Genomic DNA, 115,343 nt, shown 5'->3' with positions numbered 1-115,343 from the left:
TAGCCGCCGGCATCTCCCCAGTCCACGATCGCCTGGGCGTAGGCCATCTGGGTGGGTTCGTCGTCGTGCTCCATCATGGCGAGTTCCGCGTCGTCGACGGCGCGGGCGGCGGCGGCAAGCCCGGGAGGGGCGGCGGACACCAGGAGGTCCTTGACGGTGGAATCGTCCCGCACCTGGCCGACGAACTGGCGCATGATGCCCATGTTCCCGGAGCGGCCAATGACACCCTCGTCAGGCGTGAGGTCGCCGGCGATGATCCGGAACAGCGTGGTCTTGCCGGTGCCGTTGGGCCCGATGAGCGCCGTCTTGGTGCCGTCCGGGACTTTGAATGTCACCCCGTTCAGCAGCTGGGTGCCGTCGGAGAGGAAGTAGTCAATGCCGGAAACGTCAATATGGGCCACGCCGTCCATCTTCCCACGGCGCCTGCCCGGGCCCCGCCCGCCCGGTCAGCCGGGGCCCAAAACGCTCCGTCAGCCGGCAGCTGTCAGGAACTTCTTCAGGAGCGGCCCGGACGTTGTGGCGCCGAGGCCGCCGTCTTCCACGAAGACGGCCACAGCCAGATCGCCGTGCACGGCGATGATCCAGGCGTGGGTCTTGGGCGGGTTGGCATTTCCGAACTCCGCGGTGCCGGTCTTGGCCCCCACAGGCTCGCCCGGCACCTCGGCCAGGAAGCCGGCGTGGCCGGACGTCACCACTGCGCGCATCATGTCGGCCAGCGAGGCGGCCTCCGCCTTGGTGATGGGCGTCTCGGCGGACTTGGCCGGTGCTTCGGCGGTGACGGTCGACGACGGCGACGCACCTTCCGCGGGCTGCGTGCCCGCCGCACCGCTTGCCGCGGGTGACGCGCCCGGGGCTGTCTCTTATACACATCTAGATGTGTATAAGAGACAGGGCGAGACCGGCGAGCCCTTCGCGACGGATCCGGCCATGATGGCCGCGGCGAGCGGCGACATCAGGACCCTTCCCTGCCCGATCATGGCCGCGGCGTGGTCGGTGCCCTCGGCCTCGCCCGGGACGGAGCCAAGGAAGGCCTCCGCACCCAGCTTCGGCGCCTCAACGGCCACTCCGAGCGACGTCGCTGCCGACTCGAGCTGCGCCTGCGACACCTTTTCCCGCACCGAGATGAAGGCCGTATTGCAGGAGTGCGCAAACGCATCACGCAGGGTGACGGAACCGAGCGAATCGGCGGGATAGCCCTCCGCGTTCTTGAACTTCCGCCCGTCCACGGTGAGGGTGGGCGTGCATTCCACCTTTGAATCCGGGGTGAACCCGTTGCGGAGCATGGCCAGCGAATCCACCACCTTGAACGTGGACCCCGGCGCGTACTGGCCCAGCATGGCGGTGTTGTAGCCGTTGCTTCCGGGTCCCGAAGCCGCGGCCAGCACGGCTCCGGTGGACGGCCGGAGCGCCACGATCGCGGAGGCAGGCTTGATGTCGGCGAGGGTGTCCTCGGCGAGTTGCTGCAGCTTGAGGTCGAGCGTGGTCTTCAGCGGCGTGCCCGCGGTGGCCTGGATCTCGAACACCGTCCGCCTCGGATCCGTCTGGGCGGCCTGGATTTCTTCTTTGGTGAGGTCCGCGCGCTGCACCCGGACCGCAATGCCGTCCTTGCCCCGGAGCTGGGCGTCGTACTGCTGCTGCAGGCCGCCGGTCCCGGTGACGTCGCCGGCGGTCAGGGCGCCGTCGGACTTTTCGATCTGCTCCGCGCTGGCCTCGCCCACGGTGCCGAGCACGGCGCGGGCAAAGTTCCGCGTGGGAGCGAGGGGCAACTTGTCCTTGATGGCCCGGCCGCCCGGAATGGCTTCGATCTGCGCATCAGTAACGGTGCGGCCGCTGGTATCCCGGAGGGTGATGGCCGGAACGAAGGCCTCTGCTCCGGACGCCTCTACCTGCTGCACGTAGGCGGCCGGATCAACGCCCACCAGCTTGGCCAGCTTGGTGGCGGCATCGGCGGCATCGGCCGTGCCAAGCTGCGGCTTGTCGATGCCGACGTTGACCACGGGACGATAGGTGACCAGCTGGGTGTCCTGCGCGCCCAGAATATCGGCGCGCTGCGGGGTCTGCGTGGCCTTGCTCAGGATCTCGCCCTCGGCAAGGTCGGGCACCAGCATGCCGGGAGACCAGACTGTCAGCCACTTATCTCCCGATTTCCGGAGGTCAGCGGAAACGGTGTACTTCCACTCGCCGGTTGCGATCTTCCAGCTGTAGTTGAGCGGAACGCGGGCCGTGTCGCCGTCGAGCTGCAGCTGCCCGGCTTCCACGGACGGCTTCTCAGGCGCGAGGGCCTTGAAGACCTGCTGCAGCTGGTCGTTCGCAACCCCGGAATCACGGCCGTCGAACGCCACGGGACGGAGGTCCAGCCCTGCCACCGCCGAGGCAAGCTGCTTGGCCGCGGCGTCGGCTCCGCCGCGGCCGTCGTCGCACGCCACCAGGGAGGCGCCGAAAATGAGACCAATAAGGGCAAGTGAAAGTTTTTTAGAGTTCCCCACCGCGCTATTATGCCCCTTTCCGGGGCCAGTGCCGGTCACACGACCCGCCCCGGGCGCGAACGCGGACGGGCGGCGGCTCAGAGGCCCAAACGCGGCATAGCCAGTCCGAATATGTCCCTTAGTGCATACTTCGCCGCGTGGAAGCCGGGCATGCCCGTCACGCCTGGCCCGGGGGGCGTGGAGGACGAACACAGGTAAACGCCGCGGGCAGGTGTGCGCCACGGGACGGGGGAAGCCACCGGGCGCTGCAGCAGCCCGCGGATGTCCAGCAGCCCGGCGCTGAAGTCCCCGCCGACGTAGTTTTGGTTGTAGGCCGCCAGCTCCGCCGCCGTTGTCACCTTGTATCTGACCACGACGTCCCGGAATCCGGGTGCGAAGCGTTCCAGCTGGTCCATGACCGCTTGCCCCATGTCCACGGTGGACCCGGCCGGAACGTGGCAGTAGCTCCACAGGATGTGCCGGCCAGCCGGCGCCCTGCCGGAATCGACCAGGGACGGCTGCGACACCAGGACATACGGCCGTTCCGGGTGCTTCCCCTGGGCAACGTCCGCCTCGGCCTGGGCTATCTCCGCACGCGTGCCACCGACGTGGACCGTGCCGGCATCATCCAGGCCGGGCCCGGCCCACGGCACCGGCCCGGAGAGGATGAAGTCCACCTTGCACGCGCCATTGCCGAAGCGGAAATCCTCCAGCGAGCGAAGGTATCCCGCCGGCAGCCGCGCCCCGGCGATGCGCGCCAGGGCAGGCGGCGCCACGTCCAACAGGACGGCCTTGGCGGGCTCCAGCTCCGAGAGCGTTGAAACCAAGGAATCCGTTTCAATCACGCCCCCGTGAGCCTCGATGTCCGCGGCCAAGGCAGCCGCAATCGCCGACGACCCGCCCACGGGTATGGGCCAGCCCTGGGCATGGGCCAGCGAATTGAGCAGGAGGCCCGCGCCGGCCGACGCGGGAGAAGGCAGCCGGGACACGGCGTGGGCGGCCACGCCTGTGAGCAGGGCCGGTGCCCGGTCTTCCCGAAATCGGAAATTCCACAGCGGGGAGCCCTGTTCCAGCGTTCGGAGGCCCATGATCGCGGCGGCCAGCGGATGACTTGGAGCCCGCAGGAGCTGATCCGACGCTGTTTCCACGATGCCGTCGAGGTGCTGCACGAGAGGAGCAATGAGCCTCCGGTAGGCATGGCCGTCACGCCCCAGTTCGTCAGCCGTCCGGTCCAGGGACCGGTATGCCAGTGCTGACCGGCCGCGGTCCAGCGGCGAACCGAACTGTACGGCGGGAAGCTTTAGTTCGATCCGGCGCTGCAGCTCGAAGGCCCGGAAAAACGGCGAGGCCAGTGCCATGGGATGAACGGCCGAACACACGTCATGCCAGTGGCCCTCCTCAATGACTTCGGAGGTCCGGGTTCCGCCGCCAATGTCCTGGGCTGCCTCATGGACGTGCACCTTGAGCCCCGCCCTGGCCATCACCACGGCTGCGGCGAGCCCGTTGGGGCCAGAGCCGACAACGGCGACGTCAGCCATCGCGGAGGCCTGCCCGCCAGGGCACCAGGGACGCCGACGGGCGCACCAGATCCACCCGGATCCAGTCTGAAGCATTGTTGAACGGCCCGCCGTGCGGATCGTCCATGAAGTGCCGGCGGATGGGATCGTAACGCGGGTCCCAGATGTCCCAGGCAACGCGCGCCATTAAATATGCAGTAGCGAGCATATGTGCCGCCACGGCCAGGACGTAGTAGGGCATGTCGATGTTGTGCTGTGAAACGCCACCGCTGGTCACTTGGCCAAGATACATCCAGATCGCAGCCCAGTGCAGCCCTTCGATGCCCTGCCAGATCAGGAAGTCGCGCCACTTCGGCCGCGCAAGCGCCAGCAGGGGGACCAGCCAGATCACGAACTGCGGGGAGTACACCTTGTTGGTCAGGATGAAAGCCGCAACGATCAGGAAGGCCAGCTGCGCCAGGCGCGGGCGCCGGGGGGCGGCCAGGGCCAGGACAGCAATGAGGACGCAAGCCACAAGGAATACGTTCAGGGCCAGCGTGTTGATCGCTTCGGGTGTCAGGGGCGTCCACCGGACGCGCTCAGCCACCAGGTTGTAGGCGAACCACGGCGAGCTGAACCCGGCGGGGCGCTCCTGGGTGAACTCGAAAAAATACTCCCAGCCGGCGGGGTCCCGTACCGCAACGGGCAGGTTCACAGCCAGCCAGGCAACGGCGGCGGCCGCTGCCGTGACCAGGAAGGCGCGGATTTTTCCGGTACGCAGGGCCAACAGGAAGATCGCGCCGAAGACGAGGACGGGATAGAGCTTCGTGGCCGTCCCCAAGCCGATCAGGATCCCGGCGAGGACCAGCCGCTCCCTTGAAAAGAAATACATGCCGAGTGCCAGCAGGGCCACGGCCCACATGTCCCAATTGATCACGCCGGCGAGGACGATTCCCGGCGCCAGTGCCACCATCGCCGCATCCCAGGGACGCTTCCGGGTCATCCGCGCGGTTGCCAGGACCGTGACGATCCAGACAGCAGTGATCAGGGTGGCATTGACGTCGAAGTATCCGAGGATCCGGGCATCGGTGACGCCCTGGCCCGGGACCAGCAGGGCCGTGATCCCGGCGATGATCCCCATTAGCACGGGGTATTCAAACAACGTCCCCGGAGTAACGAAGGGGAACGCCCCATCGCCGATCCCGCGGTTGCGGAACAGTTCCGGAAAGTCGGAATAGCACGTGGAGTAGAACTGGGACGGCGTCTCCCATCCGTTCACCCGGCAGTAGTCCTTGATGACGATTCCCAGCAGGGCGGCCAGGACGGTGAGGATGATGAGCACGCGCTCCACCGTGAAGAAACCGGGGGAGACTATTCCGGGGGCAGATCGGTGGCCCATGGGCCCGCCGATCAGTTCGGTGAAGTTCCTGAGGAACCGGTCGCTACGGCTCGGCACGACGAGGCGCGCCCGCTTTCGATGGGGCGGCGTCTGTGTCTCCTGCATGTGTTTGAGCTTACCGGTGGACGTGCCGGGCACCCTGACGCACCAAGCCGGCGGAACCGGTTATGGACTTGAACAGCGCCCGTATAGGCTCAACGCACCGGCTTGCTCACAGGGGGACTCGTCATTTCACGCCAAATCTTTCGCGACCTTCCACGGCGCGGGCGGCAATCTTCCGGGTCGCTAAATCCCAAAATCGCACCGGCATCCATCGCGGTCCTGGGGTTCCTGGTTGCCTTCACCGGATCGTGGATTCCGTCGTTCTGGAATGACGAAATCGCAACCATCTCGGCCGCTGACCGGTCACCGGCCGAACTGTGGACGCTGCTGCAATCGGTGGACGCCGTTCATGGGGCCTACTACTTCTTCATGCATCTGTGGACGTCCGTCTTCGGAACTTCCGAGGTTGCGCTCCGTGTTCCGTCGGCGATGGCTGCCGGTTTGGCCTGCGGTGGCACTGTACTCATCGGCCGAAGGGTCGGTTCGAACGCCATCGGCATCGCGGCCGGACTCGTGCTCGCGGTACTTCCGCGCATGGTGTGGGCCGGCACGGAAGCCCGGCAATACGCCGTCTCTGCGTTGATTGCCGTCTGTCTGACCCTGCTGCTGGTACGCGCCTGGGAGTCCAACCGCGTCCTCGACTGGGTCCTCTACGGAGCGTGCGCCTCGCTCGGCGTCTTCGTCTTCATGTTTTTCGCCCTGGCTATCGTTGCCCATGCTGTCGCAGCCCTGGTGTTGCGGAGGCGCGTTCTCGCCACGCTCCTTACCTCGGGGATCGCGGCGGCGGTGGTTCTGCCGTTCCTGTTGGCAGCCATGAAACAGACGGCGCAGGTGGCGTGGATTCAGGACCGTTCCCTGATCCAGAACCTCACCGTCGCTGCCGTCAAGCAGTATTTCTACGGCGACGACAGGCCCACAGGAAACCTGCCGCCGCAGTGGGTGTTGGCGGTCGTCGTCGTTCTGGCCATTACGCAGCTGGCCCTCATTGCGGTCGGGGTGGCATACGCCGCGAGGTCCGCGGATCTGCGCACCTTGGCCGTGGTTTGCCTGAGCGGCGTTGTCATCCCCATGGGCGGGCTTCTTGTCATCAGCGTCCTCGCCCAACCCGTCTATGTGGCCCGGTACCTGACCTTCACGGCGCCGGCGTTTGCTCTGCTTGTCGGCCTCGGACTGGAAAGGCTGCGCCAGCTGGACAAACTGCGGCAGCGCCGCATCCGGCTGCTCCCCATCACAGCGGCCGTGGTCATTGGAGCGAGCCTCGTGCCGCAGGCGACACTGAAGAGCTTCATCAATGAGCCCGGTGACACCGAGCGGCACATCGCCGCGATCATTGCGGCGGAGTCCGGGCATCCCGCCAGCGTCGTGTACCAACGGCCGGAGCAAAGGGACGCCGCCCTGGCGTATCCGGAAGCGTTCGCGGACGTGCGCGATCTTTCGCTGGATTCGACCCCGGCGGCATCCGGCACGCTCTGGGGAACCAACGTTCCGGTGTCCCGGCAGCAGTTGGTCGGCCGTGGCCAGGTTTGGTTCGTGGGCGCCGGGGGAGATGACCACGCGGACCTATCCGTGTTCGCGGCCGCAGGCTGCAAGGAAGGCGAACGGCGCCTCTCCGAGCGGCTGCTTCTCGTATCCTACAAATGCCCGTAAACGCGGCGAGAGCCCGCGCGTAGCCGCGCGGGCTCCCTGCGGAGCGTGATGGCCAAAGCAATCCATCAGTTCCTCCTTGCTGGGCAGGAAATTGGTGGACGCGGCGTCAGCGCATGCTGCTCATTTGCTGGTGCATTAATACGTAGACGTCTTCCCGGTTCTGGTCTAGCAGCCGGTCGTTGAACCGGGGCTGCTGGTTCAGTCCTGAGTTCCGGAGGGAAAGTACTTCCTTGAGCCTGCGGAGCATGGCGTTCACCTCCTTTCGTTCTGGGCTGGTGGGGCGGCTGGCGGCGTCGGCGGCGACGACGACGGTGGTACTGCTGGGTGTCATGTCGGATCCTTGGGCTTCGGGCTGAAATGAGGCGGGTTTACCGATGGACAGGGATCGGTAAATTCGGGCATGGCAATTAAGGCCACTTGAATTCTTCAAAGAATGGCCAGGAATGGGCACAGGAATGCCCGGTGCATTGAAAGAGAATTCCGCAAAAGCGGTAAATGGCCCCCGAAGCGGTAACGCCGCAGATCCCAACAAGAAGCAGGGTTCCGAATTATGGGGGTGCTGCGCAACCGCGGGGTTCCGCTACATCAGACCGCCGTGGCCCGGAAATCCCCAGGAAGGGGGATTAGGTTCCTGCTAGCGCCTCCCTGGTGCAGGCACCAGGAGCGTGAGGATCAGGAGTGGGCGGGTCCGTGAAGAGGGCGCGGTCCAGCAACGAAGGCCGGGAACGCGGTGATGGTCAACTTCCATCCGCTAGTCAAAGTAATCATTTTCCCAACCTCCTTTTCTGCTCTGCCGTTGCACCAGCTGACTGGCCGGACAACGCGCGCCGTGACCCTGGCAAGCCGCACTGGGATCAGAAATAAAATTACACCAAGAATGGCGTCCTTGACTACTTAATTCCTAAACGAATTGGAGATTCATCAGGAATCTATTTCTTAGAGGCCCCAGCGGACAATGGCAGGCGTCCGTTTGTCCCAACCGAGTGTGCACACTTTCGCGGTGCCAAGAATGAAGTGCCTGCCCTCCTCCGGGGCGAGTTCAAGCCACCGTGCGGTGAGGATCCTCGAGAAGTGGCCGTGGGCCACGATCAGGACATTGTCCAGGCCGGACTCCAGGACGCGCGCCACGATTTTGTCGGCCCGGGCCGCCACGTCGCTCAGCTTCTCGCCGTTCGGAACGCCGTGCGTCCAAATCAGGTACTCCGGGTTGTCCTTCCGGATCAGGTCTGAGCTGATGCCTTCGTAGTCGCCGTAGTCCCATTCGACGGCCAGCGGCTCGTGGACGGCATCGGGGAAGCCGGCGAGTTCCGCGGTACGGCGTGCACGGCGCAGCGGTGACGTCAGCACGAGGTCGAAGTCCACGCTGTCCAGAATCTTCCGTGCCTCGACTGCCTGCTGCTCGCCCTCCACCGTCAGGGGAAGGTCAGTCAGCCCGGTGTACTGGCCGCTCTTGGACCATTCGGTTTCACCGTGCCGCAGTATCCAGAGCTGGGGACGGGCGATGTTGGCGGCGTTCACTTAGGACTCCTCGGTTGGGAAAGGTTCGACGGCGGCGGGAGACTTGGCGGGGTCCGGCGCCGTAGCGCTCGGAGCGGCGGGCTCCGGTGCTTCGGGGGCTGATTCGGGCTGCTGGGCCCACCAGGCGCGCAGCCGGGACTCGGCGACTGCCGCATCCAGCGGGCCGTGCTCCATCCGTTCCTCCAGCAGGTACTTGTACGCCCTTCCCACAACAGGTCCGGGCTTGAGCCCCAGCAGGGCCATGATCTGGGCGCCGTTCAGGTCCGGCCGTACAGCTTCCAGGGATTCCTGCTCGCGCAGCGCCTCGATCCGTGCTTCGAGATCGTCGTAGGCGAAGGACAGCCGCTCGGCCTTGCGCTGGTTGCGCGTGGTGACGTCCGACCGGGTCAGGCGGTGCAGGCGCTCCAGCAGGGGGCCGGCGTCGGTGATGTAGCGGCGGACGGCAGAGTCGGTCCAGCCGGCCTCGCCATAGCCGTAGAAGCGCATATGGAGTTCCACGAGGCGTGCGACCGCCTTGATGGTGTCATTGTCGAAGCGGAGGGTCTTCATCCGCTTCGCAGTGAGTTTGGCCCCCACCATGTCGTGATGCCGGAAGCTCACGGCGCCGCCCGGTTCGAAACGGCGCGTAGCCGGCTTGCCGACGTCGTGCATCAATGCGGCGAACCGCAGGATGAAGTCCGGGCCGGGCACCGCGCCGTCGTCGTCCGTCTCAAGGGATGCCGCCTGCTCCAGTACCTGGAGGGAGTGCTGGTACACGTCCTTGTGGCGGTGGTGTTCGTCGGATTCAAGGCGCAGCGCGGACACCTCGGGGAGCACGAACTCGGCCAGGCCGGTGTCCACCAGCAGGTCGACGCCCACGCGCGGGTGCCTGCCGCAGATGAGCTTGACGAGTTCTTCGCGCACCCGCTCGGAGGAAATGATGCTGATGCGTTCCGCCATCTGGGTCATGGCAACCCGGACGTCGTCATGAACGGCCACGCCCAACTGGGAGGCGAAGCGTGCAGCGCGCATCATGCGCAGGGGATCGTCGGAAAAGGACGCCTCGGGGGCGCCGGGCGTGGCCAGCACCGAGGCGTGGAGGTCGCGGACGCCGCCGAAGGGATCGATGAGCTCCATCGACGGCAACCGCAGCGCCATGGCGTTGATCGTAAAGTCGCGGCGCAGCAGGTCATCGGTGAGCGAGGACCCGAAGGCGACTACGGGCTTGCGGGACTCCGGATCGTAGGCCTCGGCGCGGTAGGTGGTGATCTCGATCTGGAAGCCGGCCTTGCGCATGCCGATCGTTCCGAAGGCGCGCCCGATCTCCCAGAAGTTGTCCGCCCATTTCTTGATTAGCGCGACAGTCTGGTCCGGGGTGGCGTCGGTGGTGAAATCAAGGTCCGGGGACGTGCGGCCCAGGAAGAGGTCGCGGACGGGTCCGCCGACGAGTGACAGCTCATGGCCGGCGTCCACGAACCGCTGCCCGAGCTCCAGGACCACCGGGTCCACCTGGAAGTCGACGGTGTGGAGATCAGTCTTTTGATGTGCGTGCGCCATAGTTACTTAAGCTTGTCAGAAAACCATCCCCAACCACACCAAATGGCGGTCATTGAGGGACGTCGGCGGGAAAGTCCGTCACATGCAGTCCACTTGGAAGTCATGTTCCGGTCATCACCAAGGGGCAAGAGTCGTTAGAGTGGACTTCATGGCCCATCCCGTACCGAGCGCTCCCGGCAGGAGGACGAACCCACCGTTGCCGTCGGCAATAGGTGCCCACGTCGCGCCCGCCCCGCACTCGGCGCCGGCCTCCCTTCCCACCGTTGAGGAAATCTCCGCCGGTGGCGTCGTGGTGGACACGTCCGACGGCGAATTGAGGGTGGCGATCATCGCCCGCCTTAATAGGGGCGGACGCCTTGAATGGTGCCTGCCGAAGGGGCATCCCGAAGGCCGGGAAAACAACGAGGAAGCTGCTGTCCGCGAGATCGCCGAAGAGACCGGCATCGACGGCAAGATCCTGGCCCCGCTGGGAAGCATCGATTACTGGTTCACCGTCAGCGGGCACCGCGTGCACAAGACCGTGCACCACTACCTGTTGCAGGCGACGGGCGGCGAGCTCACCATCGAGAACGATCCTGACAAAGAAGCGGTGGATGTTGCCTGGATTCCCATTCACGAGCTTGCCCGCAAACTCTCCTTCCCCAACGAGCGCCGCATCGCGGACCTCGCCCGCGAAGTCCTGCCCGAGCACCTCTGAACGGCCAAGGCCACGTACCGGCGCCCCGAAGATTACGGCGTTCGGCGTACGCGGGTGAGACGATGAAGACGATGTCAGCAGCCAATCCATCTTCCGAGCATTCCGCGCGGCAGGGCGAAACACCCTCCGGTGTGGTGCCCTCCGGCGAGTCCGGAGCGGCGCAGTCCGGCGAGGCCCGCTCCAGCGCCGTCATGGCCGCCGGCACCCTGGTCTCCCGGATCCTGGGGTTCGGCAAGACGTGGATGCTCGGTGCCGCCCTCGGCCTGGGCTCCACGGTCAATGACACGTTCATCAACGCCAACAACCTGCCTAACCTGATCTTCCTACTCGTTGCCGGCGGCGTGTTCAACGCTGTGCTGGTCCCGCAGATCATCAAAGCCAGCAAGGCTCCTGACAGGGGAGCGGACTACATCAGCAGGCTGCTCACGCTGGCCGCCCTTGTGCTGTTGTCCCTGACGCTGCTGGTCACGCTGCTGGCCCCCTCGGTCATCGAGCTGACCACCCAGGGCTACTCGCCGCAGCAGAAGTCGCTGGCCGTTGCCTTCGCCTTCTGGTGCCTGCCGCAGATCTTCTTCTACGGCCTGTATGCCCTGCTGACCCAGGTCCTCAATGCCAATGGCGCCTTTGGGCCCGCCATGTGGGCGCCCATAATGAACAACATCGTGGCCATCGCCGGCCTCGGCATGTTCATCTGGATTTTCGGCGCCAACGTGACCAATACGCATTCGCTGGACAACTGGGGCGACTCCCAAACGTTCTTCGTCGCCGGGTTCTCCACGATCGGCGTGATTGCCCAGACCGCCATCCTGCTGGTCCCGGTGTTCCGGCTGAAGCTGGGGCTCCGCCCACGGTTCGGCTGGCGCGGAGTGGGGCTCGGCCACGCCGCAAGACTAAGCGTCTGGACGCTCCTGACGGCCGCCGTCGGGCAGTTGGCGTTCCTTTACGTCATGCGCATCGCCACCATTCCCGGTACCGAGCGGCTCCGGCTCCAGAAGGCGGGGGACAACGGTGGCGCCGCGATGCTGCCCGGCAACGCCGTGCTCGAGGTGGCCAGCCAGCTGTACCTGCTGCCGCACTCGATCATCGCGCTCTCCCTGGCCACCGTGCTGTTCAACCGCATGACCCGGGCCTCCCAGGACGGGAACCGCGACGAACTGCGCGATGCCCTGTCGCACGGCCTGCGGACCATGGCCGTGGCGACCGTTTTCGGGGCCTTGGCGCTGTTCGCCCTGGCGGGTCCGCTGGGCATGTTTTTCTCCGGCGGACACTCCACCGACGGTGTCCTGCTGGCGCAGACCCTCACCATCCTGGCGCTGAGCACGCCGTTCATGAGCGCGAACTTCATGATGTCCCGTGTCTTCTACGCGAACGAGGATGCCCGGACTCCGTTCTACATCCAGCTGGTCCTCGCGCTGGTCAATGTTGTGGCGGCATTTTTCATCCAGTTCCTGCCGTACAACCAGATCATTTTTGCCATCGCCATCCTTTACACGGCAGGCAACATCCTGTCCGTGATCGTGAGCGCGTTCTTCCTGCGCCGGCTCCTGGGGCATCTCGACGGACCCCGGATCGCCAACTCGTACATCCGCATGGGCTACGCCGCCCTCGGTTCGGCTGTGGCCGGCGTAGGCGCCCTGTGGCTGCTGGGCAGCTACAGTCCCGTTGGCTTCGCCTGGAGCAGCCGCCCGGCCGCACTGGTGACCATCGTCGTCGTCGGGCCCATCATGCTGACCGTTTATCTGCTCCTGCTGAAGCTGTTCCGCGTCACCGAACTGCGTGATCTTTTGCGGCCGCTGCTGGGACGCCTGGGCCGCGGCGGCGGGCGCCGGCGGCTGCCACGGCATCCGCTGACGCGGGGCCCGCTGGTGCGGACTCGGCGGGCGGTGCAGCCGCGTCCGCTGTAAGGCGTCCGAGGCCGGAGCTGTCTCTTATACACATCTAGATGTGTATAAGAGACAGACACCGGCCTGATCCCAAGAATTTCCGGCGAATTCGATGCGGCTTCCTTCCGCGCCGGGCCGGCTCCCCAGCCGGAACCGGAACCAGCACACGACGGCATGTCCGCGGACGAGCCCGCCTCCTACTTGCCGGAAGAGGACGTGCCCAGCACCGCCCGCGGGAACGCCCTGCGGGAACAGATCCCGCTCCCCGGACGCCGGACATTCCAGGGAACACCCGGCCAGAACCCATATTTCAAGCACAGGCGGAAGAAGAAAAAGTAACGGCAAGGGGACTTGTCCAGCCCTGTCTCCCTCGGCCGTTGCACCGCATCGGCTAGGATCGGAACAGAACAAGGGTAGTTGCAGGTCAGGGGTCAGCCGGCTTGCTGGAGGTTTTCCCACGGCGAGAATTCGCCGGGCCCGCGCAATTCCCGGACAGCCTAGGAGGAACACGTGTCCCACCCGATCGATGTCGGATCAGTACTTGGCGGCCGCTACAAGGTCACGGCCACAGTGCTGACCTCGCATGACCAGGATCTGGTGCTGGACGGTGTCGACCAGGTGCTGAACCGCCCGGTCAGCATTCTGGTGGCCGGCCCGCACAATGCGGATCAGGTAGCCCAGAGCGCCCGTGAAGTGGCCACCGGCGAGCGTCCCGGGAGCGTGCAGATCCTCGACCTCGGTGTGAGCGACGCCACCACCTACCTCATCACCAATCACACGTCCGCTGCGGACCTGCTGGACCTGGTGGTTTCCTCCAACCCGCCATACGTTGAACCGTTCTTCACGGACACCCTCGGCAGCGAGATCTTCGGCCAAGCCCGCTCGCACGAACCGGAAACGTACGACGACGACGAAGAGATCGACGCCGGCTACATCAACTACGGGGACAACCAGCCCCGGCAGGCTGAACAGCATCGCGGCGGTGTGCCCAGCCCGGCAGCCGGCCGCACCGCCGCGGGCACAGCTGAACACGGAACAGGGGCCCAGGCTCCCACTGCGCCCGTGCGCAAAGCCCCTGTCGTGCCTCCTCTTCCGCCGGCCCGCCCGTCCGCGACTCCTGCTGCCGGAGCCGCTGCAGGCGTCGCCGCAGCGGCGGCTGGCGCGGCCGCTGCCGGGCAGGGACGGCAGCAGCCCGGTTCCGCCGAGAACACTGCTCCGCAGCCCGTTCAGCGTGAGAACGTGGAACAGGCATTGCTGCAGCGCGAGACCAATCGCTCCCCGGAAGCGGCATCCGGCTCACGCGACGGCGTCGGTTCGGAAACGGGCCAGGACGCCCCCAAGGTGTCCCTGTGGTCCAACGACGACTACGACTACGCCCCCGAGGACCAGCACTCCGACGACGAACCCGTCGAAAATGAAACGGACAGGCGGGCGGGCAATTTCCCCGCCGTGGCAAGGACCAGCAGTGTGCCCGCTGCGGCCGGCTATGACTACGACGATGACGACGACGAACCGCAGCGCGAACCCCGTTCCATGCGCTGGCTTGTCGGGGGACTGCTGGCAGCGGTCCTGATCGTTGGACTCATCTTTGCCGTGACCAACCTTGGCAGCCTCTTCAAGTCCGCGCCGCAACCGGAAGCGACGGCAGGATCAACCGTGCCGCCGTCGTCGGCTGCGCAGTCCGGCACCGGGTCACCGACCCCGAGCACTGCTCCGGCAGCTGGGCCGCCGTCCATTGAGGGCATCACCCGCCAGGGCAGCTTCGACTTCGCCTCGACGTACGACGCCGATCTCAAGAAGGTTTTCGACGGCAACGCAGCGAGCTACTGGTCGGACATGGAGTTCGCCACGGAGGATTGGGGCGGCCTGGCTCCGGACGGTGTTCCCCTCGTGGTCAAGCTGAAGAGTCCCTCTAAGGTCTCCTCCATTACGTTGAACCAGTTGGGTGCGTCCGGCGGAAGCATCAGCGTGTTCACCAACGACCGCCCGTCCCTCGACGGCGCCAAGCAGGTGGGCTCCAACAGCTTCACCTCGCCCGATCTCACCATGCCGCTGGCTGAACCGGTCACTGCGCAGTACGTGATCGTGACCATCAAGACCCTGCCCAAGCTCGCCGCACCCAAGACCCGATACGGGTACGGCCTCCGGCTTGCCGAAATCAAGGTCCAGTAGGCATTTCGGTAGGCCTGGCACCCGCCCCTCGCTGTTCGTGTAACAGGAAGGCCTTGGCTCTCTCCGAGACGGTAACCTTGGGGGACGTCCTGTGATGGTGTGTGCGTGCAGGCAATGCGTCTTCACCGGGCCTCCACCACGTCTGGAATATTCGGCACCGCCAAGCAGTTGTGCCATGTGGCCGGCCGCAAGGCTGGCGGATCGACTAAGGAAGAGGTTCACCGTTCAGTGAGCAACGCAGAAAACAGCGCCTCAGAAGTACGTGATGTCATCATCGTCGGCTCGGGTCCGGCAGGCTACACCGCCGCCGTGTACACGGCACGCGCGAACCTGAAGCCGCTGCTTCTGGCCGGTTCCGTCACGGCCGGCGGCGAGCTGATGAATACCACGGACGTCGAGAACTATCCCGGTTTCCCCGAAGGCATCATGGGTCCGGACCTGATGGAGAACTTCGAAAAGCAGGCCGCCCGCTTCGGGACGGAAATCCAGTTTGAGGACGTCACGGCCCTGGAGCTCGACGGCGACATCAAGACGGTCACCATCGCCACGGGGGAGACCTTCCGGGCACGCGCCATCATTCTGTCCACCGGTTCGGCGTATCGCGAGCTCGGTCTGGCGAACGAGAAGCGCCTGTCGGGCCACGGCGTAAGCTGGTGCGCAACCTGCGACGGTTTCTTTTTCAAGGACCAGGACATCGCCGTCATCGGCGGCGGCGACTCTGCCATGGAGGAGGCGCTGTTCCTCACGAAATTTGCCAAGTCCGTCACTGTCGTTCACCGGCGGGATACGTTGAAGGCTTCCAAGATCATGGGCGACCGCGCCCAGGCTCACGAGAAGATCAACTTCGTCTGGAACACGGCGGTTGAGGACGTTCTGGGCGGAGATAAGGTCACCGGCCTGAAGCTGAAGAACCTGATCGACGGCTCCGAATCTGAGCTGGCCGTCACCGGCGTTTTCGTCGCCATCGGAAACGACCCCCGCACCGAACTGGTCAAGGACACCCTCGAAATGACCGCCGCCGGGACCATTGCGGTTGAGGGCCGCAGCTCCCGGACCAGCGTCAAGGGTGTCTTCGCTGCCGGGGACGTCGTGGACCCGACCTATCGCCAGGCCATCACAGCTTCCGGTTCAGGTTGTGTCGCCGCGATTGACGTCGAACACTACCTCGCTGACCTTCACGCCTGACCGGCGCTGACCACCGTTCGAAGAGAGAGACAAGGGTTATGAGCAACGCAAAAGACGTAACAGACGCAAGCTTCAGCACGGACGTGCTGGCCGCCGACAAGCCGGTAATCGTGGATTTCTGGGCCGAATGGTGCGGCCCGTGCCGCAAGCTTGGCCCCATCCTGGATGAGATCTCCGTGGAGTATGGCGAAAAGGTCAATGTCGTCAAGGTCAACGTCGACGACAACCCCGCCATCGCTGCAGAGTACGGCATCACGTCCATCCCGGCCGTGTACCTGTTCCAGGGCGGCCAAGTGAAGAGCACGGTCATCGGCGCCAAGCCGAAGCAGTTCTTCGAAAAGGAATTCGCGGACGTCCTGTCCTAGACAGCGTCGTACTTCTCTAACGGGATAGCCGACGGCGCTGCTCGGCTGACGCTGAGACAGGCAGCTGAGACGGAGACGGACCGGTGGCCACCACTCCAGGGGAGTGGTGGCCACTTTTGTTTGAACCGGGGAAGTGGACCCAGGCGGTGACTTGTCACGGGGCCGGCACATTTTCTCGGGGCGTGCGGATTTTCACTGGGCGTCATTCGATCGAGGCCTTCCACGTGTCCGGCCTTCCTTGGACTAATCTCCTGCCAGTACAGGCTTTGCTCGGACTGCGGTTGGGGTGCTGTCGGCTGCGTTCTTCTTCTGCGGACAGCTGCCGCACCGCACGGTCGTAAGCCCGTGGGCCGGGTCGGCTCTCTTGTGCCCAATCCACCCTCAAGTGCAACGATTATCCGTTGTGCATCGTCTATATTTTCGCAGGATAGACTTCAGACGTCCGCTGCCACTAGCATTGGCCAGCGGTACGGCTGGGATGGCTTGCTTCATGGCCTCCGACGTGCATAGCCGTCAATGCATGAGTACCTACACAGGTTGCAGTGGTGGGTGCAGTTCGTTTCACGTGAAACATCGCACGCCGGTCCCTCGTCCCTATCAAAGTGGTTCGTACCCAGGGCGGCGATTCGATACTCTAACCTAAGAAAGTGCCAAAGAGCACCATGCTGGTCGCCGCCGGCTGAATTATGCGCAGGATCGGGCGGAGTGCCGAGTCTCCACTCTGCCACCCCAGAGGCTCCACCGACATCCCCAGGCACTACCCCACGTTCTCTGCATATTCCTGCACAGCTTCCTCCACGGCGTTCTCACCGGCCATGGCTGCACATCGCCCGGATCTGCGAGCATGGCACGCCACCGTCGAGCGACCGATTGTGAGGTCCGAAAACATCAGCACTTCGTACGAACGCGTCGTAGTTTTCGCGCTCCTGCGCGATTCGGCCGGCAGGAGGAATTAGCGGTTGTCGAATCCATGTTTCACGTGAAACATGCGGGCCTCCTGCGCGACTACCAACGAAGATGTTCGATTCCTTGAACCGGGCGCGTCTTTAAACCGGCAACGACCATGCGAGCCCGCAGCCGGTGAATGCGGGCCACACCAGTTCGGCGGCGTCCCCTCCCTTTGACCACCCGCCCTACCGAATCCCGGGCTCCCACATCAGCCGTCGCCCCTCCTCCCGCAGGTAGGCACACCAACAATGGGATCCTGGCATTGGGAACGCGCCAGCCACAGAGGGACCCACAAGTCGCGACAAGCGCACGGTCCGCGCCTGAGCGGCTCGCGGGAAAAGGCCGCCCCCATCGAGCGGCCCCGCGGTCTATGGGAGCAAATCCGGAAACCAATGACATACAACTCATTTCAGATGATTGGACAACCGTCAGGGACGCCTATCCGGTCGACCAGCACATTTGAGGCCGCTACCTGGTCCCCAGTGGACCGGGTTCGGGAGCCTAGGTGGCCAACGCCAAATCAATCGCCGGGCTTCCTGCCTAGACATTTCTCCTCACTTTCCTTCAGAAGCAGCTGGAGAGGCCGGGACTTCCGCCCCTTGGGCCGGCGGTCATCCGGCACGCCGAGTGGGCGAGCTGGCCAGGCCCAGGTCCCCTTCCGGTAGCCACTCAGAGGGCAGAGCTGAAGGGACTGCAAGGAGGACTCGACGCTCTCGACCCGCTGGTGGATACCTATTTGCTAGTCCGACCGCTTCGTACCCGCGACGGTACGCACAGTTCGCGTAGGAGCCTGGGCGTCCATCATGGAGTCACCTCCACGTAGGCGACAGTTCAGAAGCAGATTCTGCAAACGAGCTGGCCATTCCAGTCGAAAAGATCACCGGACCACCCATCATCTTCTGAGACACCATGGTCCTCCCTGGAACTGGCCAAAGTGCTACGAAGAGGCTTCATTCGTGAGCCGCATATACGAAGTGGCGATGCGAGAGCCACCACAGGACCCCAGGGGCCAGCAGTCTGGCAGTTAGGCAACACCACAAGGCACGCGTTGTTTCACGTGAAACATGCTAATTCCCCAACGGTGGCCCGGCGGTGGGTAGGGTGCCGGAGTCGATGATTTCCCGTCGGTACGGTACTCATGGATCAGCGGGGCAAAACCTGGGTCGCGATCGGTCGCTGTTTCACGTGAAACGGTGATCGTGTGGCGATCCTCGTGGACCACATCAGCGTCTAAGACGGAGGGCCTGCACCTGCGCTGAGGCATGAGACAAGCGGCTCCAGTGTATGGGCTACATCCACTGTTGCGTGCGGTTGCATCGCGGGCAACGCCATATCATCGGGAAACTGAGCGCGTCACTGGCTCAGTCGGCAGCGGCTCCGTAATTGGGCTCTCCAAGTCCATGCCCCTACGTCGAGCCGTTCGCCTAGCCAAGACAACAGCCACTCCATGTGGCGCGGATGCATATGTACCGGAACACCACGATTGACCGCCACCGTACTGTCCCATCGGCGTGGCCCATATCGTTGGGGCGTCGGTCTCACAGCTGGAGGCTGGCACCTCCTAAGAGCATCTCCTAGGAGGCGCCGGGCGGCTATTGCAGCTAGGTGGGGCATCGGGCATGATGCACCGACCAGCGCAAGGGCGGCCCTCACCGGTAGATGCAGCTGCCACCAATAGGCGCTGCGGCACAAGGGGCCGATTCCACTATCCCGGAATTAGCTGCCACACGCAGTGCCACAAAAGAACCAGGCCCACTACAAGAAGCGGAACGAAGCGGGGGCGACATGCCAACCGGCCATCTGCCAGCACTGCCTTGAGAGAGGCCAGGAAGCCTAGGTACATACCCGGACGGCGGCGTCGTGCCCCCGAGCGGAGTCCTAGGGGCTCTGGTCTCCGCGGACAGTGTCGAATAGTTCCGGTGCGGGACTGCCGATGTCTCTCCGGGCTCGTGAACGGGGCTTGGTCTTCGGCGCGCCTACTAACCGGGCCGTCCTCGGCGCATCAAGGACACATCACCGAAAGAGACCCACCCGTCGGCCGGAAGTCTTCTCTGACGCACCCAACCATCGACAACTGAGGCACGCACCGGCGTACCTCCACATAACGCCCCGCCCACTGCCTGTTGCCCGCCGCCCGCTGCCCGCTGCTGTCCACCCAGTCGCTTCTCTGCCGGGTTCCATATTGATGCAGCCCGTCAGCATCCGAGGAGGCATCGGCGCTAAGCTGCTCACGAGTCAGCCGGTTCAGCAGTCGCATCATAGTCGGCGTCAGTCCATGCCCTAGTCCATACACTGGGTGTCCTTCGCAGGTCACAGGCCCAGCCCCACACGCACTCGTGCCCAGTGGCCTCAACACTGCCTGGGAGATCCACTGCCCTTTCCACCAATCAGCGCGCGAGGGACCACGGTCATCGCGGATTTGGTCTACCGCTACGCGGCGACAAGCCAGCATTCCCGACTGGAGCATAGCGACCAGAACATGTGTATTCGCCTGCATGGGATTCCGTCGCGAACGGCGGCGTCGCCACGGGAAACGGCTCCGCACTCGGGATCTTCGGTTGTGCGTTTGCGGCTTCGCGATGGATGCACTCGTGCGGGCAGCATCAACTGACAGGATCAAGTCAGTAGTCGGCGACCGCTGAGCCTCCCGCTGCACGCCTGAGTCGTGAACTTTCCCACAGGCGCAGCATGACATTATTCACAGTCTTATCCACAGCAGTATCCACAGACTTTTCCACAATGGTATCCGGCGCGCATTGTGTCACGTCGGACCCGGAAAGGGAAACCGATACGGCGCCGGGGTGGGGCACCCGAAGGCCAGTTCCGGGACTGGCGTGGGGACCGCTTTCCTGTTCCGATCCGCCGCCTCGCCTGGTACCAAGGAAAATAAACTGATTCCGCTTAAACTCACGCCGTATTTCTCAATATCTTGCAAGTCTCCGGTCTCGATATTTCGCGGCCTGCCTGTTTCACGTGAAACACGAAGCCGACACCGGGAAAGGGCACCTAACCCGAACTCGGCGTTGCGCCAGTCTGCTCAATTGTCTAACCATCCGGGCGAACCGGGCGGGGCTCGTTACCAACAGAGTTATCCACAGGTTTATCCACCGTGATATCCACCGCAATATCCACTGGCCCAACAGCCCCCACGGTGACCTCTCGACGTCGCTGCTAGACCCCTGGCGAGGCCCGTCTCTGGTCAGCTTCGAACGAGGGTCGCACATCGCGGCAAGTTTTCGGATCGTATGCTGTCTCTACGGAAGCACCGTCATTCCTGGATGACCCACCAAACACGATCATCTGGGAGGAATGCGGGCATGGCTGCAAGGCCGGGTCCGGACACCGATCAACTGACCCGCACCGAGAGGCGGGAGCTGGATTCCGCAATTCTGGATTCCTGGACTCCTGGACTCCTGGACTCCACGATAAACCCCATGATGGACACCTTCAGACAGAGCGCGTTGCCACCACCTGTCGCTATGACGATCATGAGATCAAATATGAGCCACTACTCACGACGTCAAGAGGCAGGGGAGTGAACGCACCGACAACGAGTCTGTGGACTAGCGCCGAGTGGTGTGGTCGGTCTACGTAGTCGCCTGACCCGTCCAGTCCTCTCGGTACGCCCGCGTCGGCCGCACGGACGTTTCACGTGAAACGTCGGTATCCAGGGCGGCGAAGCCACTGTCCTTGCGGGAAGCGAGAGCCGACGTGCGCTGGTTGAAGCTCCCTGCACCATGGTGGATGACCGTCGTGCTCTACCGCCGAGGGAACTACAGATGCATCGGGCTTGGCAATGACCAGAGCGACCATCCGGCTACTAGGGTTTCACGTGAAACCTCTGCCTCCGGTCCCTCGTGGCCGCTCCGCACTCACACGGCCCCTCTGATACGGGTGAGGGGTTCCAAGGACGGCCAGCGGCCCAGTATGCCACGCGGGCAGAGGACAGAGCCGTGAACAGCAGCACGTGCCGGGGAGTGCGAACTCGGTGATGCGCGCCATGGATACAGGGGCGTCGATCCGTAGGTCTCCGTCTGAGCGTCCCGCCGTTGGCAGCTTTGGCCGCGCCCCGCCAGACGAGCTCAGCGCCCAAGGGACTCTCCATGTTCGACGGGCAGTACCGTGCTCGGAGTCCTCTGGGCCGGCGACAGGATCCTTCGATCGCGCAACAACTCCCGCGGCATCGAAGCCGGGACTGTCGCGACAGGCGTCCTCGGAGGCTATCAGCGCAATGGAGGGCACCGTCCCCACGCCTTAGACGAGACGGTTCATTTACGATGATTCACGGCCTGCCGGTTTTCCAGGACCGCCAGCAAGATCGTCCTGGTTCGAATCGCGCCTATGCGGCCGGCACGGAACGCACCCGGCTGGCGATGGTGCAGTCCCATGACTTGTGGCAATCCTGCGATCCTGCGATCCTGCGACGGCAAGCTAGAGCACTCACGGCGTTCCATAGCCGAAAGACTTCCTGCAGCAATCTCGTACGTCCAAGTTTCCGCAGGGTTGAGAGTCCTGGGCCGCCAGAGCGCTGGACGACTGGGAGACGGGAGCAGACGCTGCTGCACCCCCGATAGCAGTCCGAAGGCAGGCATGGCGGCCCGAGGGCGGCCCGTCCGTTGGCGTGTATGCCCGGCCATCTTCCTGACTGTCGTTCGCTGGCGGGGCGCACGGCACCGCGATCCACCACCCTGTAGACACGGTGGAGGTCTCTCGCGAACCAGACGGTCCGACCATGAGCATTTCCGCCGTTCCGACGCCTCCACATAGACGTGCGATCGTCGCCGGCATCGTGTGTAGACCGCTGATAGCGTTCCTTCCCTCGAGGGAAGGGTGCAAACTTTGTGTTCGTTTCGGAGTCGAACAGCCAATCGCCCCGCGAGGGCCGATGTGATCCGGTGCTACCTGGCACGAAGTTGGGACGCCCGAATTTCGGACCCGGATAGGACCGTTTCACGTGAAACAACCTGGGGGAGCCACATGGATTACGCCTCTCCGCAGCAAACGACGCCCCGAACAGAGGAATCCAGCGGCCACGCCGCTCCCGAGGCCGGTCCGGACGTCCTGTATAGCCGGCCCGCACCCCGAAGACGATCGCGGCTGGTAGACACTGTCTGCGCCCAAGGCAAGCAGCCACGAGATCCTCTATGCCCTCGCCGGCGGAAGCACAGAGGGCCACGTCGCGACTACGTGGACCGCTGCGCGTTGCACCCGCGAGGAGCAGTGTGGCGGCATTTCGAGGCTACCCGGAGTACGAAATGCGCTGGGCAGCCCCAACATGCTCGGAAAGCCGCAAGTGGAAGACCAGTCCCGGCGACTCGGAGGACCGCCAGCACTTTGCGACGCGGCTGATAGGTGCCTAGCCCCCGAACTAGAAGGGCAATCGGGTGCGGGTCAGACTGCGGTTGTGTCGATCCGTAAGGTTTCCGACGCCCGCTGAACGGCCTTGGATACGCAGAGAGTGACAGATTCGGACACCAACGGAGACAGAAAAATTGGCCCTGCAGCCCATTTGGGCACCTCAGCGCCGTGCACGAACCAGGCAACGGCCTGCCTGGTAGCGGTCTCGTATGCATCCGCTCACCCCGTAAACTCAGACGCGCTTGTTGTTCTTTGGAAATGCTGTCCACCGAAACACTTCCCGCAACTTCAAAATGGAACGCATCAAAGGTGCCAGCCTGCACCGGCAAAGACCGCGGCACGCGACGGTATGGCGGCGATGCCGACAAATGCGATCAGTTGCCTGGCTGCGCAGTCACGGAGAGGCCGCGACCTTGATCGACCGACTCGGCCCCGCCAGCGAGCAACAGTTCCACCGGGCAGTGGCCAGTTCGGAACACTCTGGGCAAAAGGAAAGGGCCCGTTTCACGTGAAACGGGCCCTCGGTAGTGCGGAATTCCTAGTTCTCGGCCCCAGGGGCCAACACATCCATGATTCGGTTCAGATCTTCCACGCTGGCGAACTCGATGCTAACGCGACCTTTTCGCGCGCCCAACGAAATCTTCACGTTTGTATCAAGACGATCGGAAAGTGAGGAAGCGAGATAATCCAGGCGTTCGTGGCGCGCACCGGGGCGGGGAATGTTGTTCTTCGCCGGTGCGGCAGGCTCACGATGGAGGGTCACCGCTTCCTCCGTGGCTCGCACGGACATGCCCTCGGCCACAATCTTCTGTGCAAGGCGTTCCATGGCTGCCGCGTCCGGCAATGACAGCAGTGCCCGAGCGTGCCCTGCGGAGAGGATGTTGGCGGCCACGCGGCGCTGTACCAGCGGTGGCAGCTTGAGCAGGCGGAGCGTGTTCGACACCTGCGGGCGCGAGCGGCCGATGCGGTCAGCGAGCTGCTCATGAGTTGTGCCGAAGTCCTCGAGGAGCTGCTGGTAGGCAGCGGCCTCTTCGAGCGGGTTGAGCTGACTGCGGTGCAGGTTTTCCAGGAGTGCGTCGCGAAGCAGGTCGTCATCGGTGGTGTCACGGACGATTGCGGGAATCGTATCCAAGCCTGCGGCCTGAACCGCCCGCCATCGGCGCTCGCCCATGACGAGTTCATAAGGTTCGCCACCTTTTTCGGTTGAGGTACGCACCACAATTGGCTGGAGAACGCCTATTTCCCGAACTGAGTGAATCAGCTCTGCCATATCGTCCTCATCGAAGACGGTACGGGGCTGTTTACGGTTGGGGTGGATATCACCAACGGGGATTTCGGCAAACCGGACACCCGGGACCTCAACAAGTTCGACGTCGTTGCCGGCCGCACGCAGGCCCCCTACTGGAGCATCTTCCGATCCGGCACCATCCTCGGCGGACACATCACCCTTGGGCTTCACCGGGGTCGCCGCAGCAGGCTCGGACTTCGAGGCGGAAGCAGCCGGTCGCCGCTTGTCCACGGTCTTCTCGGTCGTCTCTCCGGTGCCGGCAGCTGCAGAACCCTTGGATTCGGAAGAGCGGCCGGGCGTGGTGGTCGAGGGTTCAACAGCGGTATCAGCCTCTGCGGGCGCAGACTTGCGCGCTTCCGGAAAGAAAAGGTCCACGGGGCGTGACGGCGCTGTTCCGCTACCCGCAGCGTTGGTGGAGGCGGAACTTGGTATGAGTGCGCCAAGACCGCGACCGAGCCCGCGTCGCTTATCGCTCATGGATAAATCCCTCCATTGGAAGAGCCCGGCTATGCCTGGCTCCGGCTGTTGCAGTGTTTGGAAAATTCTAGCGCTCAGCGATTTCCGCTGCGGCTTCCAGATAGGAAAGGGCGCCGCTGGAGGATGGATCGTACGTCATGACCGTCTGCTGATAGCTGGGTGCCTCGGAAATGCGCACAGAGCGCGGGACAACGGCACCCAGCACCTGGTCCGGGAAATGTTGGCGGACCTCCGCGGCCACCTGCGCGGCCAGGTTGGTCCGGCCGTCATACATGGTCAGCAGAATGGTGGAAACTTCAAGATCAGCATTCAAATGCTTCTGGATCATCTCGATGTTCTTCAGCAATTGGCTGAGGCCTTCCAGCGCATAATATTCGCACTGAATGGGGATCAGGACCTCGCCCGCAGCACAGAATGCGTTCACCGTCAGCAGGCCAAGGCTCGGCGGGCAGTCGATGAAAATGTAGTCCAGGCGTTCTTCGCCCTTTTTCTGGCGGGACTTGGCGTAAACGTCGATGGCTCGGCGGAGTCGCTGCTCCCTGGCCACGAGGGACACCAGTTCGATTTCGGCGCCTGCCAAGTGAATAGTGGCAGGAGCACAAATGAGGTTGCTGATGTCGGGGCACGGAGCCACGACGTCCTCCAGCGCCATGTCATTGATCAGGACGTCGTAGATGCTGTCGACTTCAGCATGATGTTCGATGCCCAGCGCGGTGGAAGCGTTTCCCTGCGGGTCGATGTCGATAACGAGGACGTTCAGCCCGGCGGCAGCCAGTGCGGCTGCGATGTTGACCGTGGTGGTGGTCTTCCCCACGCCACCTTTTTGGTTTGAGACTGTGAAGATGCGGGTCTTCTCGGGCTTCGGGAGATTGCGGCCCAGGAGCCTCTCCCGGCGCTTGTTCTCATGCGCAAGTTCGCGGGCGATGGGGCTTGAGTCGTCCAAGGTGTCCAGTACGTTGCCGGTGGCCGGTGTTTCACGTGAAACCTTCGACGCGTTCAGGACCGCAACCGAATTCAAGTGATTCGAAGCCATAGCGACCGAGGGTACACCAAAGGCGCGCGCCGACCCCAAGGACACGAACGGGGGGATCCGCTGCGTGGAGGTTTCGCTACTGGTCACTGGGACACACTCACTCTCGTTCGGCTTTTGCTGCCGTTCTCTAGCCTAACCGCTACGCCCCCAAGACCTGTGGCAACGGGCCTTGGCTAGACGATCTTTCGCGTCTTCTTCACTACAATTCGAACGACGGTGGTGGGTTCCTCCAGCAGATCCTGCCCCACTGTCACTACGGAAGTCTGCACACCGCCAAGCTTGCGGATCACCTTGGCGGCCTTTTCAATTTCCTCGGCGGCGCTTCGCCCCTTGATGGCTACGACTTCACCGTCGCCATCCAACAGCGGAATAGTCAGGCCGGCCAGATTGCTCAGCGCCGACACTGCCCGGGCGGTCACAACGTCCGCCTTCACCATCCCGACAGCCAGTTCGGCCCGGGTGCGCATAACCGTAACATTGCTCAGGCCGAGATCGTCAACTACCTCCTGCAGCCAGATGACCCGCCGCTCCAGCGGTTCAATGAGGGTCAGCTCCAGATCCGGGCGGGCGATGGCCAGGCAAAGGCCCGGCAAGCCGGCTCCGCTGCCGACGTCGGCCACGTGGCTTCCGTGCGCAATTTCGCTCTCAATAACCGCACAGTTCAGGACGTGGCGTCCCCACAGCCGGGGAACTTCCCGGGGACCGATGAGTCCACGTTCGGTTCCCGACGTGGCGAGGTGCTCCACATACCGCTCGGCCAGGCCAAGGCGATCGCCGAAGATCTTTTCCGCTGCCTGGCGCTCGGCCGCAGTAATTTCCACCATCAGTAGTCCAGCCGGCTGTTCAGTCAGCAGAGACGACGATGTGCCGGCCGGCGCCTTCGCCCTCGGACTCGCTTACGAACCCGAGATCGGCAACGGCGTCGTGCACGATCTTGCGCTCGTAGGCGCTCATCGGCTCCAGTGCGACGGCCTCACCGGTTTCCTTGACGGACGCAACGGCATCCTCGGCGATCTTCTGCAGGTGGCCCGCGCGTTCTTTGCGGTACCCGTTGATGTCGAGCACCAGGCGTGACCGGTTTTCCGTTGCGGAAAGAACCGAAAGACGTGTCAGCTCCTGGAGTGCTTCCAGTACTTCGCCGTCCTTGCCCACCAGGTTCTCCAGGCCGGCCGATTCTTCCTCGGTGACGATGGAGATGTAGGTCCGTCCGTTGCGGACCTCGATGTCAATGTCGCCGTCGATGTCGGCGATATCAAGCAGTTCTTCCAGGTAGTCGGCCGCAACGTCGCCTTCTTCTTCAAGGCGGCTCGCAGACGTACCCTTACCGGCGTTCACTGCCTCGGTGGCGTCGTCCTGGTCTTCGCTGACATCAGCGGAAAGTGCGTGCTCAGAGCTCTCAACAGACATTACTTCTTCTTCCTGTTCTTACGTTGTGGCTGTATGCGCTGGCTGCGGGCTTCCGAAACCGCAGCGGCGGCAGCGGCCTCAGCCTCGGCGTCGGCCTTCTTGCCTCCCAGGATGGGGAGCACCGGCAGGCCCTTCGCGGCACGGCGCTCGGCCAGGGCCTTCGCGGCGGGGGATCCCGGCGTGGGCATGCGGCGGATGACAAAGAACTGCTGGCCCATGGTCCACAGGTTGGTGGTGGTCCAGTAGATGAGGACACCGATGGGGAAGTTAATTCCGCCGACGCCGAAGACGAGGGGAAGGATGTAGAGCATCATCTTCTGCTGGCGCATAAACGGGCTGGCCATGGCCTCTTCGGACATGTTCTTGGCCATGATCTGCTTCTGCGTGATGAACTGCGACGCCGTCATGGCCAGGATCATCACGATCGAGAGGATCCAAACGGCAACCTCACCGCCTGCGGTGCTGCCGTGAAGCAGGGATGCGGAGAGCGGAGCGCCAAAGATGCTGGACTCGTCGAACTGCCTGACCTGCTCGACGCTCATGGCACCGATGCCCTGGCCGCCGGCCTTGGCCGTACTGATGCCGGAGAGCACCTGGAACAGGGCGAAGAAGAACGGCATCTGGATCAGCATCGGAAGGCACGCCGAGAACGGGTTGGTCCCGTGCTTCTTGTACATGGCCATCTGTTCCTGCGCCATGGCCTGGCGGGACAGCTGATCGGTCTTGCCCTTGTACTTGTCCTGCAGTTTCTTCAGGTCAGGTTGCAGCAACTGCATGCCTCGCTGTGCCTTGATCTGCTTGACGAACACGGGGATCAGGGCGGCACGGATGACCAACACCAGTCCAATGATGGACAGCGTCCATGTCCAGCCGTTCGCGGCCGGCAAGCCGATGAAGCTCAGTCCGTCATGGAAGCCGACCATAATGACTGAAACCAGCCACTTGAACGGAGCCATGATTGTTCCAAAGATGTCCATGCGATATCCCTATTCGTTAGGCCGCAAGGCGGCCTTCTCCATCAGTCCGAGCAGCCAGGTACTTATCCGGGTTGTTCAGCACAACAATTGTGGGGGTCTGGTTGTCTGGCCATTCGCGGTGGCCGGCGGGGACATGGTCCACTCCGCCGGCGTTCCAAGGGTGGCAGCGCACCAGTCGCTTGGCTGCAAGCCAGCTTCCCCTGACGGCTCCGTGAACCGTGATTGCCTCCAGCGCATAGGCCGAGCACGAAGGAAAGAAGCGGCAGACCTGCCCGTACAAGGGCGAAATCACCTTGCGGTAGGCCATCAGCAGAAGAATGAGGATATTGCGCGGCAGGTTCCAGACGAATCTGCCGGCAGCCGCTGCAGCGGACTTAAGGAAAGGGACGACGGCGCCAGTCAGGTCAAACACGCTGTGTCCCTTCCTGTGTTGTTCCGTTCGATCGCAATGCAGCCGACTTTGGATGGCGGCCACCCAGCCGCCTCATGGTTACTTCCAAGGCAGCGTTGTAATCCGCCAGCAGTTCCTGCCAGCTGGCAGTCGCCGAGGCAGGCAGGGCACGCACCACAATAGCGAACCCGGTACCGTACTCGCGCAGCGAGACAGCACCGGCTTCCCTAAGTCTCCTCTTAACGAGGTTCCTGGCAACAGCGTTCCCGACACCCTTGGAAACGATGAACCCGATTCTGCTGGGTTCATCGGCCCCGATAGTTGCCGTATATAAGACTACGTTCCGGCGTCCATTGCGGACGCCGGAACGTACAGTTGTTGAAAAATCGGTTGAAGTCCTCAGACGGTTCCTGGTGGCCAGCACCGTTAAACTCGCAAAGGAAAGATAACCGACGAGTCAGTATTTAGGCCGACAGTTCGATGCGGCCCTTGCCGCGGCGGGCGGCCAGGATGGCGCGGCCTGCACGGGTGCGCATACGAAGGCGGAAGCCATGCTTCTTGGCCCGACGGCGGTTATTCGGCTGAAAAGTCCGCTTGCTCACGTTAGTTACTCCAGTGGATCAAAGGTGCGCCCACCCGATCAAAAAAGGGGAAGAACTGGCCGACGCTAAGTTTTGTATGTGTCTGCTTCCCCCGATTTCCCGGAACGCTGGGCGTCTGGAAGGTCAAAATGGGGTCAGAAAGCAGGCACAAAGGACTCCACAACGTTAGGCCAAACTGCGACCCCGAGTCAAACCGGGAGGTGGCCCGCCACCTTTCCCCAACTGTGGCTAACCGGTGTCCCCAGCCTGTGGATGAAGTGGGTCACAAGCCCCTTTTTCGAACCACAACGGTGTAATTATCCACAAGCCACTTCCCAGCTATCTTCTGGCCTTTTCATCCCCTAGAGTGGCCCAGTAGCCGATTATCCACGGACTGTGCATAACCCTGTGGATGAAGCCGGGACAGCACCCTGGATCCAGGCTTGCGGCTGCATGTAATGCAGGTAAGCAAGCTTTGAGGAACCCGATTGATGACAGTAGACGAAGCCAACCACGCCAATACTGTCGGAAGTTCCTGGCGGCGCGTGGTGACCCTTCTTGAGCAGGACGACCGTGTTTCCCCGAGGCAGCGCGGCTTTGTCATCCTGGCCCAGGCGCAGGGCCTCATCGGTTCCACCCTCCTCGTGGCCGTGCCCAATGAACTCACCAGGGAAGTGCTGCAGACCCAGGTCAAGGACGCACTCGACGACGCGCTCCGCAATGTTTTCTCAGACGACATCCGCTGCGCCATCGACGTTGACACCGATCTGGTGCCCGTCCACGAAGAGCCGGAACCCGCCGTCGAGCTTTCCCTCGCTGCCGACCCGTCGGTGGAACTGAAGCCGCAGCCCATGCTGCCGAGCACTTCCCACGAGTTCGGCCGGTTGAATCCCAAGTACGTTTTTGACACCTTCGTGATCGGCTCATCGAACCGGTTCGCCCATGCCGCCGCCGTGGCGGTGGCCGAAGCGCCCGCGAAGGCCTACAACCCGCTGTTCATTTACGGCGACTCCGGACTGGGCAAGACCCACCTGCTGCACGCGATCGGCCACTACGCCCGGCGCCTCTACAGCGGCATCCGCGTCCGGTACGTGAACTCCGAGGAATTCACCAACGACTTCATCAACTCGATCCGTGACGATGAGGGCGCCAGCTTCAAGACCACGTACCGCAACGTGGATGTGCTGCTGATCGATGACATCCAGTTCCTCGCCGGCAAGGACCGGACCCTGGAGGAGTTCTTCCACACCTTCAACTCCCTGCACAACAACAACAAGCAGGTTGTGATCACGTCCGACCAGCCGCCCAAGCTGCTGGCCGGCTTCGAGGACCGCATGAAGTCGCGCTTCGAGTGGGGCCTGCTGACCGACATCCAGCCGCCGGAACTCGAAACCCGCATCGCCATCCTCCGGAAGAAGGCCCTCAGCGAAGGTCTCTCCGCTCCGGACGACGCCCTGGAATACATCGCTTCCAAGATCTCCAGCAACATCCGCGAACTCGAAGGCGCCCTCATCCGCGTCACGGCCTTCGCCAGCCTCAACCGCCAGCCGGTGGATGTTGCCCTGGCCGAGATGGTCCTCAAGGACCTCATCACCGATGACGGCGCGCAGGAGATCACCTCGAGCCAGATCCTGACGCAGACGGCCGAGTACTTCAAGCTCAGCATGGAAGAGCTCTGCAGCAAGTCACGGACCCGGACGCTGGTCACGGCCCGTCAGATCGCGATGTACCTGTGCCGCGAGCTGACGGACATGTCGCTGCCCAAGATCGGCCAGGAACTCGGCGGCCGGGACCACACCACGGTGATCCACGCCGACCGCAAGATCCGCGAGCTTATGGCTGAGCGCCGTGTGATCTACAACCAGGTCACCGAGCTGACCAACCGGATCAAGCAGCAGCAGCGCGACTCCTGACCCGCGGTTCTTAACCTTATTAACAGGCACGTGTGGATAACCCTGTGGACAGTTAAGGGGACAACCGCGGTTAATGGGCTTAAAACCCTTAAGGTGTCTGTGGATCACGGAAACGGCCAAAAATGTTATCCCCATCCACAGCCTGTTTAAAACGTGCTCCGCCCACAGTCCATGAACAGGGCTTAACCGCGGATTCCAGCAGTGGGACGGGGTTATCCACAGTTTCCACAGCAGTTATTAACACTACTAATCCCAAAAAATTGAAATTCCCTCAAACAACAATCTCGTTCCCTGCCCCACACGACTCCGGGCCCCTGCCCCCGAGGGGCCGAGGTCATTGACGGGGATGGGGAAATCCCCGATGTTCCGGCTAAGCTGTCAGCAGCGCTCCCATCCTCGGGTCTTCCAGTGGTCCAGCAAGTGCGGACCATGCAGGTTCCGGTGTTCCGGGAGCAACGGTTTTGTGGACTCCACGCAGGAGTTCCCGTTCAGAAAATGGCAGCAGCAATGAAAGGCGGCACCCTTCCGTGAAGTTCAGAGTCGAACGGGACGTCCTGGCAGAAGCCGTAACGTGGACAGCCCGATCGTTGTCTCCGCGGCCGCCGGTACCGGTCCTGTCCGGCCTGCTCCTCAAGGCCGAGTCCGGAACTGTGAGCCTGTCGAGCTTTGACTACGAGACGTCGGCCAGGCTTGAAATCCCTGCCGACATCGCGGAGGAAGGCACCATCCTGGTCTCGGGCCGGCTGCTCGCCGACATCTGCCGCAGCCTTCCGTCCGCCCCCGTCGAGGTGGTAACCGACGGCAACAAAGTGACGCTTACGTGCCGCCGAAGCAGCTTCCACCTGGCCACCATGCCGGAAGCCGAATATCCGCCGCTGCCGGCCCTGCCCACCATCAGCGGCACGGTCGCCGGCGATTCCTTCGCCCAGGCTGTTTCCCAGGTGATCATCGCCGCCAGCAAGGACGACACCCTGCCCATCCTCACCGGCGTGCGCATGGAGATCGAGGATGACCTCATCACGCTCCTGGCCACCGACCGCTACCGCCTGGCCATGCGGGAAGTGCCGTGGAAGCCGGTCACCCCCGGCATTTCCACAAGTGCGCTGGTCAAGGCGAAGACCCTCAACGAGGTTGCGAAGACGCTCGGAAGCAGCGGGGACATCAACCTCGCCATTGCCGACGACGACAGCCGCCTCATCGGGTTTGAAAGCGGCGGACGCACCACGACATCGCTGCTGGTCGACGGCGACTACCCCAAGATCCGCTCCCTGTTCCCGGACTCCACACCGATCCATGCCACCGTGCAGACCCAGGAACTGGTCGAAGCAGTCCGGCGCGTGTCACTCGTTGCCGAGCGCAACACCCCCGTCCGCCTCGCGTTCACCCAGGGCCAGCTCCACCTTGACGCCGGCACCGGCGAGGACGCGCAGGCCTCCGAGGAACTCGAAGCGCAGCTGTCCGGCGACGACATCACCGTGGCGTTCAACCCGCACTACCTCGTTGAGGGCCTGAGCGTCATCGAAACGAAGTACGTCCGTTTCTCCTTCACCACCGCGCCAAAGCCGGCCATGATCACCGCCCAGGTTGACGCCGACGGCGACGACCAGGACGACTACCGCTACCTCGTGATGCCGGTCCGGCTGCCCAACTAAGTAGCAGCTGGTGTCGTTACGGGCACCCAAAACGACACCCAGTGCGACCCAGTTGGGTGCACCACCGCAGCACCCCCACCACCAGCGCAGAAAAGAGCTCACACCGTGCACATCGGACTGATCGGCCTTGGCAAAATGGGTTTCAACATGCGCGAACGGCTGCGCAAAGGCGGCGTTGAGGTCACGGGCTACGACCGCAACCCCGACGTCGCCGATGTGTCCTCCGTCGACGAACTCATTGCGGCCGTTCCGGTTCCGCGCCTGGTCTGGGTCATGGTCCCGTCCGGGGACATCACTGACGCTGTCATCACCGAACTCAGCGTGAAGCTGCAGCCCGGCGATTTGGTGATCGACGGCGGCAACTCGCGCTTCACCGAGGACCAGAAGCACGGCGCCGCGCTGGCCGAAAAAGGAATCCGCTTCGCCGACTGCGGCGTCTCCGGCGGCGTTTGGGGACTCCAGAACGGCTACGGCCTGATGGCCGGCGGAGATGCAGAAGACATCGAGCGCGCGCTGCCCGTTTTTGACGCCCTCCGCCCGGAAGGCGAGCGGGCCGACAGCTTCGTCCATGTCGGTGGCGTCGGCGCAGGCCACTACGCCAAGATGGTGCACAACGGCATCGAGTACGGCCTGATGCAGGCTTACGCCGAGGGCTATGAGCTCCTCGCTGCCAAGGACATCATCACCGATCTTCCCGGCACTTTCCGGGCTTGGCAAAAGGGTACGGTTGTCCGTTCCTGGCTCCTGGACCTCATGGTGAAGGCCTTGGACGAGGATCCGGGCCTGGCCTCGATCGACGACTACGTCGAGGACTCCGGCGAGGGCCGCTGGACCGTGGAGGAAGCCATCGCGAACGCGGTTCCGGCCCCGGCCATCACCGCCGCGCTGTTTGCGCGCTTCTCATCCCGTGAGGACAATTCACCGGCCATGAAGATGGTGTCCGCCTTGCGCCAGCAGTTTGGCGGTCATGCCACCCGGCCGGCCAAGTAACACCGAGCCCGGGATCCGCAGGGTCCCGGAATGAGGGCTCCCGAGAATTTGAAGATCTTGTGTACCTAGAACACCTGTCCCTGACCGATTTCCGCAGCTACGCCCAGGTGGACCTCCGGCTGGAACCCGGCGTCACCGTCCTGGTGGGTTCCAACGGCATCGGCAAAACCAACCTGATGGAAGCAATCGGCTACCTGGCGACGCTGAGTTCGCACCGGGTCAGTGCTGACGCCCCGCTACTGCGCTTCGGAACCGAACGGGCCATGATCCGGGCCAAGCTGGTGCGCGGGGAACAGTCCACGGTCCTGGAGCTGGAGATCAACGGCGGCCGGGCCAACCGCGGACGCATCAACCGCAGCAACCCGGTCCGCGCGAGGGACCTCCTGGGCATCTGCCACACGGTCCTCTTCGCTCCCGAGGATCTGGCACTCGTTAAGGGTGATCCTTCCAGCCGACGGCGCTTCCTCGACGAGTTGCTGGTCAGCCTCGTGCCCCGGCACGCCGCCACGAGGAGCGACTACGACCGCGTGCTCAAACAGCGCAACGCCCTGCTGAAATCTGCGCGTGCCGGCAAGTTCACGTCCGGCCATGAGGCCACCCTGGATGTCTGGGACCAGCACATGGCGCGCGCGGGAGCGGAGCTGCTGCATGCCCGGCTGGAACTCGTGGAGCGCCTTCGCCCGCATCTCAACAACGCGTACGCCCAGCTCACCGACGGGTCCAAGGCCGCGGACGCCGTTTACCGGTCCACGCTCCAGAACATGATCGACGACGACGGCGCACCGGCGGCCGCAGGAGCCGAACCGTCTGCAGCAGGAGACCCTGTTGAGGACCTGCGGCTACTGTCCGTCGATGAGCTCACCGAACGTTATGTGCGCGCCTTCGCGGCGTCCCGCCGCAAGGAACTCGAGCGGGGCATCTCGCTCGTGGGACCGCACCGGGATGAACTGGAACTGGTCCTCGGCCAGGCACCCGCCAAGGGATATGCCTCGCATGGTGAGACCTGGTCCATGTGCCTCTCCCTGCGGCTCGCTTCCTACTACGTCATGCTGGACGACGCCCGCACCGGTGGTTCGGCGCCCATCCTCATCCTGGATGACGTTTTTGCCGAGCTCGATGTGCAGCGGCGGCGTAAACTGGCCGCAATCGTTGCCGGTGCCGAGCAGGTGCTGGTGACCGCCGCCGTCGATGCCGATATTCCGGAAGAACTGACCGGGCGGCGGGTGAAGGTTATCCCGGGAGGAATCGATGAACAGGGATAAGGACGGCGGCCTGCAGCCCGGCCGCGATCCCGATGAAATCGATGCCGCGCAGTCGGCCCTGAACCTGTCTCTTATACACATCTAGATGTGTATAAGAGACAGCCGCAGCCGCCCGCGGCGAGGTCCGCCGGGCCTGTCTCTTATACACATCTAGATGTGTATAAGAGACAGCTCCGGCAGCAGCCAGAAGCCCCGCACCTCCGGGCGGAGCACGCGCGGCTTCAGCCAGTTCCATTCCACCGGCCGTGACCCCTTGGGGCTCGGTAAGGTGGTGGGCCGGCTGGTGGCAGAGCGCGGCTGGACCTCACCCGTTGCCGTCGGTTCGGTCATGGCGGAATGGCCGACCCTCGTGGGCCCGGAAATCGCGGCGCACTGTACGCCCGAAAGCTTCACCGACACCACGCTGCACGTGCGGTGCGACTCCACGGCCTGGGCCACCCAGCTCCGGCTGCTGAGTATCAGCCTGCTCGACAAGTTCCGGACAGAACTGGGCGACGGCGTGGTCACCAGCATCCAGGTCCTTGGTCCGGCGGCGCCGAATTGGCGCAAGGGCGGGCGCACGGTCAATGGCCGCGGGCCCCGGGACACGTACGGATAGCCTGCTATCGCAAGGGATCGCGGCCCGGCCCGGTGCCGGATCCCTTGAAAAATGCGCAAACGGCGTGTAGGGCGTTCAAACCGCCGTGAGTCGTATAGGAACCCAAAGACGGGACCGCTGGGGCCTTGCAGGCGGGGTCAATGGCCAGCGAGCGGCACATTGCCAGCCGTTCGAGGCCCCGGAATGCGGGAATCGTGCCCCTTTCACGATAGAATCTCCGTAGATAACTGGGCGCCGGTGAAACGTTGACTGAGTCCGTTTTCCCGCGCGATTCCAGCGGCGGAAGACGGGTCCGCAGGTCAATCGAGTAGCCGGCGCTATCAGTGACGTGCCTGTTGGCGGAAGCCTTTCCCTCGGGAGACGGCATCAGCCGGCCATCATCGAAACAGAGGAGTCGAAAGCGCCTGTGGCTAACGACAATGCAGATATCCAGGCAGTGGAAACCGCAACGGAAGATGCCCCGACGCCTGACACGCCGGCGGAAGCGGTGACACCGCGGGAATACGGTGCCAGCGACATCACCGTTCTCGAAGGCCTTGAGGCCGTGCGCAAACGGCCCGGCATGTATATCGGTTCCACCGGCCTGCGCGGCTTGCACCACCTTGTTTACGAAGTGGTGGACAACTCGGTGGACGAGGCCCTCGCCGGATACTGCACGCACATTGAGGTCGTCCTCCAGGCCGACGGCGGCGTCAAGGTATCCGACGACGGCCGCGGCATTCCGGTGGACATCCACCCGAGCGAAGGCAAGCCCACCGTCGAGGTGGTCATGACCATCCTGCACGCCGGCGGCAAATTCGGCGGCGGCGGATACGCCGTGTCCGGCGGCCTCCACGGGGTAGGCATCTCCGTGGTCAACGCGCTCTCCCGCTGGGTGGACACCGAAGTCCGCAGACAGGGCCACGTCTGGCGGATGTCCTTCGCCGACGGCGGCAAGCCCCAAGGAGACCTGGTCATGGGCGAGGAAACGGACGAAACTGGCACCACCCAGACGTTCTACGCCGACCCGACCATTTTCGAATCAGTCGAGTTCGACTTCGAGACGCTGCGTGCACGCTTCCAGCAGATGGCCTTCCTCAACAAGGGCCTCCGCATCACACTCACGGATGAGCGCGTCACCACCAAACCCGGCGAGGACGACGATCTGGACCTCGACGCCGTGGCCACGGAGGGTGAAGTCAACGCCGAGCACCGCACAGTGGTGTACCAGTACAACGACGGCCTGCTGGACTACGTCAAGCACCTGAACTCCGGCAAGAAGGTGGACGTCGTCCACGAGGACGTCATTGCGTTCGAAACCGAGGACACGGAACGCAAGATCGCCGTGGAAATGGCTATGCAGTGGACCAACGCGTATTCGGAGAGCGTCCACACCTACGCCAACACCATCAACACGCACGAGGGCGGCACCCACGAAGAGGGCTTCCGGGCCGCGATGACCTCGCTCATCAACCGCTATGCGCGGGACAAGAGCATCATCAAGGAAAAGGAAGAAAACCTCACCGGCGATGATATCCGCGAGGGCCTGACGGCGGTCATCTCCGTAAAGCTGGCCGAGCCGCAGTTCGAAGGCCAGACCAAGACCAAGCTGGGTAACTCCGAGGTCAAGGGCTTCGTGCAGCGCGTGGTCACCGATCAGCTCGGTGACTGGCTGGAGCGCAATCCCGGCCCCGCCCGCGACGTCATCCGCAAGGCCATTTCCGCGGCCCAGGCACGCATGGCCGCCCGCAAGGCCCGCGACAACGCGCGGCGCAAGAGCCCCCTGGAATCCTTCGGCATGCCCGGTAAGCTCTCGGACTGCTCCTCGAAGGACCCGTCGAAGTGCGAGGTCTACCTGGTGGAGGGCGACTCCGCCGGCGGATCCGCCAAGCGCGGGCGAAACCCGGAGACCCAGGCAATCCTGCCCCTCCGCGGCAAGATCCTGAACGTGGAGCGTGCGCGCCTGGACAAGGCCTTGGGCAATAACGAAGTCCAGTCCATGATCACGGCCTTCGGCACCGGCATCGGCGAGGATTTTGACCTGAGCAAGCTGAGATACCACAAGATTGTGCTCATGGCCGATGCCGACGTGGACGGGCAGCACATCACCACCCTGCTGATGACCCTGCTCTTCCGCTACATGCGCCCGCTCATCGAAAACGGCTACGTCTACCTCGCGCAGCCTCCGCTGTACAGGATCAAGTGGTCCAACGCGCCGCACGACTACGTATACAGCGACCGCGAACGTGACGCCGTGCTTGTCTCCGGGCAGGCGGCCGGACGCCGTATCCCGAAGGACAACGGGATTCAGCGCTACAAGGGCCTCGGCGAGATGGACTACACCGAGCTTTGGGACACCACGATGGACCCCGACCGGCGTACCCTCCTGCAGGTCACTATGGAAGACGCCGCGGCCGCGGACCAGATTTTTGCGGTCCTGATGGGCGAGGACGTCGAATCGCGCCGTAACTTCATTCAGCAGAACGCCAAGGACGTCAGGTTCCTGGATATTTAGCGTTAGTTCGCGCCTAATATTCCAGATCCGACATATACCTGAAACGGAAAATACAGATTATGAGTGACGAAACCCCCGAGGTTCCCGCGGAATCCGCAGATGCCACGGAGCCGGTGCTGGAAGGCGACGTGCTGATCGACCGCGTGGAGCAGGTTGACCTCCAGACGGAGATGCAGCGGTCCTACCTCGACTACGCCATGGCCGTCATTGTGGGCCGCGCCCTCCCTGACGTCCGGGACGGCCTAAAGCCCGTGCACCGGCGCGTGCTCTACGCCATGTTCGACGGCGGCTACCGCCCCGACCGCTCCTTCAACAAGTGCGCTCGTGTGGTGGGCGAGGTCATGGGCCAGTACCACCCCCACGGCGACACCGCCATTTACGATGCCCTGGTCCGCCTGATCCAGGACTGGACCATGCGCTACCCGCTGGCGCTGGGGCAGGGCAACTTCGGCTCACCCGGCAATGACGGCGCGGCCGCACCGCGGTACACGGAAACCAAAATGGCGCCGCTGGCCATGGAGATGGTCCGTGACATCGATGAGGAAACCGTCGACTTCCAGGACAACTACGACGGCAAGAACCAGGAACCCACCATCCTCCCGGCACGGTTCCCCAACCTGCTGGTCAACGGATCCTCAGGCATCGCCGTCGGCATGGCCACGAACATCCCGCCGCACAACCTCCGCGAGGTTGCGGACGGCGTCCAGTGGTACCTGGCCAATCCCACGGCGAGCCGCGAGCAGCTGCTCGAAGAACTGCTGCTGCGCATCAAGGGACCCGATTTCCCCACCGGCGCCACCATCCTGGGGCACAGGGGCATCGAAGACGCCTACCGTACCGGCCGCGGATCCATCACCATGCGCGCCGTGGTCAACGTGGAGGAACTGCAGGGGCGCACCTGCCTCGTGGTCACCGAGCTGCCGTACCAGGCCAACCCGGACAACCTCGCCATCAAGATCGCCGAACTGGTCAAGGACGGCAAGGTCCAGGGCATCGCCGACCTCCGTGACGAGACCTCGGGACGCACCGGCCAGCGACTGGTGATTGTGCTCAAGCGCGACGCCGTGGCAAAGGTGGTGCTGAACAACCTCTACAAGCACACGCAGCTGCAGGAAAACTTCGGCGCGAACATGCTGGCGATCGTGGACGGCGTGCCGCGCACTCTCAGCCTCGATGCCTTTATCCGGCACTGGGTCACCCACCAGCTCGATGTCATTGCCCGGCGCACGCGGTACCGCCTGCGCAAGGCCGAGGAAGAGGCGCACATCCTGCGCGCGCTCCTGAAGGCCCTGGACATGCTGGACGAGGTCATCGCCCTGATCCGGGCCTCCAACACGACGGAGGCGGCCCGCGACGGCCTGATGGAACTGCTGGATATCGATGAACTGCAGGCCAGGGCAATCCTGGACATGCAGCTCCGCCGGCTCGCTGCCCTGGAACGCCAGAAGATCCAGGACCGCCATGCCGAACTCGAGGCCATGATCGCGGAATTCAACGCGATCCTTGCCTCCGAGGAACGCCAGCGCGAGATCATCAGCACCGAGCTCGCGGAAATCGTGGCCAAGCACGGCGATGACCGCCGCACCAAGATCCTCATGGGCTACGACGGTGACATGTCCATGGAGGACCTGATTCCCGAAGAGGAAATGGTGGTTACCATCACCCGCGGCGGCTACGTCAAGCGGACCCGGAGCGACAACTACCGCTCGCAGCATCGCGGCGGCAAGGGCATCAAGGGCGCGCAGCTGCGCGGCGACGACGTCGTGGAGCACTTCTTCGTCACCACCACCCACCACTGGCTGCTCTTCTTCACCAACCTGGGACGCGTTTACCGGGCCAAGGCCTATGAACTCGCCGAGGCCGGACGCGACGCCAAGGGCCAGCACGTGGCCAACCTGCTGGCCTTCCAGCCGGACGAGCACATCGCCCAGGTGCTGGACCTGAAGGACTACCAGCACTCGCCCTACCTGGTGCTGGCCACCAAGCGGGGTCTGGTCAAGAAGACCCGGCTGGAGGACTACGACACCAACCGGTCCGCCGGCGTCATTGCGATCAACCTGCGGGACGGGGATGAACTAGTTTCGGCCCAGCTGGTCTCCGAGACGGACGACCTCATGCTGGTGTCCCGCAAGGGCCAGTCCATCCGCTTCACCGCCACCGATGACGCACTCCGGCCCATGGGTCGGGCGACGTCGGGCGTCACGGGCATGAAATTCCGTGAGGATGACGAGCTCCTGGCGGCAAACGTCATCACCGAAGGCTCCTACGTCTTTATCGTGACCGAAGGCGGCTACGCCAAGCGCACCGCCGTCGAGGAGTACCGTCTCCAAGGCCGCGGCGGCCTGGGCATCAAGGTGGCCAAGCTTGCCGAGGAACGCGGCGATCTGGTCGGCGCCCTCATCGTCCAGGAGGAAGATGAAGTCCTCGTGGTCATGGGTGGCGGCAAGGTAGTCCGGTCATCCGTGGCAGGAGTTCCGGCCAAGGGCCGCGACACCATGGGCGTCATCTTCGCGAAACCGGACAAGAACGACCGCATCATCGAAGTGGCCCGCAATAGCGAACGCGGCATTGAGGGAGAGGAATCTCCGGAGGATGACGTAACGTTGGCTGAAGGTGCCGGACCCGTAGACGGGTCCGCAGAGGCAGAAACAGCAGAGGCAGAGTCGGCAACCGCCACAGCATCCGAGGATGCGGGCAGCGACGCCGAGCTGAACGAAGACAACACCGGAGGTAACGAGTGAGTAATTCCGACTCATTTCCCAAGCCCTGTCTCTTATACACATCTAGATGTGTATAAGAGACAGCCGGCATCCGCTCCCCGAGTGAATGCCCCGGTGCGTCCGCAGCAGGGCCCGGGCACGCCGTCGGGCGTTCCGGGACAGCGCCCCGCTGCTCCCGGTCAGCGGCCGGCGGGTGCGGGTCAGCGGCCCGCGCAGGGACAACGCCCTGCAGCCCCCGGGCAGCGTCCTGCGACGCCGGGCCAGCGCCCGGCCACTCCGGGTCAGCGCCCCGGCCAGGGCGCCTGTCTCTTATACACATCTAGATGTGTATAAGAGACAGGGTCAAGCCCGCCCCGAAGGCAAAGGTCCGCCGCGCGCGGCTCCTAGTCAGCAAGGTGGACCCCTGGTCCGTGCTGAAGATGGCCTTCCTGCTGTCCGTGGCACTCGGCATCGTCACCGTGGTAGCCGCCATCGTTCTCTGGACGGTCCTGGACCTCACGGGAATCTTTGACCAGGTGGACAGCCTCCTGGGGACGCTGGCCGGCTCCGAGGGCGGCGGCTTCGAACTGAAGAAGGTCGCGTCCCTGGGCCAGGTGGCCTCCTTCGCGACCATTATCGCCGTGGTCAACGTTGTGCTGCTGACGGCCCTGTCCATGCTGTCCGCGGTGCTCTACAACATTTCCGCGACCCTCGTGGGTGGCATCGGCGTCACGCTGACGGACGACTAAAAAGCCCGCGATTCCGCGGAAAAACTCCGGTGGAATGCCTCGATTTGAGATCGGGCTGGGATGTGCTGTAAAGTCGTGTCTCGGCCCGATGAGGCATCGGGGCGTATAGCTCAGGCGGTTAGAGCGCTTCGCTGATAACGAAGAGGTCCCAGGTTCAAGTCCTGGTACGCCCACGGAACCTGCACAGGTTTCATGTAGTTGAGGTGGGATTCGAGAGAATCCGGCCGGAACGGGGTGCGTGTGAAGAAGTTGCTGGTTATTGCAGCTGCGGTCGCAGGCGTCCTGCTCTACAAGAAGGTGCAGGAGTCCGAGGCCCGGAAAACGGTCTGGAGTAAGTCAACCGATACGGTTGAATAGTCCGGATCCCCGGTCCGGAAGCTGGTTAGCCGGCCTCCGGAACTAGGGTATGATTGACGGGTTGCTTCTTATGGGGGCATGGCGCAATTGGTAGCGCACCTGCTTTGCAAGCAGGGGGTTCGGGGTTCGAGTCCCCGTGCCTCCACCATAAGAAAGTCCCGGCCAGGAATGGCCGGGACTTTTGCTTTAACCGGGTAGGAACGCAACCGGCCGGCGCTCTCTGGGCAGGCCGAATCAGCTGCCGCGGCGCACTACTGTGGAACCGTGAACTTTTTCCTTGCGGCCCTGGGTGTCCTCGGCGTCGCTTCGTCGGGACCGCTCATCGCTGCAACGCTGGGTGCCACCACGGTGAGCGCCCTCGCCATCGCCTTTTGGCGCAACGCGATCGGCGCGGCCGTCATGGCCTCGCCCACGCTGATCAGGGAGCCCGACCAGTTCGGCCGCGTCACCGGCAAGGAATTCCGCTGGTCGGTCATTGCGGCTGTGGCCCTGGCCCTGCACTTCGCGTGCTTCATCACCTCCCTACAGCTGACGTCGGTGGCTGCTGCGACGGCGCTGGTGTGCCTGCAGTCAGCCTGGATTGCCGTCATACAGCTCGTGCGCGGCGTGAAGCACCGCTGGCAGGTGCTGGTGGGCCTCGGAATAGCCTTTGGCGGCGTGGTGGCCATCACCGGCTTCGACATGGGAGCCTCGCCCGAGGCACTGCTCGGCGACCTGCTGGCAATGGCCGGCGGCCTCCTGGCGGGGATCTACACGCTGGCCGGCGGGAAGGCCCGCCAGAGCATGACCACGGGGACGTACACCGCGCTCTGCTACGGCATGTGCGCCGCGCTGGTGGCGCTGCTGGCGCTCTCTACCGGCCAACCCCTGGTGGGGTTCGACGCCGGCGGCTGGCTGGGGATCATCGCGATCACCGTCTGCGCCCAGCTGGTGGGTCACACGGCGTTCAACCACCTGCTCGCCACCATGAGCCCGCTGCTCGTCTCGATGATCATCCTGCTCGAGATCCCCGGGGCAGCCCTGCTTGCGGCTTTCTTCCTGCATGAAACGCTGCTGGCCGGGACCTACGGCGGGCTAGCGCTGATCCTGGTGGGGCTCACCGTCGTCGTGATGGGCCAGCGGAACGGCAACGCGGGGCGCGGCAGGCCGCCGCTGGAGCGTCCGCTGGCGGAGCTTGGAACCGACTGAGCTGGAGACTGACTGGGCTGGGGACTGACTGAGCTCTGTCCTACGGCGCGGTCCGAGGCTGGGCCGGCCTGAATCCGGCCTGAGGCTACTGCCCGCCGCGGCGGGCAGGCTGGCTGGTGTTGACGGTGTGGATGGCGCGCAGCAGCTTGGCTGGGAAGTACACCGAGAAGAACACCACCATGGGAGCCTTCAGGGCCATCTTCTTCACGTTGTGGGCCTTGTAGGTACGGTCGAATCGGGTCACGTAGTAGCGGTAGTCACGCGGTGAGTCTTCCAGCCGGCGGGCCGACATTCCGGAGACCATCTGCGGCCAGTACTGGACCTTGAGGTCGTGGTCGGCCAGATGCAGGGAGAGGTCGATGTCCTCGTGCATCTCGTCCTTCTCATCGAGGCAGGTCTCGTCCCGGATGGTCTCCCAAGCAGAGCGCCGAAGGGCCATGTTCGATCCGAACAGGAAGTGGTACTGGTGCTTGGCCAGCTTCAGCATCAGCTGGCGCATCTTGTCGTCGGCCTTGAGGCCGAAGCGGCGCATGGGCATGTCGTAGTAGACAACCGGACCTGTGGCGGCCTGCGTGGACAGCTCGGCAAACGCCTTCTGTACCTGCTCCACCCAGTCTGGTTCCACCACGGAGTCCGCATCGATGCGGCCTAGGATTTCACCGGTGGCGTGGTCGAGGCCAAAGTTGCGCGTGGGGATGAGGCCCTGGGTCGTGTCCTGGCTCAGCAGGATGATGGGGCTCTCCGGGTACTCCTGCTGCATCTGCAGCACGATCGCAGCTGTGCGGTCCTTGGACATGTTGTCCACCACGATGATCTCGTGCGCGGGAACTGACTGGTACACCGCGGCGATGAGGCACTGCCGGATGACGCTTTCCTCGTTATATGCCGGTATCACGATTGATACGCCCGGCGGTTGCGGAGCATCAAGCGGGGCGTCCTCGGAAGATCTATCGGGTGACATCACCTCAAATTTAGCACCGATGGATTTCGTTCCGGCGGCCCGGCCCATCCTGGCCGATTGCGGCCTGACTCCGGGTGATGCGGCAGGAGGGGCCCCGCACCAGGCGGGACCCCTCCTTTTGCACGCCGTTGCGGGCGTGACGCTGTTACTTTTGGTTACTTACGTTCCGGCGGGCTTGCTGGCGACGTTGTCCATGTTGGCGGCAATGTTCTTGACTGCCGTCTTGGCATCCGTGGGAGGTGTGCCGGCGCCGCCTTCAGGATCCTCGGCAACGTGCTTCGCCTTGTCAGGGCCCTCGTCGTCGTTGTCGTCGGAGGCCGCTTCGGCCGAACCGGCCGCGGACTCGCTGACGGTGGCTGCGGGAACGGGAGCGGGCGTTTCAGCCACCGGTGCAGACGCAGTGGGCGTGGACGGGGCCGGCGGGGTGGGTGTAACGGGTGCCGGGGTCTTCCAGGGATCCTCCACGGGCTTGGAAGCCTTCCACGCAGCGACGCCGGCGGCCACGGCCGCGGCGATCACAGCCACAATCAGGAGGCCCCGCTTCTTGGGCTTCTCCGGCTGCACCAGCGCCTTGCCGGTCACTGCCCTGCTGGCATCGGAGGCTGCTGTTTTCAGATGGCCACCGGCCACCTGGGCCTGCTCCTGGATGGTGTGGATGATGCCGGCGTCGCCGAGCTTCTGGGCCACGGCGTCCACTCGGGCAGGAGCGCCCTCCAGGGTGCGGTGGACTGCCTCGGAGGCGGTTCCGATCTGGTCCGAGAGGCGGGGAAGGTATTCCACCACCACGCGGTCGCGGGCCTGGGCAATGACGGGAGTTGCCCTGTCCAGGGCCTCGTGCAGCCGCGGCGTGGCTACCTCAACGGCGTCGTGGATCCTGGGTGCCAGCTGCGCCAGCCCGTCCTGCAGCCGCGGCGTCACGGTGGCGACGCCGTCGGCCAGGTTGTGGGCTGCCGATTTGAGCCCCTCCTGGATCTTGGGGGAAGCGGTGTCAATGCCATGCTGAAGGCGCGGCACAGCCCAATCGACTGCAGCCTCTACCTTGTCCTTCGCGGTGTCAACCGCTGAACTGACCGACAACTCCAGTTCGCGGGCAATACGATCCGATTTCTTCACAACTACCTCCCGATTAATGTGACGGCTCTGTCGCTAGCCTACGTTGATGATGACCCGGGCTGCTATCGTTCCGGCGGATTCAGCGCCGATTTCACCCAGCGCGGAACTGCCTTTACAGCCGCTTCCGCGTTGACCCTCCGTGAAACAATGGCGCTATGACTGCCACAGCAACTGCAAAAGCAACCATCCACACAAGCCTCGGCGACATCGTCGTCAACCTCTTCGGCAACCACGCGCCGAAGACCGTGAAGAACTTCATCGGACTGGCCACGGGCGAGCAGCCTTGGACGCACCCGGAAACCGGCGAAGACAAGACCGGTACGCCGCTGTACAACGGCACCATTTTCCACCGGATCATCAAGGACTTCATGATCCAGGCCGGCGATCCCCTGGGCCGCGGCGTCGGCGGACCGGGCTACAAGTTCGACGACGAGATCCACCCGGAACTGACCTTCAACGCCCCGTACAAGCTGGCCATGGCGAACGCCGGCATCCAGATGGGCAAGGGAACCAACGGTTCGCAGTTCTTCATCACCACCATCCCCACCGACTGGCTGCAGGGCAAGCACAGCATCTTCGGCGAAGTAGCTGACGACGAGTCCAAGAAGGTTGTTGACGCAATCGAGGGCGTCCGCACCGGAATGGGCGACCGCCCGGTTGAGGACGTCACGATCAACAGCATCGACGTCGAGCAGCTCTAACCCACACGATGAGTTACGGAATTCCGTCGGCAGAGCCGTCCGCGCAGGTTCCCGTGTGCCCCCGGCACCCGGACCGGCCCTCCTACGTGAGCTGCCAGCGCTGCGGGCGCCCCGCATGCCCAGAGTGCCAGCGGGCGGCCGCCGTCGGATTCCAGTGCGTTGACTGCGTCAACGAAGCAAAACGTACGACGCCGACTGCCAGAACCGTCTACGGCGGCGCCGTCGCGTCCGACAAACCTTTGGTGACGTTCGGGATCATCGCCCTGTGCGGCGTGCTCTATGTGCTGCAATGGCTGATTCCCGGCGACGAGGTCTACCAAAACCTGGCCTTCGCCACCGTCTACGCCACCCCGGAATACGGGGTGTTCGAGCCCTGGCGCATGCTGACGTCGGCCTTCCTTCATTCGCAGGGCTTTATCCTGCATATCGCGCTGAACATGTACATGCTGTGGATGTTCGGCCAGGCCCTGGAGCCGCTCCTCGGACGAGCCCGCTTCCTTGCCGTGTATCTCCTGTCCGCTATCGGCGGCTCAGTCGGTTATCTCCTGCTGACACCCGGCTACGTCCCGGGACAGCCCATCACAGGCGTCGTCGGCGCCTCGGGCGCCATCTTCGGGCTTTTCGGCGCCATGCTGGTGGTCCAGCGGCACCGCGGCGGAGACACCAGGCAACTCTGGGTACTCATCGCCATTAACGGCGTCATCGGTTTCCTGGTGCCCCAGATCGCCTGGCAGGCCCACCTGGGTGGCCTGATCACGGGTGGCCTCTGCGCTGCGGCGATCGCCTACGCCCCGCGTGGACCCCGCCGCAACCTCATGCAGGCAGGCGGCCTGGCCCTGGTCGCGGCACTGCTGGTGGCGGCCACCTGGTTCCGCATCATCGTCGGCTAAACCGCCAGACGCCAGCCCCGCACGGGCACAGACCGTCGCGCCGCGCCTAGTCCTTCCAGGCACCGAATGCTTCACCGTCCAGGCCTTTTCCCCCAGCCATACCCCGCTTCGTCCGAGGCGGGGTTTCTGGTTTTAACGGGTTTTCCACAGGGGTTATCCACACTGTTGGTAACTTACACGGCTGTAGTTCAACATTCGACGGCCCAAATTCCGCGCGGACTGGCGGTTCTTGCGCTCCGGGGGTCTGCGGCGTCCACACATGTGGATAACCCGCCACGGCGGAGTTGTGGTTAAGTGGACAACTTTGACGGGACGACCACGCTCCGCGGTGCCGGAAGGCGATCTATCAGTTCTGGACGCTCCTGTCCCCACCACGGCGGCGTGAAGCCCGGCTTATGCGGGATGGAACAGCCGGTGAACCCATGACGAACCGGACCGGCAGCACACATTTTCAACAGGGTTATTCACAGTGTTAATAACTTACATGCATGTAGTTCGCGACAAACGCGTGCTGTGAAGGCCTACATCGCGGCGATCGCCCACAGATATCCCACAGGTTATCCCCATCTGTGGATAACCTGTGGGAAGCTGCCTGTTGCTAAGTGGATAACTTCGCTCCGCGTGTAGTCTCGGATGAGTTGCCAGCCACGTGGACCCCGGAGGTCGTGGCCCGATGTTGCGAGGAGTATCCCGTGAGTAACCACTCCACCGAACATGTCTTCCTGGACAAGGAGCACCCTGCAGCCTGGCGCGCGTTGAACGGCCTGGGACTGAAGGCCAAGGAGGCTGCCCTCGAGGCTGGTTTGGACCCCAAGGTCATTGAGCTGCTGAACGTCCGCATCTCGCAGATCAACGGCTGCGCCTATTGCCTGGACATGCACGTGGCTGACGCCCTGAAAGGCGGTGAATCCGTGCAGCGCCTCGCAGTCCTGTCCGCCTGGCGCGACACCGCCCTGTTTGACGGCACCGAGCGTGCGGCCCTGGCCCTGGGAGAGAGCATCACGAACCTTCCGGACGCCCGGGAGCGGGACCTTGAGGACGGCTATGCCCGGGACCACCTGTCGGTCGAGCAGTACTCGGCAGTAAGCTGGTTGGCCATTGCCATGAACGCGTTCAACCGGGTGTCGATCACCAGCCAGCACCCGGTGCGGCGCAAGCAGGAGTAGCCAGGCAACGTTTTCCACAGACTTTCCACATCTGTTAATAACCCGCTGGCGCAACAATGGTGGCAGCGAAGGCCTTGGCGCGGCTTTCAGGTGGGCCCGGGGGCCGCGGCTTATCCACACTGTGGATATCGTTACCAACATGTGTGGACGGTGCCCATGGGTGGGCTTCGGATGACCCGGGAACGGTCCTGTACGAGGACGATGTGCAGCTCGTCGTTGCGCCCGGCCTGAGCTAGCGGAACCGGAGTCAGCCATCCTCCGAGGTGGGGGCGGCGACGTGCTATGAGCGCCAGACTCCGGACGTACCGCGGCGGTGGCTGTCCACGAGGTGCGTGTCCACCATGCCGATGGCCTCCATGAGGGCAAACATGGTGGTGGGGCCGACGAAGGCGAAGCCCTTTTTCCTTAGCGCCTTCGAGAGCGCGATGGACTCCGGCGACGTCGTCGGAACGTCGGCGTACGTGACAGGCTCCGGCGTGGAGGCCGGCTGAAACTGCCAGACGAAGTCCACCAGCCCGCCCTCGGCACGCAGTGCAATGGTTGCCTGCGCGTTGGTGATGGCGGCGCGGATTTTGAGCCTGTTGCGCACGATGCCCGGATCCTGGAGCAGCCGCTCGACGTCGGCATCGGTAAACGCGGCAACCGTCTCCGGGTGGAAATTGTGGAAGGCCGCGCGGAAGGCGGGACGCTTGCGCAGGATGGTGGCCCAGGACAGGCCCGCCTGGAACGCCTCCAGGCTGATGCGCTCGTAGAGGCCCTGTTCATCCCTTACGGGCAGGCCCCACTCGGTGTCGTAGTACTCGCGCATGAGGGGGTCCGACGAGGCCCACAGCGGACGTGCCAGGCCATCGTCGCCGATGATGATGCCTTCCACCGTCATGAAGTGGCGCGGGTCAGGAGCGCCAGCGGGTGGTCATCAGGAAGCCCGCGATGGCGATGCCGAAACCGGCCAGGATGTTCCAGGATTCCCAGGACTGGACGGGGAACTGTCCCTCGCTGATGTAGAACGTGATGATCCACAGCAGGCCGATGATCATCAGGCCGAACATGACGGGCTTAAACCAGACGGGGTTCGGCTTGTACGCCTGGGCGGAGACGGGCTCGGCCGGGCGGGCAGTCTTCTTACGTGGCTTTGACTCGGGCACATGTCCTCCTTGGCGGGCTGAATCAAGAGTGTGGACCGTGGCTTGATATCCTGCAGGAAGGAAATCGCCGGCGGTCGGGGTGCTCTTGGTCAAGTCTGAAGTCTTACTAGCAGCCAATTCTAGCTGTAGTTCAGGCCACACCGGCGCCCGCCGCAACCGCCTTGGAGGAGAACGCGTGGTACTGCAGGAGAAGGCGGCGCCCGCCGCCGTGCCGGCCACCGGCGTCGTGATCCTGCGCAAAGCAGTCCAGATCTTCGGCGAGCTGCTCATCACGGCCGGCATCGTGCTCCTGCTTTTCGTCGCGTGGCAGCTGTGGTGGACCAACGTGGCTTCGGACGCCAAGCAAAGCGAAGTGGTCAAAGACTTCGCGCGGGAGCTGGGCGGCCCGGTCACTCCCGCACCGGTCCCGAGCCCGTCAGCCCCCGCGCCCGGAACCAAGGATTACGGCAAGCCCGCTGTCGGCACGGCTCCCGGCCACGGCGGGACGATCGGCATCATGTACATCCCCCGGTTCGGCGAAAACTACACCCGGCCCATCGTCGAGGGAACCACGGCGGACGTGCTGGACACCCTTGGCCTGGGCCACTACGGCAACACGTCCATGCCCGGGGCGGTGGGGAATTTCGCCGTGGCCGGCCACCGGCAGACGCACGGTGCCGTCCTGGACAACATCCACACGCTGGTGCCCGGCGACAAAATCTACGTCCAGACACGCGACGGCTACTACGTCTACGTATTCCGGAACAACCGGATCGTGATGCCCACCGACGCCGATGTCCTCCTGCCCGTGCCCTCGCAGCCGGGCGTCAGGCCCACGGAAAGCTTCCTCACCATGACCAGCTGCAACCCCCGGTTCGGATCCCAGGAACGGATCATCGCCTACTCCCTGCTGGACCACTGGCAGCCGGCCTCCGCAGGACCGCCGGCGGAGATCGCAGCCCAGGTGGCACGTGCCCGGGGGGAAGGCTGACATGTACGGCTGGATATTCCGTCACCTGCCGGGCCCCCTCTGGCTCCGCATTGTCACGTCAGTGTTGCTGATCGCCGGGGCCCTGTTCCTGATGGTCGAGTTCCTGTTTCCCTGGATGTCCCAGTTCACACAATTCACCGACTCAACGATTGGTGCGGCAAGCAACCCATGAGCACAACCAAGATCCTCGTCGTGGACAACTATGACAGCTTCGTCTACACCCTGGTGGGCTATCTCCAGGAGCTCGGCGCCGAAACCACGGTGGTCCGCAACGACGACGTGACGCTGGCCGAGGCCATCGAAATGGCGGAAACGCGCGACGGCGTCCTCATCTCGCCCGGTCCGGGCTCGCCGGCCGAGGCGGGCGTCTGCATCGAGCTGATCAAGTGGTGCGGAGAGCACAGCAAGCCGATGTTCGGCGTCTGCCTGGGGCACCAGGCCCTCGCTGAGGCGTACGGCGGGATCGTGACGCACGCGCCGGAGCTCATGCACGGCAAGACGTCGCTGGTGCAGCACGACGGTTCCAGCGTTTTCGCCGGGCTCCCCTCCCCCGTCTCCGCCACGCGCTACCACTCGCTGGCCGCCGTGCGGGAGTCCATTCCCGACGTCCTCGAAATCACTGCCGAGACCGCCAGCGGCGTGGTCATGGGGCTGCAGCACCGCACCGCCCCGCTGTGCGGCGTCCAGTTCCACCCGGAATCGGTCCTCACCGAAGGCGGCTACCAGATGCTGGGCAACTGGCTCGAATCGCTCGGCATGAAGGGCGCAGCCGAACGGGCGGCCAAGCTCAGCCCCCTCATCCAGCACTAGCCAGCCGGAACTTCGCGGGCGCGGCGGCTTACGCCTGCGTCGCGGGGCCGGTCAGCGCGCGGCCGCTCAGCTCTTGGTCGGCGACGGGCTCGGGGTGGGCGACGGGCTGGGTGTGGGCTTCGGCGCAGGAGCCTTTGAAACCGTGACGGTGATGGACTTTCCCTGTTCCACGAGGGCGTTGAGCGGATCGCTCTGCCCGGTTACTTTGCCGGGGACAACCTGGGAGTTCTCCACCTCCCTGATCACCGCGGTCAGGCCGATCGCCTTGAGCGCGGCCTCGGCTTCGGCCTGCGTCATGCCGCGCAGCTCGGGCATGGCCACCTTGCCTGTGGAAACCACAATTTCCACGGTGCTGCCGACGGCCACCTGCTGGCCGGGAGCCGGCTTGGTGGTGATCACAAGGCCTCCGGGCACAGTTGCGCTGTTGGCCATCGTGGTGGAGGGCGCCCCCACGAGGCCGGCCTGGCGCAGGATGTCGCGGGCGGCCGCCTCCGTCCGTCCCGGCAGGGTCGCCGGGACCTTGACGGCACTTGGACCCGCCGAAATATTCAGTGTCACGTCAGAGTCCGGTGCCAGCGACGATCCGGCCGGCGGCTCGGTTCCGATGGCTATGCCCTTCGCGATGGTGTCGTGCTGCACCCGCTTGATCTGCGGCCGCAGCCTCGCGTCGTACAGCAGCTGCAGGGCTTCAGTTTCCGTCCGGGCCTCCACCAGGGGGATGGCAATCCTGACCGGCTCAGCCGGCGGCTGGTTCATCATGTTGTACAGCCACAGGCCACCTCCTGCCAGAACCAGGAGCGTGAAGATCACAAACGTGGCCATCCAGGCGCGACGGCGGGACTTCTGTACCCCGGTGCGCTCCCGTTCGCGGGGGAGGCCAAGGGGCAGGTCATCCTGCTCGGCCGTCTCATAGACCGATGCGGCCTCCGCCGGCAGCACGGCATCGTCTCCGGTGCCGCGCGCCGGGCGGAACCGGCCGCCGGGAGCGTCGTCAAGGAAGCTGGCGCCGGTGACGGAAAAAGCGGCGGTCGCCGGTGTCCGGCGGGGTTCCGGAATGTGGTCGTTGGGGTCCGTCGGCGCCTCACTGGCTGACAGCGCAGGCACGGAGATGCCGTTCTTCGCGGCACGGAGCGCGCGCCGGAAGGCGGCGGCATCCTGGAAACGGTCCGCCCGGTTTTTCTGCAGTGCCTTCGCCAGGACGCTGTCCAGTGCTTCGGAAACTTCGGGATTGAAACTGCTGGCCGGCTCCGGTATCTCGCGAACATGCTGATAAGCCACTGAAACGGGGCTTTCACCAATGAACGGAGGCCGGCCGGTCAGCGTTTCATAGAGCAGGCAGGCGGCCGAGTACAGGTCACTTCGGGCGTCCACAGTCTCGCCACGGGCCTGTTCCGGGGAGAGGTACTGGGCCGTGCCCACCACCGCCTGCGTCTGTGTCATGGTGGCGGACGAGTCAGCCATGGCACGTGCGATGCCGAAGTCCATGACCTTGACCGTGTCCGAGTTTTCGCAGAACATCACGTTGGCCGGCTTGATGTCCCGGTGCACGATTCCGGCCTTGTGGCTGTACTCCAGGGCTGACAGCACACCCAGGGTGTAATCGATGGCCTGGTCAATGGTGATGTCCTTGGACCTGATCAGGTCCCGGAGCGTCTTGCCGGAGACGAATTCCATCACGATATAGGGAACGCGGACGTGATCCTGGGCGTCGCCGGGCACCGCGTGGTCGCCGGTGTCGTAGATGGCGACGATGGAGGGGTGGTTCAGGGCCGCGACGGCCTGGGCTTCACGCTTGAACCGGGCCTGGAACTGCGGGTCCCGGGCCAGATCCGCACGGAGCAGCTTGACGGCAACGGTCCGGCCGAGGCGCGTATCGACGCCACGGTGGACGTCGGCCATTCCTCCGCGTCCTATGAGCTCCCCGAGCTCATAGCGCCCGTTGAGGACGCGCTGTGGTGTCACAGGGATGCTATCCTCCCGGTGCGACGGAGTTCTTGGCGACGTGGTCACGGCTTACCTTTGGGTTGGAACGGTGCTGGGGGTGGCGGCTGGCGGGGAAACCAACGGGGCGGCGAGGTGGTAGGTCACCACGGATCCGGCCTCGACCTTTCGCCCGGCGTCGGGCTCGGACCTGACAAACGTGCCCGCTTCCTGCCCGGGGTCTCCGGCCTCTTCAGCGCCCTTGACCCAGCGCAGCCCGGCCTTTTCGATGGCGGCCTGCACCTCGGCTTCGCTGCTGCCCACGCTGATGTCGGGCACAGAAACCGATTCCGGACCCTTGGAGTACGTCACCTTGATGGTGTCCCCGACCTGCACAGGCCCGGCGGGATTGATGTCAGTGACCGTGCCGGGCGCCGCGGGATTGAAGACCTCGACGCCGTTCACCTGAAGGCCGAGGGCGATCAGGTCGTTGCGGACCTGGCCGTACGGCTTGCCAAGGTAGGCATCGGGTATCAGGTTGATGGCCTCCGGGGTGGTCTCGGTGGGCGTCGGCGACGGCGTGGTTTCCGTTGGGGTTGCCGAAGTTGCCGACGGCGTCGGGCTGGCACTCGTTGAAACAGTGCGGCTCGGGCTGCCTGACGCGGTGCCGGCGGGCGTCTTCGGGAACAGGATGCCGGCCTGGGTCAGCAGGACGCCCACGACGGCGAAGAGGACCAGCAGGATCAGTGCGATCAGCGGCCAGGTCCAGGGCTGTCTCTTATACACATCTAGATGTGTATAAGAGACATCCGCCGGTTCCTCGTCGTACTGTTCCTCTTCCTGGCTCCAGCTGCGCTCGGCGGCGAGGGCGTCGGCCCGCGAGAGTGTGCTGCCGGCACGCGTCGGCGCGTCCCCGGCTGCTGCGGCTGCGCCGGCAGCGCCTCCCGCCGCCGCGTCCAGCGGAGCTGGTTGCTGTCTCTTATACACATCTAGATGTGTATAAGAGACAGCACCGGGAGTGCGGATGTCGCCGTCGTCGAGCTTTTTTCCGAGCCGATGACGCCGGTGGGAGCCGTGTGCGCCTTGACCGGGGCCGTGATGGGGCCGGTGGCGCCTTCGAAAAGCAGCATGCCGGGCACGGCGGCCTGGGCCGCAGGGATGTCGCCGTTGCGGATCGCCTCGGCGGCTTCGGACAGTTTGATGGCGTTGGCCGGACGGTTCTTCGGATCCTTGGCCAGCATGGACATCAGGAGGGCCCGGACCGGCCTCGGAAGGGTTTCCGGCAGCGGCGGCGGGGCGTCATTCACCTGCGCCAGGGCAATGGCGATCTGCGATTCGCCGGAGAACGGGCGGTGGCCCGAGAGGCATTCGTAGCCGATCACGCCGAGGGAATAGATGTCCGAGGCGCCGGTGGCTGTCTGGCCCGTTGCCTGTTCCGGCGCGAGGTACTGGGCGGTTCCCATGACCTGGCCCGTCTGCGTCAGCGGAACCTGGTCGGCCAGGCGGGCGATGCCGAAGTCGGTGACCTTGACCCGGCCGTCGGGGGTGATGAGCAGGTTTCCCGGCTTGATGTCGCGGTGCACCAGCCCCTGTGCATGGGCCACCGACAGCGCACGCGCCGTCTGGGCGATCATGGACAGGGTGCGGTCCGGCGAGAGGACCTGCTCGTGTTCGATGATGCTGCTCAGCGGCTGGCCGGGGACCAGCTCCATGACCAGGTACGCGGAGCCCTCCTCCTCGCCGTAGTCGAACACATTGGCGATGCCCACGTGGTTGAGCAGGGCGGTGTGGCGGGCCTCGGCACGGAAGCGCTGGAGGAATCCGGGATCGCCCGTGTACTCCTCTTTGAGCACCTTGATGGCCACGATCCGGCCGAGGATGAGGTCCTTGGCCTTCCAGACTTCACCCATGCCGCCGATCGCAATACGCGTGGTCAACTGGAATCTGCCGCCGAGGGTGATTCCTGATGTAGGCCTCACTTATTCAACACCGCCTCAAAAATCTTCTTTGCGTTCGGACTGGTTAGCTGTGCGCCGGTGGAGATGTCCACGCCTTGCATGACGATCGTGACAGACACCTGCGGGTCGTTGGCCGGGGCGAACCCGGTAAACCAAGAGTTGTTCAATCCGGTGCCGAGTTCCGCGGTGCCGGTCTTGCCGGCGACCTGCACACCCGGGACTGCGGCTCCGCCGGCGATGCCCTCGCTCACCACGCTGGTCATCCACTGGGTGATCTGGCCGGCGATTTCCGGTGTGGTTGAGGTCCTCAGGGCCGTGGGCTTCGGTTCGTCCAGTACCCGAAGGTCCGGTGAACGTACGGCCTTGATCAGGTTGGGGGCCATCTGGACTCCGCCGTTGGCTATGGCCGAGGTCATCAGCGCGATCTGCAGCGGCGTGGCGCGGACGTCGCGCTGTCCGATGGCGGACTGGGCCAGCCCGGCATCGTCCAGGTTCTTGGGGAAGATGCTCTTTTGGTAGTCGACCTTGAGCTGGTCCCCGAGTTCCTGGCCCCAGCCGAACTTGGCGGCCTGCTCGGCGATCGCATTCTCGCCAAGGTCAAGGGCGATCCTGGCGAAAGGCGTGTTGCACGACTGCTGGAGCGCGAAGGCGAAGGTGGCGGTGTTCCGGGTGTAGCAGTTGCCGCCGGCGTAGTTGGGAAGCTTGTACTGGATACCGGGGAAGGACATCTCCGCCGGATTGGGCAGCTGGCTGTCCGCGTTGTATTTTCCGGAGGCCAGGGCTGCCGCAGTGTCCACGATCTTGAAGACCGAGCCGGGGGCCAGGACTGCCCCCGTGGGTCCGCTGACGGACTGGTTGAGGTTGACGCCCGGGACCTTGATGATCTCGTTGTAGGCAGCCTGCTCTTTGGCGGCGTCCTGGGTGGCGATCAGGTTGGGGTTGTAGGACGGCTTGCTGACCATGGCCAGGATGTTGCCGGTCTTGGGGTCCGTGACTACGATCGAACCCCGCTGGCCGTCCGGAATGAGGTCGTACGCCAGCTTCTGGATCTTGGGGTCGATGGTCAGCTCCACGGAGGCGCCCTTGGGCTGGTTGCCCAGGAAGAGCTGCCCGATCCGGTCCAGGAACTGCTGGTCCGAGCTGCCTGCGAGCTGGGCGTCCATGGCGCGTTCCAGCCCAGTCACTCCGTAATTCTTGGAGAAGTAGCCGGTGAGTCCGGCGTACAGCTCGGGCTGGGCGTAGGTGCGCTGGAATTTGCAGGTCTCGCTGGCCGGGACGGACTCGGCAATCGGTGTGCCTGCCACGAGGATGGCCCCGCGGTCATTGCAGTAGTTCTGCAGGATGGCGCGCTTGTTCCAGGCATTGGCCTTGAGTTCGTCGGCGCCAACCACCTGGACGTAGCTCAGGGCACCGAAGATCAGGGCGAACATGGCGATCGCGGCAATCCAGGAATGTCGAATGGCCTGGTTCACAGGTGTTTCACCGCCTCGGTGGGAGCGTCTGGAAGGATTTGGGTGGCGTTCTTGCCACGCCGGCCGCCGGAGGCTTCGGTTTTCTTCGCCTCAGGAACACCGCCCGGCTGCATGGGCGTCGTGTCCACCGGCCCGCGAGCCGTGTGCGAGATCATCAGCAGGAGGCCCACGATGATCCAGTTCGCCAGCAGGGAGGAGCCTCCGGCGGCGAGGAACGGTGTGGTAAGGCCCGTCAGGGGGATCAGCCGGGTCACGCCGCCGATGACCACGAAGCACTGCAGTGCCACCGCGAACGAGAGGCCGCAGGCCAGGAGCTTGCCGAAGGCATCGCGTGTCCCGAGGGCCGCCCGGAAGCCCCGGGTGAACAGCAGAAGGTACATCAGGACAATGGCGAAGAGCCCGATCAGGCCCAGTTCCTCACCGAAGGACGCGATGATCATGTCGCTGTTGGCAAACGGCACGAGGTTGGGACGGCCCTGGCCGAGGCCGGTGCCCACCAGGCCGCCGCTGGCCATGCCGAACAGACCTTCCACGATCTGGCCGCTGCCGCCGGGAGACCGGCCGAAGACTTCCTCCGTGAACGCGTTGAGCCACGCGTCGATGCGGAGCGCGACGTGCGAAAAGACCTTGGAGGCCACAAAGCCGCCGCCGAGGATCAGTGCGAGGCCGATCACCACCCAGCTGATTCGGCTCGTGGCCACGTAGATCATCACGAGGAACAAGCCGAAGAAGAGCAGGGAGGATCCGAGGTCGCGCTGGAAGATGAGCACGCCGATGCTTACGAGCCATGCTGTGATCATGGGGCCCATGTCCTTGAACCGCGGGAACTGCAGGGGCCCGATCTTGCGTCCGGCCAGCATGATGAGATCGCGGTTGGACGATAGGTAACCGGCGAAGAATATTGCCAGGGTGATCTTGGCGACCTCACCGGGCTGGAAGGTCATGGGGCCGAGCCTGATCCAGACCCGGGCACCCAGGATCTCACCGGCGGAAATGCCGGGCACCAGCGGCAGAATCAACAGCAGCGCGCTGGCGGCCAGCGAAATGTAGGTAAAGCGCCGCAGGACGCGGTGGTCCTTGAGGAACCAGATCACGGCAATGGCGACGGCCATGGCTATCAGCGTCCAGCGGAGCTGGTTGTTGCCGGTGTCCTCGCCGGGAGCGTCCAGCCGGTGGATCATCGCCAGGCCAAGGCCGTTGAGCGCCACCACGATGGGAAGTATTACCGGATCCGCATATTTTGCCCGGAAGCGGAGGACCACGTGGAAGACGAGGGCCGCCACCGCCAAAAGGCTTGATTGGAACCAGAAGTCAGTATCAAGTGCGGTTTGCCCGTCGACGCTGATCAGCGCGTTGGCGCCGATGCTGACCGAGAGGGCCAGCACCAGCAGCAGAAGCTCCACATTGCGCCGGGGTTTGGGCATGGTCTCGGCGATGGTCATTGGCCCGCCTCACAGGTCGCGGTTGGGGTGGGTGCAGCGGATGCCCCGGCAGTAGCGGTCGGCTTCGCGGTGGCAGCAGCCGTCGGCTTTGCAGTGCTGGTCGCCGTGGGCTTCGCGGTGGCTGCAGGGCGTGTGGCCCGCGGCGATGCGGACGGGGTAGGCGACGGAGTAATACATTCGTCCGAGGGCGCCGTGGTGCCCGTGCGTTCAAGGTTTTTGACGATGCGCTGGGCGTCGTAGAGATCGCGCGCGGGCACGGTCTGGCGGACCCGTTGCTGGGAGAACTGGGGCAGGGAATCCATCCGGATGTCCGTGACCGCCTCCAGCGTGGACAGCTGGATGGGGCCGAGGCGCTGTGAAACGCCGTTGAAGATGGCCACCCGCTGATCGAATTCGCCGATGTAGTAGCGGGTCTGGGTCCAGGCGTACCCCAGCCACAGGCCGACGGCGAGGACCACAAGCGCGGCCGCCGCGATGCCCATCGTGATCCAGCGCCGCGGACGTCTCTCGGGCCCGGGCTCCTCAGTGCCGTCGCGGTCCTGCTCGGATTTGTGGGTCAGGACGGTTGCTGCCCGGCGCGCCACGGTGCGGCCTGCAATGGTGGGAATGGAACCCGATTCGGCTGCCGTTACCGCTGCGCCGACCAGGAGGTGTGGCCTGGACGACAGCTCCTGGCGCAGCACTTCTGCCGATAGGTGTTCGCCCAGATGGGGATCTGTGCCGGTGCCGGGTTCCTTGGCCGGGGCGGATTCGGAATCTTCCGTGCCGGCCGCATCCGTTTTGTCATCCGCTTCGACATGCGGTTCAGCATCGTTCGCGGGCGCACCCGTGGACCCGGATGCCTGTCTCTTATACACATCTAGATGTGTATAAGAGACAGGGCGCGTCGGCCGGTTTTGCGGGGCCGGCCGGAGCCGCAGCGCCTGGATCGGCGGCGGCAGCGGGCGTTGCGCCGGGTGCCCCGGCGGGAGCTGTCTCTTATACACATCTAGATGTGTATAAGAGACAGGTTCGGACGTCGTCGGGCGTTTCCTCGACAATTTCCGCCATGACGACGGTGACGTTGTCCGGGGCGCCGGCCTCGAGGGTGAGGTCCACGAGGGTTTCCACGCATTCGCGGAGGTCCTTCGTTTCCCGGACTGTCCGCTCCACGACGTGGCCTGCAACGTAGTTCAGGCCGTCGGAGCAGAGCAGCCAGCGTTCGCCGGGCTGCACCTCCAGCGTGTCGAGGTCCAGTTCGGGGCTCGCGTCGACGTCGCCGAGGACGCGCATCAGGACGTTCTTATGCGGGTGGGTTTCGGCTTCCTCAGGGCGCAGGCGGCCTTCGTCGATCAGCCGCTGGACGAAGGTGTGGTCCACGCTGATCTGCTCAAATTCACCATCACGCAGGCGGTAGGCGCGGGAGTCGCCGATGTGGGCGAAGTGAAGCTTGCCCTCGGCCAGTAGCAGGGCCGTCACGGTCGTACCCATCCCGGCAAGCTTGGGATTGATGTGGACAAGTTCCGAGAGAAGGGAATTGGCGGTCTGGATTTCATCGGCCAGGACGGTACCGGCGTCGCCGTGGTATTCGTCCGTGTCCAGGTGGATCATGTCCAGAACCGTGGCGGCCGAGGCAACATCACCGCCGGCGTGCCCGCCCATGCCATCGGCCACGACGGCGAGATGCCTGCCCACGTAGGCGGAATCGTCGTTCTTGGCACGGATGCGGCCGACGTCGGAACGGGCGGCGTAACGCAAAATGAGCGGCCGCTTCGAGGCTGGTGCCTTCTCTGCGGGAATGTCCGGGGCGGCCATGGCTATGGCCTCAATTCGATGACCGTCTTGCCGATTCTCACGGGTATACCAAGGTCCACGGGAAGGGCCCGGGTGAGCTGTTGGTCGGCCAGATATGTGCCGTTGGTGGAGCCGAGATCCTCAATGAACCAGCGGCTTCCCTGCGGAAAGAGCCGGGCATGCCTCCCGGACGCATAGTCGTCCTCGAGCACCAGGGTGGCCTCCTGGGCCCGGCCCAGCAGGATGGGGCTCGCTGCCAGGGGCACGGTGGTTCCCTTAAGGGGTCCTTCGGTCACCACAAGTTGGCGGGCCTGCTGCTTGACGGGGGCGGGAGGCGGCTCGGCGAGTTCGGGGTTCTTGCGGACCTGCCGTGCCGTGGGCGCACCGGTGGCGGCCTTGCGGCCGATCATGAGGTCGCGGCGCATGGCAGAGACAATGCTGAAGATGAGGACCCAGAGAAGCAGGAGGAAGCCGAAACGCAGGGCGGTGATAGTCAGTTCGCTCATGGGCGGCCGCCAGTGTTGGCGGGCAGGAGGCGGAAGATGATTTTGGTCCGTCCCATCGTGATGGTGGAGCCGTCAGTGAGCTCCATGCTGCCGGCCACTTTATGTCCGTTGACGTAGCTGCCGTTAGTGGAACCGAGATCCACGGCCGTGGTGGTGCCGCCGGCCGTCTGGATTTCCAGATGGCGGCGTGAAACTCCGGTGTCGTCCACCAAAATGTCAGCTTCTGATGAACGGCCCAGGACGATAGAGGGTGCGTTGAGTGAATACCGCTGGCCGTCGATGTCCAGGACCGGCTGCAGGCGGACCGGCTGGCGGCTGGGCGCTGCGGGAACGTTGGCGCGGGGCGCCGCTGGTGCTGGAGCGCCGGCGGACTTTTCGGTTTTCGAGGTGATCTCGAAGTCTCCGGCCCGGTGTGCCTCGTCCCGCCGGAAGGAAATCCGGACGGGGCCCTGCAGTGTGTAGCCCTGGCTGCGGACATGGTTGATGACTACGTCGCAGAGTTCCTCGGCCAGCGGTGTGCCCCACTCCTGGGCCCGCTGGAAGTCGTCGTCGCTGAGCATCACGTCAAAGACATTGGGGGCAAGGGTGCGGCCGGCGGCAACAGTGATGGCTTTATGGTCCACTTCGCGGCGCAGGCGGCTGGCGATTTCCACAGGCTCAACCTGGGCCTTGGAACCGGTGGAGAAGACGCCGCGGACGGCCTTTTCGATGCCACGCTCGACTTTGTCAAGCAAACCCATGGTCCCTCTCCTTTCCTTGCAGCTGCGGGGCAGCACATCTCGTGGAACTCAACTGGCAACGCAGGTCACAACAGAACAGCGGGCCCGCCGGAAGCGGGCGCCTATACATCCGATACTACTTGCCACGCCTGCGAATGACCTTAATCCACAACGCGCCGGACGCTCGATTCGTTCATTTTGGAGGCCCCGGTGTTTGCGGGATCACACGCCCGTGGGCGCAGTCCCGCCGGGCTGCGGCGGCCATAGACGACGGCGACGACGCCTGCGGACGGGACCGGCACTGCGCCCCGGAAAGGCCCGATTGGCGTTTTGCCGGGATTGTCCGTTATGCTTGATCTCGCTGCTTTTACGAGGTTGAAACTCCGGATTCCGGGGCTGAAACTGTGTGGAAGAAGTTGCGCGCGAGTGGCGGAACGGCAGACGCGCTGGCTTCAGGTGCCAGTGTCCGAAAGGGCGTGGGGGTTCAAATCCCCCCTCGCGCACGCATCAGAAACACCCCGGTCTTTGGACCGGGGTGTTTCTTTTTTGCCCTTCCGCAGGGCAGTCGTGCCCGGCCGTGCATCAAACGACAGGCGTGACCAGGGTTCCGTCCGCTGCGAACTGTGCGAGGTTCGCGAGCGTGAGGTCGGCCATGGCGGCCCGTGTCTCGTGTGTTCCGCTGCCCAGGTGCGGCAGCAGGACCACGTTGTCCATCGCCAGCAGATCCTGGGGCACCTTTGGCTCATCGGTGTAGACGTCAAGGCCTGCGCCGGCCAGCTCACCGGCGAGCAGGGCCGCCACCAGGGCCTGTTCGTCGACGACCGAACCCCGGGCGATATTGATGAGGTAGCCGTCAGGGCCGAGTGCCTCGATGACCGCACGGTCAACCACGTGTGCAGAGTCCGGGCCGCCGGCCGCTGCCACAATGAGTACGTCCGTATTCCTGGCCAGTTCCACCGGGGACGGCGCGTAGTCGTACGTTACCCCGGCCGCCTCCTTGCGGTTGTGGTAGCTGATGATGCAGTCGAAGCCTTCCAGCCTGCGGGCAATCACCTTCCCGATCCTTCCAAGGCCAAGGATCCCCACGCGCTTGCCGCTGGCTTTGGTGGCGAGGGGAAAGTTGCCTTTACGGGTCCAATCTCCGCGCCGGACGTACCGGTCTGCGGCGCTGGTGCGGCGCAGCACATCCACGTAGAGGGCGATGGCGGTGTCCGCCACGCAGTCGTTGAGGACATCGGGCGTGTTGCTGACGGAAATTCCCCGCTCTGCCGCCTGCTGGACGTCGGTGGTGTCGTAGCCAACGCCGAAGTTCACCACCGCACGGAGGTTAGGAAGGGCGCGCATCAGTTCGGTTCCCACGCCGAAGCGCCCCGATGTGACGGCGACGTCAAAGGTGCTGCCGCGGCGTTCCAGGAACTCGGCCTGGTCGGCTGCGGAATCGGGGAGCCGGACGGCGCCGTACGCGTCGACCACCGTGTCTTGGACAGTTTGCATGAGTGGCCCTACCTGCAGGACAGCGACGTTGTTGTTCATACCCTGCACAGTAGGTTCGGGGATCCATACGCGTCCAAGATGCAATAAGCATGGATCGATGCAAGATGTGAATTGGTGGTCCAAATTTGGCGGAATAGCGGGGCAGTTGGGGGCGCGTGGTGCCCGTCACATCGCCCCGGGATGCGGCGAAGGGCCCGACGCGGGGGCGGGCTGGCCCTCCGTCCCCTTGTGGTGTTTTTGGAATCACAACTAGCTTGAGTCCAGCGCGGCCCCCAGCTCCCTGTCCTCACCATCGTCAAAGCTGCAGCCTGCCGTGCTCCACTAATCCGGAGGATCCAATGACGTCTTCTTCAACACCCCTATTTTCCGCACCGGCGGTCAAATGGCCGGCCCTCGCGGCCGGGGCCCTGCTGGCGCTGAGCGGCTGCGCCGTGTCCAATTCCGAGGCCGCACCTGCCTCCGGAAGCGCTCTCCGCGTGGTCCTTGCCCAGGAGCCGCCGACGCTGGAGGCCTGCGAGTCAAACCTCACGTCCACCGGCGTGGTGGTGCGCTCAAACGTGACGGAGCCGCTGGTGGAGCGGAATCCCAAAACCGGCGAACTCGAACCCTTGCTCGCAACGGAGTGGAAAGCAACGTCAGCCACGGGATGGACGTTCAAGCTGCGCGAAGGCGTGAAGTTCCAGGACGGCACACCGTTCAATGCGGAAGCCGCGGCCTTCACGATCGACAGGGCCGTCAACTCCAAGCTCGGCTGCAACGTGGAAGGCTACGTGTTCGGCGATGCCGATCTGAAGGTGAAGGCTGTCGACGCCACAACCCTCACCGTTACCACGCCCAAACCCGACCCCATCCTCCCGCTGCGCCTTTCCTTCCTTGAGGTGGTGCCGCACGAAGGCCATGAGGAAGGAGACGATGCCCCAGCTGATCATGATCCGTGTCAGCCACACCTTTGCGCCGAACTTCTCCATCATCACGTTGCTGGGGAGTTCGAAGATGGCGTAGGCGATGAAGAACAGACCGGCGCCGAAGCCGTAGGCGGCGGCGCCGATGCCCACGTCGGCTTCGAGGTGCTCATGGGCATAGCCGATGTTGGACAGGTTCAGCTCGTTGCATACGAGCATGACCAGCATGATGGGCAGAACACGCTTGAAAAACTTCTTCGTGGCGTGTGCCACGTCCGTGACAGCGGTGTCTACAGACTGCCTGGGTAATTCCTTTGAATAGGCGACGCGGGTCGACTGGCGACGGGCGATAGATCTGTGGCCAGCGCCACAGCGATTTCACTCACTGTATTGGCCACCCGCGATGCGCGTCCAACACAAAATTTGCATTACCGAATACCTTGAAGGAATGGCGAAGCCCCGATCGCAGGATGCCGCCCGTAGAGCGGCCCCGTTGTCAGCCGGCGGCCGGCGCCGGGGCGCGCAGGCGGCGCCGGGAATTCGCCAAATGGTTGCGCATGGCGGCCGACGACGACGATTCGTCACCTTCTGCGATGGCAGCGTAGATGGACCCGTGTTCGTGGACCACCTGGTCGAAGTGGTCGCGGGCGTAGTGCTCAACGCCCGTCATCAGCCGGGTCCGGGGCATGGCGATCATGGTCTGGCCCAGGGACGCGAGGCAGTCGGAATAGAACGGATTTCCGGAGGCCGCGGCGACCGCACGGTGGAAGTCGTAGTCGGATTTCATGGCGTGCGCCGGGTGCCCTACGCTGGCGGTGAACTCTTCGAGGGCTCGCAGGACAACCTTCAGCTGGCGGTCGGTGCGATTCCTTGCTGCCAGAGCGGCGGCCTCGGACTCGACGCCCATGCGGAACTCAAGCAGGTGCAGGCGGTCCTCCATGGTGACCACAGCGCGGGTGCCTCGGGCCGACGTCGGCCCGTCCGGAGGCGGGGTCAGCGCAAAGCTGCCCCGCCCCCGCTCGGTTTCCACGAGTCCTTCGGCCTGAAGCCGGGTGAGCGCGGAACGGACCACCGTGCGGCTGACGCCGAACTCGCTGATCAGCGTGTTTTCGCTCGGCAGCTTGTCGCCGGGCTGTATGGCGCCGTCGACAATGCGGGCGCGAAGATCGGCGGCGAGGTCCGCGGTCAGGTTCCGGCTCATGGGTTCAAGATTACGCGCCGAACTCCACGGCCTCGGTGGTCCAGGCGCGTGCCTGGTCGCTGAGGCTCACGCCCAGCCCCGGACGGTCGGGAACGATCATGCGTCCATTCTTGGTTTCGATGCGCTCGTTGAACAGGGGATCGAGCCAGTCGAAGTGTTCCACCCACGGTTCGCGCGGGTAGGCGGCGGCGAGGTGCAGGTGGATCTCCATGGCGAAGTGCGGTGCCAGGCCCAGGCCGCGTTCGTCCGCGAGGGCGGCGAGGCGGAGGAACTGTGTAATGCCGCCGACGCGGGGAGCGTCGGGTTGGATGATGTCGCAGCCGTTGGCGTTGATGAGGCCCTTGTGCTCGGCCACCGAAGCCAGCATCTCGCCGGTGGCGATGGGCGTGTCGAGGACGGAGGCGAGGTGGGCATGGCCCTCGAAGTCGTAGGCGTCCAGCGGCTCTTCAATCCACACGAGGTTGAATTCCTCGAGCTGGCGCCCCATGCGCAGTGCGGTGGCGCGGTCCCACTGCTGGTTGGCGTCCACCATGAGCGGCACGTCCCAGCCGATGTGTTCGCGGATGCCGGCGACGCGGCGAAGGTCCTCTCTGCTATCGGGGAGGCCGACCTTGATTTTGATGCCGCCGATTCCCTCGTTGATGGACTGGGTGGCGCGTGCTTTGACCTCATCCAGGGTGGCGTTGAGGAAGCCGCCGGAGGTGTTGTAGGTCTGGACGGAATCGCGGTAGGAGCCTAGGAGTTTGGCCAGGGGCAGGCCGGCACGCTTGGCCTTCAGGTCGTACAGGGCGATGTCGATGGCGGCCAGTGATTGGGTTGCCACGCCGGAGCGGCCCACGGAGGCGCCGGCCCAGAGAAGCTTGGTGTAGATCTTGCCGATGTCGTTGGGGTCCTCGCCGATGATGCCTTCGGCGACTTCCTTGGCGTGGGCGTACTGGGCAGGTCCGCCGGCGCGTTTGGAGTAGCTGAACCCGATGCCGCTGTGTCCCTGCTCGGTGGTGATTTCGGCGAAGAGGAAGACAACCTCGGTCATGGGCTTCTGGCGTCCGGTGAAGACCTTGGCGTCGCTGATCGGGACGGCCAGCGGGAGCCTCGCCGTGGAAAGTTTGACGTGCCGGATGAGGTCGACCGTACTCATGGGTTCTCCTTGAAGACTAGGGGGCAACATCGCCCGCACTTCTTAGGCTACAAGTAGCAAACTTGTATTACAAGTAATGGCGGGAAATGGTCCCCGGGAGAATGCGGCAGCCGCACAGTGCGTTCTGCCGGCTCCGCACGGTCGCTGCCCCTAGCGCGGCCTCCCGGTGGGTTTAGTTGCGGTGTTGGTGGTTGCGGCGGGGTGTTTGTTTGGGGTCGATGTGGGGTGGGGGGATGAACCAGGGGATGCCGGTTTGCATGTGGATGGTCCATTGTTCTTTGTGGATGAGGTGGTGGTGGTGGGTGCAGAGGAGTGTGCCGTTGTCGGTGTTGGTGGGTCCGCCGTGTGACCAGTAGGTGGTGTGGTGGGCTTCGCACCAGGGGGCGGGGATGGTGCAGTTGGGGAAGGTGCAGCCTTGGTCGCGGGCGGTGATGGCTTTGCGGATGTGGGGCGGGAAGATGCGGGTGGTGCGGCCGATGTCGAGGATGCGGCCTTCGCTGCCGAGGAGGATGGGGATGATGTCGGCGTCGCAGGCGATTTTGCGGATGGTGGCGGGGGTGACGGGGCCGGTGTAGGTGAACGTTCCGGTGCCGGTCGCGGTGCCTGGAGGCCCGCCCGCGGTGGTGTTGTAGCGGGGTCCGTTGGTGGCGGTGGTCTCGAGGCGGTTGAGGAGGTCCTGGTAGCTGATGGTGACCATGACCTGGGGCCGGAGGCCGCCGGTGGCGGGCAGGGTTGCGGTGGCGAGGGCGGTTTTGCAGGCGCCGATGAGGCCGTCGAGGAGTTGTTGGGGCCGGGTGCGGCGTTCCAGGTGGGCGGTGTCGGCGGCGGCCTCGGCTGCGGCGCCGAATCCCGGCCCGGTGTGAGGTCCCGCAGCGGTGCCTTCGTTCGTGTCCGTGGTGGTGCCGTTCTCGCCGTCTGCGTCGCTGTTTCCGGGGCCGGTGGTGAGTGGGGTGCGGGGGTTGGTGGCGGTGTTCATGACGGTGAGGAGGTGTTCGTATTGGTCGGGGGTGGCGAAGATTTCGAGGTGGTGGAGTCCGCGGCGGGGGCGGCGGAGGAAGGCGCCTTGGCGGTGGCGGAGGTCTTCTTCGCTGGGTTCGGTGCCGTCCTGGTCGATGGCGTCGGTCCAGCGCTGGGTGATGCGGGTGAGGAAGTCCTGGTCGTTGGTGGTCGCGGTGCGGGTCAGGACGTGTTCCATCCGGGCGAGGTCCTCGGGTGCGGCGATGTGGCGGACGCGGTCCAGGGCGGTGGTGATGATGGTGCCGGCGCGGGAGGCGATGGTGCCGGTGGCGAGGGCGGCGGCGGTTTCTTCGCAGGCCGGGGGCAGGGGCTGGCCGGTGATGCCGGTGCGGGGGAGGACGGCGGAGGCCAGGGCGAGACGGCGGCGGGCTTCCCCGGCGCCGATCCGTAGCCGGATCCGCAGGAACTCCGCGGTGTTCCGGCACCCGTCATCGGCCGGCGACACCGCCGGGACAGAGCCGGCAGAGCACATGTCGGCGGAGCTTGGCCCCGCGGAACCGGCGGCGGAGCTGGAGGCACCAGCAGCGGCGGTGCCGTCGTCATCCGCGGCTTCGGTGTCGTGGCCCCAGCCGGTGGTCCAGCCGGCGGCTTTGCTTGCGGGTCCGGCGGCGTTGATCGCTTCGGTGCGGGTCCGGTCCACGGCCCCCGCCGCGAGTACCTGCAGGTATTCGGCCCGGCGGGAGATCTCCTCGGCGAGCCCGGCGAAATCCGCGGCCTCCGCGAAACCGGCCAGGGCCAGCTCACCGGGTGCGGATTCGACGGCGGCCTCCAGCAGCACCAGGCAGCACTCGAGGTAGTCGCTCGCGCTGCCGCTGAAGGCTGAATCCGTGAACGACGCAGCGGTGACAGACCGGCCGGCGGCAGCACCGCCGTCGGACGCCACGCAATCCGTGCGGAAGGCAGAAGCAGGAACGCTGCGCAGCCGGCGGCTCCGCAGCAGGGCAACCGCGCCAAGGCCCGGCGTGACCGCCCGGCCCGCGGCGTAACCCGCTGCGCATTCCCCAATGGCTTCCATAGGGAAACTCTCCCAGAGGGGTCAGACAATTAAGCCGCGCCGGCCTGCAAGGAGGGTTGCCAACCAGGACAGCTAGGAGGGGCGCCCTATCTATCCACCGACCCCGTACCTGCAACAGCAAGTACCTATCCGACAGCCCACGCCACCAGCAGCAGTGCACCCACGCTGAGGAGCGTGGTGCAGAGGATGACATCCCTGGCCACGCTCATGCCCCGGCCGTAGGGCGATGCGAAAAGAAAGACGTTCTGGGCGGTGGGGAGCGCGGCCATGATCACGCTGGCGAGCAGGTGCTGCCCCTCGAGTCCGAAGACGAAGCGGCCCAGCACCCAGACAATGAGGGGCATCACGGCGATCTTGAGGAAGGTTGCCACGAGCGTTTCGGTGCGGCCGTCGTCCTTTTGCAGGGGAGCCTTGCCGGCCAGTGACAGTCCAAAGGCGAGCAGGACCATGGGGACTGCACCGCCGGCCAGCATGTCGATCGGCTTCTGCAGCAGGTCCGGCGCCGTCCAGCCGGTCAGTGCCGCCGCGGCGCCGAGCCCGGAGGCGATGATCATCGGGTTGGCGAAGGGCTGGACCAGCAGCCGCCTCCAGGAAATCTTCGAGCCCCCTGCCAGCCCCAAGACGGTGAGGTAGAACGGGGCCATGACAAGGATCTGCACCAGCAGCACCGGCGCCACATGCTGGGCCGTGCCCACCGCGTAGAGGGACACGGGAATGCCGATGTTGTTGGCGTTGGCGTAGCTGCCGGCCACCACCGTGAAGAGCAGGGCCGGGTTGGTGATGTAGAAGGCCGTGCGGGTGAGCGCGCCCTGGACCTCGGGGCCCAGGATCCGCAGCCTGGCCGCCAGATAGCCGACGGCGATGACCGCGGAGACGATGAGTATTCCGGAGACAACGCCGAGCACTCTGCGCCCTTCTATTTATCTGTGTACACGTGGCCGAACGGCCGAGCCTCATGTGGGGGAGGCCCGGCCGTGCGGAAGGACTAGTTACTTTCTACCGCACCAGGCAGGGTCGCTTCGGGTCGAAGGACCAGCCGTCGATGTAGTACTGCATGCCGATGCTGTCGTCCCGGGCGTCGAGGCCGTGCTTGAGGTACAACTGGTGAGCCTTGTCCAGGGCCTCGCGGTCCAGTTCGATGCCGAGTCCCGGGGCGTCCGGAACCTCGATGGCGCCGTCCCTGATCTGCAGTGGCTCCTTGGTCAGGCCCTGGCCGTCCTGCCAGATCCAGTGCGTGTCCAGCGCCGTGATCTCGCCCGGTGCGGCGGCTCCGGTGTGGGTGAACATGGCCAGCGAGATGTCGAAGTGGTTGTTCGAGTGCGAGCCCCAGGTGAGGCCGAACTCGTGGCACATCTGCGCCACCCGGACGGATCCGTGCATCGTCCAGAAGTGCGGATCGGCCAGCGGAATGTCGACGGCGTTGCTGCGGATGGCGTGCGACATCTCCCGCCAGTCCGTGGCGATCATGTTGGTGGCCGTCTTCAGGCCGGTGGCGCGGCGGAATTCGGCCATCACTTCGCGGCCGGAGAAGCGCCCCTCGGCGCCGCAGGGGTCCTCGGCGTACGCGACGACGCCCTGCATCCGCTTGCCGAGCCTGATGGCTTCCTCAAGGAGCCAGCCGCCGTTGGGATCGAGCGTGACTCGCGCTTCGGGGAAGCGCTTGGCTAGCGCCGTGACCACGTCAACCTCGTCATCGCCGGACAGTACTCCGCCCTTGAGCTTGAAATCGCTGAATCCGTAGCGTTCCTGCGCGGCCTCGGCCAAGGCAACCACTGCCTTGGGGGTCATGGCCTCCTGGCGGCGCAGCTTCTCCCACCGGTCCGACGGCGCGTCCTCCACGAGGTAGGGCAGATCGGTCCTGCTGTGGTCGCCGACAAAGAAGAGGTAGCCCAGCATGGGCACCGACGTCCGCTGCTGGCCGTCGCCGAGTAGCTCGGCGACCGGGACGCCGAGGAACTGGCCGTGGAGGTCCAGGAGCGCGGACTCGACGGAGGTGACGGCGTGGACGGTGGTGCGCAGGTCAAATGTCTGCAGGCCGCGGCCGCCGGCCTCACGGTCGGCGAATTCGGCCGCGATGTCGCGCAGCAGGGACCGGTAGCGCGCCACCGGCTTGCCGGTGATCAGTGCCCCGGCCTCCTCGATGGTAGTGCGGATCTTCTCGCCGCCGGGCACTTCGCCGAGGCCGGTGCGGCCGTCCGAATCGGTCACGATGACGATATTCCGGGTGAAAAACGGTCCGTGGGCGCCGCTGAGGTTCATCAGCATGCTGTCGTGGCCGGCGACCGGGACCACTTCGACGCGGGTGACGGTGGGCTGCGTGCTCATGCGTTGACCTCATCCTCTGCGTCGGCTGCGGCTTCGACCATGCCGTCGATCCGGCGGTTCAACTGCCACGGATTGGCGTCCTGCAGCGATGCCGGCAGCAGTTCCTGCGGCAGGTTCTGGTAGGCGACAGGCCGGAGGAAGCGGTTGATGGCCAGCGTGCCCACGGACGTGGTGCGCGTGTCCGATGTCGCGGGGAAGGGGCCGCCGTGGACCATGGCGTGGCCCACTTCGACGCCGGTGGGCCAGCCGTTGACGATGATGCGGCCCACCTTCTGCTCGAGCGCCGGCAGCAGGCGTGCCGCCGTCGGGTAGTCCTCTTCGGTGAGCTGCAGCGAAGCGGTGAGCTGCCCTTCGATCCGCTTGGTCGCCTCAATCAGTTCCTCGGCCGTGGAGTAGCGGATCACCAGGCTGGCCGCGCCGAAGATTTCGGCGTGCAGCACATCGTTGGACACAAACTCTGGGATATCGGTGCCAAAGATGGTGGGGGCCGGCGCGTTCTCGGTGGCACCCTCGGTGCCTTTTCCGACGACGCTGACGTTGTGGGCGCCGCCGAGCGCCTCGGCGCCGGAGTTCCAGGACGCGGCGATGCCTTCGGTCAGCATGGTCTGGCCGGCGCAGGCGGACACGGCGCGTCCGACGGCGGCAGCAAGTTTGTCGCCAGCCTCACCGGCGGGCGCGAACAGGAGGCCGGGGGACGTGCAGAGCTGCCCTGAGCTGCCAGTGACGGCGGTGACGTACTGCTGGGCCAGCGCGTCAATTTTTTCGGCGGAGCCGTTCAGCGCGCCGGGGAAGACGAAGACCGGGTTGAGCGATGACATTTCGGCGTAGACGGGAATCGGCTCGGGGCGCGCGGCCGCCGTACGCATCAGGGCGATGCCGGCGCTCTGGGAACCGGTGAAGCCGACGGCCTTGATGACGGGATCCGCCACAAGGGCCTGGCCGATGCTGCTGCCGGGCCCGTAGATGAGGGAGAACACGCCGGGGTGAAGGCCGATTTTCTCGACGGCCTTCACAATGGCCTGGCCCACCAGTTCGCTGGTGCCGGGGTGGGCGTTGTGGGCCTTGAAGACCACCGGGCAGCCGGCGGCGAGGGCCGAGGCGGTGTCTCCTCCCGCCGTCGAAAAGGCAAGTGGGAAGTTGCTCGCGCCGAACACGGCCACCGGGCCGAGTGGGATCTGGCGCTGGCGGATGTCGGCGCGCGGCAGGGGCTTCCGGCCCGGCAGGGCCGGATCGATCCGGACGCCGCGGAAGTCGCCTTGGCGGACCACGTTGGCGAACAGCCGCAGCTGGCCCGTGGTGCGCGCACGCTCACCCTGCAGACGGGCAGCCGGCAGCCCGGTTTCCCGGCCGGCGCGGATGATCAGATCGTCGCCGATGGCTTCGATGTTGTCCGCGATTGCGTCCAGGAAGGCGGCGTGGGTATCGGGGTCCAGCGTGCTGAAGGACTCGAAGGCCTCCGCCGCAGCCGCGGTGGCTGCCTTGAGCTGATCTTCGGTGATCAGCGTGTAGGCAGGGGCGAGCTGTTCGTTGCTGGCGGGGTCGAAGCCGAAGGCGGTTTTGCCTTCGCCGGCGACCGGCTGGCCGGCAATCAGGGAGTGTCCGGTGAGGGTCACGGTGGTTCCTCCTAGGAGACGTGGATCAGGTGGATCAGGAAACGGTGGCGATGAGGGCTTTGAGGTCGGCGAGGTCCTGCGGTGCCAGGTTCTGCAGCGGCGGGCGGACTCCGCCGGCCGAGCGGCCGATCGCGTCGAGGCCGCCCTTGACGATGGAGACAGAGTAGCCCTTCACGCGATCACGGATGTCCAGGTAGGGGATGACGAACTCGTTGAGCTTCTTGTTGACGGCCGCGCGGTCTTGGTTGCGGACATCCTGGTAGAAGTCGAGGGCGAACTGCGGCACGAAGTTGTACATGGCGCTGGAGTAGGTGCTCATGCCGAGCTGCAGCAGCGGAAGCGCGAAGGTTTCGGCCGTGGGGAGGCCGCCGAGGTAGAACAGGCGGTCGCCGAGCTTGGCGTAGACGCGGGCGTCGTGCTCGAGGTCGCCCACGCCGTCCTTGAATCCGATCAGGTTCTCGTGGCGGTCGGCCAGCGTGGCCACCGTGGTGTCCTTGTAGATCGCGTTGGCGCGGTTGTAGATGATCACGCCGAGCGATGTCGCCTTGCAGATGGCGCTGACGTGCTCGATCAGGCCGCCTTGGTCTGCTTCGGTCAGGTACGGCGGGAGAAGCAGGATGCCCTCGGCCCCGGCGGCTTCGGCCGCTTTGGCGTTTTCGATGGCCTGAGCCGTGGATCCGCCCGCTGACGCCAGGACCGGAACCAGGCTTCCGACTTCCTCGACGGCGGCACGCACCACGCGTGCCGACTCGGAGGGGGTGAGTGAAAAGCCTTCGCCCGTGCCGCCCGCTGCGAAGAGGCCCGCCACCGGGTAGCTGGTCTGCCAGGCCAGGTGCTTGCGGTAGTTCTCTTCGTCGAACTGCAGCTCGGCGTCGAAGGATGTCACCGGAAAGGAGAGCAGTCCTTCCTTGAGGACGTTGGCGAGTTCCTGGGGTGAGTATTTTGCCACGGGATGGTCCTTGGAGTTGGCGCCGCGGGCGGCGGAGGTGGTGTGGTTCCTTTTCAGCCTAGGCAGCTAATTCATGCCTGTCTAAGCCTATTTATGTATTGATTGATACCCTTTAGGCATTGCTTGGCTGCGGGGGTGGCCGGCCGTCCACCGTGAACGTACTAGTCCGGTCATTCACCATCGCGGGGTTACCAGCTCGTAGTCGGGGTGGACACTCTGCATGTAGCCCGTGTCGTCGCGGTTCTGCATGCCGGACTTCAAGTACTGCTCGTGGAGGCGTGCCAAGGCCTCACGGTCCAGTTCCACGCCCAGCCCGGGCGCGGTGGGAACGCCGACGGCGCCGTTGCGGAAGACCAGGGGTCCCTGCACGATGACATCCTCGTCGGGTTCCTTCCACGGCCAGTGCGTATCGCAGGCGTAGTCCAGGTTCGGCGTGGCGGCGGCCAGGTGGACCATGGCGGCCAGGCTGATGCCCAGGTGCGAGTTGGAATGCATGGACAATCCAAGGCCGAAGGTTTCCGATATGCCGGCCAGCGACTGGGACCGGCGGAGGCCGCCCCAGAAGTGGTGGTCCGAGAGGATGACGTCGACGGCGCCGGCCTCAACGGACGGAGGCACGTCGCCGAAGCTGACCACGCACATGTTGGTCGCGAGGGGCATGGACACGTTGCGGCGCACCTCGGCCATGCCGGCGAGGCCCGGAGTGGGATCCTCCAGGTATTCCAGCACGCCGTAGAGGTCCTTGCCCACCCGGATGGACGTGTCCACGGTCCAGGCGGCATTGGGGTCGATGCGCAGCGGCAGGTCCGGGAATTCGGCCCGGAGTGCCTTGATGGCGTCCACTTCCTGCTCGGGAGGGAACACTCCTGCCTTGAGCTTCAGGGCGGTGAAGCCGTATTCGTCCACCATGCGGCGGGCCTGCCGGACGATTCCCGCGGGATCCAGTGCGGCTCCCCAGGAGTCTTCCTGGTGGCCGGGGTGCCCCGCCCATTTGTAGAAGAGGTATCCGCTGAAGGGGATCTCGCCCCGGACCGCCCCTCCGAGCAGGTCGCTCACGGGACGTCCGAGGATCTTCCCCTGGATATCGAGCGAAGCAACGTCGAAAGGGGACAGCACTCGGTCCGGGGTGCTGGAACCGGTCACCATTCCCGACATCCCGTGGCCGCCGACGGTGGTGTCGGCAGTGAGGGCCCTGGTGACCCGCTGGCGCATCTCGTTGATGTTAAAGACATCGGTTCCGGCCAGGGCCGCAGCGGCGAGTTTTAGCCGGCTAATGTGCGGGGCATCCCCGTAGGTCTCTCCGAGGCCGGAGATACCGGTGTCGGTGGTGATCTCCACGATGGCCCGCAGCGCGAAGGGCTCGTGCACGCCCACCGCGTTAAGAAGGGGCGGATCCTTGAATGCCACCGGGGTGATGGCGATGTCCTTGATGCGGTGTGGCCCGGTGGGGCTGAGGGGGCGGTTCACGGCTCTGGTGACTCCTGGCTTCATAGCCCGGCGGCGGAGAAATCGCCGCCGGGCGCGGACTGCAATGGGTGGGGTTAGGATTTTTCCCGGACTTTGACCGCCAGCACTGGCCGGTCCGCCTGCAGCAGGATCCGCTGGGAGTGGCTCCCGAGGATGAACTTTCCGACCTGGGACCTCCTGCGGAGACCGATGACGATCAGGGAGGCATCGATCTCGTCGGCGATGTCAATGAACTCGTCGGTCAGGTCGTCGGTGTGGCCAGGCTGCCGGATTGTTGCCTGGACGCCGGCCACTTCGGCCCGCCGCAGCAGCTCCGTGACCTGTTCCACCGAGGCGAGGGCGGCGTCGACGGGCGCTCCCTTGCGTGGTGAATTGAGGATGACGATGCTCTCGCGTCGCAGCTGGCCTTCGGCGATGCCTGCCTCAAGGGCCGCCTCGCCCTCGGGCGTGGGCAGGTAGCCGATCAGAATTGTCATACTCGTTCCTTTTCTTCATGCCGGGCTTCGACGGCGGGTGCGGTGGTCCGGGTCCTCTTGAAGGCCTTCTGGAGCAGCGGCAAAAGCATCACCACAAGGAAGACCAGCAGCAGGACGCCGGAGATGGGCCGGCCAATGAAGCCGGCGGGGTCGCCTCCGAAGAGGAGGAGGGAGCGCCTCAGGTTTTCCTCGAGGAGGGAGCCGAGGACGAAGGCCAGCACCAGCGGACCGGGCTCGAAGCCGAACTTCTTCATCAGGTATCCGAGGATGCCGAAGACAATGACCAGCCAGATATCAAAGATGCTGTTGTTGATGGTGTAGACGCCGATCAGCGTGATGAGCACCGTGATCGGAGCGAGGATGGCCGCCCGGACCCGCAGGATCTTCACGAAGATGCCGACCAGGGGGATGCTCATGATGAGCAGCAGGATGTTGCCGATGTACATCGAGTTGACCACGCCCCAGAAAAGCTCCGGATCGTCCTGGACGAGCTGGGGCCCCGGCGTGACGCCCTGGATCAGCAGCGCACCGAAGATGATAGCCATGGTGGCGTTGGCGGGAATGCCCAGGGTCAGCAGCGGAATGAACGAGGACGTCGCGGCGGCGTTGTTGGCGCTTTCCGGTGCGGCGACACCTTCGACTGCGCCGCGGCCGAAGCGTTCGGGGTTCTTGGCCCGCTTCTTTTCCATGGCGTAAGCCGCGAGTGAGGCGATGGTTGCGCCGCCGCCCGGCAGGATCCCGAGGAAGAAGCCCAATAGGGATCCCCGGCCGATTGCGCCGGACGATTCCTTCAGGTCCTTGCGGGAGGGCCAGACGTTTGCCACCTTGGCCGGCGCCTGGACCTTGTTGTGCCGTTCCTCGAGGTTGTACAGGATTTCACCCAGGCCGAAGATGCCCATGGCGATCGGTACGAAGTCGAGGCCGTCGGCGAGGGACAGGTTATCGAACGTGAACCGTGACTCGCCGGTGAACGTGTCGCGGCCGACCGTGGCCAGGAGCAGCCCAAGCGACGCGGCGATGATGGATTTCAGCTTGCTGCCGTTGCTGACCGTTGCCACCAGAAGGATGCCCAGCATGGCCAGGGCGGTGTACTCCGGCGGTCCGAAATCCAGGGCGAATCCGGCGACGACGGGTGCCAGAAGGGTCAGTCCAATGATCGAGACGGTGCCGCCGAAGAAGGAGCCGATGGCCGCGATGCCGAGGGCGGTGCCGGCCTTTCCCTGACGGGCCAGGGCGTAGCCGTCAAAGACGGTCACCACCGAGGATGCTTCGCCGGGCAGCCGGAGGAGCACGGACGTGATGGTTCCGCCGTACTGGGCCCCGTAGAAGATGCCGGACAGCATGATGATGGCTGTCACGGGCTCGACGCCGTACGTCAGCGGGAGCAGGATGGCGATGGTCGCTGCCGGGCCCAGGCCTGGCAGTACGCCGATGAGCATTCCGATGACGACGCCGATGAGGCAGTAGAGGAGGTTCATCGGTTCCAGCACGACGCCGAAACCGTTGATGACCGGTGCAAGAAAGTCCATGAGGTTCCCTAGAACAGATGTGGGATGGGCACGCTAAGCGCCACGACGAAGATCAGGTAGAAGGCCGCTGTCACGGCGAGGCTGAGGATGATGGACATCCGCCAGGTTTCCTTGCCCAGGAATCTCAATCAGACGAAGGTCAGCAGCAGGGTGGGGATCTCAAAGCCAGCCACCCCGACCACCAGGACGAACCCGACCAGCGTCGCTACTCCGCCGGCAACCTGCCAGCTTGACCCCGAGAAGGCTTCGGCGTCCAGCTTCTTCCGCCCGAAAACGAGCAGGGCCGCTGACATGGCGATCATGACAAGGCTGATGATGAACGGCCACAGCCCAGGTTCGGGCTTTTCGGGGCTGCCAAGGCCCATGGCCACTGACATGGCCAGGCATGCGGCGCCAAGAGCGGCGGTGGCCACGGCCGCGGCCACGTTGGCGAGGGGACCGGCGTGCGGGGGCCGTTCCTCATCCCATTCCGCGGCCAGCTGTTCGGCAGTCAGCGGTTCGGGGAGCTCGTCGGCGATTGTGGGAGAAGGGCCGTTCCCGGCGGCAGCGTGGTTGGCGCTGCCGCCGGAAGAGGCTTCCTTATTTGATGCGGAAATCACTTGCCGCCGCCCAGATCGACGTCGTACTTCTGGGTCAGTTCCTTGTACTTGGCCGCGTTGGCTGACCAGTCCTTGGCGACCTGGCCGCCGTCGATCTCGGCCGCGGTGAAGAGGTTCTGCTTGTTGAAGGCCTTGTAGGCGTCGGATTCGAACGCCTTCTTGAAGGACTCACGCAGCTTGGTCAGGACGGCTTCGGGGGTGCCCTTGGGTGCGGCCACCGCGCGGAACTGGGACACCGGGACGTCATAGCCGGCCTCGACGGCGGTGGGGGTGTCCGGCAGGTACTGGTTGCGTTCCTTCGAGAAGACCACGATCGGGCTAAGTTTGCCGGCCTTGATCTGGGGCATGGCCTCGGCGAGCTGGATGGTGGCCAGATCAACCTGGTTTCCCAGGAGCGCCGTCATGGCGGGGGAGCCGCCGTCGAACGGAACGTCGGTGCCGTCGATCTTTGCCTGCTTGAACAGCAGAGCCTGTGCCAGCTGGCTGCCGGTTCCGACGCCGGTGGTGGCGAAGTTGAACTTCTTGCCCGCCTTGGTCAGGTCGTCCATGGTCTTCATGCCTGAGCCCGCATTGGAGACTAGGACGTAGTCATCCTGGGAAATTCCCGTGATGACCTCATAGTCTTCGATCTTGACCGTCTCGCCGGCGGAGACGGCCAGCGGCGTGATGGCGAACAGGGAGGCGTTCAGGATGACGAGCGTCTGCCCGTCCGCTTTCGCGCCGCCAACTTCCTTGGTGGCCAGGGCGCCGTTCGCGCCCGGCTTGTTGACGACGGGGATGGGAGCCCCGAGCGGGCCGCTGGCGTTCTCAGCCAGTGCGCGGCCGATCAGGTCGGTGCTGCCGCCCGGATCGGCGCCGATGGTGAGCGTGACCGGGCCTGCAGGGAACTTGCTGGCGTCCGCCGCCGGGCCGGTGCCCGCCACGTTGCCGCCGCACGCGGTCAATGCCAGCGCGAGGGCAAGGCCAGACCCCGTGGCCAGAATGGACCGACGTGTGAATGCCGACTTGATCATAATTCTCCTTTGAATATTCGCCGCTGGGGAGCGGAAATCGTGCGCCCGTGAGCTCCGTCACTCCGAAGGCTGCTAATGAAGACTAAAGTCGGTCTGCAATGCATGTCCAAGTGCATTTCTGCATTGCGTGATACCCTCACGGTATTATGTATTCCTTGGACCAGCTCCGCGGCTTCGTGGCCGTCGCAGAAGAGTTGCACTTTGGCCGCGCCGCCGCTCGCCTGAACATGACCCAGCCGCCCTTGAGCCGGCAGATCCAGAAACTGGAAAAGGCCATTGGGGTGCAGCTGTTTGACCGCGACAACCGCGGTGTCACCCTGACCGCCGCCGGCACGGCCTTCCTAGCCGACGCGCTCAAGCTGCTGGAGCTCGCCGAGGCCGCGCCGAGTCTCGCGCGCCGGATATCCGCGGGCTCCGCCGGTGCCGTCCGGATCGGATTTACCGCCGCGTCCACGTTCGGGCTCCTCGGCGCCCTCCTGAACGAAATCTCCGGAGCGCTGCCCGATGTGGATATCGACCTCAGGGAGATGGTGACCAAGGACCAGACGTCGGCGCTCATCAACGGCGACATCGACCTGGGGCTGGCACGTCCGCCGTTCGATGATGAGCTGTTCGATTCCCGCCTGCTGTACCGGGAGCCGATCATGGTGGCAGTTCCGTCAGGTCACCGCCTGACGCAACTGGACCGGCAGCTGACCGCGGAGGACCTGCACGGTGAGGACCTCATCATGCACTCACCCACGCAGGCGCGCTATTTCTACGACCTGGTGGTCAGCCTGGTGTCCTCGCACCGGACGTTCGTGCACACCGTCAGCCAGATCCTGACCATGATCTTCCTCGTTGCGGCGGGACGCGGCGTGGCGCTCGTGCCCCAGTCGGCAACCGTCCTGGGCATTGACGGGGTGGAATACCTCGAGCTGGGCGGCTTCGAGGTGGATCCGGTGGAGCTCCACGCCATCTGGATGCGCAACTCCCGCAACCCGGCGCTGCACCGCGTGCTCGAGGCCATCAACGAACAGGGCGATTAGACGTTTCGGAATGAACGGCGCGCCGTGGCTGGATGGCGCGGTGCCGGGCGGCGCCTGGTCGGGCCTTTACCCTGCCTGAACTGCCAGACGCCCCTTTGACGGCGCCGGAGCCGCACCGACGGAGCCGCGGCGGATGAGTGTCGCTCTGAACTCCGGCCGTGCTCCGCGGGGTGCGCGGCCCTCGATCTGCCGGATCAGGGCGGCCGCGGCGGCCGCGCCCATGTCATAGACCGGCTGCGCGATGACCGTCAGGGGCGGTGTGGTCAGGCGGGTCCAGGCGAAGTCGTCGTACATCAGGAACGAGACATCGCCCGGAATGTCGAGGCCAAGTTCCTGAATGGTTTCCACCACGCTGAGGGCGATGAGGCCGTCAGAGGCGACGACGGCGGTGGCCGGGTCAGGCTGCAGGAGGACCTCCCGGGTGATGTTCCGGATAGACTCGGCATCGCCGGCATTGAGCCGCACGAGGTCTCCGGGGGTCGGCAGCCCGGCGTCCTCGAAGGCGCGCCGCATGCCGTCCAGGCGGTCGGAGATCTGCGAGGAGTCGAGCCTCGCGCCGTCGCCGTAGGCGGCGTCCGTCCGCAACGTGGAGATAAAGGCGATCCTGCGGTGGCCTGCCTCGATGAGGTATTGGGTGGACTCATAGGAGATGCCCGCCATGTCGACGGCGACCGTCTCGACGGCAAGCCCTTCCGCAGAGCGGTCCAGCAGGACCAGCGGGCGCCCGGAATCGTGAACCCGCTGTAAATGTTGTGTTTCCACCGATGACGCGGGAGCCACGATGAGGCCGTCCACGCGCTTGTCCAGAAGGACCCGCACGGCGTCCACTTCGGCCGCCGTATTCTCGTCCGTGTTGATCAGGATGACGTTGAATCCGCTCTTCTTCGCCGTGTCCGAGATGCCCCTCGTGGCCAGGCCGAAGTGTGGGTTTTCGATGTCTCCCACCACCACGCCTATGGTGTTCGATTTCCCCGTGTTCATGCTGCGGGCGAGCTCATTGGGCCGGTAGTCCAGCTCTTCCGCCGCGGCCAGGACGCGCTCCCGAACGTCGTCGCTAACCGCGCCATAGTTTCCCAGGGCGCGGGCTGCCTGCGCCTTGGACACTTGGGCGGCTTTTGCGACGTCGGCAACCGTTACGTCGCGCCGTCTGGCTCCGTCACTGCTCATGTTCACCTTTCGGGAGGGCTATTGACGCCTGATTTAGCTTCGGCTACATTTCAATCAATCGATGTGAGTCCGGTCTCAATCCTAGGGACTGAGACCGGACTCAGCAAGAGTGATTCATCGAGAACCTCCTCCGGCGGCCCTGACAGCACCGCTCTCCCTCCAACGATTGGACAACGCTGTGATCAAACTGAACTTCCGCCCGGCAGCCGTGGCTGCAGCAGCCTTGGCGGCTGTGCTCGCACTCTCGGGCTGCGGCGCGTCCTCGTCGGCATCTTCTGCGCCAGCTGACAACCCGTACGGCCTGATTCAACCGGGCACCATACGGGTCGCGAGCCTCGGCGACTCCAAGCCCTACACCTTCGCCGACGCCCAGGGAAACTTCACTGGCTTCGACGTTGAACTGTTCAAGGACGTGGCCCACCGCGCCGGCGTAGACAATGTGGTCTTCACCGGGCAGGACTTCTCCGGCCTGCTCGCCGCAGTGGCCAACGGCCAGTTCGACGTCGGTGTGGCCGCCATCGGCATCACCGACAAGCGCAAGGAAACCGTTGACTTCTCCGAGGGCTACCTCGCCGGTTACCTTACAGTCATCACCACCAAGACCTCCGGCATCAAGGACGCCGACGGCCTGTCCGGCAAGCGCCTCGGCGTAGTCCAGGGAACGCTTCAGGAGGCTTACGCGGTCAAGAACTTCACGTCCGCCAACCTGGTCCGCTTCCCGGACAACAACACGGCAATTTCCGCCGTGAACAGCGGCGCCGTGGACGCCCACTTCCTGGACTACGAGGCAGCCAAGGCCTACCAGGAGCAGTACGGCCTGGTGAGCGCTGCGGACATCCCGTCCTTCGACGCCCCCGCCGGGTTCGCCGTCGCGAAGGGCAAGACCGCCTTCAAGGAGGCCCTGAACAAGGGACTGGCCGCAGCAATGGAGGACGGCACCTGGAAGAAGCTTTACCAGAAGTGGTTCCCGGGCTCGCCGATGCCGGAGCAGTACCTGCCCAAGGCGGAGCAGACCGCTTCGCCGACGCCGAGCAAGTAGCAAGCCCGGCGCATACGCCGCCGGGCACCAAGCCAACCGGCTCACCACCGGGCAGGCCGCCGGACGCGGCCTGCCCGGGATTCACAAGCTAACTACGTCTGAGAGCAACCATGGACTGGCTCAACACCATCATCCGCACGTTTTTCGACTTCGGCGCAATGGCCGAAGTGCTGCCCCAGCTCCTCGGGGTGGGCCTCCTGAACACCCTGATCATTTCCGTCGCGGCCACCATCATCGGCCTGGTGCTGGGCATGATCGTGGCAATCATGGGCATTTCCCCGTCCAAATGGCTGAGGGTTCCCGCCCGGATTTACACCGATCTCTTCCGCGGCCTTCCCGCGATCCTCACTATCCTGCTGATCGGCCAGGGGTTCGCCCGCCTGAGCCAGTCGATTTTCGGGCCGTCGCCGTACCCGCTGGGAATCATCGCCCTGAGCCTGATCGCCAGCGCTTACATCGGCGAAATCTTCCGTGCCGGCATCCTCAGCGTGGACAAGGGCCAGGGCGAGGCGTGCCGCGCGCTCGGAATGAGCTACGCCAAGTCGATGGCCCTCGTGGTGGTACCGCAAGGCATCCGCAGGGTGCTGCCTGCCCTGGTGAACCAGTTCATCGCGATCGTCAAGGATTCTTCGCTCGTCTACTTCCTGGGCCTGCTGGTCAGCGAACGTGAGCTGTTCCGCGTCGGCCAGGACGCCGCCGTGCTCTCCGGCAACCTCTCGCCGCTGGTCATGGCGGGCATCTTCTACCTCATCATCACCGTGCCGCTCACGCATCTGGTGAATTACTTCGACAACCGCTTCCGGACGGGCCGGCGCCGGCCGTCCGCGCCCAGCAGTGGGCTGAACGAAGTCAAGGAACTCGATGCGGCGTCGCCGCTGATCACCGGGAGCAACACATGAGCCTCGCAAGCAACACCGCCAACACCGCCGCCGCGGACGCCAGCACCTTCCACGGCTCCAGCCTGGAGCTGAAGAACCTGACCATGGCATACGGGGACATCGAAGTGCTCCGCAACGTCAGCCTCACCGTGGCCCCCGGCACCACCACGTGCATCATCGGGCCGTCCGGTTCGGGCAAGTCCACGCTGCTCCGCGGGGTCAACCGCCTGCATGAACCCAAGAGCGGGGACGTGCTGCTGGCCGACGAGAGCGCCCTGAAGGTCAAGCCGGATATCCTGCGTGCCCGGATCGGCATGGTCTTCCAGCACTTCAACCTCTTTCCGGACCACACGGCACTGGAGAATGTTGCGCTGGCGCTCTGGAGCGTCAAGGGAATGTCGAAGGCCGAGGCCAGGGAACACGCAAGCCGCCGCCTCGCCGAAGTGGGCCTCGCCGAACGCGCAGACCACCGGCCCCGGGACCTCTCCGGCGGACAGCAGCAGCGCGTCGCCATCGCGCGGGCACTGGCCATGGAACCCGAAGTGATGCTCTTCGACGAAGCCACCAGCGCACTGGACCCGGAACTGGTCAAGGGCGTGCTGGGCCTCATGGCGGGCCTCGGCAAGCGCGGCATGACCATGCTCGTGGTCACGCACGAAATGGGCTTCGCCCGCAAAGTCGCCGACCAGGTGGTCTTCATGGACGAGGGCGAAGTGGTGGAGGCCGGCACGCCGGCCGAACTCTTCGACAATCCCCGCAGCGAACGGCTCCAGCGCTTCCTGTCGGAGGTGCTGTAATGAGGACGGTGACCGACGGACCCATCCGCACCGCCGTCGTCGGATTCGGGATCTCGGGCAGGGTCTTCCATGCGCCGCTGATCAACGCGGATGGCGACTATTCGCTGGATGTGATCGTGACGGCGGATCCCGAGCGGGCCGCGGAAGCGGCGAGGCGCTACCCCGAGGCCAGGATCGTCCCGACGCCGGAGGCGCTGTTCGCCATGGCCGGGGACCTTGATCTTGTGGTCCTCGGGACGCCCCCGGCAACCCACGTCGATCTCGCCTCAACCGCAATTTCCCACGGCCTCCACGTCGTGGTGGACAAGCCGTTCGTCACGGCGTCGGCCCACGGCGACGAGCTCATCTCCCAAGCGGCCGACGGCGGCGTGCAGCTGACGGTGTTTCAGAACCGCCGGTGGGACGCGGACTTCCTGACGCTCCGGAAGCTCGTGCGGGAGGGCGCCCTGGGTGAAGTCCGAACCTTTGAGTCGCGCTTTGAATGGTGGCGGCCGGAAGGCTTCGGCAACTGGCGCGACACTGCCACCCTCACAGCAGGCGGCGGCATTCTCCACGATCTCGGGGCCCACCTGATCGACCAGGCCATCCAGCTTTTCGGGCCCGTGGCGGAAAGCTACGGGGAGACGGCAAATCACGCACCCCGCCCCGAAGGCGCCGACACCGAGGCCTTCGTGTCCCTGCTTCATGAATCCGGGGTCCGGTCCAGGCTGTGGATGAACGGCATGGCAGCCCAGGCAGGCCCGCGCTTCCATGTCCTGGGGTCCGCGGCCGGTTACACCAAGTGGGGCCTGGACAGCCAGGAACCGGCCCTCGCGGCCGGGATCACGCCGTCGGATCCTGCCTACGGCGTCGATCCCGAGGACTCATGGGGAGTCCTCGGCACCGACGGCGCCTCCGTGCCCGTGCCGGCCCAGACCGGTGCCTATCCCCGGTTCTACGCCGAGCTCGCGGGCTGCCTCCGCGGGGAGGGGCCGCTCCCCGTCGACCCCGCTGAGTCCGTCCAAGTCCTCAGGATCATCGAAAAAATCCACGCGTTCGCGTAGCCGCGCGCGAGCTTCGCGCGGCCAAAGCACCCCGTACACCATTAGAAAGGGGAGACGTATGTCCTCCACAGCTTCAACCAAACGCGTCGCCGTCATCGGCGGCGGCATCCTCGGAGTCTCCACCGCCGTCCACCTGCTCCGCGGAGGCGCCTCGGTGGTCCTGCTGACCGAAACCGGTCTTGCGAGTGAAGCCAGCGGCCGCTCACTCTCCTGGCTGAATTCCGCGGGGGAGCGGTCCACGCCGTACCACCTGCTGCGCCTCGCCGGCGTCGACCGCTACCGCACGCTTTTCGCAGCCGATCCGAGCCGGGAATGGCTGCAGTTTGGCGGCGGCCTCATGTGGAACGCAGCCGGGGAAAAGGCTGTCACGGAGGCCCGCCACGCCTACGAGAGGTCTGTGGGCTATGACTCCAAACTGCTGGCTCCGGACGAGATTGCATCGGTCACCCCCGGCATCGATGCCGGCGCTGTGCCGGAGAACGCCATCTTCAACCCGGGCGAGGGCTGGGTCAGCCTGCCGGACCTGGTGGATTTCCTCATGGCGGAGTTCCACGCCCGCGGCGGTGAGCTGGTCCTCAACGCCGGCAAGGCGTCCGTAACGGTCGACGGCGGCCGGGCCGCCGGCGTCGAGACGGCGGCTGGTGAGATCTACGAAGCCGATGCGGTTCTCGTCGCCTGCGGGGCCGCAACACCCGCCGTGGTGGCGCCGCTCGGCGTCGAGATTCCGAACGCGTCCCCTGTCTCCATGCTGGTGGTGACCAAGCCCGTGGAGCACGAGGTTGCCGCCGTGATGAACACGCCCCGGGCCGCCGTCCGCCCCAACCCGGGAAGCACCTTCGCCCTCGACCACGACTGGTATGAAGGGAGCATCACTGAGCATGCAGACGGGACGTTCAGCATTCCGGATGAGGTGGTCCAGGAACTCGCTGACGAAGCGTCCAAGCTCATTGCCGGCAACCCCGAGCTCAAGCCGGCGTCCTGGAAGATCGGCTACAAGCCCATCCCGGGCGACGGCGAGCCCGTCCTGGGCGAACTGGGCCAGGCGCCGGGCTGCTTCGTGGCGTTCACGCACTCCGGAGCCACGCTCGGCCTCATCGCGGGCGAACTTCTCGCGGGGGAAATCCTGACCGGAAACCGGCATCCGATGCTGGCGACCTTCCGGCCGGGGCGCTTCTCCTGACTCTCCGGTCCTGAGACTCCCGGAGCACAGACCGGAAGGTACTGCACGAAGGACAAGGGCGACGGCCAGCGGTCTATGGCGGCCGTCGCCCTTTCCTTTGAGCGCGTGTATTTTGAGGGGATGGAGGTCCTGGACTGGCTACTCGACTCTGACCCTTCGATCCGCTGGCAGGTCCTTCGCGACCTCACGGATGCGCCGGCGGAGGCTGTACACGCTGAGCGGGAACGTGTGGCCAGCGAGGGCTGGGGTGCCCGGCTGCTCGCGCTGCAAGGCACCGACGGCCAGTGGGACGGGGGCACCTACTTCCCATCGCCGTTCGATGAATCCGAGGTCGGACAGCCCTGGACCGCGACGGCCTACAGCCTGCTGCTGCTGCGTGACTTCGGGCTCGAGCCCGGCAGCGAAGAGGCCCGCCGCGCGGTGAAACTCGTCCGGGAGAACAGTCGCTGGGAGGAAGGCGATCAGCCGTTCTTCGACGGGGAAGTGGAGCCCTGCATCAACGGCATGACGGTGGGCCTCGGTGCCTACTTCGGCGAAGACGTCGACGGCGTGGTCGCCCGGCTGCTCGGCGAGCAGCTCGCAGACGGCGGCTGGAACTGCGAGGCCGAACGGGGCTCAACACGGTCATCCTTCGCCACCACCATCAACGTGCTCGAAGGGCTGCTGGAACACGAGCGCACCACCGGCGGGACGCCGGCAACTGTCGCGGCCCGGCACCGCGGCGAGGAGTACCTGCTCGGACGCGCACTCCTCCGGCGCAAGAGCACCGGCGAACTGATCAACACGGACTGGCTGCAGTTCTCGTACCCGACGCGCTGGTTCTACGACGTCCTCCGCGGCCTCGACTACTTCCGCGACGCCGGCGGCGCTCCGGACCAACGCCTCGCCGAAGCCATCGAGCTGCTGCGCTCGAAACGGCAGCCCGACGGCACCTGGCTGCTGGAAAACACCCATCCCGGACGGATCCACTTCGCCCTGGAAGAATGCGACGGGCGACCGAGCAGGTGGAACACCCTCAGGGCGCTGCGCGTGCTCACGTGGTACGGGCAGGCCTATGCCGCTCCGTAACCAGCTATTCCTCGGCGGCTTCCTCGGCCAGCTCGGTGAGAACGTCGGCCGCGTCAGTGTTGCCGCCGGCGGAGAGGCGGCGCAGCTCGTTCAGGTCTTCTTTTTCTGTGGCGAGCTCAACGAGCTGGTCCGCGGCATCCCGGCTGCCGCCGTCTGCGAGGCGCCGCAGCTCCTCGAAATCCTCCCGCTCGGCGGCAAGTTCAACGAGTTCCCCGATGGCGTCGGGGTCGCCGTGGGCAGCTCGTTCCCGTAGGGCGGCGAGATCACAATCGGACATGGTGGAACCTTCCATGGAGCTAGAGAGCCATCCGGCGTTCGTAGCGGGACCGGGCGAGTTCGTAGGCCTTACGGAGCAGGTTCTGCACTGTCTGGGATGTCGAAGGCCCCGGGTTGACGACGGCCAGCCACCCCAGTGATCCGTAGACGGGATGTGCAATGACCCTGTCATCCACACCCGGATCAACGTCCTCCGCCGGATCGCCGGGTTGATGGCCCGTCCACTCAACGAAGGCAGGCTTCCCGGCAGCCACGTTCACGCGGAAGGCTCCGGGCCGGTCGAGGCGTGACCGCTCGTCGTCGGGGTAGTTCTTGGTCACGATGGTCGCAAACGGCTGGGTCGCCTTGGGCATGGTGCCGTCCGGGGCGTAATAGAAGAATGCATCGCCCCAGGCAATTTCGGGCGAGCCGTCTCCCGGGGCGGGAACGACCGCGAGTGCGCCGTCGAAGCTTTTCACGAATTCAATAACCTCTTCCATGGTCATGCCTCAAGGGTGGCAAACCGGCGGCAGCTCCACAATGAGCGGCGGCTGTCTGGCGGGACCGAGCCGCTAGCCGAGCCGCGCTGGATGACGCACGCCCTCATATAGTCTGAAATCATGCCGCCCGGTCCACTGAGAATCGTTGTCCTCCTTGCCGCGGCGGGGCTCCTCACCGGCTACCAAGCCACCAGCCACTGGGCGTCCCTCCAGATGCTCGAAAACTTCGGCGTCCACCCGACCTCCGAAAGAGTCGTCCGCGACAGAAACCGAATCACAGGTGCTGGCGTTACCTCAGGGATTGATTTTGCCTTCACGTTGGCGGCGGAGCTCTTTGGCGACGACGAAGCGCGCAGGATTCAGCTGGCCATCGAATATGACCCGAAACCGCCGTTCGACCACGGCTCGCCAGGCAAGGCAGACCCTGAAACAGTAAAGAGCATCATCGCCGCCACCGAGAGTCTCCGCATGGCCTCGATCCGTAAGTCTGCCAGCGCGCTGGCGACCGCGCAGCACGCCGTCGAAACTGCCAGAAAAGATGAATCCACCGCGTTCGATGCCGCTAGCGGGAATTGAGGTGTTTCTTAAAGAACGTGGCAGCGTCCGCGTACCCAAGGGCAAGGTAGAAATCGCTGGCCCGCCGGCTAGCTAACGACACGTTGGCCGCACCTTGCGACTCCGCCCATGCCTCGACTTCAAACATCAAGGCCTGTCCCACGCCTTGTCGGCGCGCCAGCTCGGCAACCATGACCTCCTCGACCCAGGCAACAGGGCCATTGGCAAGAAACGTGGCGCGGCTGTGGGCCAACAGATAGCCCACAACCGATCCGGGACTGTGCTCGGCTACGAGAACGAGGGTATGGGGCGCCTCGACCAGCGAACGGAATGTTAGGTCAAAAGACTCACGCTCTGGCCGGGACGTCGACGCGAAATCCTGAACTAGACGCCAGACGTCGTCCGCATCAGTGGTGGCGGCGAGTCTGATGGTCATGCTGAGGTCGGGCATTCGGCCACATTACCCCTGCGTGAACCGCATGTGGATGCACGGCCGCCTGCACTCATACCGCCGGATCGCGGACTTTATCCCGCTGCCGCGTGGCGGCCGGGGGCACGGGCGGCGTCTTGAGTTCAAGCCGCTGCCCCCACATGGTGCCAGCCAGCACGAGCACCACACCCAGGATGCCGAGGGGGCCCAGGACATCGCCGGCCAGTGTTACGCCGATGACTGCGGCCCAGACCGGTTCGGTTCCGAGCAGGAGGCTCACCCTGGTTGGAGAAGTCCTGCGCACCGCCCACATCTGGATGAAGAACGGGAACACCGTGCAGACGATCACGAGATAGGCCATTTGCAGTAAGGCGGACCCGTCCATGCTTGTGGCATAGGCCACGACCGGTGCTCCCCAGAGGCCCGACATGATGAGAAATACGAGACCGCAGGTCGCCATCTGCACGAAGGTCAGATTCAGTGAATCGATGCGGGGTCCGGCCGAAAGCCGGTGCATCCCCGTCACATGGACCGCCCGCGCAACGGCCGCCAACAGGATCAGCAAGTCCCCGAAGCCGAAGGACGCCGAGGCGCCGCCCGTGGCGAGGAAGTACACGCCGGCAACCGCGATGACCGCGGCCAGGTAGAACAGCCCGCTCAGCCTCCGCTTGCCCACCACGGTCTCCAGCACGGGAGTCATCACGATAGTCAGGCTGATGATGAGCCCGGCGTTAGTGGCGCTGGTCGCCGCAAGGCCGAAGGTTTCGAACGTAAAGACTGTGGACAAGAGCAGGCCCAGAATGCCGCCGATCACGGCCTCCGTCCTCTTCAACCGTTTTCGCAGGGCGACGAGGATCAGGCCAAGCGCGACGGCGGTCAGCAGCATTCGGACGGCAAGCACCGCCAGCACGGTGTCCGGGCTGACCAGCTCCTTGGCGACCCAGTAGGTTGAACCCCAGGCCACGGCAACGGCGAGCAGCAACACGTCCACGATTGATGTCCGCCGTGGCGAGGCCCGTGCGGCGAGGCGGTCAGACACTCCGTAGCCCGGGCGCTGGCGGTTCCTCGCGAAGCGTCCCGAGCCCCGCAATCAGTGCCTCAAGGCCAAGGCTGAACGCCACGTCCGCCGGCCGTTCATGCCCCTGCGCGGCCAGGCTTCGCACTGCGCCGGTGAAACTGGGCGTGGCGTCGGCCATGGAGCCGGAGTCGAAAATGTCCGCCGGAGCTGTGACGTCGTAGGCCGAGCCAAAAATGAACGACTCCAGCGCCACGATGGACGAGACAATCCGCTCTTCGGGGAAGCCGGCGTCGCGGAATCCGGCGCTCACGGTCTCGTACATGGCCAGCGTCTGCGGGGCGTCCGTCACCGGGAGCACCGCGATGACCGGGATCAGCGGGGTGTGCCGCGAGAACACGTCCCGGTAGCTCCACGCCCACTTCCGGACCGCTTCCTCCCAGCGCTCGGCGCCGAAGGCTGACACGTCAACCAGGGCGGCGAGGTGGTCCTCCACCAGCAGCAGCACGTCGCGTTTGGATTCCATGTGGTTGTAGAGGGCCGACGGGGCGACGTTCAGTGAGCGGGCCAGCGCGGCCATGGTGAGGCCGTCGTAGCCCTTCTTTTCAATGAGCTTCAGCGCAGCGGCCGTGATGCCTGCTTTGTCCAGGACCCCGCCTACCGGGCGGCCGGCCCGGCGCCGTCCTGCCTCGGATCTCGGTTCGCCGAGGGCTGTGCTTCCGGGGGAGGCTGGTGATGCCGGCATGGCTGGCCTTTCTGCGGGCGGTGTCCTCAGCATTATTCCATCAGCCTCTTCCGCGGGCAGGCCAAAAGCGCTATAGTCATCATAAATGAATGGCATTCATTTAGTGGTCCGCATCACTCGGGCGGCCACAGAGAGGACATCATGCTGAATCTTGACCGCGACGTCGTCGTCGTAGGCGCCGGCCCTTCCGGCCTCACCGCCGCCCGTGCACTGAAGAAGGCCGGCCTGACCGTTGCCGTACTGGAAGCCCGCGACCGCGTGGGCGGCCGCACCTGGACCGACACCGTTGACGGCGCCATGCTGGAAATCGGCGGCCAGTGGGTCTCGCCGGACCAGACGGCCCTGCTGGCGCTCCTGGACGAGCTCGGCCTCGAGACCTATTCCCGCTACCGCGACGGCGAGTCGGTCTACATCGGTGCGGACGGGACCCCCATCCGCTACACCGGGGAGTCCTTCCCCGTCAGTGCCACCACGGCTTCCGAAATGGACAAGCTCACGGGACTGCTCGACGCCTTGGCCGCCGAAATCGGCCCCACCGAGCCCTGGGCCCACCCCAAGGCGCGGGAACTGGACACCATTTCGTTCCACCACTGGCTCCGCCAGAACTCCGCCGATGAAGAAGCCTGCAACAACATCGGCCTGTTCATCGCCGGGGGAATGCTGACCAAGCCCGCCCACGCCTTCTCCGCGCTGCAGGCAGTGCTGATGGCCGCCTCCGCCGGCTCCTTCACCCACCTGACGGACGAGGACTTCATCCTGGACAAACGCGTGATCGGCGGAATGCAGCAGGTGTCCCTGCTGCAGGCGGCGGAACTGGGTGCCGACGTCGTGCTTGACAGTCCGGTGCGCACCATCAGTTGGGAGCCAACCCCCGCCGGCGGAAACACCGCCGGCTACCGCGTCACCGCCGTTTCCGAGCGGGCCACCGTCAACGCCCGCTTCGTGATCATGGCCGTGCCGCCCAACCTGTACTCGCGCGTCTCCTTTAACCCGCCGCTGCCGCGCCGCCAGCACCAGATGCACCAGCACCAGTCGCTGGGCCTGGTGATCAAGGTGCACGCCGTTTACGGCACGCCGTTCTGGCGCGAGGACGGCCTGTCCGGCACCGGCTTCGGCGCAGGGTCCCTGGTGCAGGAGGTCTACGACAACACCAACCACGGGGATTCGCGCGGAACCCTGGTGGGGTTCATCTCGGACGAAAAGGCCGACGCCGTCTTCGAACTCAGTGCGGAGGACCGCAAGCGCGCCGTCCTGGAATCCATCGCCGGCTTCCTGGGGGAGAAGGCGCTGGAACCGGAGGTCTACTTCGAATCCGACTGGGGCTCGGAGGAGTGGACCCGCGGTGCGTACGCCTCCAGCTACGACCTCGGCGGCCTGCACCGCTACGGCAAGGACCAGCATGCGCCGGTCGGACCCATCTACTGGTGCTCCTCCGACCTCGCCGCCGAGGGCTACCAGCACGTGGACGGCGCCGTCCGCATGGGCCAGTTCACGGCGGCCCGCATCGCGGCCGCAGCAGGGACGGCGGCGGCAATCCGCAGCACCGCAACGCACAGCACCCCAGCGTTCGGCGAGGCCGAGCTGGCCGACGCCGCGGCCGCCGTCGGCTGACCGGCGCGGCTCCCCACCCATTCAACGACGAATGAACTTTCCGGAGAGGCAATCCCATGAGCACTAGAGCCGCTGCCGCCAAGGGCGCGGACGCATCGTATAAGACGCTCAGCGAAAAAGGCCTGAAGGCCGGGTCTGTGGGGCTGATCGGGGCGGTGGTGATCGGCGTGTCATGCATCGCCCCGGCGTACACGCTCACCGCGGCGCTCGGTCCCACGGTGTCCGAGGTGGGCGTGCACCTGCCGGCGATTTTCCTCGTGGGGTTCATCCCCATGCTGCTGGTGGCGCTCGGGTACCGCGAACTGAACAATTCAATGCCCGACGCCGGGACTTCCTTCACGTGGGCAACGCGGGCCTTTGGCCCGTGGATCGGCTGGATGGGCGGGTGGGGGCTGATCGCCGCCACCATCATCGTGCTGTCCAACCTGGCGGCCGTCGCCGTCGACTTCTTCTACCTCATGCTCTCGCAGCTGTTCGGCAACCCCGAACTCGCCGAGCTGACCACCAACCTGCCGCTGAACATCGCCACGACCCTGGTGTTCATCTCCCTTGCCTGCTGGATTTCCTACCGGGGCATGGAAACCACCAAGGGCGTCCAGTACGTGCTGGTGGGCTTCCAGCTGCTGGTGCTCGGCTGGTTCGCGGTCTCCGCCTTCCTTCATGTGGCCAACGGTTCCGCCTTTGACGCCACGGCCATTTCGCCTGACTGGTTCAACCCCTTCGCCGTGGACTCCTTCTCCTCATTTGCGGCGGGCGTTTCCCTCTCGATCTTCATCTACTGGGGCTGGGACGTGACGCTGACCATGAACGAGGAAACTAAGAATCCCGATAAGACGCCCGGGCGGGCGGCGACCGTGACCGTCGTCGTCATCATGGCCATCTACATGATGGCGGCCCTGGCCACCCTCTCCTTCGCCGGCGTAGGCGAGACGGGGCTGGGCACCGGGAACCCGGACAACCAGTCCAGCATTTTCGCCGTGCTTTCCGGGCCGGTGATGGGCCCGTTCGCCATCCTGATGTCCCTGGCCATCCTCAGCAGCTCGGCGGCGTCGCTGCAGTCGACGTTCGTCTCCCCGGCGCGGACCCTGCTGTCCATGGGGCACTACAAGGCCCTGCCGCGGACGTTCGGCAGGGTCAGCCCGGCGTTCAAGTCCCCGAGTTACGCCACGATCGCCGCCGCCATCGCAGCAGCAGCGTTCTATGTCATCACCAGGACCACCTCCGAGAACGCCCTTTGGGACACCATCACGGCGCTGGGCATGATGATCTGCTTCTACTACGGCATTACGGCCCTGGCCTGCGTCTGGTTCTTCCGGAGCGTGGCGTTCAGCAGCGCCCGGGCATTCTTCTTCAAGTTCCTGGCACCCCTGCTGGGCGGCGTGATCCTGCTGGTCATGTTCTTCAAGACGGCCTACGACTCGATGGACCCCGAATACGGATCCGGATCATCCGTGGGCGGTGTGGGCATGGTGTTCGTCCTGGGCATGGGCGTGATCCTGCTGGGCGTGGTGGTCATGCTCGTAATGGCCAGGGTGCGGCCGGAGTTCTTCAAGGGCCAGGTGCTTGCCCGGGGACTGTGACGCCGGGGAGTGTGACGCCGAGGCCGCGCGGATGCGGGTCGGCGCAGGAACAGGGTAGAAAGTAAGCACGCTTACCAATACGCTGGTCCAAGGGGAATCTTCCCGCAGTGCACCAAGCACACAGAGCAGAACGCACGGTACGGAACACACGGACAGAACGAGGTGGCAGCATGCCGGAAACCGAAAACATCAGCAAGGTCACGGACATCATCAACCATTCCCACATCGGAATGTTTACCACCATCAACGAAGAAGGCGCGCTGGTCAGCCGGCCGTTGGCCGTCCAAGACGTCAAGGACGACGGCGACATGTGGTTCTTCACCGGGGAAGGAACTTCCCAGGTTGCCCACGTCGGCGCGGATCCGCGGGTCAACGTGTCCTTCGGCAAGCGAACGGAATGGGTGTCAGTCGCCGGAACCGCGGAAGTGGTCCGGGACCGGGCGAAGATCCGCGAACTGTGGAACCAGGCCGTTGAAGCGTGGTTCCCGGACGGACCCGACACTCCCGAGGTGGTCCTGCTTCGCGTTGACTCGGACTCCGCTGAATACTGGACGAGCCCCGGCGGCACCGCGGCCACCGTGCTGCAGTGGGTCAAGTCCAAGGTCACCCACAGCCGCATGAGCGTCGGCGCTGTCTCTTATACACATCAGTGGAGCTGTAGTTCCCCACCCCCAACCCAACTGCAACGCGGGGTCATTTAACGCCCGTCCGGAGGTCCGGATGGGGCGGGAAGTGACCCCGCGTTGCTGTTGTTAAACCGCCGGTACCGGCTCCTTTACCTTCAGGGGTTCGATCTTGCCCATGACGAACAGGTAGTTGGCGGCACCGATGAGGGAGACCGCGCCGATGACGGCGAGCGGCGCCACGAACGATCCGGTCTGGTCCACAAGCACGCCGATCAGGATCGGGGTGAAGATGCCGGCCAGGTTGGAAGCGAAGTTCTGCAGGCCGCCGATGGAGCCCACGTGCCGGGAGCTGGGTGCGATGTCGGCCGGCAGCGACCAGATGCCGGTGGCGGCAACGGTGAGGCTGGAGTACGCGACGGACAGCAGCGCGAGGGCCATCCATGCTTCGGGAACCAGTGCGGCGAACATGATGACGGAGCCGCCTGCGAGTCCGCCGGCAATGGCAGTCTTGCGGACCTTGGTGACGGATGCGCCGGCCCGGACTGCGCGGTCGGCCAGGTAGCCGCCGAGCCAGCCGCACAGCACGGCGCAGATGCCCGGGATGGCGCCAAAGAAGCCAAGCTTCAGGAGGTCGAAGCCGCGTTCCTTCACGAGGTAGCTCGGGAAGAAGGTGATGAAGAAGTAGATGGCGCTGTTCAGGCAGAAGAAGCCGAACATCATGCTGAGGACCGTGCGGTACTTGAAGAGCGAACGCCACGGCAGCTTGGCGGCTCCGGCGTCATCGCTGGCTTCGCCGCGGGCGCCGCCTTCTTCGATGTAGGCCACTTCGGCGGCATTGGCGCCCGGGTGTTCCTGCGGGCTGCGGTACACCTTCCACCAGACGGCGGCCCAGATGAGGCCGGCGATTCCGATGATGATGAAGACCGCGTGCCAGGAGGTGACCGCCACGATCAGCGTGACGATGGGCAGTGCGATGACGGCGCCCACCCGCGATCCGGAGTCCCAGATGCTGGTGGCGAATGCGCGCTCCCGGACGGGGAACCAGGTGCCAACCACCTTGGCGGCGGTGCTGGGGGCCGGGCTTTCGCCGACGCCGAGGAGGAACCTTGCGGCGAAGAGTGACCAGAAGCTGGTCGCTGCGGCGGTCACCATGGTGAAGACGGACCACCACACCGCCGCCAGGGAGAATGACCGGCGCGGCCCCACCTTGTCCACGTACCAGCCGGCGGCGAGCTGGCAGAAGTCGTAGGCCCAGAAGAAGGCTGCAAAGATGAGGCCCTGCTGCGTGGCGGTGAGCTCGAAGTCCTTGCCCATGAACGGTAGTGCGACGCTCAGGCTTGAACGGTCAAGGTAGTTGATGCTGAGCCCGATGAAGGCGAGCCAGATGATGACCCAGCGCTTCCGGGTCATGAGGCGCGGTGGTGTGGGGGATGACTTGGTGGCGGTCTTGCTTCCGAGCGCAGTCATGCGGTCTCCTTCGACGTGAACATGGCTTCGGGTGCCCTGGGCACCGGCGGGAGGGAAGACGCCGAAGATGTCGGCGCCAAAATCATATAGGAATCTGGTTAATCATATAGATAATGTGATCCGGATCAAGTCCTGCTCCAAAAAAGTTCCGCACTCCGTCCGCGGCGCGCGGTGGCTTATGATTCCCCAAACGACTCCCGTCAGACCAGAACCAAAGAGGTAAGCGCGTGCCACCACGTCAATCGTCCGATACTTCACGAGGCAAAGCCGCAGTCACTGACGTTTATTCGTCCATGCGCGCGGCCATCCTGGAGGGCGAAATTGCGCCGGGCACGCGCATCAACATCGACGCCGTTGCGCGCACCCTCGGCGTCTCGCAGACGCCCGTGCGGGAAGTGCTGCAGCGCCTCGAGGGCGACAACCTGGTGGTCTACAGCCCCGGGCGCGGCTACAGCACCACCCCGCTGCTGGGGCTGGCTGAGCTGCGGTCGCTATTTGAATTCCGTCTCCTCGTGGAGCCCTGGGCGGCGCGCGCGGCCGCCGTGGACCGGCTGGCGAATCCTGCGGCGGCCCTGGGGAAGGAGCTTGCCGGGTTCCGGGAGACCATGGCCACCGCGGGGGACCTGCGGCAGGACCTCGTGGCCCACGACACTCGCTTTCACGACACCATCCTCGCAGCCTCGGGCAACCCGGTGGTCCGCCACGCCTTCGCCCAGACCCACTGCCACCTCCACACCTTCCGCCTGTACCCCGCCGACGTCGACGGCGCCATCACCGTGGCCGAGCATTCGGCCGTCCGGGATGCGATCGAGGCATGCCTGCCGGAGCAGGCCGAGGCCGCCATGGCGGAACATATCCGCAACTCCTTTGGCCGCTTCGCCCAGGCCTTCGAGGGGCATGCGGAACTGTCGCCGCTGGAGGACGGCGGGCCGCCCCGGAAGCGGATTATCCGGTAGGCGGAGCCTCGCCGCACCTCAGCCCCGGCCTTTGTGGCCGGGGCATTTTTCTGTCCCGTGGCGCCGGCGGAGACGGGACGCGGGAGTCCGGGACTTGATCTGGGTCACAGTTCCTATATGATTATCGAAATTCATATAGGAAATCATGCCCATCCCCTCCAGCACTGCCACGAGAGAAGAGATCCATGCCTTCCATCACCTCCATCACCACCCAGGACGTCCGCTTCCCGACGTCCCTGGAACTCGACGGCTCCGACGCGGTCAATGTCGACCCCGACTACTCCGCCGCCTACGTCGTGATCCGCACCGACGCGGGCGACGAAGGCCACGGCTTTGTATTCAGCTGCGGCCGCGGCAACGAGATCCTGACAGCCGCCGTCGACGCCTACGCCCGCCTGCTCATGGGCCGCGACATCGACGAGCTGATCTACGACCTGGGCGGCGCGTCCAAGCGCCTCATCCACGACTCCCAGCTGCGCTGGCTCGGGCCGGAGAAGGGCGTGACGCACATGGCCTGCGGCGCCCTGATCAGCGCCCTGTGGGACATCCGCGGCCGCCGCGAGAACAAGCCCCTCTGGCTCCTACTCAGCGAAATGTCCCCCGAGGAGATCGTGGACGTGGTGGACTTCACCCACATCCGCGACGCCCTTAACCCCCAGCAGGCGCTGGACATCCTGCGCGCCGGCCAGGACGGCAAGGCGGCCCGCATCGCCGCGCTGCAGGCCGACGGCTACCCGGCCTACACCACCTCCCCGGGCTGGCTCGGATACAGCGACGAGAAGCTGGTCCGGCTGAGCAGGGAAGCCGCCGCAGACGGCTTTTCCATGATCAAGCTCAAAGTGGGTGGCGACATCAACGACGACCGCCGCCGCATGGCCCTGGCCCGCCAGGCCGTGGGCGACCTCTCGATCGCCATCGACGCCAACCAGCGCTGGGAAGTGTCCGAGGCCATCGAATGGGTCAACCAGCTGGCCGAGTTCAACCCATACTGGATCGAAGAACCCACCAGCACCGACGACATCCTGGGCCACGCCGAGATCCGGAAGGGCGTTTCGCCGGTGCGGGTGGCCACCGGTGAGGCCGTGGCCAGCCGGATCGTGTTCAAGCAGCTCCTCCAGGCCGGCGCCATCGACGTCCTCCAGCTCGACTCCACCCGCGTGGGCGGCGTCAACGAGAACATCGCCAACCTCCTGCTGGCGGCGAAGTTCGGCGTGCCGGTGTGCCCGCATGCCGGCGGCGTGGGACTGTGCGAACTGGTCCAGCACTTCTCCTTCTTCGACTACGCCGCCGTCAGCGGCAGCCAGGAAGGCCGCATGATCGAGTACGTCGACCACCTGCACGAACACTTCGCGGAGCCCGTCCGGATCGTCAACGGACGCTACGCCGCGCCGAAGCTCCCCGGCACAGGCGCCGAAATGTTCAGCGCGGCCCGCACCCGCTGGGAATTCCCTGCCGGCGCGGGATGGCAGGAAGTGGGCGGCAGGGCAGCCGTCACGGGCGCCTCGCGGGTTCCCGCGGAGGCCGGCCGATGACCGCCGCGGACACCGCGGTCCGGAACTCCGCAGCCGGGGCGGCCACCGGACCGGACCAGCTCAATGCGGCCGTCGAGGAGGCACAGGACGCCTTCGAACAGGGCCGGACGGCGGATCCCGCCACCCGGGCCGGGTGGCTTGAGGCCATCGCGGCCGGACTGGAACAGGACACCGCGGCGCTCGTGGAGATCGCCGTCAGGGAGACACACCTCGGCGCGCCCCGCCTGGAAGGCGAACTCAAACGCACCGTTTTCCAGCTGCGGCTCTTCGCGGCCGAAATCCTGCAGGGCGAGCATTTTGACGCCACGATCGACCACGCAGACCCCTCGTGGGGCATGGGACCGCGGCCGGACCTGCGCCGCTACAACGTTCCGCTCGGCGTGGTGGGGGTCTTCGGAGCCTCGAACTTCCCCTTCGCGTTCAGCGTGATGGGCGGCGACAGCGCCTCGGCACTCGCCGCCGGCTGCGCCGTCGTGCACAAGGCACATGACGGGCACCGCGAGCTCGCGGTCCGCACCGCCCAGACGGTGCCGGCAGCGCGCGACGCCGCCGGCGCGCCGTCGGGCCTCTTTGCCCTGGTCACCGGACGGCAGGCCGCCGAAGCACTGGTGGACCATCCGCTGGTGAAGGCCATCGGCTTCACGGGTTCGACGGCGGGCGGCCGGGCACTGCTAAACCGCGCCGCTGCGCGGCCGGAACCCATTCCCTTCTTCGGGGAACTTGGAGGCATCAACGCCGTCTTCGTCACCCGGAGCGCCTGGGCAGCACGTCGCGAGGAAATCCTCACCGGATACGCAGGATCCTTCACCCTGGGCATGGGCCAGTTCTGCACCAAGCCGGGGCTGCTGTTCGTTCCGGCTGGCACGCCGGCCGGAACGTCACAGGGTATGGCGGCGGCGGAGAACGCGGAGGTCCGCAGCATCCTGGCGGCCGCCCTCGCCGACTTCACTCCGGCACAGCTGCTCAGCGACCGCCTCCACCAGGGTTACGCGGATGCCGTCCGCCGCCTGCAGGACACCACCGGCGTGGAGCTGCTGGTCGAGGGCGACTTCGCCGCGGCGCCGGCGCCCACCGTCTTGCACACCACGGCCGACGCGGTGCGCAGGAACCCGGAAATCCTGCGGCAGGAGATGTTCGGCCCGGCCAGCCTCGTGGTCGAGTACGGGGACGAGTCCGAACTCGCCGGGCTCGCCGCACTCCTCGAGGGCCAGCTGACCACCACGCTGCAGGCCGAAGAAGACGACGACGTGGCCGAACTCGCCGCCCGCCTGACCGAGATCAGCGGCCGGGTCCTCTGGAACGGCTGGCCCACCGGCGTCACGGTCAGCTACGCCCAGCACCACGGCGGCCCCTACCCGGCCACGACGTCGGCCACCACGTCCGTGGGAACGGCCGCCATCCGCCGCTTCCTGCGCCCGGTGGCGTACCAGTCTTTCCCCGCCGCCCGCCTGCCGGAACCGCTCCGGGACGGCAATCCATGGAAGGTTCCGCAAAGGGTCGACGGCGTCTGGCACCGGCCGTCGGCGGCTCGCCAGCAGGATGCCTTCAACCGGGAGGGTGAGCTGTGAGCGGCATGACGGACCTGGCGGCGTCGGTCCTTCCGGAGGATGCGTGGCAGGCCCTGCTCGTAGGCCGGGTCTGGGACGTCGAGACCGGCGGCCCCCGGGTGGTCGCGGTCAGCGGCACGGAGGTCTTTGACCTGCACCGCGTGGCCGGCACCGTTTCGGAACTGCTCGAGCTGCCCAGCCCCGCTGCCGCAGTCCGCGCTGCGCTGCTGGACCCGGACCTGGCGGTACCGCGGTGGGCGACGGCCGACGTCGTCAGCGCCTCGCTGGCAGGCGACGCCACCCGCCCGCATCTCCTGGCGCCCGTTGACCTGCAGGTCGTCAAGGCCTGCGGCGTGACGTTCGTGGACAGCATGATCGAGCGCGTCATCGAGGAGCGTTGCGCCGGTGATGCCGGGCGGGCCGCGGAGATGCGCGAGCTGGTGGGCACGGCCCTCGGCGGAAGCATCGCCGCGGTCCGTCCGGGGTCCGCGGAGGCTGCCGAGGCCAAGCGCGTGCTGATCGCGGAGGGGCTGTGGTCGCAGTACCTGGAGGTGGGCATCGGGCCGGACCCCGAGGTGTTCACCAAAGCTCCGGTGCTGTCCTCCGTTGGCCTCGGCGCGGGCATCGGCATCCCGGCCTTCTCCTCCTGGAACAACCCGGAACCGGAGCTCGTGCTGATCGTCACGTCCCGGGGCGAGGTGGTGGGCGCGACGCTCGGCAACGACGTCAACCTGCGGGATGTGGAAGGACGCAGTGCCCTGCTGCTGGGCAAGGCGAAGGACAACAACGCGTCCAGCGCCCTGGGTCCCCTCATCCGGCTGTTCGACGGCGCGTTCACCCTGGACACCCTGCGCGAGGAGGAGATCCTACTGGGCGTCGAAGGTGCGGACGGCTACCGGCTCGAGGGCCGCAACACCGTGGCCCGGATCAGCCGGCCGTTCGAGGAACTGGTGGCGGCCACCCACGGCAGGCACCACCAGTATCCGGACGGCTTCGCACTGTTCACCGGGACGCTGTTCGCGCCGACGCAGGACCGGGACGAACCGGGGCAGGGCTTCACGCACAAGCACGGCGACGTGGTCACCATCCGCAGCCGCCACCTCGGTGCCCTGGTCAACACGGTCGGCGCTTCAGAGGAACTGCCCGAGTGGACCTTCGGCCTGCGGCAGCTGTTCGGCTATTTGGAGGCCCAGCGGCTCCAGCCGGCGGGAAGCGCCGGGCAGGGCTAGCGTTTGCGCCGATACCGGTGATCCGGCACGCCCGTTGGGGGGCGTGCCGGACCACCCCATGCGTTCCTAGGCCGTGCGCGAAGCCGCAGCGGCACCCAGGGAGGCCAGGCCCTTTTCGAAGTCCCCGCCCACCATCTTGTCCATGTTCATGAACAGGCCGAACACCTTGCCGATGCCCTTGTGCTCGCCGGTCATGGTCCAGGTGACGCGCGTGCCGGTGCCCTCGGGAACGAGCGTGAAGGTGGTGGGGTTGACGCCCGGGAACGGCTTGGTGAATTCCAGCCGGATGTTGACGTTGTCCGGTTCCTGCGAGCCGACGATCTCCATGTTGCCTGCGCCGGCCTTGCGGTTGCCGCTCCAGGCGTACTTCGCGCCCACGCCTGACTCCGGGCCCGAGTAGGTGCGGTTCAGCGCGGGGTCCACGGCTTCCCACGGCGACCATTTGGTCCATTCATGGAAGTTGTTGACCAGCGGGAACACGTCCTTGGCGGGGGCGGGGATGAGGGCACTGCGAGTGACCGAATAGGTTGACATGGGCCCATCCTACGGCCGGATCCGGGCCGCCGGGAGGAGGTCTGGCCGCGCCGTTGCCGGGCACTTACAATCGGGGTGGATGAACCGGGAAATAGTCACCCGGTTCCGCCCGACGGGGGGGACGTCACCACAGCGGAGCGTTGCCGAGACAAAGGATGCGGACATGCCGGATATCCACGGAATGATCAGTTCACTGCTGCCGGAGGACCTTGCCTTGCTGCAGGACCGCGGGCCTGATTCCCCGCTGGACCAGGGCCTGATCGATGCGATCGACCGCGCCGCGGGCGGGCCCGGCGAAGGCAGGGGCTATTACGTCGTGCGCGGCAGCCTGCAACCGCTGGAACACCGGAGTTACTTCCTTCGGGAGGACGTGGCCGCCGCCTTGTTCGCTCCCTCAACCCTCGAGGACGCGGCCGGCGCCTAGCCCGGCCGGCGCATAGACCGCCCCACAACGCGGGGTCACATGCCGCCCAATGGACGGCCCGGATGGGGCCGGGAATGACCCCGCGTTGCTTGGAACTTAGCTGCTGGCAGCGTCGTCGAAGCCCTGCTGCCCCGGCGCCGCCGCGACCTTCCTCCGTGCCCGTCACCTTGAAGTTGGCGTCCAGCAGGACTGTGGCCCGGGTGCCGTCCGCCTTGGTGATGTGGGCTTCGTAGGTGGCGCCGTCGGCGTCGGTCTCCATCCGTTCGATGGTGGTGCCGGGCTGGGCCGCCTTGACGGCGGCTTCGACCTTGGTGGCGGTGTCGCCCGTCAGGATCTCCTCCGTCTTGCGCCGATGGCACCGCCTCCCACCGCCGCGGCAAGGATGATGCCTGCCGTCATCTTGTTGATCCTGGACATGTGAATCTCCTATTCTCCGGACCCGGCGGATGGCCGGGCCGGCCGCTCCTGCGGCCTAGGAAAATGATCCGATTCACGCTTGTGGTGCGGCTTCGGCGCTGCTGTGCCGTACCTGTGAAAGCCCTCCGCCGCAGCCCGGGACGCCTGCCGCGTTCTCGGCACGGCCCAGGGCGAGCTCGAGCCGGGCAACGGCCGGCGCGTATCCGGGATCTGACGACGCCCTCAGGAGCTCCGCCTCCCGCATCGCCTTCACGAACGCGGAGGTTTCCGGACGGGCAACGTCCGCCATGTCCGGGTAGCCGATGGCCAGCGCCGGATCCAGCTCGTAGCGCCGCCAGCGGCTCAGGACGGCGTTGTGGACCTCGGCGGCGGACTCCCGCCGGGGAGCGTCCAGGCGCCGCCGGCGCCTGGAGTCGTGCCAGGCCAGGATCCGCGGGCTGCTGCGGTAAGCGGCGACGCCGCTCGCTACGGCGACCGCCGTCAGGGCCAGTCCGGCCAACGGGGACGCCACCGCGGGAATGAGGAGCGCCGGGACGATCACTGCCGCGCCTCCGAAGAGGTCCCAGAACAGCGGGTCTGAACCATCGGCGTCGGGCTTGCCGGCATGATGCCGGACGGCGACCACCATGCAGGCAACGGCGGCCATCAACACTGCGCCCCAGATGACAAGCTGCAGCGGCCCCAGCGGGACCGCTTCGGATACGGCGGGCACCACAGCACCTCCAAGCGACGGGCCCTGCCCGGTAATTCGGGCTGTTCTTAATTGCAGCCCCTGCGGCCGCGCAGGTCAATGGGTGCGGGACGCCGCCGGTGTGGGCAGTTTGCAGCCGGCGCCGCGCGGCGTAGCGTAGGCCGCATGCGACTCAAGATGTGCAGCATCCACGTCCAGGACCCGGCCGCGGCCCACTCCTTCTATACGGAGACTCTCGGCTTCGAAACGCTCATGGCCATGCCGGAGCACAACCTGTTCATCGTCAAGGATCCCGGTTCCGACGCCGGTAGCGTGGGGCTCCTTCTGGAGCCGAGTGACAACCCGATCGCGGCGGCATACATGAAAGGACTGCACGACGCCGGCCTCCCGGCCATCGTTTTCGGTGTTCCTGACGTGCGGGCCGAGCACCAGCGGCTCACTGCGGCCGGCGTCCGGTTCCAGGGCGATCCGTCCGAGAATCCGTACGGGATCTCGGCCGTGTTCGACGACGGCTGCGGCAACTTCGTCCAGCTGCACCAGGACTGACGCCCGCTGTATTTTGACGCCGGAGCGGCAGGGAAGGGGAATGAATGGATGCCGTTGATGCCCTGAATGAGATCGCATTCTGGCTGGAGCGCGGAGCCGCGCCAACCTTCAAGGTCCAGGCCTTCCGCAAAGCGGCCGGCATCATCGGCGGCCTCGACCCGGACGAAGTTGCCGAACGGGCCCGGGACGGCCGGCTGAAGCGGACAAAGGGTATCGGGGACACCACGTTCCAGGTCATCCGGCAGGCGGTGGACGGCGCCGTGCCCGACTATCTGGAGAAGCTCAGGCAGAGCGGCGCGGAACCCCTGGCCGCTGGCGGAAACGGGCTGCGCCCGCTGCTCCGGGGCGATCTGCACAGCCACAGCGACTGGTCCGACGGCGGGTCGCCGATTGAACTCATGGCTGACGCCGCCCGGCTTCTGGGCCGCGATTACCTTGCCCTGACGGACCATTCCCCGAACCTCAAGATTGCGAACGGGCTGAGCGCGGAGCGCCTCAGCGAGCAGCTCGACGTCGTGGCCAGGGTCAACGCGGCGCAGGCTCACGCGACTGAGGACGGCGCCGGAGGCTTCACGCTGCTGAGCGGCATCGAGGTGGACATCCTGGAAAGCGGCGAGCTGGACCAGGCCCCCGAGATGCTCGACAGGCTGGATGTGGTGGTGGCCAGCGTACACTCCAAACTCCGCTCCGACCGCCGCACCATGACGGACAGGATGCTCGCCGGCATCAGCGACCCGCACACCAATGTGCTGGGCCACTGCACGGGCCGCCTGCTGCAGGGGTCGCGCGGAACCCGCCCGGAGTCAGAATTCGACGCCGAGCGGGTGTTCGCGGCGTGCGCGGACGCCGGGGTCGCCGTCGAGATCAATTCCCGGCCCGAGCGGCAGGATCCACCGGACAACCTCATGCAGCTGGCGCTCGACGCCGGCTGCCTCTTCAGCGTGGACAGTGACGCGCACGCCCCCGGCCAGCTCGACTTCCTGCAATACGGAGCGGAGCGCGCAGAACTGAACGGCGTGCCGGCGGAACGGATCATCACCACCTGGCCGCTGGAACGGTTGCTCGACTGGCTGAAATCCGGACGCTGAAACGGCTTAACCGCGCCGGAATTCCGCCAAAATCCTGCCGAAACGGCAGTTGATAAGCATGGTGACTATTAGGTTGCAGAGTGGTAAACATTAACTGTTCCGCTGAGGAACCCCGGCGGGCCCGTTTCTTAAAGCGAGGTGCACCATGACTTCCATCAATCCTGCGAACCAGCTGGACGAGCTGGGTCAAAGAACCCTGCGGAAAGTGCGCGGACGCCTCATGCCGCTCATCGTCCTGCTCTACTTCGTTGCCTACCTGGACCGGAACAACGTCGGTTTCGCGAAGCTGACCATGAGTGCGGACATCGGGCTCAGCGCCTCGGCGTACGGACTCGGGGCCGGCATCTTCTTCCTGGGCTACGCGCTGCTGGAAATTCCGAGCAACGGCGGCATGTACAAGTTCGGTGCTCGGAAATGGATCGCGCGCATCCTCATCTCGTGGGGCATCTTCGCCACGGCCATGGCCCTCGTTAACGGTGAGACAACCTTCTACATCGTCCGGTTTTTGCTGGGTGCTGCCGAGGCAGGGTTCTTCCCGGCCATCCTGTTCTTCCTGACCCTGTGGTTCCCCGCGGCGCAGCGTGTCACCGTGCTGGGCATCTTCATCCTGGCTCAGCCGGTTTCCAACGCCCTGGGCGCTCCGGTGTCCGGCTTGCTCCTCCAGATGGACGGGATCATGGGCCTGCAGGGCTGGCAGTGGCTGTACATCATTGAGGGCATCCCGGCCATTCTCCTCGGCCTGCTTACCCCGATCCTGATGACCGACCGCCCAAGCCACGCGCACTGGCTGGCCGACGACGAGCGCGAATGGCTGACCAAGACCATGGACGAGGAACTTGCCCACAAACAGAAGGGCCAGCCGCACCACTTCCTGGCCGGGCTCAAGGATCCGCGCACCATCGCGTACTCCGCGCTGTACTTCGGACTGGTCTGCGGCATCTACGGCCTGGGCCTGTGGATGCCGACCATCGTTGCCGCTCTGGGCAAGTTCAGCACCACGGAGGTGGGCTTCATCGTGGCCATTCCGTACACCATCGCGGCCGTCTTCGTGTACTTCTGGGGCCGCCGCTCCGACCGCACCGGCAACCGGGTCATGCACGCCAGCATCAGCATGGTGATGGCGGCCGTTGGCCTCCTGGCCGCCGGCTTCCTCGTGCAGGTCAACGCGATCCTGGCCATGACCGCCCTGACGCTGGCCGCCATGGGCATCTACTCGGCCATTGCGCCGTTCCTGGCGATGCCCTCGACGGCCCTGGTGGGCGCGGCTGCCGCCGCCGGCCTGGCCATGGTGAACTCGCTGGGCAACCTGGGCGGCTTCGTGGCTCCGTACGCCGTGGGGCTGTTCAACGACGCCACCGGCGACAACCGGTCAGGCCTGGTGTTCCTCGCGGCCTGCCTCGGCATCACGGCCGTGGCCACCTTCCTCTACGCACGCAAACGCCCCGAGGGCCACGTGAAGCCGGGCACGCCGTCCACGGTCGGTGAAGAAGCAGTCGCCGCCGACGAGTTCGACATCAAGAACTGACCTCCAGGCGACGAAGGGCTGAGGAACATGTCTCATCACGAAACGTTCCCGGCCGAGCGGACCGCGGTGCTGACCGGCGCCGCGTCTCCGCGAGGCATTGGCCGCGCGACGGCGGAAATGCTGGCCAGCGAGGGCTGGTCGGTGGGCATCCTGGACATCGACGGCGACGCGGCGCAGCGGGCGGCGGAGGACATCACCTCCGTCTACGGCGTCCGGGCCCTCGGCGTGGGCGCTGACGTCTCGGACCAGGCAACCGTGAACGCGGCCATCGACCAGGTCGAGTCGACCCTGCCTCCGATTGTGGCCCTGGCCAACTTGGCCGGCATCAGTTCGCCCACGGAGTTCATGGACGAGACGCTCGAAGCATGGGAGCGGGTGTTCAAAATCAACATGACGGGCACGTTCCTGGTCACCCAGCGTGTGCTCAGGGGGATGATCGAACGCAAGCTCGGCAGGATCGTCAGCGTCTCCTCGATTTCGGCGCAGCGCGGCGGCGGCACGTACTCCAAGGTGGCCTACAGCGCCTCGAAGGCCGCCATCATCGGGTTCACCCGCGCCCTGGCCCGGGAAATGGGCCAGTACGGCATCACCGTCAACTGCATCGCCCCCGGCCCGGTGGACACGGACATCATGGGCGGCACGCTGACCGAGGAACGCAAGGCCGCGATGTCGGCTGACATCCTGGTGGGCAGGGTCGGCTCGGTCCGCGACATCGCCGCGCTGATGGTGTTCCTGATGGGCGAGGACGCCGGCTTCATCACGGCCGCGACGTACGACATCAACGGCGGCCTGCAGATCTCCTGAGAGAGCCGGCCCTGAACGGCTAGCCGCGCGCTGGCTGCCCATTCTCATGACGGACGCCAGCTGATGGCGAATCGACGGTGGCGTCAGTCGGCGGGATGCTGCTGTGCCAGGTACGGACTGTGCCCGGGCCCAACGCAGTCCGGCGGCTGCCTGCTTGGTGCCTGCAGCCACCGGACTGGTGGCGGAACTTCGTGGAATTATCCAGGGTCACCCGCGATCGTTGAGGCGGCCGGAGCTCCTATTTGTTCACCACGGTGGCGGGTCCCGCGGTGCCGCCAACGCTGGACTCAATCCAGACGGTACCGGGGTTGGTCGCGCCGGCGGCGGCGTTGCGCAGCCGGAGGGTGTAGTCGCCGCCGGTTGCCGGCGCCACGGCTGCGGTGACGGTAACACGTCCCAGGACGGGGCCGGTCAGGCTGCCTGAGTGGACGGTGATGACGCCGCCAACCACGCTGCTGGTGCCGATGATCCGGAGATCGCCGGTCTTCCACTGCGCCGAGCTGATGGTCACACGGTCCGGCACTGGCGTCACCTTGACCTCGTCGGTCCGGACGTCGGTGCCTGCGGTGACCGTCAGCCTGAAGGTGAGCGGGCTGTTGGTCATCGGGTACTGGAAGACCGGAAGGCTGAACGTGGGCTTCAGTGTGGTGGTGCCGGTCAGCGTGACCTTGTTGGGATCGGTGGGCGAGGCCAGGACCTGCTCCCACTGGTAGGTGGCGCCGGTTGTTGTGGAACCGGTGCCGTCCAAGGTGACCGGAGTGGCGGTGGTGCGCCGGACTACTGTCTGATCCGGACCGGCTACCGCTACCAATGCACCCTGGACTGTCACGGAAGCCGTCTTGGCCGATTCGGGCCCGGTGCCGTTGATGTTGCTGGCCCTGACCGTGAACGTGTAGGCGGTGTCACCACTGAGGCCGTCATAGACCAGGGTGGTGACGTCGCCGGCCACCGTCTTGGGGGCGCCGAACGCCGCGCCGTCAGCAGTGTAGGCCTGGACACTGTAGCCGGTGATGGTGAGTCCCGCCGCGCCCGGATCCGGTGCGGTCCAGGTCAGGCTGGCCGTCCCTTGGGCTGCAGTGGCTGAGGTGATGACCGGCGCTGCCGGCACGGGATCGTTGGTGATGGTGAATGTGGCCAGTCCGGACTGGGACACGTTGCCGGAGGGATCAATGGCAACGAATGACAGCGTGCTGGTCTGGGCGACGTCCATCGGCCCCGTGTAGAGCACTGCAGCGTCGGAAAGGACGCCGCCCGAAAGAACGACCGGAGACCCGTCCAGGGTGTAGTAGATCTGGGCGCCAGGTTCGCTGGCGGTGAGCGTCACCTTCTGGGCGGTGGGGGACGTTGCCCCGTTGGGCGAGGCAGTCACCGTAGGCGCGGTGGTGTCCGTCTCCGGAACCGCGTGCGCAGCAGGGAAGGTCTCCCCGGAGCTGCTCAGGCCAACCACGTAGACGTCATACTCTTCAGTGGCGGAGAGGCCGGTGATGGTGGTGCCGGTGGAGCCCTGGCCGGTGATCCGCTTGCCGATTTCCACCTGCTCGGTGCCTGTGCCGTTCTGGCCCGCGGTCTTGCCAACGGCAATGGCGCGGTAGCCGGTGATGGCCGGAGTGCCGGGAACGGCCTGTGCCGGCGACCAGGTGAGCTTCAGTCCGCCGGATACCTTGGCGGCAGCGATGTTGGTGGGGGCCACAGGGCCGGACTGACGGGGTCCGTTGGGGCAGCCGCCCATGCCGGGGCCGCCGGGCTCGCCGTACTCTGCGATGGTCAGGCCCTGGCGGTTGGCGTCCGCGTCCTCAAATTCCCACGCCATGGCACGCTCGCCGAGGCCGGCGTTGGCAGCTATTTCAGCGGTGGCGGCGTCGTCGAAGTTGTAGGTGGCGGTGAAGGTATCGCCCACGTATTCCAGGCTCGAGGTGTAGCCGCCCTTGGGGGCAGGAGCCAGGGGGCCGGGGATTGCGCGGATGTCGCGTCGTGCCACGGTGGTGTCCCGCAGGGCGGGCTCAATGATGCGCTGCTCCATCTGGTTCGGGTTGACGCCGGCTCCGATGTGCCCCTTGACGGTGACGGTGCTGCCACTGAGTACGGCGTCACCCGTCACGTAGGTGTCCTGGACCGTTGTTTCGCCGGCGGACGCGGTGCCGAACTTGATGGAGACGACGTCGCCGGGAAGGATGTCGGGGGTGACGTTGAGGCCGGTACCGGCACCCCAGCAGGCGCCGCCGGGGTGGTTGATTTCGAACGCCACGTCTCCCGCGGCGACCACGGACTTGGCGGAGCCGACTACTCCCACGCCCGGCCGGGTGACCTCAACCGTTGCTGTCTCACCGAGGTGGTCCTGGTAGCCCTCGATCGTCACAAAGTCCCGGTCGGGAAAGACCACGATGTTGTCCGGGAAGGTGGGGACGGCCGCATCGGCGGCTGGAATGGCGAACATGGACGTTGAGCAGATGACGGCCGAAACGGTGGCAATGATTCCGGCCCTGCGGGCACCAGGAGGGCGAGAAGTGTGCGCTCCCGGCTCGTACTGTGCTGATTTCATGATGACCTCATCGATCCGAGGTGCGCGATACCTTCACGCACAATCACAGAATCAAGAGGCCCCCTTGGGGAAACGCTGTACGTCCTGGAGAGTCCAAGCGCCTCCGGCCGCCATTTTGGCGGCACCCCTGGTCCCCCCACATAGAGGGTGGGTCGGCGGCCCGGCGTGGCCGCCTGTTCGCCGCAATGGCGGGGATGGGAGGCCGTCGTCGTACTCTCCAAGAAAGCAACCCCGTGCGGGGGCTGAACCCCCTTGGGGGATGACCGTCCCCTCAGGCTGGGGGATCAGGAATCCGGGTTTCTCCAAGGGCAGGAAACGTTTTGCGCCGCCCTTTGGCCGGCTTGGCCGAACAAACCTAGGCCTGGCGGGCTTTCTTGGCGTCCTTCTTGGCAGCCTCGTCCTTGACGCGCTGCGCCTCGGCGCGCACGGCTGCATGCGTGGAGCGCTCGGCGACAAGCCAGGCGGGGGGAGCCTGCAGCAGGGCGGTGATTTCCGCCGTCGTCAGTGCCTCTTCGACGCCGCCGCGGGCCAGGCCGCTGATGGAGACGTTAAGCTTCTGCGCCACCACCGGGCGGGGGTGCGGGCCGTTGCGGCGCAGCTCGGCCAGCCACTCCGGCGGGTTGGCCTGGAGCTCGGCGAAGTCGGCGCGGGTGATGGTTGATTCCTGGAACTCCCGGGGTGTTGCGGGCAGGTAGATGCCAAGCTTCTTGGCAACGGTGGCCGGCTTCATGGACTGGGAGTTAGCAGAGGTCATGCTTCAAGGGTATCTGGCCAGCCGCGTACGGCGCACCAACACCGGCCGTTCGGGCAGCAGGCAGCAGGGAGCAGCGGGCGGTGCTGGCGGTACTGTGAAGGTGTGCCCGCTGAAGATGAACCCACGCTTGCCCCTGCCCCTCCGGAACCCCAGCCGCGGGAGCTCCGCTTTGCGTACGTAGCCGGGGTGACCCCGGGCAAGTGGATCAGGCGCTGGGAAGAGCGGATGCCGCATGTTCCGTTGCGCTCGTTCATGTCCGACGGCGGCGCGCAGCTTTCGGTGCTGCGCGACGGTTTGGCGGATCTCAGTTTCGTCCGGCTGCCCGTGGACCGCGAGGGCCTGAACGTCATTCCCCTATATGAGGAACAGCCTGTGGTGGTGGCGCCCAAGGGGCACGAGATCTCCGTGTTCGAGGACGTGGCGCTTGAGGACCTGTCGGCAGAGACCTTCCTCGACGCCGGCGAGCTCGGCGGCCCCGAAGCCGCGCTGCAGGTGGTGGCGTCCGGGGCGGGGCTGCTGATCCTGCCCATGTCCGTGGCCCGGCATTTCAACGTCAAGGACACCGTGGCGCGGCGCCTCACCGGAGCGCCCGGCACGGAGATCGCCCTGGCGTGGCCCAGCGATGCCACGGACGAAGTGATCGAGGAGTTCATCGGCATTGTCCGCGGCAGGACCGCGCAGAGTTCGCGGCAGCCCTCGGCCCAGCAGGAGAAGCCGAAGAAAGAGCCCAAGCCGGACCGCCGCGGCACCGGGGCCAAGAAGCCCAAAGTGGCCCAGCGCTATGCGCCCAACCCGGACAAGGGCCGCGGCAAGGGCTCCCGGAAAAAGGGTAAGCGCTAGGTACGCCGGGGCTGGTTGGGCCCCGCACACGGATCGTTGAATTGCTGGATTGTTGAACAATTCGGAAAAGTGTTGCATCCTTGAAGCAGGCACATCAATGAGACAGGGGTCACAATGCCAACCATGGACCTGAACAGTGACGTCGGGGAATCCTTCGGGCGATGGACCCTGGGCGATGACCAGGCAATGTTCCGCTCGGTCACCAGCGCCAACGTCGCGTGCGGCTTCCACGCAGGTGACCCCAGCGTCATCCGCAGCACCTGCCGGAAAGCCGCGGCGGCCGGCGTCGTCATCGGAGCGCACGTGGGCTACCGCGATCTCGCGGGCTTTGGCCGCCGCTTCCTGGACATCGACCCCAACGAGCTGGCGGATGACGTGGTCTACCAGATCGGCGCGCTGCAGGCACTTGCCGCAGCGGAGGGCGCGCGCGTCAAATACGTCAAGCCGCACGGCGGCCTCTACAACGCCATCGTCCACCACACTGCGCAGGCACGGGCCGTCGTCGACGCCGTCAAGTCCGTGGATCCCGGACTGCCCATCATGGGCCTCCCGGGCTCCGAAGTGCTGCGCCTGGCCGAGGCCGCCGGCCTGCGGGCCGTACCGGAGGCCTTCGCGGACCGGGCCTACACCCCGGAGGGCACGCTCGTCTCCCGCTCACTGCCGGGGTCCGTCCTGGAGGATCCGGCACAGGTTGCCGAGCATGTCCTCCGGATGGCCACCGAATCTGCCGTCCGTGCCGTGGACGGCTCCATCCTCAAAATCCGGGCCGAGAGCTGTCTCTTATACACATCTCCCGGGGCCGTTGCCATGGCTACCGCGGTGAAGTCGGCCCTCAGCGGGGCCGGCGTCACCCTTGCCGCGTTTGCCTGAACGTCCCAGCCCGGGTCCCGCGCCCGCAGCCGCCCGCCGCTGCCGGCCGCAGCCGGCCTGCCGCAGTCACGCCGCCCGAGTCCGTCCCCGCAGGACACCGCAACCCCTCCACCACTCCAACCCCCAATCCGGAGTATCAAATGACCGTAACAAGTGAGACCGCGCATCGGGTGAAAACCGTGCGGCCCGTGGGCACTCGTGCCGTGCTCGCCGAGCTGGACGGGCTGCAGGACGTGCTCGCGCTGCAGGCCCTTCTGCTGGAGTCCCCGCTGCCCGGGCAGCTCGACGTCCTGGCGGCGGCGGAAACCGTGATGATCAAGGCGGAGTCGCCGTCGGCCGCGCGCCGCATGGCGGCCCTCCTGCTGGACATGGACCTCACGGCGCCGGCGCATTCGAACGGCAGCCTAGTGGTCATTGACACCGTGTACGACGGCGACGACCTCGCCGAAGTGGCGGCGCTGACCGGCCTGGGCACGGACGGCGTGATCGCGGCCCACTCCGGTCAGGTCTGGACCGTGGCCTTCGCAGGGTTCGCCCCCGGGTTCGGCTACATGGTGGGCGAAAACCAGGTTCTGGAAGTCCCCCGCAGGAACTCCCCGCGCACCGCCGTTCCCGCCGGTTCGGTGGCTCTCGCCGGCAACTACTCGGCCGTGTATCCGCGCAGTTCGCCCGGCGGCTGGCAGCTGATCGGCCGCACCGGCGCGAGCATGTGGGACCTCAGCCGCCCCCAGCCAGCGCTGGCCAGGCCCGGCGACCGCGTGCAGTTCCGCCCGGTCCGTGAGGTGGTCGCCGTAACGCCGCCCGCGTTGCCGGAAGCAGCGCCGGAAACCGTATCCGAAGGAACAGAACAGGAAGCAGCACAGCAGGCGGTGCCGCTCGTGGCCGGTCTCCGCATCCTCTCCCCGGGGCTCCAGAGCCTCATCCAGGACCTGGGCCGGAACGGTCACGCCGCCCTGGGCGTCTCCGCCGCCGGCGCACTCGACCGTGCCTCCCTGCGCCGCGCCAACCGCCTTGTGGGCAACGGGTCTTCCGCGGCCGCCGTCGAAACTGTCGCCGGCGGGCTCCGCGTCGAAGCCGTGGGGGACCAGGTCCTCGCCGTCACCGGCGCGCCCGCCCCGCTGACCATTGACTCGCCGTCGGACGCCGGAGAACCCGGCCGGCAGCGTACGGTGCCCGCCGCCACGGCGTTTGCCCTGCTCGACGGCGAAGTCCTGAGCCTGGGTGAGGCGGAGGGCGGATTCCGCAGCTACCTGGCCATCCGCGGCGGGGCCGACGTTGCCCCGGTGCTCGGCAGCAGGTCCACCGACACCATGTCCGGCATCGGCCCCGCGCCGCTGGCCGCCGGCCAGCTGCTCCCGGCCGGCCACGTCACCGATTCCGGAGTGGTGGGAAGCCCCGAGCTCCAGCCGGAGTTTCCGGGGGCGGGCGTCACCGAACTGGATATTGTCCCCGGCCCGCGGGATGACTGGTTCGACGATGCGGCCCTTGCCTCGCTCTGCAGCCAGTCCTGGCAGGTCACCCCGCAGTCCAACCGCGTGGGCATGCGCCTGAACGGCGAGCCCCTGCGGCGCAGCCGGGACGGCGAGCTTCCCAGCGAAGGGACGGTGGCCGGCGCCATCCAGATTCCACCGGAGGGGCTTCCCGTCCTGTTCCTGGCCGACCACCCGATCACCGGCGGCTACCCGGTGATCGGCGTCGTGACCGACGAGCACCTGGACCGGGCAGCCCAGGTGCCGGTCGGCGGAAGCATCCGCTTCCGGATCGCCCCGCATGCCCCAACGCAAACCACAACACAAGAAGTGAGTAACTGATGCGCAAGGTCCTGATCGCCAACCGCGGTGAAATCGCCGTCCGCATTGCCCGTGCCTGTGATGACGCGGAACTCGGCTCGGTGGCCGTGTACGCCGACGTCGACGCCGACGCACTGCACGTTTCTGCCGCAGACGAGGCGTACAGCCTCGCCGGCAACGCTCCGTCGGAAACCTATCTGGACATCGCGAAGCTGCTCCGCGTCGCGGCCGATTCCGGCGCGGACGCGGTCCACCCCGGGTACGGCTTCCTGTCCGAGAACGCGGACTTCGCGCAGGCCGTCCTGGACGCCGGACTGATATGGATCGGCCCGACGCCCGAGGCGATCCGGATGCTGGGCAACAAGATCACCGCACGGGAGATCGCCGTGCGTATATGTGACAGCTCGTGGCCGGCTGCGACGGCCCCGTGGCCACGGCCGCTGAGGCCCGGGCCTTCGCCGAAGAGCACGGCCTGCCCATAGCCATCAAGGCGGCCTTCGGCGGAGGCGGGCGCGGGCTGAAGGTGGTCCGCGAGATGGACCAGATCGAGGAGTCGTTCGACTCGGCCGTCCGGGAAGCCGTGGCCGCGTTCGGCCGGGGCGAATGCTTCGTGGAGCGCTACCTTGACCGGCCCCGGCACGTCGAGGCCCAGGTCCTGGCGGATGTGCACGGCAACGTAGTAGTGGTAGGAACGCGCGACTGCTCCCTTCAGCGCCGCCACCAGAAGCTCGTGGAGGAGGCCCCGGCGCCGTTCCTGAGCGAACAGCAGACCCGGGAAATCTACGACGCCGCCAAGGCGGTGTGCCGCGAGGCCGGCTATTCCGGTGCCGGAACGGTCGAATTCCTCGTGGCGGCGGACGGCACCGTGGCGTTCCTGGAGGTGAACACGCGCCTGCAGGTGGAGCACCCCGTCACGGAGGAGACGACCGGAATCGACCTGGTGCAGGAGCAGTTCCGGATCGCCGCGGGGGAGCAGCTGCGGTTCACCGAGGACCCGGCCCCGCGGGGCCACTCCTTCGAGTTCCGGATCAACGCCGAGGACGTGGGGCGCGGCTTCCTGCCGTCCCCCGGCACGGTGGCCGAGTTCACCGGTCCCACGGGCCCCGGCGTCCGGCTCGACGCGGGATTCGGCTCCGGCTCGCTGGTACCGCCGCAGTTCGACTCCCTGCTCGCCAAGCTGATCGTTACCGGCGCGGACCGCCAGCAGGCCCTGCGCCGGTCCCGCCGTGCGCTAGCCGAGATGCGTATCACCGGCGTTCCCACCGTCCTGCCGTTCCACCGCGCCGTCGTCCAGGCCCCGGACTTCACGGCCGCGGACCGCCTCGGCGTCCACACCCGGTGGATCGAGACGGACTTCGCAGGACAGATTCCGGCCGATGATCAGTTCAGCACGGCTGCCCCCGGCGGCGAACGCCGCACCATCACGGTCGACGTGGACGGCAAGCGGCTGGCCGTCGGGCTGCCGGCCGCGTTGCTGGACGGCTGGGCCCGCTCCCGTCAGGGACTCCCGGCCGGGTACGACGGCGGAGCTTCCGCCGCCGGCGGCACCACCGGCAGCTGTCTCTTATACACATCTAGATGGACGGCAGCGGCGTGCACCCGGCGGAGCTGCGTTCGCAGATGGCCGGCACCGTGGTGAAATGGCTCGTCGAAGAGGGCGCACAAGTGACTGCCGGGGATCCGCTGCTGGTGCTGGAGGCCATGAAGATGGAAACGCAGGTGGCAGCGCACCGCTCGGGAACGCTCTCGGAACTCGTGACCGCGCCGGGCGGAGTGGTCAGCGCCGGCTCCGTAGTGGGGCGGATCGAGTAGCTCCCCGTCAGCGGGCGAACGTGCGGAATCCGCCCCAGCCCTTGCCGATGGTGGAGGGGGTGCCCCACCCGCCCTGGCCCAGCGGGTAGTATCGCACGGCGCCGTCATGGAACAGGACAGTCAGCCCCCGGGTGCCTGCCCCCTGGAAGCTCGAGCTTGCCGAGATGGTGCGGGCACTCCAGCCGGTGCCGATCTGCGGGCGGGCTTCGCTGCGGAAGTTGCCCCTGCCGTCCTGGCGGTACAGGCGAAGGACTCCGTCCCGGCCCGGTGCCAGCAGGTCCGGAATGCCGTTGTTGTCCCAGTCCGCGATGGTGAAGTTTGCCTGGGTGCCCCACCCGCTGCCCACGAGCCGGCGGCCCGCCAGCCCCCGGCCGGCAGGGTTGTCGTAGAGCCAGAGCTTCCCCGCGGCGTCGCGGGCCAGGACGCCCGGGTACCGCCGCGAGGTGTCCCACGTGCCGGCCGTGATGGCCATCTGCTGCCAGCCGCCGGTTCCGGCGGTGAAGGCGGCACCGAATCCTCCTGTGGACCGGCCGGGGTAGACGGTCAGCGTGCCGTTGGGCCATTGAGCGAGCAGGTCCAGCGTGCCGTCGCGGTTCCAGTCCACTTTGGACACCGAGCTGGCGGTTCCCCATCCGTTGCCGATCGCGGCGCGCTGGCCAAGCCCGCCGTTGCCGAGGGCCGGGTAGTTCCACAGGGTGCCGTCTGTGGCCACGCCCAGGGCATCAGAACTGCTGTGGATCGCGGCAAGGGATTTTCCTGCGGTGTCCGCGGGGCCCGTCCGTGAAGCTGATCGGAACACGTCGCCCACGGCGCCCATCACGATGCGGTCCCCCGGCCTGCCGGTGCGCAGGAACCTGGTCGCGGTGGTGAGCGTGGTAGAGATGCACCCTGCCGACGGGACGTTTCCGGCGTGGAGGAAGATGGCGTACGAGGCGCCCTGGACCGTGGAGGCATCCGGAAGGCGGTTGTAATTAATGACGGCGGCCTGCTCGTAGTAGCCCTGGTTCATGTACGTCCAGAGGTTCTCGTCCGCAGGACCGCCGCGGCCCTCAAAGTACTGGTTGTAGGTGGCTCCTCGCTCGCCTCCCCACCGGGAGGACGCGTTGATGGCGCGGTACCTGAGCGCCGTGCCGGGATTCCGCCGGCCCAGGGCCTCGGTGACGGTGAACGATCCGGTAGGGGAGCGGTAGGTGTCCTCCCAGGCTTGTCCCGGTGCCGAGAACCCCCGGCTACCCGCGAATCCGGTGGTCTGCCATTCGGTACTGTAGCCGGCCCCTGATTTCACGCAGCCCGTGATGACCACCCGCGTCTGGTTCCGGTCCGTGGCCGTGGCGAAGGTGACCCGCGTGG

General features: G+C 65.5%; 91 protein-coding genes, 3 tRNA genes and 7 pseudogenes (2 of these 101 cut by a window edge). 50 read left to right on the top strand and 51 right to left on the bottom strand.

Features of this window, described 5'->3' with window-relative positions:
• The 4 genes and pseudogenes from B1A87_RS18480 to B1A87_RS18465 all read right to left on the bottom strand — a co-directional run.
• Positions 1 to 401, bottom strand: partial view of an ABC-F family ATP-binding cassette domain-containing protein gene (locus B1A87_RS18480; protein ID WP_078028471.1) — the start only. The gene continues 1,282 nt to the left of window position 1, outside the view; 401 of the gene's 1,683 nt are visible here — the first part of the coding sequence; it begins with the start codon at positions 399 to 401; the stop codon falls past the left edge of the window.
• Positions 402 to 470: 69 nt separating this feature from the next.
• Positions 471 to 2,486 (bottom strand): annotated as a pseudogene (locus tag B1A87_RS18475) (penicillin-binding transpeptidase domain-containing protein).
• Between the two features lie 77 nt (positions 2,487 to 2,563).
• Positions 2,564 to 4,003 (bottom strand): NAD(P)/FAD-dependent oxidoreductase, encoded by a 1,440-nt coding sequence (locus tag B1A87_RS18470; RefSeq protein WP_078028412.1) that lies wholly within the window; start codon positions 4,001 to 4,003, stop codon positions 2,564 to 2,566.
• Entirely contained in the window at positions 3,996 to 5,465 is a 1,470-nt protein-coding gene (locus B1A87_RS18465; protein WP_078028472.1) for a glycosyltransferase family 87 protein, read from the bottom strand. The genes B1A87_RS18470 and B1A87_RS18465 overlap by 8 nt, the downstream gene beginning before the upstream one ends.
• A 102-nt stretch (positions 5,466 to 5,567) precedes the next feature.
• Between B1A87_RS18465 and B1A87_RS18460 the strand changes: the two genes are divergently transcribed.
• The gene (locus tag B1A87_RS18460) at positions 5,568 to 7,109 is read left to right on the top strand and encodes a glycosyltransferase family 39 protein (RefSeq protein WP_078028413.1); all 1,542 of its coding nucleotides are present in this window, start codon (positions 5,568 to 5,570) and stop codon (positions 7,107 to 7,109) included.
• Positions 7,110 to 7,215: 106 nt separating this feature from the next.
• Here the strand turns inward: B1A87_RS18460 and B1A87_RS18455 are convergent, their stop codons facing one another.
• The 3 genes from B1A87_RS18455 to B1A87_RS18445 form a co-directional block, all read right to left on the bottom strand.
• Positions 7,216 to 7,440 (bottom strand): hypothetical protein, encoded by a 225-nt coding sequence (locus B1A87_RS18455; RefSeq protein ID WP_078028414.1) that lies wholly within the window; start codon positions 7,438 to 7,440, stop codon positions 7,216 to 7,218.
• 605 nt (positions 7,441 to 8,045) lie between these two features.
• A complete protein-coding gene (locus B1A87_RS18450) occupies positions 8,046 to 8,627 on the bottom strand; it encodes a histidine phosphatase family protein (RefSeq protein ID WP_078028415.1) in 582 nt (193 codons plus the stop codon).
• The gene (locus B1A87_RS18445; RefSeq protein WP_078028416.1) at positions 8,628 to 10,163 is read right to left on the bottom strand and encodes a CCA tRNA nucleotidyltransferase; all 1,536 of its coding nucleotides are present in this window, start codon (positions 10,161 to 10,163) and stop codon (positions 8,628 to 8,630) included.
• Positions 10,164 to 10,311: 148 nt separating this feature from the next.
• Here B1A87_RS18445 and B1A87_RS18440 point away from each other — a divergent pair, with 148 nt between their 5' ends.
• The 5 genes and pseudogenes from B1A87_RS18440 (at position 10,312) to trxA (ending at position 16,465) form a co-directional block, all read left to right on the top strand.
• Positions 10,312 to 10,860: an NUDIX hydrolase gene (locus B1A87_RS18440; RefSeq protein ID WP_260680947.1), complete on the top strand. Its 549-nt coding sequence runs from the start codon at positions 10,312 to 10,314 to the stop codon at positions 10,858 to 10,860.
• A 71-nt stretch (positions 10,861 to 10,931) separates the two neighbouring features.
• A pseudogene (gene murJ / locus B1A87_RS18435) lies at positions 10,932 to 13,082 on the top strand (murein biosynthesis integral membrane protein MurJ).
• Positions 13,083 to 13,253: 171 nt separating this feature from the next.
• Positions 13,254 to 14,915: an ABC transporter substrate-binding protein gene (locus B1A87_RS18430; protein WP_144275873.1), complete on the top strand. Its 1,662-nt coding sequence runs from the start codon at positions 13,254 to 13,256 to the stop codon at positions 14,913 to 14,915.
• 228 nt (positions 14,916 to 15,143) lie between these two features.
• Positions 15,144 to 16,100 carry a thioredoxin-disulfide reductase gene (gene trxB, locus B1A87_RS18425; protein ID WP_078028419.1) on the top strand — a complete coding sequence of 319 codons (957 nt, stop codon included), beginning with the start codon at positions 15,144 to 15,146 and terminating at the stop codon, positions 16,098 to 16,100.
• Between the two features lie 38 nt (positions 16,101 to 16,138).
• Positions 16,139 to 16,465 carry a thioredoxin gene (gene trxA / locus B1A87_RS18420; protein WP_078028420.1) on the top strand — a complete coding sequence of 109 codons (327 nt, stop codon included), beginning with the start codon at positions 16,139 to 16,141 and terminating at the stop codon, positions 16,463 to 16,465.
• Between the two features lie 6,844 nt (positions 16,466 to 23,309).
• Here the strand turns inward: trxA and B1A87_RS18415 are convergent.
• From B1A87_RS18415 to rpmH, 8 genes are all read right to left on the bottom strand, one after another.
• Positions 23,310 to 24,536, bottom strand: coding sequence for a ParB/RepB/Spo0J family partition protein (locus B1A87_RS18415; protein ID WP_078028421.1), 1,227 nt, complete (start codon positions 24,534 to 24,536; stop codon positions 23,310 to 23,312).
• Positions 24,537 to 24,603: 67 nt separating this feature from the next.
• Entirely contained in the window at positions 24,604 to 25,656 is a 1,053-nt protein-coding gene (locus B1A87_RS18410) for a ParA family protein (RefSeq protein WP_078028422.1), read from the bottom strand.
• A gap of 86 nt (positions 25,657 to 25,742) precedes the next feature.
• On the bottom strand, positions 25,743 to 26,393 hold the full coding sequence (gene rsmG, locus B1A87_RS18405) for a 16S rRNA (guanine(527)-N(7))-methyltransferase RsmG (RefSeq protein ID WP_078028423.1): 651 nt from the start codon (positions 26,391 to 26,393) through the stop codon (positions 25,743 to 25,745).
• A 19-nt stretch (positions 26,394 to 26,412) separates the two neighbouring features.
• Positions 26,413 to 26,976: a R3H domain-containing nucleic acid-binding protein gene (locus B1A87_RS18400; protein WP_078028424.1), complete on the bottom strand. Its 564-nt coding sequence runs from the start codon at positions 26,974 to 26,976 to the stop codon at positions 26,413 to 26,415.
• The gene (gene yidC, locus B1A87_RS18395; protein ID WP_078028425.1) at positions 26,976 to 27,953 is read right to left on the bottom strand and encodes a membrane protein insertase YidC; all 978 of its coding nucleotides are present in this window, start codon (positions 27,951 to 27,953) and stop codon (positions 26,976 to 26,978) included. The genes B1A87_RS18400 and yidC overlap by 1 nt, the downstream gene beginning before the upstream one ends.
• 16 nt (positions 27,954 to 27,969) lie before the next feature.
• On the bottom strand, positions 27,970 to 28,365 hold the full coding sequence (gene yidD / locus B1A87_RS18390; RefSeq protein ID WP_395940258.1) for a membrane protein insertion efficiency factor YidD: 396 nt from the start codon (positions 28,363 to 28,365) through the stop codon (positions 27,970 to 27,972).
• Entirely contained in the window at positions 28,358 to 28,768 is a 411-nt protein-coding gene (rnpA, locus tag B1A87_RS18385) for a ribonuclease P protein component (RefSeq protein ID WP_078028427.1), read from the bottom strand. The genes yidD and rnpA overlap by 8 nt, the downstream gene beginning before the upstream one ends.
• Before the next feature lie 40 nt (positions 28,769 to 28,808).
• A complete protein-coding gene (gene rpmH / locus B1A87_RS18380; protein WP_062008104.1) occupies positions 28,809 to 28,946 on the bottom strand; it encodes a 50S ribosomal protein L34 in 138 nt (45 codons plus the stop codon).
• A 470-nt stretch (positions 28,947 to 29,416) separates the two neighbouring features.
• On the opposite strand from rpmH, the gene dnaA reads away from it, so the two are divergent.
• From dnaA to B1A87_RS18325, 13 genes and pseudogenes are all read left to right on the top strand, one after another.
• A complete protein-coding gene (gene dnaA, locus B1A87_RS18375) occupies positions 29,417 to 30,838 on the top strand; it encodes a chromosomal replication initiator protein DnaA (RefSeq protein ID WP_078028428.1) in 1,422 nt (473 codons plus the stop codon).
• Positions 30,839 to 31,365: 527 nt separating this feature from the next.
• On the top strand, positions 31,366 to 32,490 hold the full coding sequence (dnaN, locus tag B1A87_RS18370; protein ID WP_078028429.1) for a DNA polymerase III subunit beta: 1,125 nt from the start codon (positions 31,366 to 31,368) through the stop codon (positions 32,488 to 32,490).
• A 105-nt stretch (positions 32,491 to 32,595) separates the two neighbouring features.
• Positions 32,596 to 33,480, top strand: coding sequence for a phosphogluconate dehydrogenase (NAD(+)-dependent, decarboxylating) (gnd, locus tag B1A87_RS18365; protein ID WP_078028430.1), 885 nt, complete (start codon positions 32,596 to 32,598; stop codon positions 33,478 to 33,480).
• Positions 33,481 to 33,539: 59 nt separating this feature from the next.
• A complete protein-coding gene (recF, locus tag B1A87_RS18360) occupies positions 33,540 to 34,742 on the top strand; it encodes a DNA replication/repair protein RecF (RefSeq protein WP_078028431.1) in 1,203 nt (400 codons plus the stop codon).
• Positions 34,729 to 35,340: pseudogene (locus B1A87_RS18355) on the top strand (DUF721 domain-containing protein). Before recF ends, B1A87_RS18355 begins: the two are co-directional and overlap by 14 nt.
• A gap of 406 nt (positions 35,341 to 35,746) precedes the next feature.
• Positions 35,747 to 37,834, top strand: coding sequence for a DNA topoisomerase (ATP-hydrolyzing) subunit B (gene gyrB / locus B1A87_RS18350; RefSeq protein ID WP_078028433.1), 2,088 nt, complete (start codon positions 35,747 to 35,749; stop codon positions 37,832 to 37,834).
• Positions 37,835 to 37,893: 59 nt separating this feature from the next.
• Positions 37,894 to 40,575: a DNA gyrase subunit A gene (gyrA, locus tag B1A87_RS18345; protein ID WP_078028434.1), complete on the top strand. Its 2,682-nt coding sequence runs from the start codon at positions 37,894 to 37,896 to the stop codon at positions 40,573 to 40,575.
• Between the two features lie 48 nt (positions 40,576 to 40,623).
• Positions 40,624 to 40,887, top strand: coding sequence for a hypothetical protein (locus B1A87_RS24205; protein ID WP_260680946.1), 264 nt, complete (start codon positions 40,624 to 40,626; stop codon positions 40,885 to 40,887).
• Positions 40,878 to 41,282 carry a DUF3566 domain-containing protein gene (locus B1A87_RS24200; protein WP_260680945.1) on the top strand — a complete coding sequence of 135 codons (405 nt, stop codon included), beginning with the start codon at positions 40,878 to 40,880 and terminating at the stop codon, positions 41,280 to 41,282. Before B1A87_RS24205 ends, B1A87_RS24200 begins: the two co-directional genes overlap by 10 nt.
• A gap of 99 nt (positions 41,283 to 41,381) precedes the next feature.
• A tRNA-Ile gene (locus B1A87_RS18335) sits at positions 41,382 to 41,455 on the top strand.
• Between the two features lie 67 nt (positions 41,456 to 41,522).
• Positions 41,523 to 41,639, top strand: coding sequence for a DLW-39 family protein (locus B1A87_RS23340; protein ID WP_221937595.1), 117 nt, complete (start codon positions 41,523 to 41,525; stop codon positions 41,637 to 41,639).
• 72 nt (positions 41,640 to 41,711) lie between these two features.
• A tRNA-Ala gene (locus tag B1A87_RS18330) sits at positions 41,712 to 41,787 on the top strand.
• A gap of 116 nt (positions 41,788 to 41,903) precedes the next feature.
• Positions 41,904 to 42,827, top strand: coding sequence for a DMT family transporter (locus B1A87_RS18325; RefSeq protein ID WP_078028436.1), 924 nt, complete (start codon positions 41,904 to 41,906; stop codon positions 42,825 to 42,827).
• An 85-nt stretch (positions 42,828 to 42,912) separates the two neighbouring features.
• Here B1A87_RS18325 and B1A87_RS18320 read toward each other — a convergent pair whose 3' ends face one another.
• Positions 42,913 to 43,788 (bottom strand): glycosyltransferase family 2 protein, encoded by an 876-nt coding sequence (locus tag B1A87_RS18320; RefSeq protein WP_078028473.1) that lies wholly within the window; start codon positions 43,786 to 43,788, stop codon positions 42,913 to 42,915.
• A 159-nt stretch (positions 43,789 to 43,947) separates the two neighbouring features.
• Positions 43,948 to 44,901 (bottom strand): hypothetical protein, encoded by a 954-nt coding sequence (locus B1A87_RS18315; protein WP_078028437.1) that lies wholly within the window; start codon positions 44,899 to 44,901, stop codon positions 43,948 to 43,950.
• A gap of 155 nt (positions 44,902 to 45,056) precedes the next feature.
• Here B1A87_RS18315 and B1A87_RS18310 point away from each other — a divergent pair, with 155 nt between their 5' ends.
• From B1A87_RS18310 to B1A87_RS18300, 3 genes are all read left to right on the top strand, one after another.
• Positions 45,057 to 45,602 carry a peptidylprolyl isomerase gene (locus tag B1A87_RS18310; protein WP_078028438.1) on the top strand — a complete coding sequence of 182 codons (546 nt, stop codon included), beginning with the start codon at positions 45,057 to 45,059 and terminating at the stop codon, positions 45,600 to 45,602.
• Positions 45,603 to 45,610: 8 nt separating this feature from the next.
• Positions 45,611 to 46,492, top strand: coding sequence for a rhomboid family intramembrane serine protease (locus B1A87_RS18305; protein WP_078028439.1), 882 nt, complete (start codon positions 45,611 to 45,613; stop codon positions 46,490 to 46,492).
• Positions 46,493 to 47,184: 692 nt separating this feature from the next.
• Positions 47,185 to 47,658, top strand: coding sequence for a carboxymuconolactone decarboxylase family protein (locus tag B1A87_RS18300; RefSeq protein WP_078028440.1), 474 nt, complete (start codon positions 47,185 to 47,187; stop codon positions 47,656 to 47,658).
• Between the two features lie 280 nt (positions 47,659 to 47,938).
• Here B1A87_RS18300 and B1A87_RS18295 read toward each other — a convergent pair whose 3' ends face one another.
• Both B1A87_RS18295 and B1A87_RS18290 read right to left on the bottom strand, forming a co-directional pair.
• Entirely contained in the window at positions 47,939 to 48,538 is a 600-nt protein-coding gene (locus B1A87_RS18295; RefSeq protein WP_078028441.1) for a DNA-3-methyladenine glycosylase I, read from the bottom strand.
• Between the two features lie 13 nt (positions 48,539 to 48,551).
• A complete protein-coding gene (locus B1A87_RS18290; RefSeq protein WP_078028442.1) occupies positions 48,552 to 48,803 on the bottom strand; it encodes a cell division protein CrgA in 252 nt (83 codons plus the stop codon).
• Between the two features lie 175 nt (positions 48,804 to 48,978).
• Here B1A87_RS18290 and B1A87_RS18285 point away from each other — a divergent pair, with 175 nt between their 5' ends.
• Complete coding sequence (locus B1A87_RS18285) at positions 48,979 to 49,773, top strand: class E sortase (protein ID WP_078028443.1); 795 nt, start codon at positions 48,979 to 48,981, stop codon at positions 49,771 to 49,773.
• Positions 49,774 to 49,941: 168 nt separating this feature from the next.
• Positions 49,942 to 50,583, top strand: coding sequence for an aminodeoxychorismate/anthranilate synthase component II (locus B1A87_RS18280; RefSeq protein ID WP_078028445.1), 642 nt, complete (start codon positions 49,942 to 49,944; stop codon positions 50,581 to 50,583).
• 66 nt (positions 50,584 to 50,649) lie between these two features.
• On the opposite strand, the gene pknB is transcribed toward B1A87_RS18280, so the two are convergent.
• From pknB to B1A87_RS18245, 7 genes and pseudogenes are all read right to left on the bottom strand, one after another.
• Positions 50,650 to 52,593, bottom strand: a complete 1,944-nt coding sequence (pknB, locus tag B1A87_RS18275; RefSeq protein WP_078028446.1) for a Stk1 family PASTA domain-containing Ser/Thr kinase — start codon at positions 52,591 to 52,593, stop codon at positions 50,650 to 50,652.
• A 3-nt stretch (positions 52,594 to 52,596) separates the two neighbouring features.
• A pseudogene (locus B1A87_RS18270) lies at positions 52,597 to 54,482 on the bottom strand (protein kinase).
• Entirely contained in the window at positions 54,479 to 55,933 is a 1,455-nt protein-coding gene (locus B1A87_RS18265) for a penicillin-binding protein 2 (protein ID WP_078028448.1), read from the bottom strand. Before B1A87_RS18265 ends, B1A87_RS18270 begins: the two are co-directional and overlap by 4 nt.
• On the bottom strand, positions 55,930 to 57,375 hold the full coding sequence (locus tag B1A87_RS18260; RefSeq protein WP_078028449.1) for an FtsW/RodA/SpoVE family cell cycle protein: 1,446 nt from the start codon (positions 57,373 to 57,375) through the stop codon (positions 55,930 to 55,932). Before B1A87_RS18260 ends, B1A87_RS18265 begins: the two co-directional genes overlap by 4 nt.
• Positions 57,372 to 59,169 (bottom strand): annotated as a pseudogene (locus B1A87_RS18255) (PP2C family protein-serine/threonine phosphatase). Before B1A87_RS18255 ends, B1A87_RS18260 begins: the two are co-directional and overlap by 4 nt.
• A gap of 2 nt (positions 59,170 to 59,171) precedes the next feature.
• Positions 59,172 to 59,654: an FHA domain-containing protein gene (locus B1A87_RS18250; RefSeq protein ID WP_078028451.1), complete on the bottom strand. Its 483-nt coding sequence runs from the start codon at positions 59,652 to 59,654 to the stop codon at positions 59,172 to 59,174.
• Positions 59,651 to 60,394, bottom strand: a complete 744-nt coding sequence (locus B1A87_RS18245) for a DUF3662 and FHA domain-containing protein (protein WP_078028452.1) — start codon at positions 60,392 to 60,394, stop codon at positions 59,651 to 59,653. The genes B1A87_RS18250 and B1A87_RS18245 overlap by 4 nt, the downstream gene beginning before the upstream one ends.
• Positions 60,395 to 60,793: 399 nt before the next feature.
• On the opposite strand from B1A87_RS18245, the gene B1A87_RS18240 reads away from it, so the two are divergent.
• Positions 60,794 to 60,876, top strand: a tRNA-Leu gene (locus B1A87_RS18240).
• Positions 60,877 to 60,955: 79 nt separating this feature from the next.
• On the opposite strand, the gene B1A87_RS18235 is transcribed toward B1A87_RS18240, so the two are convergent.
• Positions 60,956 to 61,867, bottom strand: a complete 912-nt coding sequence (locus B1A87_RS18235) for a 2-hydroxyacid dehydrogenase (protein WP_260680942.1) — start codon at positions 61,865 to 61,867, stop codon at positions 60,956 to 60,958.
• Between the two features lie 476 nt (positions 61,868 to 62,343).
• Between B1A87_RS18235 and B1A87_RS24195 the strand changes: the two genes are divergently transcribed.
• Positions 62,344 to 63,078 carry an ABC transporter substrate-binding protein gene (locus B1A87_RS24195; protein WP_260680941.1) on the top strand — a complete coding sequence of 245 codons (735 nt, stop codon included), beginning with the start codon at positions 62,344 to 62,346 and terminating at the stop codon, positions 63,076 to 63,078.
• A gap of 187 nt (positions 63,079 to 63,265) precedes the next feature.
• Here B1A87_RS24195 and B1A87_RS18220 read toward each other — a convergent pair whose 3' ends face one another.
• From B1A87_RS18220 to B1A87_RS18165, 12 genes and pseudogenes are all read right to left on the bottom strand, one after another.
• Positions 63,266 to 63,970, bottom strand: coding sequence for a FadR/GntR family transcriptional regulator (locus B1A87_RS18220; RefSeq protein WP_078028454.1), 705 nt, complete (start codon positions 63,968 to 63,970; stop codon positions 63,266 to 63,268).
• Positions 63,971 to 63,980: 10 nt separating this feature from the next.
• Complete coding sequence (locus B1A87_RS18215; RefSeq protein ID WP_078028455.1) at positions 63,981 to 65,108, bottom strand: L-talarate/galactarate dehydratase; 1,128 nt, start codon at positions 65,106 to 65,108, stop codon at positions 63,981 to 63,983.
• 172 nt (positions 65,109 to 65,280) lie between these two features.
• Entirely contained in the window at positions 65,281 to 67,140 is a 1,860-nt protein-coding gene (locus tag B1A87_RS18210) for an HNH endonuclease signature motif containing protein (RefSeq protein WP_144275872.1), read from the bottom strand.
• A gap of 125 nt (positions 67,141 to 67,265) precedes the next feature.
• On the bottom strand, positions 67,266 to 68,045 hold the full coding sequence (locus tag B1A87_RS18205) for an AEC family transporter (RefSeq protein WP_078028688.1): 780 nt from the start codon (positions 68,043 to 68,045) through the stop codon (positions 67,266 to 67,268).
• Positions 68,046 to 68,136: 91 nt separating this feature from the next.
• Positions 68,137 to 69,465 (bottom strand): enolase C-terminal domain-like protein, encoded by a 1,329-nt coding sequence (locus B1A87_RS18200; protein ID WP_078028687.1) that lies wholly within the window; start codon positions 69,463 to 69,465, stop codon positions 68,137 to 68,139.
• Positions 69,462 to 71,078: an aldehyde dehydrogenase (NADP(+)) gene (locus B1A87_RS18195; RefSeq protein ID WP_078028686.1), complete on the bottom strand. Its 1,617-nt coding sequence runs from the start codon at positions 71,076 to 71,078 to the stop codon at positions 69,462 to 69,464. The genes B1A87_RS18200 and B1A87_RS18195 overlap by 4 nt, the downstream gene beginning before the upstream one ends.
• Before the next feature lie 34 nt (positions 71,079 to 71,112).
• Entirely contained in the window at positions 71,113 to 72,027 is a 915-nt protein-coding gene (gene kdgD, locus B1A87_RS18190) for a 5-dehydro-4-deoxyglucarate dehydratase (RefSeq protein WP_078028685.1), read from the bottom strand.
• A gap of 174 nt (positions 72,028 to 72,201) precedes the next feature.
• The gene (locus B1A87_RS18185) at positions 72,202 to 73,518 is read right to left on the bottom strand and encodes a glucarate dehydratase family protein (RefSeq protein WP_078028684.1); all 1,317 of its coding nucleotides are present in this window, start codon (positions 73,516 to 73,518) and stop codon (positions 72,202 to 72,204) included.
• Positions 73,519 to 73,568: 50 nt separating this feature from the next.
• Positions 73,569 to 73,970, bottom strand: a complete 402-nt coding sequence (locus tag B1A87_RS18180) for a universal stress protein (RefSeq protein WP_078028683.1) — start codon at positions 73,968 to 73,970, stop codon at positions 73,569 to 73,571.
• Complete coding sequence (locus B1A87_RS18175) at positions 73,967 to 75,499, bottom strand: tripartite tricarboxylate transporter permease (RefSeq protein WP_078028682.1); 1,533 nt, start codon at positions 75,497 to 75,499, stop codon at positions 73,967 to 73,969. Before B1A87_RS18175 ends, B1A87_RS18180 begins: the two co-directional genes overlap by 4 nt.
• Positions 75,500 to 75,507: 8 nt before the next feature.
• Positions 75,508 to 75,912: pseudogene (locus B1A87_RS25105) on the bottom strand (tripartite tricarboxylate transporter TctB family protein).
• A 182-nt stretch (positions 75,913 to 76,094) separates the two neighbouring features.
• Entirely contained in the window at positions 76,095 to 77,108 is a 1,014-nt protein-coding gene (locus tag B1A87_RS18165) for a tripartite tricarboxylate transporter substrate binding protein (RefSeq protein WP_078028696.1), read from the bottom strand.
• A gap of 149 nt (positions 77,109 to 77,257) precedes the next feature.
• On the opposite strand from B1A87_RS18165, the gene B1A87_RS18160 reads away from it, so the two are divergent.
• Entirely contained in the window at positions 77,258 to 78,139 is an 882-nt protein-coding gene (locus tag B1A87_RS18160) for a LysR family transcriptional regulator (protein ID WP_078028681.1), read from the top strand.
• A 66-nt stretch (positions 78,140 to 78,205) separates the two neighbouring features.
• Here B1A87_RS18160 and B1A87_RS18155 read toward each other — a convergent pair whose 3' ends face one another.
• Positions 78,206 to 79,306 carry a LacI family DNA-binding transcriptional regulator gene (locus tag B1A87_RS18155; protein ID WP_078028680.1) on the bottom strand — a complete coding sequence of 367 codons (1,101 nt, stop codon included), beginning with the start codon at positions 79,304 to 79,306 and terminating at the stop codon, positions 78,206 to 78,208.
• Between the two features lie 178 nt (positions 79,307 to 79,484).
• Between B1A87_RS18155 and B1A87_RS18150 the strand changes: the two genes are divergently transcribed.
• From B1A87_RS18150 to B1A87_RS18125, 6 genes are all read left to right on the top strand, one after another.
• Complete coding sequence (locus B1A87_RS18150) at positions 79,485 to 80,345, top strand: ABC transporter substrate-binding protein (protein WP_078028679.1); 861 nt, start codon at positions 79,485 to 79,487, stop codon at positions 80,343 to 80,345.
• A 110-nt stretch (positions 80,346 to 80,455) separates the two neighbouring features.
• Positions 80,456 to 81,244 carry an amino acid ABC transporter permease gene (locus B1A87_RS18145; RefSeq protein WP_078028678.1) on the top strand — a complete coding sequence of 263 codons (789 nt, stop codon included), beginning with the start codon at positions 80,456 to 80,458 and terminating at the stop codon, positions 81,242 to 81,244.
• Positions 81,241 to 82,020 carry an amino acid ABC transporter ATP-binding protein gene (locus B1A87_RS18140; protein WP_078028677.1) on the top strand — a complete coding sequence of 260 codons (780 nt, stop codon included), beginning with the start codon at positions 81,241 to 81,243 and terminating at the stop codon, positions 82,018 to 82,020. The genes B1A87_RS18145 and B1A87_RS18140 overlap by 4 nt, the downstream gene beginning before the upstream one ends.
• The gene (locus B1A87_RS18135; protein ID WP_078028676.1) at positions 82,020 to 83,063 is read left to right on the top strand and encodes a Gfo/Idh/MocA family oxidoreductase; all 1,044 of its coding nucleotides are present in this window, start codon (positions 82,020 to 82,022) and stop codon (positions 83,061 to 83,063) included. Before B1A87_RS18140 ends, B1A87_RS18135 begins: the two co-directional genes overlap by 1 nt.
• A 58-nt stretch (positions 83,064 to 83,121) precedes the next feature.
• Entirely contained in the window at positions 83,122 to 84,243 is a 1,122-nt protein-coding gene (locus B1A87_RS18130; protein ID WP_078028675.1) for an FAD-binding oxidoreductase, read from the top strand.
• Positions 84,244 to 84,318: 75 nt separating this feature from the next.
• Positions 84,319 to 85,311, top strand: coding sequence for a hypothetical protein (locus B1A87_RS18125; RefSeq protein WP_260680938.1), 993 nt, complete (start codon positions 84,319 to 84,321; stop codon positions 85,309 to 85,311).
• A gap of 4 nt (positions 85,312 to 85,315) precedes the next feature.
• Here B1A87_RS18125 and B1A87_RS18120 read toward each other — a convergent pair whose 3' ends face one another.
• Positions 85,316 to 85,588 carry a hypothetical protein gene (locus B1A87_RS18120; protein ID WP_078028694.1) on the bottom strand — a complete coding sequence of 91 codons (273 nt, stop codon included), beginning with the start codon at positions 85,586 to 85,588 and terminating at the stop codon, positions 85,316 to 85,318.
• A 19-nt stretch (positions 85,589 to 85,607) separates the two neighbouring features.
• Complete coding sequence (locus B1A87_RS18115) at positions 85,608 to 86,072, bottom strand: DUF6194 family protein (RefSeq protein ID WP_078028674.1); 465 nt, start codon at positions 86,070 to 86,072, stop codon at positions 85,608 to 85,610.
• Between the two features lie 114 nt (positions 86,073 to 86,186).
• On the opposite strand from B1A87_RS18115, the gene B1A87_RS18110 reads away from it, so the two are divergent.
• Entirely contained in the window at positions 86,187 to 86,642 is a 456-nt protein-coding gene (locus B1A87_RS18110; protein WP_078028673.1) for a DJ-1/PfpI family protein, read from the top strand.
• Here the strand turns inward: B1A87_RS18110 and B1A87_RS18105 are convergent.
• From B1A87_RS18105 to B1A87_RS18095, 3 genes are read right to left on the bottom strand one after another with little or no spacing between them, the layout of a single operon-like run.
• Positions 86,629 to 87,072 (bottom strand): GNAT family N-acetyltransferase, encoded by a 444-nt coding sequence (locus tag B1A87_RS18105; RefSeq protein WP_078028672.1) that lies wholly within the window; start codon positions 87,070 to 87,072, stop codon positions 86,629 to 86,631. The two genes, B1A87_RS18110 and B1A87_RS18105, sit on opposite strands and share 14 nt — an antisense overlap.
• Before the next feature lie 52 nt (positions 87,073 to 87,124).
• The gene (locus B1A87_RS18100) at positions 87,125 to 88,042 is read right to left on the bottom strand and encodes a DMT family transporter (protein WP_221937594.1); all 918 of its coding nucleotides are present in this window, start codon (positions 88,040 to 88,042) and stop codon (positions 87,125 to 87,127) included.
• Positions 88,043 to 88,082: 40 nt separating this feature from the next.
• On the bottom strand, positions 88,083 to 88,844 hold the full coding sequence (locus B1A87_RS18095; RefSeq protein ID WP_078028670.1) for a TetR/AcrR family transcriptional regulator: 762 nt from the start codon (positions 88,842 to 88,844) through the stop codon (positions 88,083 to 88,085).
• Positions 88,845 to 88,952: 108 nt separating this feature from the next.
• Here B1A87_RS18095 and B1A87_RS18090 point away from each other — a divergent pair, with 108 nt between their 5' ends.
• From B1A87_RS18090 to B1A87_RS18080, 3 genes are all read left to right on the top strand, one after another.
• Positions 88,953 to 90,422 (top strand): NAD(P)/FAD-dependent oxidoreductase, encoded by a 1,470-nt coding sequence (locus B1A87_RS18090; RefSeq protein WP_078028669.1) that lies wholly within the window; start codon positions 88,953 to 88,955, stop codon positions 90,420 to 90,422.
• Positions 90,423 to 90,478: 56 nt separating this feature from the next.
• Positions 90,479 to 92,002, top strand: a complete 1,524-nt coding sequence (locus B1A87_RS18085) for an APC family permease (RefSeq protein ID WP_078028668.1) — start codon at positions 90,479 to 90,481, stop codon at positions 92,000 to 92,002.
• Positions 92,003 to 92,172: 170 nt separating this feature from the next.
• Positions 92,173 to 92,703: a pyridoxamine 5'-phosphate oxidase family protein gene (locus B1A87_RS18080; protein ID WP_260680937.1), complete on the top strand. Its 531-nt coding sequence runs from the start codon at positions 92,173 to 92,175 to the stop codon at positions 92,701 to 92,703.
• 51 nt (positions 92,704 to 92,754) lie between these two features.
• On the opposite strand, the gene B1A87_RS18075 is transcribed toward B1A87_RS18080, so the two are convergent.
• Positions 92,755 to 94,095, bottom strand: a complete 1,341-nt coding sequence (locus tag B1A87_RS18075) for an MFS transporter (RefSeq protein ID WP_078028666.1) — start codon at positions 94,093 to 94,095, stop codon at positions 92,755 to 92,757.
• Between the two features lie 227 nt (positions 94,096 to 94,322).
• Here B1A87_RS18075 and B1A87_RS18070 point away from each other — a divergent pair, with 227 nt between their 5' ends.
• The 4 genes from B1A87_RS18070 (at position 94,323) to B1A87_RS18055 (ending at position 99,359) form a co-directional block, all read left to right on the top strand.
• The gene (locus B1A87_RS18070) at positions 94,323 to 95,051 is read left to right on the top strand and encodes a GntR family transcriptional regulator (RefSeq protein ID WP_260680935.1); all 729 of its coding nucleotides are present in this window, start codon (positions 94,323 to 94,325) and stop codon (positions 95,049 to 95,051) included.
• A gap of 185 nt (positions 95,052 to 95,236) precedes the next feature.
• Positions 95,237 to 96,583, top strand: coding sequence for an L-fuconate dehydratase (locus tag B1A87_RS18065; protein ID WP_078028664.1), 1,347 nt, complete (start codon positions 95,237 to 95,239; stop codon positions 96,581 to 96,583).
• On the top strand, positions 96,580 to 98,151 hold the full coding sequence (locus B1A87_RS18060) for an aldehyde dehydrogenase (NADP(+)) (protein WP_144275871.1): 1,572 nt from the start codon (positions 96,580 to 96,582) through the stop codon (positions 98,149 to 98,151). Before B1A87_RS18065 ends, B1A87_RS18060 begins: the two co-directional genes overlap by 4 nt.
• 5 nt (positions 98,152 to 98,156) lie before the next feature.
• Complete coding sequence (locus B1A87_RS18055) at positions 98,157 to 99,359, top strand: fumarylacetoacetate hydrolase family protein (protein WP_078028693.1); 1,203 nt, start codon at positions 98,157 to 98,159, stop codon at positions 99,357 to 99,359.
• Between the two features lie 66 nt (positions 99,360 to 99,425).
• Here B1A87_RS18055 and B1A87_RS18050 read toward each other — a convergent pair whose 3' ends face one another.
• The gene (locus tag B1A87_RS18050) at positions 99,426 to 99,893 is read right to left on the bottom strand and encodes an SRPBCC family protein (protein WP_078028662.1); all 468 of its coding nucleotides are present in this window, start codon (positions 99,891 to 99,893) and stop codon (positions 99,426 to 99,428) included.
• A 163-nt stretch (positions 99,894 to 100,056) separates the two neighbouring features.
• Between B1A87_RS18050 and B1A87_RS18045 the strand changes: the two genes are divergently transcribed.
• Positions 100,057 to 100,317, top strand: a complete 261-nt coding sequence (locus tag B1A87_RS18045) for a hypothetical protein (RefSeq protein WP_078028661.1) — start codon at positions 100,057 to 100,059, stop codon at positions 100,315 to 100,317.
• A 490-nt stretch (positions 100,318 to 100,807) separates the two neighbouring features.
• Here B1A87_RS18045 and B1A87_RS18040 read toward each other — a convergent pair whose 3' ends face one another.
• Positions 100,808 to 101,449 (bottom strand): hypothetical protein, encoded by a 642-nt coding sequence (locus B1A87_RS18040; RefSeq protein ID WP_078028659.1) that lies wholly within the window; start codon positions 101,447 to 101,449, stop codon positions 100,808 to 100,810.
• 141 nt (positions 101,450 to 101,590) lie between these two features.
• Here B1A87_RS18040 and B1A87_RS18035 point away from each other — a divergent pair, with 141 nt between their 5' ends.
• The 4 genes from B1A87_RS18035 (at position 101,591) to B1A87_RS18020 (ending at position 105,388) form a co-directional block, all read left to right on the top strand.
• Positions 101,591 to 101,971 (top strand): VOC family protein, encoded by a 381-nt coding sequence (locus tag B1A87_RS18035; protein ID WP_078028658.1) that lies wholly within the window; start codon positions 101,591 to 101,593, stop codon positions 101,969 to 101,971.
• Between the two features lie 44 nt (positions 101,972 to 102,015).
• A complete protein-coding gene (locus B1A87_RS18030; protein WP_078028657.1) occupies positions 102,016 to 103,059 on the top strand; it encodes a PHP domain-containing protein in 1,044 nt (347 codons plus the stop codon).
• Between the two features lie 145 nt (positions 103,060 to 103,204).
• Positions 103,205 to 104,584 (top strand): MFS transporter, encoded by a 1,380-nt coding sequence (locus B1A87_RS18025; RefSeq protein WP_078028656.1) that lies wholly within the window; start codon positions 103,205 to 103,207, stop codon positions 104,582 to 104,584.
• Between the two features lie 27 nt (positions 104,585 to 104,611).
• Positions 104,612 to 105,388, top strand: a complete 777-nt coding sequence (locus B1A87_RS18020) for an SDR family NAD(P)-dependent oxidoreductase (protein ID WP_078028655.1) — start codon at positions 104,612 to 104,614, stop codon at positions 105,386 to 105,388.
• 238 nt (positions 105,389 to 105,626) lie between these two features.
• On the opposite strand, the gene B1A87_RS18015 is transcribed toward B1A87_RS18020, so the two are convergent.
• Both B1A87_RS18015 and B1A87_RS18010 read right to left on the bottom strand, forming a co-directional pair.
• Entirely contained in the window at positions 105,627 to 107,927 is a 2,301-nt protein-coding gene (locus tag B1A87_RS18015) for a fibronectin type III domain-containing protein (protein WP_078028654.1), read from the bottom strand.
• Between the two features lie 355 nt (positions 107,928 to 108,282).
• Positions 108,283 to 108,681, bottom strand: a complete 399-nt coding sequence (locus B1A87_RS18010) for a DUF5997 family protein (protein WP_078028653.1) — start codon at positions 108,679 to 108,681, stop codon at positions 108,283 to 108,285.
• A gap of 102 nt (positions 108,682 to 108,783) precedes the next feature.
• Between B1A87_RS18010 and B1A87_RS18005 the strand changes: the two genes are divergently transcribed.
• From B1A87_RS18005 to B1A87_RS17990, 4 genes and pseudogenes are all read left to right on the top strand, one after another.
• The gene (locus B1A87_RS18005; RefSeq protein WP_078028652.1) at positions 108,784 to 109,521 is read left to right on the top strand and encodes a LysR family substrate-binding domain-containing protein; all 738 of its coding nucleotides are present in this window, start codon (positions 108,784 to 108,786) and stop codon (positions 109,519 to 109,521) included.
• 114 nt (positions 109,522 to 109,635) lie between these two features.
• A complete protein-coding gene (locus B1A87_RS18000; RefSeq protein ID WP_144275870.1) occupies positions 109,636 to 110,391 on the top strand; it encodes a LamB/YcsF family protein in 756 nt (251 codons plus the stop codon).
• A gap of 140 nt (positions 110,392 to 110,531) precedes the next feature.
• Positions 110,532 to 112,202: a 5-oxoprolinase/urea amidolyase family protein gene (locus B1A87_RS17995; RefSeq protein ID WP_078028650.1), complete on the top strand. Its 1,671-nt coding sequence runs from the start codon at positions 110,532 to 110,534 to the stop codon at positions 112,200 to 112,202.
• Positions 112,202 to 113,993, top strand: a pseudogene (locus tag B1A87_RS17990) (acetyl/propionyl/methylcrotonyl-CoA carboxylase subunit alpha). The gene B1A87_RS17995 and the pseudogene B1A87_RS17990 overlap by 1 nt, the downstream one beginning before the upstream one ends.
• Positions 113,994 to 114,000: 7 nt before the next feature.
• Here B1A87_RS17990 and B1A87_RS24190 read toward each other — a convergent pair.
• Positions 114,001 to 115,343 carry the 3' portion of a hypothetical protein gene (locus B1A87_RS24190; protein ID WP_260680934.1) on the bottom strand. It continues 106 nt past the right edge of the window, so 1,343 of the gene's 1,449 nt are visible here — the last part of the coding sequence; its start codon lies off the right edge, out of view — the gene reads right to left on this strand; it ends in the stop codon at positions 114,001 to 114,003.

It is taken from the genome of Arthrobacter sp. KBS0703 (assembly GCF_002008315.2).
In the GTDB taxonomy this organism is placed as follows: Bacteria; Actinomycetota; Actinomycetes; order Actinomycetales; family Micrococcaceae; genus Arthrobacter.
This window is presented reverse-complemented; position numbering and strand designations above follow the sequence as displayed.

Coding starts and splice junctions, on each gene's coding strand:
- B1A87_RS18470 (WP_078028412.1), bottom strand. CDS start 4,003: ATGGCTGACGTCGCCGTTGTCGGCTCTGGCCCCAACGGGCTCGCCGCA.
- B1A87_RS18465 (WP_078028472.1), bottom strand. CDS start 5,465: ATGCAGGAGACACAGACGCCGCCCCATCGAAAGCGGGCGCGCCTCGTC.
- B1A87_RS18455 (WP_078028414.1), bottom strand. CDS start 7,440: ATGACACCCAGCAGTACCACCGTCGTCGTCGCCGCCGACGCCGCCAGC.
- B1A87_RS18445 (WP_078028416.1), bottom strand. CDS start 10,163: ATGGCGCACGCACATCAAAAGACTGATCTCCACACCGTCGACTTCCAG.
- B1A87_RS18440 (WP_260680947.1), top strand. CDS start 10,312: ATGGCCCATCCCGTACCGAGCGCTCCCGGCAGGAGGACGAACCCACCG.
- trxA (WP_078028420.1), top strand. CDS start 16,139: ATGAGCAACGCAAAAGACGTAACAGACGCAAGCTTCAGCACGGACGTG.
- B1A87_RS18415 (WP_078028421.1), bottom strand. CDS start 24,536: ATGAGCGATAAGCGACGCGGGCTCGGTCGCGGTCTTGGCGCACTCATA.
- rsmG (WP_078028423.1), bottom strand. CDS start 26,393: ATGGTGGAAATTACTGCGGCCGAGCGCCAGGCAGCGGAAAAGATCTTC.
- B1A87_RS18400 (WP_078028424.1), bottom strand. CDS start 26,976: ATGTCTGTTGAGAGCTCTGAGCACGCACTTTCCGCTGATGTCAGCGAA.
- yidC (WP_078028425.1), bottom strand. CDS start 27,953: ATGGACATCTTTGGAACAATCATGGCTCCGTTCAAGTGGCTGGTTTCA.
- dnaA (WP_078028428.1), top strand. CDS start 29,417: ATGACAGTAGACGAAGCCAACCACGCCAATACTGTCGGAAGTTCCTGG.
- gyrA (WP_078028434.1), top strand. CDS start 37,894: ATGAGTGACGAAACCCCCGAGGTTCCCGCGGAATCCGCAGATGCCACG.
- B1A87_RS24200 (WP_260680945.1), top strand. CDS start 40,878: ATGTGTATAAGAGACAGGGTCAAGCCCGCCCCGAAGGCAAAGGTCCGC.
- B1A87_RS18320 (WP_078028473.1), bottom strand. CDS start 43,788: ATGTCACCCGATAGATCTTCCGAGGACGCCCCGCTTGATGCTCCGCAA.
- B1A87_RS18310 (WP_078028438.1), top strand. CDS start 45,057: ATGACTGCCACAGCAACTGCAAAAGCAACCATCCACACAAGCCTCGGC.
- B1A87_RS18305 (WP_078028439.1), top strand. CDS start 45,611: ATGAGTTACGGAATTCCGTCGGCAGAGCCGTCCGCGCAGGTTCCCGTG.
- B1A87_RS18295 (WP_078028441.1), bottom strand. CDS start 48,538: ATGACGGTGGAAGGCATCATCATCGGCGACGATGGCCTGGCACGTCCG.
- B1A87_RS18280 (WP_078028445.1), top strand. CDS start 49,942: ATGAGCACAACCAAGATCCTCGTCGTGGACAACTATGACAGCTTCGTC.
- B1A87_RS18260 (WP_078028449.1), bottom strand. CDS start 57,375: ATGACCATCGCCGAGACCATGCCCAAACCCCGGCGCAATGTGGAGCTT.
- B1A87_RS18250 (WP_078028451.1), bottom strand. CDS start 59,654: ATGAGCGAACTGACTATCACCGCCCTGCGTTTCGGCTTCCTCCTGCTT.
- B1A87_RS18245 (WP_078028452.1), bottom strand. CDS start 60,394: ATGGGTTTGCTTGACAAAGTCGAGCGTGGCATCGAAAAGGCCGTCCGC.
- B1A87_RS18235 (WP_260680942.1), bottom strand. CDS start 61,867: ATGCAAACTGTCCAAGACACGGTGGTCGACGCGTACGGCGCCGTCCGG.
- B1A87_RS18220 (WP_078028454.1), bottom strand. CDS start 63,970: ATGAGCCGGAACCTGACCGCGGACCTCGCCGCCGATCTTCGCGCCCGC.
- B1A87_RS18215 (WP_078028455.1), bottom strand. CDS start 65,108: ATGAGTACGGTCGACCTCATCCGGCACGTCAAACTTTCCACGGCGAGG.
- B1A87_RS18210 (WP_144275872.1), bottom strand. CDS start 67,140: ATGGAAGCCATTGGGGAATGCGCAGCGGGTTACGCCGCGGGCCGGGCG.
- B1A87_RS18200 (WP_078028687.1), bottom strand. CDS start 69,465: ATGAGCACGCAGCCCACCGTCACCCGCGTCGAAGTGGTCCCGGTCGCC.
- B1A87_RS18185 (WP_078028684.1), bottom strand. CDS start 73,518: ATGAAGCCAGGAGTCACCAGAGCCGTGAACCGCCCCCTCAGCCCCACC.
- B1A87_RS18180 (WP_078028683.1), bottom strand. CDS start 73,970: ATGACAATTCTGATCGGCTACCTGCCCACGCCCGAGGGCGAGGCGGCC.
- B1A87_RS18175 (WP_078028682.1), bottom strand. CDS start 75,499: ATGGACTTTCTTGCACCGGTCATCAACGGTTTCGGCGTCGTGCTGGAA.
- B1A87_RS18160 (WP_078028681.1), top strand. CDS start 77,258: ATGTATTCCTTGGACCAGCTCCGCGGCTTCGTGGCCGTCGCAGAAGAG.
- B1A87_RS18155 (WP_078028680.1), bottom strand. CDS start 79,306: ATGAGCAGTGACGGAGCCAGACGGCGCGACGTAACGGTTGCCGACGTC.
- B1A87_RS18145 (WP_078028678.1), top strand. CDS start 80,456: ATGGACTGGCTCAACACCATCATCCGCACGTTTTTCGACTTCGGCGCA.
- B1A87_RS18140 (WP_078028677.1), top strand. CDS start 81,241: ATGAGCCTCGCAAGCAACACCGCCAACACCGCCGCCGCGGACGCCAGC.
- B1A87_RS18135 (WP_078028676.1), top strand. CDS start 82,020: ATGAGGACGGTGACCGACGGACCCATCCGCACCGCCGTCGTCGGATTC.
- B1A87_RS18130 (WP_078028675.1), top strand. CDS start 83,122: ATGTCCTCCACAGCTTCAACCAAACGCGTCGCCGTCATCGGCGGCGGC.
- B1A87_RS18125 (WP_260680938.1), top strand. CDS start 84,319: ATGGCGGCCGTCGCCCTTTCCTTTGAGCGCGTGTATTTTGAGGGGATG.
- B1A87_RS18120 (WP_078028694.1), bottom strand. CDS start 85,588: ATGTCCGATTGTGATCTCGCCGCCCTACGGGAACGAGCTGCCCACGGC.
- B1A87_RS18115 (WP_078028674.1), bottom strand. CDS start 86,072: ATGACCATGGAAGAGGTTATTGAATTCGTGAAAAGCTTCGACGGCGCA.
- B1A87_RS18110 (WP_078028673.1), top strand. CDS start 86,187: ATGCCGCCCGGTCCACTGAGAATCGTTGTCCTCCTTGCCGCGGCGGGG.
- B1A87_RS18105 (WP_078028672.1), bottom strand. CDS start 87,072: ATGCCCGACCTCAGCATGACCATCAGACTCGCCGCCACCACTGATGCG.
- B1A87_RS18095 (WP_078028670.1), bottom strand. CDS start 88,844: ATGCTGAGGACACCGCCCGCAGAAAGGCCAGCCATGCCGGCATCACCA.
- B1A87_RS18090 (WP_078028669.1), top strand. CDS start 88,953: ATGCTGAATCTTGACCGCGACGTCGTCGTCGTAGGCGCCGGCCCTTCC.
- B1A87_RS18085 (WP_078028668.1), top strand. CDS start 90,479: ATGAGCACTAGAGCCGCTGCCGCCAAGGGCGCGGACGCATCGTATAAG.
- B1A87_RS18080 (WP_260680937.1), top strand. CDS start 92,173: ATGCCGGAAACCGAAAACATCAGCAAGGTCACGGACATCATCAACCAT.
- B1A87_RS18075 (WP_078028666.1), bottom strand. CDS start 94,095: ATGACTGCGCTCGGAAGCAAGACCGCCACCAAGTCATCCCCCACACCA.
- B1A87_RS18065 (WP_078028664.1), top strand. CDS start 95,237: ATGCCTTCCATCACCTCCATCACCACCCAGGACGTCCGCTTCCCGACG.
- B1A87_RS18060 (WP_144275871.1), top strand. CDS start 96,580: ATGACCGCCGCGGACACCGCGGTCCGGAACTCCGCAGCCGGGGCGGCC.
- B1A87_RS18055 (WP_078028693.1), top strand. CDS start 98,157: ATGACGGACCTGGCGGCGTCGGTCCTTCCGGAGGATGCGTGGCAGGCC.
- B1A87_RS18050 (WP_078028662.1), bottom strand. CDS start 99,893: ATGTCAACCTATTCGGTCACTCGCAGTGCCCTCATCCCCGCCCCCGCC.
- B1A87_RS18045 (WP_078028661.1), top strand. CDS start 100,057: ATGCCGGATATCCACGGAATGATCAGTTCACTGCTGCCGGAGGACCTT.
- B1A87_RS18035 (WP_078028658.1), top strand. CDS start 101,591: ATGCGACTCAAGATGTGCAGCATCCACGTCCAGGACCCGGCCGCGGCC.
- B1A87_RS18030 (WP_078028657.1), top strand. CDS start 102,016: ATGGATGCCGTTGATGCCCTGAATGAGATCGCATTCTGGCTGGAGCGC.
- B1A87_RS18025 (WP_078028656.1), top strand. CDS start 103,205: ATGACTTCCATCAATCCTGCGAACCAGCTGGACGAGCTGGGTCAAAGA.
- B1A87_RS18020 (WP_078028655.1), top strand. CDS start 104,612: ATGTCTCATCACGAAACGTTCCCGGCCGAGCGGACCGCGGTGCTGACC.
- B1A87_RS18015 (WP_078028654.1), bottom strand. CDS start 107,927: ATGAAATCAGCACAGTACGAGCCGGGAGCGCACACTTCTCGCCCTCCT.
- B1A87_RS18010 (WP_078028653.1), bottom strand. CDS start 108,681: ATGACCTCTGCTAACTCCCAGTCCATGAAGCCGGCCACCGTTGCCAAG.
- B1A87_RS18000 (WP_144275870.1), top strand. CDS start 109,636: ATGCCAACCATGGACCTGAACAGTGACGTCGGGGAATCCTTCGGGCGA.
- B1A87_RS17995 (WP_078028650.1), top strand. CDS start 110,532: ATGACCGTAACAAGTGAGACCGCGCATCGGGTGAAAACCGTGCGGCCC.